This window comes from Streptosporangium sp. NPDC050855, from assembly GCF_044456585.1.
GTDB lineage: Bacteria > Actinomycetota > Actinomycetes > Streptosporangiales > Streptosporangiaceae > Streptosporangium > Streptosporangium longisporum.
This window is the reverse complement of the sequence record NZ_JBITFY010000003.1, coordinates 170,689-286,031: the sequence shown is the minus strand read 5'-3', so window position 1 is coordinate 286,031 and position 115,343 is coordinate 170,689. Positions and strand designations below refer to the sequence as shown.

General features: G+C 72.3%; 91 protein-coding genes and 1 other RNA gene (1 of these 92 running past the window's edge). 47 read left to right on the top strand and 45 right to left on the bottom strand.

What is annotated here, in order from left to right; translation table 11 throughout:
- The 4 genes from lanKC to ACIBCT_RS09275 form a co-directional block, all read right to left on the bottom strand.
- Positions 1-1,391 carry the 5' portion of a class III lanthionine synthetase LanKC gene (lanKC, locus tag ACIBCT_RS09290; protein ID WP_399186893.1) on the bottom strand. 1,297 nt of this gene lie to the left of the window's left edge, so only the first 1,391 of its 2,688 coding nucleotides appear in the window; the start codon lies at positions 1,389-1,391; the stop codon falls past the left edge of the window.
- A gap of 115 nt (positions 1,392-1,506) precedes the next feature.
- Positions 1,507-2,142: a flavoprotein gene (locus tag ACIBCT_RS09285; protein ID WP_399186892.1), complete on the bottom strand. Its 636-nt coding sequence runs from the start codon at positions 2,140-2,142 to the stop codon at positions 1,507-1,509.
- Positions 2,139-2,759 (bottom strand): GNAT family N-acetyltransferase, encoded by a 621-nt coding sequence (locus tag ACIBCT_RS09280; RefSeq protein ID WP_399186891.1) that lies wholly within the window; start codon positions 2,757-2,759, stop codon positions 2,139-2,141. Before ACIBCT_RS09280 ends, ACIBCT_RS09285 begins: the two co-directional genes overlap by 4 nt.
- A gap of 126 nt (positions 2,760-2,885) precedes the next feature.
- The gene (locus ACIBCT_RS09275; protein WP_399186890.1) at positions 2,886-3,614 is read right to left on the bottom strand and encodes a LuxR C-terminal-related transcriptional regulator; all 729 of its coding nucleotides are present in this window, start codon (positions 3,612-3,614) and stop codon (positions 2,886-2,888) included.
- A 346-nt stretch (positions 3,615-3,960) separates the two neighbouring features.
- On the opposite strand from ACIBCT_RS09275, the gene ACIBCT_RS09270 reads away from it, so the two are divergent.
- The 6 genes from ACIBCT_RS09270 to ACIBCT_RS09245 all read left to right on the top strand — a co-directional run bounded on the left by ACIBCT_RS09270 (position 3,961) and on the right by ACIBCT_RS09245 (position 9,955).
- The gene (locus tag ACIBCT_RS09270; RefSeq protein WP_350974439.1) at positions 3,961-4,056 is read left to right on the top strand and encodes a class III lanthipeptide; all 96 of its coding nucleotides are present in this window, start codon (positions 3,961-3,963) and stop codon (positions 4,054-4,056) included.
- A 229-nt stretch (positions 4,057-4,285) separates the two neighbouring features.
- On the top strand, positions 4,286-5,227 hold the full coding sequence (locus ACIBCT_RS09265; RefSeq protein WP_399186888.1) for an ABC transporter ATP-binding protein: 942 nt from the start codon (positions 4,286-4,288) through the stop codon (positions 5,225-5,227).
- A 47-nt stretch (positions 5,228-5,274) separates the two neighbouring features.
- The gene (locus ACIBCT_RS09260) at positions 5,275-6,432 is read left to right on the top strand and encodes an ABC transporter permease (protein WP_399186887.1); all 1,158 of its coding nucleotides are present in this window, start codon (positions 5,275-5,277) and stop codon (positions 6,430-6,432) included.
- Positions 6,429-7,583 carry an ABC transporter permease gene (locus tag ACIBCT_RS09255; protein WP_399186886.1) on the top strand — a complete coding sequence of 385 codons (1,155 nt, stop codon included), beginning with the start codon at positions 6,429-6,431 and terminating at the stop codon, positions 7,581-7,583. Before ACIBCT_RS09260 ends, ACIBCT_RS09255 begins: the two co-directional genes overlap by 4 nt.
- Before the next feature lie 21 nt (positions 7,584-7,604).
- Positions 7,605-8,954, top strand: a complete 1,350-nt coding sequence (locus ACIBCT_RS09250) for a nucleotide sugar dehydrogenase (RefSeq protein ID WP_399186885.1) — start codon at positions 7,605-7,607, stop codon at positions 8,952-8,954.
- 5 nt (positions 8,955-8,959) lie between these two features.
- Positions 8,960-9,955, top strand: coding sequence for an NAD-dependent epimerase/dehydratase family protein (locus tag ACIBCT_RS09245; protein WP_399186884.1), 996 nt, complete (start codon positions 8,960-8,962; stop codon positions 9,953-9,955).
- Positions 9,956-9,989: 34 nt separating this feature from the next.
- Here ACIBCT_RS09245 and ACIBCT_RS09240 read toward each other — a convergent pair whose 3' ends face one another.
- Together ACIBCT_RS09240 and ACIBCT_RS09235 are read right to left on the bottom strand one after the other, a co-directional pair.
- Positions 9,990-11,090, bottom strand: a complete 1,101-nt coding sequence (locus ACIBCT_RS09240; protein ID WP_399186883.1) for a DegT/DnrJ/EryC1/StrS family aminotransferase — start codon at positions 11,088-11,090, stop codon at positions 9,990-9,992.
- Positions 11,087-11,539 carry a sugar 3,4-ketoisomerase gene (locus ACIBCT_RS09235; protein ID WP_399186882.1) on the bottom strand — a complete coding sequence of 151 codons (453 nt, stop codon included), beginning with the start codon at positions 11,537-11,539 and terminating at the stop codon, positions 11,087-11,089. Before ACIBCT_RS09235 ends, ACIBCT_RS09240 begins: the two co-directional genes overlap by 4 nt.
- Before the next feature lie 285 nt (positions 11,540-11,824).
- Here ACIBCT_RS09235 and ACIBCT_RS09230 point away from each other — a divergent pair, with 285 nt between their 5' ends.
- The 3 genes from ACIBCT_RS09230 (at position 11,825) to ACIBCT_RS09220 (ending at position 15,556) form a co-directional block, all read left to right on the top strand.
- Positions 11,825-13,198 carry an NDP-hexose 2,3-dehydratase family protein gene (locus ACIBCT_RS09230; protein WP_399186881.1) on the top strand — a complete coding sequence of 458 codons (1,374 nt, stop codon included), beginning with the start codon at positions 11,825-11,827 and terminating at the stop codon, positions 13,196-13,198.
- Entirely contained in the window at positions 13,195-14,178 is a 984-nt protein-coding gene (locus tag ACIBCT_RS09225) for a Gfo/Idh/MocA family protein (protein ID WP_399186880.1), read from the top strand. The genes ACIBCT_RS09230 and ACIBCT_RS09225 overlap by 4 nt, the downstream gene beginning before the upstream one ends.
- Before the next feature lie 151 nt (positions 14,179-14,329).
- Positions 14,330-15,556 (top strand): class I SAM-dependent methyltransferase, encoded by a 1,227-nt coding sequence (locus tag ACIBCT_RS09220; RefSeq protein ID WP_344897927.1) that lies wholly within the window; start codon positions 14,330-14,332, stop codon positions 15,554-15,556.
- Positions 15,557-15,590: 34 nt separating this feature from the next.
- On the opposite strand, the gene ACIBCT_RS09215 is transcribed toward ACIBCT_RS09220, so the two are convergent.
- The 8 genes from ACIBCT_RS09215 to ACIBCT_RS09180 form a co-directional block, all read right to left on the bottom strand.
- Positions 15,591-16,868, bottom strand: a complete 1,278-nt coding sequence (locus tag ACIBCT_RS09215; protein ID WP_399186879.1) for an activator-dependent family glycosyltransferase — start codon at positions 16,866-16,868, stop codon at positions 15,591-15,593.
- 27 nt (positions 16,869-16,895) lie between these two features.
- On the bottom strand, positions 16,896-18,152 hold the full coding sequence (locus ACIBCT_RS09210; RefSeq protein ID WP_399186878.1) for an activator-dependent family glycosyltransferase: 1,257 nt from the start codon (positions 18,150-18,152) through the stop codon (positions 16,896-16,898).
- A gap of 27 nt (positions 18,153-18,179) precedes the next feature.
- Entirely contained in the window at positions 18,180-19,448 is a 1,269-nt protein-coding gene (locus ACIBCT_RS09205) for an activator-dependent family glycosyltransferase (protein ID WP_399187163.1), read from the bottom strand.
- Positions 19,449-19,471: 23 nt separating this feature from the next.
- Complete coding sequence (locus ACIBCT_RS09200; protein WP_399186877.1) at positions 19,472-20,587, bottom strand: DegT/DnrJ/EryC1/StrS family aminotransferase; 1,116 nt, start codon at positions 20,585-20,587, stop codon at positions 19,472-19,474.
- Positions 20,588-20,618: 31 nt separating this feature from the next.
- Positions 20,619-22,481, bottom strand: coding sequence for a fatty acyl-AMP ligase (locus tag ACIBCT_RS09195; RefSeq protein WP_399186876.1), 1,863 nt, complete (start codon positions 22,479-22,481; stop codon positions 20,619-20,621).
- A gap of 44 nt (positions 22,482-22,525) precedes the next feature.
- On the bottom strand, positions 22,526-23,122 hold the full coding sequence (locus ACIBCT_RS09190) for an LmbU family transcriptional regulator (protein WP_399186875.1): 597 nt from the start codon (positions 23,120-23,122) through the stop codon (positions 22,526-22,528).
- Positions 23,123-23,364: 242 nt separating this feature from the next.
- Positions 23,365-23,667, bottom strand: coding sequence for a hypothetical protein (locus ACIBCT_RS09185; protein ID WP_399187162.1), 303 nt, complete (start codon positions 23,665-23,667; stop codon positions 23,365-23,367).
- Between the two features lie 5 nt (positions 23,668-23,672).
- A complete protein-coding gene (locus tag ACIBCT_RS09180; RefSeq protein WP_399186874.1) occupies positions 23,673-24,272 on the bottom strand; it encodes a GNAT family N-acetyltransferase in 600 nt (199 codons plus the stop codon).
- A 307-nt stretch (positions 24,273-24,579) separates the two neighbouring features.
- Between ACIBCT_RS09180 and ACIBCT_RS09175 the strand changes: the two genes are divergently transcribed.
- Positions 24,580-25,809 (top strand): acyl-CoA dehydrogenase family protein, encoded by a 1,230-nt coding sequence (locus ACIBCT_RS09175; protein WP_399186873.1) that lies wholly within the window; start codon positions 24,580-24,582, stop codon positions 25,807-25,809.
- A gap of 7 nt (positions 25,810-25,816) precedes the next feature.
- Positions 25,817-27,091, top strand: coding sequence for an activator-dependent family glycosyltransferase (locus ACIBCT_RS09170; RefSeq protein WP_399186872.1), 1,275 nt, complete (start codon positions 25,817-25,819; stop codon positions 27,089-27,091).
- Positions 27,092-27,211: 120 nt separating this feature from the next.
- Here the strand turns inward: ACIBCT_RS09170 and ACIBCT_RS09165 are convergent, their stop codons facing one another.
- The 7 genes from ACIBCT_RS09165 to rfbA all read right to left on the bottom strand — a co-directional run bounded on the left by ACIBCT_RS09165 (position 27,212) and on the right by rfbA (position 34,273).
- Positions 27,212-27,484 carry a phosphopantetheine-binding protein gene (locus ACIBCT_RS09165; protein WP_399186871.1) on the bottom strand — a complete coding sequence of 91 codons (273 nt, stop codon included), beginning with the start codon at positions 27,482-27,484 and terminating at the stop codon, positions 27,212-27,214.
- Between the two features lie 14 nt (positions 27,485-27,498).
- Positions 27,499-29,043: an amino acid adenylation domain-containing protein gene (locus ACIBCT_RS09160; protein ID WP_399186870.1), complete on the bottom strand. Its 1,545-nt coding sequence runs from the start codon at positions 29,041-29,043 to the stop codon at positions 27,499-27,501.
- Positions 29,040-30,182, bottom strand: a complete 1,143-nt coding sequence (locus tag ACIBCT_RS09155) for an acyl-CoA dehydrogenase family protein (RefSeq protein ID WP_399186869.1) — start codon at positions 30,180-30,182, stop codon at positions 29,040-29,042. Before ACIBCT_RS09155 ends, ACIBCT_RS09160 begins: the two co-directional genes overlap by 4 nt.
- Before the next feature lie 28 nt (positions 30,183-30,210).
- Positions 30,211-31,251 (bottom strand): ketoacyl-ACP synthase III family protein, encoded by a 1,041-nt coding sequence (locus ACIBCT_RS09150; protein WP_399186868.1) that lies wholly within the window; start codon positions 31,249-31,251, stop codon positions 30,211-30,213.
- Between the two features lie 35 nt (positions 31,252-31,286).
- Positions 31,287-32,120, bottom strand: coding sequence for an NAD-dependent epimerase/dehydratase family protein (locus ACIBCT_RS09145; RefSeq protein ID WP_399186867.1), 834 nt, complete (start codon positions 32,118-32,120; stop codon positions 31,287-31,289).
- A 178-nt stretch (positions 32,121-32,298) separates the two neighbouring features.
- Positions 32,299-33,378 (bottom strand): dTDP-glucose 4,6-dehydratase, encoded by a 1,080-nt coding sequence (rfbB, locus tag ACIBCT_RS09140; protein WP_399186866.1) that lies wholly within the window; start codon positions 33,376-33,378, stop codon positions 32,299-32,301.
- A 22-nt stretch (positions 33,379-33,400) separates the two neighbouring features.
- Complete coding sequence (rfbA, locus tag ACIBCT_RS09135) at positions 33,401-34,273, bottom strand: glucose-1-phosphate thymidylyltransferase RfbA (RefSeq protein WP_399186865.1); 873 nt, start codon at positions 34,271-34,273, stop codon at positions 33,401-33,403.
- A gap of 263 nt (positions 34,274-34,536) precedes the next feature.
- Here rfbA and ACIBCT_RS09130 point away from each other — a divergent pair, with 263 nt between their 5' ends.
- A complete protein-coding gene (locus tag ACIBCT_RS09130; RefSeq protein WP_399186864.1) occupies positions 34,537-35,847 on the top strand; it encodes an activator-dependent family glycosyltransferase in 1,311 nt (436 codons plus the stop codon).
- A gap of 11 nt (positions 35,848-35,858) precedes the next feature.
- Complete coding sequence (locus tag ACIBCT_RS09125; protein WP_399186863.1) at positions 35,859-36,572, top strand: class I SAM-dependent DNA methyltransferase; 714 nt, start codon at positions 35,859-35,861, stop codon at positions 36,570-36,572.
- Here ACIBCT_RS09125 and ACIBCT_RS09120 read toward each other — a convergent pair.
- Positions 36,518-38,749: a BTAD domain-containing putative transcriptional regulator gene (locus tag ACIBCT_RS09120; protein WP_399186862.1), complete on the bottom strand. Its 2,232-nt coding sequence runs from the start codon at positions 38,747-38,749 to the stop codon at positions 36,518-36,520. The genes ACIBCT_RS09125 and ACIBCT_RS09120 overlap by 55 nt on opposite strands.
- Before the next feature lie 681 nt (positions 38,750-39,430).
- On the opposite strand from ACIBCT_RS09120, the gene ACIBCT_RS09115 reads away from it, so the two are divergent.
- From ACIBCT_RS09115 to ACIBCT_RS09095, 5 genes are all read left to right on the top strand, one after another.
- Positions 39,431-40,786, top strand: coding sequence for a beta-ketoacyl-[acyl-carrier-protein] synthase family protein (locus ACIBCT_RS09115; protein WP_399186861.1), 1,356 nt, complete (start codon positions 39,431-39,433; stop codon positions 40,784-40,786).
- 37 nt (positions 40,787-40,823) lie between these two features.
- Positions 40,824-41,096 carry an acyl carrier protein gene (locus ACIBCT_RS09110; protein ID WP_344897869.1) on the top strand — a complete coding sequence of 91 codons (273 nt, stop codon included), beginning with the start codon at positions 40,824-40,826 and terminating at the stop codon, positions 41,094-41,096.
- The gene (locus ACIBCT_RS09105; protein WP_399186860.1) at positions 41,093-42,400 is read left to right on the top strand and encodes a long-chain fatty acid--CoA ligase; all 1,308 of its coding nucleotides are present in this window, start codon (positions 41,093-41,095) and stop codon (positions 42,398-42,400) included. Before ACIBCT_RS09110 ends, ACIBCT_RS09105 begins: the two co-directional genes overlap by 4 nt.
- Positions 42,397-43,902 (top strand): aromatic amino acid ammonia-lyase, encoded by a 1,506-nt coding sequence (locus ACIBCT_RS09100; RefSeq protein ID WP_399186859.1) that lies wholly within the window; start codon positions 42,397-42,399, stop codon positions 43,900-43,902. Before ACIBCT_RS09105 ends, ACIBCT_RS09100 begins: the two co-directional genes overlap by 4 nt.
- 198 nt (positions 43,903-44,100) lie before the next feature.
- Positions 44,101-45,852, top strand: coding sequence for an FAD-binding oxidoreductase (locus tag ACIBCT_RS09095; RefSeq protein WP_399186858.1), 1,752 nt, complete (start codon positions 44,101-44,103; stop codon positions 45,850-45,852).
- Positions 45,853-45,909: 57 nt separating this feature from the next.
- Here the strand turns inward: ACIBCT_RS09095 and ACIBCT_RS09090 are convergent, their stop codons facing one another.
- On the bottom strand, positions 45,910-46,317 hold the full coding sequence (locus ACIBCT_RS09090; RefSeq protein WP_399187161.1) for a nitroreductase/quinone reductase family protein: 408 nt from the start codon (positions 46,315-46,317) through the stop codon (positions 45,910-45,912).
- On the opposite strand from ACIBCT_RS09090, the gene ACIBCT_RS09085 reads away from it, so the two are divergent.
- Complete coding sequence (locus tag ACIBCT_RS09085) at positions 46,258-46,491, top strand: hypothetical protein (protein ID WP_399187176.1); 234 nt, start codon at positions 46,258-46,260, stop codon at positions 46,489-46,491. The two genes, ACIBCT_RS09090 and ACIBCT_RS09085, sit on opposite strands and share 60 nt — an antisense overlap.
- A gap of 62 nt (positions 46,492-46,553) precedes the next feature.
- On the opposite strand, the gene ACIBCT_RS09080 is transcribed toward ACIBCT_RS09085, so the two are convergent.
- On the bottom strand, positions 46,554-47,765 hold the full coding sequence (locus ACIBCT_RS09080) for an imidazolonepropionase-like domain-containing protein (RefSeq protein WP_399186857.1): 1,212 nt from the start codon (positions 47,763-47,765) through the stop codon (positions 46,554-46,556).
- 165 nt (positions 47,766-47,930) lie between these two features.
- Between ACIBCT_RS09080 and ACIBCT_RS09075 the strand changes: the two genes are divergently transcribed.
- Positions 47,931-50,021, top strand: a complete 2,091-nt coding sequence (locus tag ACIBCT_RS09075; protein WP_399186856.1) for a M6 family metalloprotease domain-containing protein — start codon at positions 47,931-47,933, stop codon at positions 50,019-50,021.
- Positions 50,022-50,180: 159 nt separating this feature from the next.
- Positions 50,181-52,742 (top strand): ATP-binding protein, encoded by a 2,562-nt coding sequence (locus ACIBCT_RS09070; RefSeq protein WP_399186855.1) that lies wholly within the window; start codon positions 50,181-50,183, stop codon positions 52,740-52,742.
- Between the two features lie 158 nt (positions 52,743-52,900).
- On the opposite strand, the gene ACIBCT_RS09065 is transcribed toward ACIBCT_RS09070, so the two are convergent.
- Positions 52,901-53,773: a hypothetical protein gene (locus tag ACIBCT_RS09065; RefSeq protein ID WP_399186854.1), complete on the bottom strand. Its 873-nt coding sequence runs from the start codon at positions 53,771-53,773 to the stop codon at positions 52,901-52,903.
- Positions 53,774-53,929: 156 nt separating this feature from the next.
- Between ACIBCT_RS09065 and ACIBCT_RS09060 the strand changes: the two genes are divergently transcribed.
- Entirely contained in the window at positions 53,930-54,727 is a 798-nt protein-coding gene (locus ACIBCT_RS09060) for a tyrosine-protein phosphatase (protein WP_399186853.1), read from the top strand.
- Positions 54,728-54,841: 114 nt separating this feature from the next.
- On the opposite strand, the gene ACIBCT_RS09055 is transcribed toward ACIBCT_RS09060, so the two are convergent.
- Complete coding sequence (locus ACIBCT_RS09055) at positions 54,842-55,903, bottom strand: Gfo/Idh/MocA family oxidoreductase (RefSeq protein WP_399186852.1); 1,062 nt, start codon at positions 55,901-55,903, stop codon at positions 54,842-54,844.
- Positions 55,896-56,804, bottom strand: a complete 909-nt coding sequence (locus tag ACIBCT_RS09050) for a proteasome assembly chaperone family protein (protein ID WP_399186851.1) — start codon at positions 56,802-56,804, stop codon at positions 55,896-55,898. Before ACIBCT_RS09050 ends, ACIBCT_RS09055 begins: the two co-directional genes overlap by 8 nt.
- 471 nt (positions 56,805-57,275) lie before the next feature.
- On the opposite strand from ACIBCT_RS09050, the gene ACIBCT_RS09045 reads away from it, so the two are divergent.
- Positions 57,276-58,205: a 4-epi-cubebol synthase gene (locus ACIBCT_RS09045; protein WP_344901715.1), complete on the top strand. Its 930-nt coding sequence runs from the start codon at positions 57,276-57,278 to the stop codon at positions 58,203-58,205.
- A gap of 43 nt (positions 58,206-58,248) precedes the next feature.
- Here the strand turns inward: ACIBCT_RS09045 and ACIBCT_RS09040 are convergent, their stop codons facing one another.
- The gene (locus tag ACIBCT_RS09040; protein ID WP_399186850.1) at positions 58,249-60,357 is read right to left on the bottom strand and encodes an ATP-binding protein; all 2,109 of its coding nucleotides are present in this window, start codon (positions 60,355-60,357) and stop codon (positions 58,249-58,251) included.
- Between the two features lie 211 nt (positions 60,358-60,568).
- Between ACIBCT_RS09040 and ACIBCT_RS09035 the strand changes: the two genes are divergently transcribed.
- Positions 60,569-60,733: a hypothetical protein gene (locus tag ACIBCT_RS09035; protein ID WP_344901816.1), complete on the top strand. Its 165-nt coding sequence runs from the start codon at positions 60,569-60,571 to the stop codon at positions 60,731-60,733.
- 105 nt (positions 60,734-60,838) lie between these two features.
- On the opposite strand, the gene ACIBCT_RS09030 is transcribed toward ACIBCT_RS09035, so the two are convergent.
- A complete protein-coding gene (locus ACIBCT_RS09030; RefSeq protein ID WP_399186849.1) occupies positions 60,839-62,911 on the bottom strand; it encodes a glycosyl hydrolase family 28-related protein in 2,073 nt (690 codons plus the stop codon).
- 243 nt (positions 62,912-63,154) lie between these two features.
- On the opposite strand from ACIBCT_RS09030, the gene ACIBCT_RS09025 reads away from it, so the two are divergent.
- The gene (locus ACIBCT_RS09025) at positions 63,155-63,760 is read left to right on the top strand and encodes a TetR/AcrR family transcriptional regulator (RefSeq protein WP_399186848.1); all 606 of its coding nucleotides are present in this window, start codon (positions 63,155-63,157) and stop codon (positions 63,758-63,760) included.
- A gap of 10 nt (positions 63,761-63,770) precedes the next feature.
- Here the strand turns inward: ACIBCT_RS09025 and ACIBCT_RS09020 are convergent, their stop codons facing one another.
- Complete coding sequence (locus ACIBCT_RS09020; RefSeq protein ID WP_399186847.1) at positions 63,771-64,721, bottom strand: ABC transporter permease; 951 nt, start codon at positions 64,719-64,721, stop codon at positions 63,771-63,773.
- A complete protein-coding gene (locus ACIBCT_RS09015) occupies positions 64,718-67,489 on the bottom strand; it encodes an alpha/beta fold hydrolase (RefSeq protein ID WP_399186846.1) in 2,772 nt (923 codons plus the stop codon). The genes ACIBCT_RS09020 and ACIBCT_RS09015 overlap by 4 nt, the downstream gene beginning before the upstream one ends.
- A gap of 228 nt (positions 67,490-67,717) precedes the next feature.
- Between ACIBCT_RS09015 and ACIBCT_RS09010 the strand changes: the two genes are divergently transcribed.
- On the top strand, positions 67,718-68,878 hold the full coding sequence (locus ACIBCT_RS09010) for a hypothetical protein (protein ID WP_399186845.1): 1,161 nt from the start codon (positions 67,718-67,720) through the stop codon (positions 68,876-68,878).
- Here ACIBCT_RS09010 and ACIBCT_RS09005 read toward each other — a convergent pair.
- The 5 genes from ACIBCT_RS09005 to ACIBCT_RS08985 all read right to left on the bottom strand — a co-directional run bounded on the left by ACIBCT_RS09005 (position 68,836) and on the right by ACIBCT_RS08985 (position 73,698).
- The gene (locus ACIBCT_RS09005) at positions 68,836-69,870 is read right to left on the bottom strand and encodes a copper resistance D family protein (RefSeq protein WP_399186844.1); all 1,035 of its coding nucleotides are present in this window, start codon (positions 69,868-69,870) and stop codon (positions 68,836-68,838) included. The two genes, ACIBCT_RS09010 and ACIBCT_RS09005, sit on opposite strands and share 43 nt — an antisense overlap.
- Positions 69,867-70,439 carry a copper resistance protein CopC gene (locus ACIBCT_RS09000; protein ID WP_399186842.1) on the bottom strand — a complete coding sequence of 191 codons (573 nt, stop codon included), beginning with the start codon at positions 70,437-70,439 and terminating at the stop codon, positions 69,867-69,869. The genes ACIBCT_RS09005 and ACIBCT_RS09000 overlap by 4 nt, the downstream gene beginning before the upstream one ends.
- 75 nt (positions 70,440-70,514) lie before the next feature.
- Positions 70,515-71,789, bottom strand: a complete 1,275-nt coding sequence (locus ACIBCT_RS08995) for a 2-oxo acid dehydrogenase subunit E2 (RefSeq protein ID WP_399186841.1) — start codon at positions 71,787-71,789, stop codon at positions 70,515-70,517.
- Complete coding sequence (locus ACIBCT_RS08990; protein WP_399186840.1) at positions 71,786-72,772, bottom strand: alpha-ketoacid dehydrogenase subunit beta; 987 nt, start codon at positions 72,770-72,772, stop codon at positions 71,786-71,788. Before ACIBCT_RS08990 ends, ACIBCT_RS08995 begins: the two co-directional genes overlap by 4 nt.
- Positions 72,769-73,698, bottom strand: a complete 930-nt coding sequence (locus ACIBCT_RS08985; protein WP_399186839.1) for a thiamine pyrophosphate-dependent dehydrogenase E1 component subunit alpha — start codon at positions 73,696-73,698, stop codon at positions 72,769-72,771. The genes ACIBCT_RS08990 and ACIBCT_RS08985 overlap by 4 nt, the downstream gene beginning before the upstream one ends.
- 506 nt (positions 73,699-74,204) lie before the next feature.
- Between ACIBCT_RS08985 and ACIBCT_RS08980 the strand changes: the two genes are divergently transcribed.
- The 9 genes from ACIBCT_RS08980 to ACIBCT_RS08940 all read left to right on the top strand — a co-directional run bounded on the left by ACIBCT_RS08980 (position 74,205) and on the right by ACIBCT_RS08940 (position 93,158).
- Positions 74,205-79,943, top strand: a complete 5,739-nt coding sequence (locus tag ACIBCT_RS08980; RefSeq protein ID WP_399186838.1) for an amino acid adenylation domain-containing protein — start codon at positions 74,205-74,207, stop codon at positions 79,941-79,943.
- A complete protein-coding gene (locus ACIBCT_RS08975; RefSeq protein WP_399186837.1) occupies positions 79,940-80,188 on the top strand; it encodes an acyl carrier protein in 249 nt (82 codons plus the stop codon). The genes ACIBCT_RS08980 and ACIBCT_RS08975 overlap by 4 nt, the downstream gene beginning before the upstream one ends.
- 134 nt (positions 80,189-80,322) lie before the next feature.
- Positions 80,323-81,843: a class I adenylate-forming enzyme family protein gene (locus ACIBCT_RS08970; RefSeq protein ID WP_399186836.1), complete on the top strand. Its 1,521-nt coding sequence runs from the start codon at positions 80,323-80,325 to the stop codon at positions 81,841-81,843.
- Between the two features lies 1 nt (position 81,844).
- Positions 81,845-83,455: a condensation domain-containing protein gene (locus tag ACIBCT_RS08965; RefSeq protein ID WP_399186835.1), complete on the top strand. Its 1,611-nt coding sequence runs from the start codon at positions 81,845-81,847 to the stop codon at positions 83,453-83,455.
- Complete coding sequence (locus ACIBCT_RS08960) at positions 83,452-85,062, top strand: condensation domain-containing protein (protein WP_399186834.1); 1,611 nt, start codon at positions 83,452-83,454, stop codon at positions 85,060-85,062. The genes ACIBCT_RS08965 and ACIBCT_RS08960 overlap by 4 nt, the downstream gene beginning before the upstream one ends.
- Positions 85,059-86,621 (top strand): condensation domain-containing protein, encoded by a 1,563-nt coding sequence (locus ACIBCT_RS08955; RefSeq protein ID WP_399186833.1) that lies wholly within the window; start codon positions 85,059-85,061, stop codon positions 86,619-86,621. Before ACIBCT_RS08960 ends, ACIBCT_RS08955 begins: the two co-directional genes overlap by 4 nt.
- A complete protein-coding gene (locus ACIBCT_RS08950) occupies positions 86,615-88,693 on the top strand; it encodes an amino acid adenylation domain-containing protein (RefSeq protein WP_399186832.1) in 2,079 nt (692 codons plus the stop codon). Before ACIBCT_RS08955 ends, ACIBCT_RS08950 begins: the two co-directional genes overlap by 7 nt.
- Entirely contained in the window at positions 88,690-91,896 is a 3,207-nt protein-coding gene (locus ACIBCT_RS08945) for an amino acid adenylation domain-containing protein (protein WP_399186831.1), read from the top strand. The genes ACIBCT_RS08950 and ACIBCT_RS08945 overlap by 4 nt, the downstream gene beginning before the upstream one ends.
- A 329-nt stretch (positions 91,897-92,225) precedes the next feature.
- On the top strand, positions 92,226-93,158 hold the full coding sequence (locus tag ACIBCT_RS08940) for a DMT family transporter (protein WP_399186830.1): 933 nt from the start codon (positions 92,226-92,228) through the stop codon (positions 93,156-93,158).
- On the opposite strand, the gene ACIBCT_RS08935 is transcribed toward ACIBCT_RS08940, so the two are convergent.
- Positions 93,103-93,705, bottom strand: a complete 603-nt coding sequence (locus ACIBCT_RS08935) for a TetR/AcrR family transcriptional regulator (protein WP_399186829.1) — start codon at positions 93,703-93,705, stop codon at positions 93,103-93,105. The two genes, ACIBCT_RS08940 and ACIBCT_RS08935, sit on opposite strands and share 56 nt — an antisense overlap.
- 408 nt (positions 93,706-94,113) lie before the next feature.
- On the opposite strand from ACIBCT_RS08935, the gene ACIBCT_RS08930 reads away from it, so the two are divergent.
- Genes ACIBCT_RS08930 through ACIBCT_RS08920 form a run of 3 tightly spaced genes read left to right on the top strand, consistent with a single transcriptional unit; the run spans position 94,114 to position 97,803 of the window.
- On the top strand, positions 94,114-95,292 hold the full coding sequence (locus tag ACIBCT_RS08930) for an acyl-CoA dehydrogenase family protein (RefSeq protein WP_399186828.1): 1,179 nt from the start codon (positions 94,114-94,116) through the stop codon (positions 95,290-95,292).
- A 31-nt stretch (positions 95,293-95,323) separates the two neighbouring features.
- On the top strand, positions 95,324-96,304 hold the full coding sequence (locus tag ACIBCT_RS08925; protein WP_399186827.1) for an acyl-CoA dehydrogenase family protein: 981 nt from the start codon (positions 95,324-95,326) through the stop codon (positions 96,302-96,304).
- Positions 96,305-96,312: 8 nt separating this feature from the next.
- Positions 96,313-97,803 (top strand): AMP-binding protein, encoded by a 1,491-nt coding sequence (locus ACIBCT_RS08920; RefSeq protein ID WP_399186826.1) that lies wholly within the window; start codon positions 96,313-96,315, stop codon positions 97,801-97,803.
- A 97-nt stretch (positions 97,804-97,900) separates the two neighbouring features.
- Here the strand turns inward: ACIBCT_RS08920 and ACIBCT_RS08915 are convergent, their stop codons facing one another.
- Together ACIBCT_RS08915 and ACIBCT_RS08910 are read right to left on the bottom strand one after the other, a co-directional pair.
- Positions 97,901-98,965, bottom strand: a complete 1,065-nt coding sequence (locus tag ACIBCT_RS08915; RefSeq protein WP_399186825.1) for a dipeptidase — start codon at positions 98,963-98,965, stop codon at positions 97,901-97,903.
- A gap of 158 nt (positions 98,966-99,123) precedes the next feature.
- The gene (locus ACIBCT_RS08910) at positions 99,124-100,575 is read right to left on the bottom strand and encodes a flavin-containing monooxygenase (RefSeq protein WP_399186824.1); all 1,452 of its coding nucleotides are present in this window, start codon (positions 100,573-100,575) and stop codon (positions 99,124-99,126) included.
- A gap of 78 nt (positions 100,576-100,653) precedes the next feature.
- On the opposite strand from ACIBCT_RS08910, the gene ACIBCT_RS08905 reads away from it, so the two are divergent.
- The 4 genes from ACIBCT_RS08905 to rnpB all read left to right on the top strand — a co-directional run bounded on the left by ACIBCT_RS08905 (position 100,654) and on the right by rnpB (position 104,069).
- Positions 100,654-101,490, top strand: a complete 837-nt coding sequence (locus ACIBCT_RS08905; protein WP_399186823.1) for a Nif3-like dinuclear metal center hexameric protein — start codon at positions 100,654-100,656, stop codon at positions 101,488-101,490.
- On the top strand, positions 101,487-102,227 hold the full coding sequence (locus tag ACIBCT_RS08900) for a zinc ribbon domain-containing protein (protein ID WP_399186822.1): 741 nt from the start codon (positions 101,487-101,489) through the stop codon (positions 102,225-102,227). The genes ACIBCT_RS08905 and ACIBCT_RS08900 overlap by 4 nt, the downstream gene beginning before the upstream one ends.
- 8 nt (positions 102,228-102,235) lie before the next feature.
- Entirely contained in the window at positions 102,236-103,537 is a 1,302-nt protein-coding gene (locus tag ACIBCT_RS08895) for a bifunctional RNase H/acid phosphatase (protein WP_399187160.1), read from the top strand.
- A gap of 137 nt (positions 103,538-103,674) precedes the next feature.
- Positions 103,675-104,069, top strand: an RNA gene (gene rnpB, locus ACIBCT_RS08890) — RNase P RNA component class A.
- Between the two features lie 217 nt (positions 104,070-104,286).
- Here the strand turns inward: rnpB and ACIBCT_RS08885 are convergent.
- The 5 genes from ACIBCT_RS08885 to ACIBCT_RS08865 all read right to left on the bottom strand — a co-directional run bounded on the left by ACIBCT_RS08885 (position 104,287) and on the right by ACIBCT_RS08865 (position 108,661).
- The gene (locus ACIBCT_RS08885) at positions 104,287-105,648 is read right to left on the bottom strand and encodes an MFS transporter (protein WP_399186821.1); all 1,362 of its coding nucleotides are present in this window, start codon (positions 105,646-105,648) and stop codon (positions 104,287-104,289) included.
- Positions 105,649-105,671: 23 nt separating this feature from the next.
- Positions 105,672-106,769 (bottom strand): SagB/ThcOx family dehydrogenase, encoded by a 1,098-nt coding sequence (locus tag ACIBCT_RS08880; protein WP_399186820.1) that lies wholly within the window; start codon positions 106,767-106,769, stop codon positions 105,672-105,674.
- Entirely contained in the window at positions 106,766-107,824 is a 1,059-nt protein-coding gene (locus ACIBCT_RS08875) for a hypothetical protein (RefSeq protein WP_399186819.1), read from the bottom strand. The genes ACIBCT_RS08880 and ACIBCT_RS08875 overlap by 4 nt, the downstream gene beginning before the upstream one ends.
- Before the next feature lie 92 nt (positions 107,825-107,916).
- Entirely contained in the window at positions 107,917-108,078 is a 162-nt protein-coding gene (locus ACIBCT_RS08870) for a hypothetical protein (RefSeq protein ID WP_399186818.1), read from the bottom strand.
- Between the two features lie 208 nt (positions 108,079-108,286).
- On the bottom strand, positions 108,287-108,661 hold the full coding sequence (locus ACIBCT_RS08865) for a hypothetical protein (RefSeq protein WP_399186817.1): 375 nt from the start codon (positions 108,659-108,661) through the stop codon (positions 108,287-108,289).
- A gap of 363 nt (positions 108,662-109,024) precedes the next feature.
- On the opposite strand from ACIBCT_RS08865, the gene ACIBCT_RS08860 reads away from it, so the two are divergent.
- The 4 genes from ACIBCT_RS08860 to ACIBCT_RS08845 all read left to right on the top strand — a co-directional run bounded on the left by ACIBCT_RS08860 (position 109,025) and on the right by ACIBCT_RS08845 (position 112,791).
- Positions 109,025-109,471, top strand: a complete 447-nt coding sequence (locus ACIBCT_RS08860) for a hypothetical protein (protein WP_399186816.1) — start codon at positions 109,025-109,027, stop codon at positions 109,469-109,471.
- Between the two features lie 410 nt (positions 109,472-109,881).
- Entirely contained in the window at positions 109,882-110,691 is an 810-nt protein-coding gene (locus ACIBCT_RS08855) for a VWA-like domain-containing protein (RefSeq protein WP_399186815.1), read from the top strand.
- Positions 110,692-110,897: 206 nt separating this feature from the next.
- A complete protein-coding gene (locus ACIBCT_RS08850) occupies positions 110,898-111,806 on the top strand; it encodes a peptidase inhibitor family I36 protein (RefSeq protein ID WP_399186814.1) in 909 nt (302 codons plus the stop codon).
- Positions 111,807-111,840: 34 nt separating this feature from the next.
- On the top strand, positions 111,841-112,791 hold the full coding sequence (locus ACIBCT_RS08845; RefSeq protein WP_399186812.1) for a SpoIID/LytB domain-containing protein: 951 nt from the start codon (positions 111,841-111,843) through the stop codon (positions 112,789-112,791).
- Positions 112,792-112,918: 127 nt separating this feature from the next.
- Here the strand turns inward: ACIBCT_RS08845 and ACIBCT_RS08840 are convergent, their stop codons facing one another.
- Complete coding sequence (locus ACIBCT_RS08840; protein ID WP_399186811.1) at positions 112,919-113,953, bottom strand: NBR1-Ig-like domain-containing protein; 1,035 nt, start codon at positions 113,951-113,953, stop codon at positions 112,919-112,921.
- Positions 113,954-114,392: 439 nt separating this feature from the next.
- Between ACIBCT_RS08840 and ACIBCT_RS08835 the strand changes: the two genes are divergently transcribed.
- On the top strand, positions 114,393-115,097 hold the full coding sequence (locus ACIBCT_RS08835; RefSeq protein ID WP_399186810.1) for a hypothetical protein: 705 nt from the start codon (positions 114,393-114,395) through the stop codon (positions 115,095-115,097).
- The last annotated feature ends 246 nt before the right edge of the window (positions 115,098-115,343 follow it).

The following is a 115,343-nucleotide window of genomic DNA, read 5'->3' as shown; positions in this document are numbered from 1 at the left end:
CAGTCCGCGGGCACCGGGAACTCGTCGCACATCAGCCGGACGAACTCGTGGACCTTGTCCGGCTGAAGCGCGGTGATCTTGCTGTAGGGCAGGAACATGGCCAGGCGTACCGCGGCCAGGGCGTGCAGGTCGCGGTCGGCACCGCTCTTGTCGCGGCTGCCGAACCCCGTCGCCGACAACCCGGGCCGCCAGTCGGCGTCCGTCGCCTCGAACGCCAGTTCGAAATCGACGAGTGCCACCGACTCGTCCGGCCGGACGATGACGTTGCCCAGGTGGAGGTCGCCGAACACCACCCCGCGCGCGTGCACGGCGGTGATCAGTTCCTCGATCCGCTCCGAGATGCGCACCGCCCTGCGGGTGTAGGCGGCGATCTCCTCCTCGGTCGGTTCCGCCCTGGTCACCCAGGGGTGGGCGGTCCCGCACCAGACGTTCAGCGGCTGGCCGTCCATGTACTCCTCGACCAGGAAGCGGTGCCCGGCCACGTCCAGCTCGTCGTACAGCTCGGGGATCCCCGGGATGCCGCGCAGCGCGGTGAGCGCCCAGCTCTCGCGGGCCATCCGGGTGATCGCGTCCTGGTGGTTGGCGTCCACCGCGGTGTCCGGGCGGGCCTCCTTGAGCACGACCTCCCTGTCGTCGGTGCGCCGGGTGGCCAGGTAGACGCCCCCGGCGTTGGAGAAGTGCAGGGCCCGCCGTACGAGGTAGGGAAGCTCGGCGCCCGCGCCGTCGTGGCGGGAGTCCAGGTGCGGCCGGAGGAACTCCGGCAGCTCCACCCACTTCGGCGGATCGAAGACCGGCCTGCGCCGGTCGGGCAGCAGGGTGCCGTCGGGGTGGCGGATCGCGAAGACGGTCTCGCCGTGCTCGTCCACGCACGTCATCTCGGTGAAGCCGCCGTAGCGGACGAACAGCGGCCCGGTGCCCCAGCGCAGGTCGCTGAGGATGTACGGGCCCCGCTCGCCGTCCAGCTCGGCCGAGAGCTCCGTCAGCACCGACCGCAGCTCCTCCTCGTCGCGCGGGTAGATCGTGACCAGCTTCCCGCTGGAGCCGCGCGGGGAGTACTTGGCGTTGAAGACGAGCAGCATGTTGCGGTCACGCAGGTGCTTGAACGGGATGCCACGTTCGACGCAGTGGTCCCAGGCGGCCGAGCAGAGCCGGTCGGCGTTGTCCAGCGTCGCCGAGAGATGCACCTTCCAGCCCTGTTCGGCGGTGGCCTGATCGGCCGGTCGCAGCGAGACCCAGACGCCGCGCTCCTTGCGCACCCAGCCCTCGGGGACGGCCGCGCGCGACACGGCCAGCTCGGCGTCGCCGATGAAGCCCACCCCTCCCGACCAGCGCGTGGGCTCCTCGAAGAAGAGCGGGTCGGCCAGAGTGTAGATCTGCATCATGTCCTGCATGCGTGGTGCTCCCTATCGCGTGCCCGCTGCTGCGTGCCGTCCCGGCCGTGTCCGCCGCCTCGCCGCCTCGCCGGAACCGGCGGGTCCCGTACGGCCCCGGCGGGGGACCGTCCGGCTAGACCGCCTCGGCCTCGGCCGCCCGTGACCCCTCGCCGGACAGGGAGCCGCGCAGTTCCTCCAGCATTCCGATCACCGTCGAGAGCGGGGGCGCCCCCGCGGCGTCGCGGCGCCCGGTGGTCAGGCTCGGTACCGCCTGCACCGGCGAGACCACGACGTTGCGCCGTTCGGCCAGGGTCGCCAGGTGCCGCTGCAGGGTCGGGTTGTCCAACGCGCCCGGCGGCAGCGAGGGGGCCACCGCGATGGGGGCCGAGGTGCACTGCAGCATCAGCAGCGCGGGGGTGTCGGCCAGCCCGAGGGCCAGCCTGGAGATGAAGTTCACGCACGCCGGGTAGACGACGACGCTGTCGCTCCACTCGGCCAGCCGCACGTGCAGCGCGTCCGGCCGCGTCTCCTCGGGCCAGCGGTCCGGGACGACCTCGCGCCGGACGAGCACGCTCAGCGCCTGGGCGCTGACGAAACGCTCCGCGCTCGTGGTCAGGACGACCTGCACCTCGAGGTCGCGGTACGCCGTGGTCAGCCAGTTGAGCCAGAACGGCAGGTACATCGCGGCGATGGCGCCGGTACCGATCACGAGCAGCCGTTCGCCGCCGAACTCGGGGGGTGGTCTGCGGCCGGTCGGGGTGTCGGTCACCGCGCGTACTCCTTGGGCCTCGTGACGAGCTTCCTGAGATGACGGACGAGCGCGCGCAGGCCCTTGGGCCGGGCGTCAGGTCCCTCGACCAGCCGGGTGAGGACGTCGGCGCCCTGCTTCTCCCACATCCGCCGGTAAATGGCGTAGAAATGCACGTCCCACAGGCATCCCCGGAAGAACATGTGCTCGGGGAGGGTCGCCTCCTTGGGAATGAGGTCTCCGACCCAGCCGAGCCGGTCGATGCTGGCGTCCGTGGTGACGAAATAGACTTTCCTGACGTTCTCCCAGGTGGCGAACGCGTAATTCACGAGAAGCATCATCGCCTCACCGCCGAGACCGTACCGCGCCTTGTCGGTGTCGGTGAATATGCCGACCTGGATGTGCCCGGCCGGGTCCATCTCGTGCAGGGTCCCGAACCCCACGGTCTCTCCGGTGTGCCGCAGCTTGATCGCGAAAAGTGCAGAAATATCCTGCTTTTTCATCTGCTCCACGAACACCTTGAGCGGAGGCATGCTGTGCAGTCCCAGGCCGAGGAGAAGCTCGTAGAGGGCGACCCCGTCCGACACGTCCGCGATCGCGAGCGTCGTCCGCTGAGTCTCGACATGGGGAATGAGCACGACTGTGTCACCTTGAATTTCTCTCGGCGGTGATGGTTCCGGGACGCAATGGTCCCGTGTGATCGAACCGTCGGATCTCGCTGACGGTTGGACATTAGGTTTGGGGTTCCTGGATAGTCAACGCTGCTATCCACGGTCATGGGAAAGCGATACGCGGCCCGCGGCAGGTCCCGCTTCCGGGCCCGTCTGCGGTCTTGTCTCGCCGGCGGGACGGCGCAGCCAGCCGAGCTCCTGGGCGCGCAGCGCCAGCTGGAACCTGCTGGTCGCGCCCGCCGACTGCATCAGCCCGTTGACCTCGCGCCGGACGGTGCGCTCGGCGATGCCGAGCCGGGCCGCCACGGCGTTGTCGGTCAGCCCCTCCGCCAGGAGGTCCAGCACGGCCCGGCAGCGTCCCTGGGGCCTGCCGTCGGGGGAGGCGCCCTCGGGGGGCGGCGCGTAGGCACTGCCCCACAGGTGGTCGAAGACGGACACCAGGGTGGAGACGTGGCCGGGCCGCGTCACCAGGGCCACCGGGCCGGCCTCCTCGCCCGGCGGGGTCCGCAGGCACAGCAGCGCCGTCCGCCGGTCGGTGATCAGCGCCGAGAGCGGGACCGAGGGCAGCGTCCGGACCCGGGAGCGGTCCGCGGGGGAGTCCGGCGCCGGACCGGCGGTCTCGGCGCGGACGACGGAGACCGAGCGGTTCTCGGCGGCGCGGAGCTCGCCCACCCGCTCGGACAGGAACCTGCCCAGCGGGTCCTCGGAGAGCACCGCGAGGACCTCCCGGCACCGGCTCTCCGCCATCCGGTGAAAAACGTCGCGCAGTTCCTGGAGCGTGATTACCCGGTCCCCGCTGGCATTCGGCTCGGCGTGGTGCATGAAAATATAATGTCACGGCTAAAGCCCCGGACCCATGGCCGTTGTTTCCGGCTTATGGAAACACGGACAGGGTGGCCGTTTTAGGACAGGCCGTTGCGCATTCCGGCGATCCATAACTATGTTTCGTCAGCGGAGCGACCGGGATTGACGCCTCGATGGCTCTTTCGCTCGTCATCGCTTTTCGGTTGAGTGTCACGGTGCAGGCTCCGTGAAATTCGTGAAATACGAGCGGTTCACCTTCCGAAACCGGCGAGGACGACGATGTGCCAAAGAGGAGGAAACTCCCGGCCGTCCGGGGCCGCCACATGGCCGGTCTGACATTCGAGCCCTCGAAGGAGGTGTCTTAATGGATCTGTCCAACATTCTCGAGCTGCAGGAGATCGACGTAGCGCCCGAGTACGCCGAGCTGCCCAGCAGCACGATCAGCAGCAGCACCTGCTGATTCCTTCCGCGTTCGCGGGGGGAGGCCTCGCGCCTCCCCCCGCGTTCGCGGTCCCCTCGCACCCGCCGGGCGACCGGGGGAGCACCCCGTCAGGGCCCTTTTTCTCCCGAGAGCGGGCACCCCGTACGACGGCAAACGCCGTAGGCCATTCGCGAGCCGATCGCAAAGCCAGCCACCGCCTTCTCCGATATCTTGTGCACGGAGAACAGGACGTGTTGAATCAGGCCGTATGAGCGACAGCATTCTGGTGTGCGAAGGACTCCGTAAACGTTATGGCCAGATAGTCGCGGTCGACGGCATCGGTTTTTCCATCGCCGAGGGCGAAGTCTACGGGCTGATCGGGCCTAATGGCGCCGGAAAGAGCACGACGATTTCCATGATTGTCGGCGTCGTCGAGCGCGACGAGGGCACCGTCGTCATCGACGGGCAGCCGCACGACGCGCGGAACACGAAGACCAAGGCGCTGATCGGTTACGTACCCCAGGAACTCGCGCTCTACCAGGACCTCACGGCACGTCAGAACCTGTGGTTCTTCGCGCAGCTCCACGGGCTGCGGGGACGTGAGGGCAAGAGCAAGGTGGGCGAGGTGCTGGAGACGATCGGGCTGGCCGACCGCGCCGACGAGGCGGTCTCCGGCTACTCCGGGGGCATGGCCCGCCGCCTGAACATCGGCATCGGGCTGCTGAACCGTCCACGCCTGCTGATCCTGGACGAACCCACCGCGGGAGTCGACCCCCAGAGCCGCAACTCCATCCTGGAGAGCGTGCAGCGCCTGGCCGCCGAGGGGGTGGCCGTGCTCTACACCACCCACTACATGGAGGAGGCCGAGCGCCTCTGTGACAGGGTCGGCATCATCGACCTGGGCCAGATGAAGGCCGAGGGCACCCGCCGCGAGCTGGTCGACATGGTCGGCGAGAACGACCAGGTGCTGCTGCAGGTGGACGGTGACCTGGACCGCGTGCGGCAGGCGCTCGCCGACGCGCCGCAGGTGCGCCAGGTGTCCGGCGAGGGTTCCCGGATCGACCTCCTCGTGGAGGGGGCCAGGGCGGTGCTGCCGCGACTGTTCGAGGTCGTGGCGGGCACGGGCGCGGCGGTCCGCTCGGCGGAGGTGCGCGAACCCGACCTCGAGGCCGTCTTCCTGCACCTCACCGGCAAGGCGCTTCGGGACTGACAGGGACCGACGGGAACTGAGGGGAACGGAGGCCCACGGTGCGCGGAATGATCACCATACTCGTGAAGGACCTGCGGCAGCGGGCCAAGGACAGCACACTGATCGTCTTCGCGGTCGTGCTGCCGCTCGGCATGGCCTTCATCCTCAACGCGGTCCTCGGTGACGCGGGCCAGGAGTTCAAGGCCCGCTACGCCGTGGTCGACGCCGACCGCGCGGCCGGGAACACCGGCTTCGTCGGCCAGGTGCTGGAGCCCATGAGCACGTCGGGCGTCGTGACCCTGCGGCCGGTGGCCACCGTCGACGAGGCCCGCGCGCTGACGGAGCGGCGCGAGGTGGAGGCGACCTTCGTCGTCCCCGCGAACTTCTCCGCCGACGCGCGCGCCGGACGGCCCGCCACACTGGAGATCATCGGCAACGTCGGCGCCCCGGTCGCGGTCCAGGTCGCCCGGGAGGTCGCGCAGTCCTACGCCGCCGGGCTGCACTCGGTCCGGCTGGCCGTCGCCGTGGCCACCCCCCAGGGGACGGCCCCCGATGGCGAGCTGGCCGAGCGGGCCGGCGCGCTCCCCATGCCGGTCTCGCTGCGCGAGGACGCCTCCGCGCTGAAGCGCCAGCTGGACGTCACCACCTACTACTCGGCCGGCATGGCGATGTTCTTCCTGTTCTTCGCCGTGGTCTTCAGCGTCACCAGCATCTTCGACGAGCGCAGGGGCGGCACGCTGACCCGGATGCTGGCCGCGCCGATCTCCCGGCCCACGATCGTGATGGGCAAGCTGCTCAGCGGCGTCCTGGTCGGCATCGTGAGCATGACGATCCTGGTCGTGGTCACCACGCTCGTGATCGGAGCCCGCTGGGGCGACCCGCTCGGCGTGGCCGCGCTGGTGGTCTCGGGAGTGCTCGCCGCCACCGGGCTGATGACCGCGCTGGCCACCTTCGCCCGTACCGCCGAGCAGGCGTCGAACTGGCAGTCGGTGGTGGCGATGCTGCTCGGCATCTTCGGCGGGGTGTTCTTCCCCAGCGCGCAGCTCGGCGGGCTCAACGTGCTCGGCTACCTCACACCCCACAAGTGGTTCATGCAGGGCCTGGGCGACCTGGCCGGCGGGGGGTCGCTGCAGGCCGTGGCGATCCCGGTCGCCGCCCTGCTCGGCTTCGCCGTCCTGGGAGGCGCCCTGGCCCTGTTCCGCATCGGAAGGATGGTGCACGCGTGAAGGCCCTCGCCATAGCAATGGTCAACCTCCGCCGGGTCTTCAGCGAGCGCACCAACATCTTCTTCCTGATCGTGGCGCCGTTCCTGATGGTCTTCGTGCTCGGGCAGATGTTCGGCGGCAGCCAGCAGCTGACGCTGGGCGTGGTGAGCGGCTCCGGGCCGCTGTCGGAGCAGCTGGTCCAGGCCCTCGGCTCGGGCAAGCGCATCGTGGTCGAGCCGGTCGCCGACGAGGGCGCGCTGCGGACCGCGGTGGAGCGCGGCAGGCTGCGGACCGGCGTGATCGTCCCGGCCGACTACGACGCCAGGGTGCGCGACGGGGGACAGGTCGAGCTGCGCTACCTGACCCGCCAGGAGGACCCGGGCGCGGCCGAGATCGGCACCTGGATCCGCTCCGTCGTCCCCCAGCAGGCCGCGCTGCTGCGCGCCGCCCGCTTCGGGCAGCAGGAGGGGAGCGGGACCTTCGAGGAGAACCTCGCCAGGGCCGCCCGGGTGGACATCGGGACGGTCCAGGTGAACGTCACCACCACGGGCCGGAGCCTGTTCCCCGAGGGGTTCAACCCCTTCGGCGCCTCGGCGCCGCCCCTGATGCTGATGTTCACCTTCCTGACCTCGCTGACCGCCGCGATCGGCCTCATCGAGACCCGGCTGCTCGGCGTCGCGCGCCGGATGTACGCCAGCCCGGTCACGGCGCGCACCATCGTCACCGGCGAGGCCCTCGGCCGGTTGATCATCGCTCTCGCCCAGGCACTGCTGATCATGATCGGCTCGGCCGTGATCTTCGGGGTCGACTGGGGGGACCCGTTCGCCGCGGGTACCCTCGTGCTGGTCTTCTCCCTGGTCGGGAGCGGGGCCGCGATGCTGCTGGGATCGGCGTTCAAGACCCCCGGGGCGGCGATCTCCGTCGCCATGGTCCTCGGGCTGGGGCTCGCCGCGCTCGGCGGCTCCATGGTCGCCCTGGAGTCCTTCAGCCCCACCATGCAGACCATCGCCCATGTGACGCCGCACGCCTGGGCCTACGAGGCCTTCGCCGAACTGGTCAGGAACGGCGGCACCATCGTCGACATCCTGCCCCAGTTCGCCATCCTGAGCTGCTACGCCGCCGTCCTGTTCGCCCTAGGCGTCTGGCGCCTGCGTCGTGTCCTCACCCGGTAAAGCCAGACCTTTGGAGATGACATGCGTTTCCTGCCAGAGCGGGAGAACATCACGGCCGCGGTTCTCGGCCTGGGATACGTCGGGTCGTGCGTGGCCGCGGTCCTGGCCGACCGGGGCGTGAACGTGATCGGGGTCGACACCGACCCCGTGCTCGTCGAGGAGCTGAACGCCGGGCACTGCCGGTTCAGCGAGGCCGGCCTGCCCGAGCTGGTGGCCCGCCACGCGGGCGGCCGGCTGCGCGTCACCACGAGCTACGAGAGCGTCTCCGAGGCGGACGTGGTGATCGTCGCGGTCGGCACGCCCACCGGCGAGCGCGGCGTCATGAAGGAGAGCCAGCTCCGCGGCGCCTGCGAGGAGCTCGGCAGGCACATCCGGCCCGGCCAGCTGCTGGTCTTCAAGAGCACCGTCCCGCCGGGGGTGACCCGCTCCCTGGCGCTGCCGCTGCTGGAGCGCGGCGGCCTGGTCTGCGGCGAGGACTTCGGGCTCGCCTTCTGCCCCGAACGCCTCTCCGAGGGCACCGCCCTGCGCGAGCTGCGCAGCTTCCCCATCGTCGTCGGCGGCTGGTGCGCCGACTCCTCGGCCGCGGCGGTGGAGTTCTGGCGCCGGGCGATCGGCGTCGAGGTGATCCCGGTGGCCTCCCTGGAGGCGGCCGAGATGGTCAAGCTCGCCGACAACTGGTGGATCGACCACAACATCGCCCTGGCCAACGAGCTGGCCCGGGTCTGCGCGGCGCTGGACGTCGACGTCCTCGACATCATCTCCGCGGCCAACTCCATCCCCAAAGGCAACGGCAACGTCAACATCCTGCTGCCGAGCGTGGGCGTGGGCGGCTCCTGCCTGACCAAGGACCCCTGGATGGTCTGGCGCTCCGCCCGCGAGCGCGGCATCGACCTGCTGACGATCCCCGCGGCCCGCGAGGTCAACGACTCCATGCCGCACTACACCCGCGACCTCATCGTGGAGGAGCTGGCCCGGATGGGCCGCTCCCCGGCGGGCGCGAAGGTGACGGTCCTGGGGCTGGCCTTCAAGAACAACACCGGCGACCTGCGCGAGACGCCGGTCAGGCCGGTCGTGGAGGAACTGCTCAAGGCCGGCGCGAAGGTCACCCTGTACGACCCGCTGGTCGACGCCGACGAGGCCGAGAAGCTCTTCGGGCTTCCGCAGGCCGCCTCGCTGGAGGAGGCGGTGCGCGGCGCCGACTGCCTGGCCGTCCTCGCCTGGCACCGGGAGTTCCACGACATCGACTTCGCCGCGCTCCGCGAGCAGGTCGCCCCGGGGTGCGCGGTCGTCGACGGCCGCGCCTACTACCCGCGCGAGACCATAGACCTGCTGCGCGAGTCCGGGTACGCCTACCGCGGGATCGGGAGGTAGGGGACATGGCGAGCAACACCGCGAAGGTGGTCGTCACCGGTGGTCTCGGCTTCCTCGGCAGCCACCTCGCCGAGGCCCTGGTCCGGCGCGGGGACGAGGTCACGGTCTTCGACGGCGGGCCGCCCCCGTCCGGCCGGGACGACGGGCCCGCGCCGCGGTACGTCGGCGGCGACATCAGGGACCCCGAGGCGCTCGCCGGCGTGATCACCGGCGACGTCGACACCGTCTACCACCTGGCGGCCGTCGTCGGCGTCGACCGGTACATCGACCGTCCCCTCGACGTCATCGACATCAACCTCATGGGCACGAAGAACGTGCTGGAGCTCACCGAGCGGGCCGGCGCCCGGCTGGTGCTGGCCAGCACCAGCGAGGTGTTCGGCAAGAACCCGGCCGTGCCGTGGGCCGAGGACGACGACCGCGTCCTCGGCAGCACCGCCACCGACCGGTGGAGCTACTCCTCCAGCAAGGCGCTGGCCGAGCACCTGACGTTCGCCTACATGCGCCAGCGCGGGCTCGACGCCACCATCGTGCGCTACTTCAACGTCTACGGGCCCCGCCAGCGGCCGGGCTTCGTGGTCAGCCGCAGCATCCACCGCGCCCTGCGCGGCCTGCCGCCGGTCCTGTACGACGACGGCGGGCAGACGCGCTGCTTCACCTTCGTCGACGACGCGATCGCCGCCACCGTCGAGGCGGGCACCGCCGCCGTGGCGCTGGGGGAGTGCTTCAACATCGGCAGCTCGGTCGAGACGTCCGTCCGCGAGCTCATCGAGCTCGTGGTGGAGCTGACGGACGGGGACAAGGCGGTCCCGGTGGACCCGCGCGACGGCTTCGGCTCCGCCTACCAGGACCTGTCGCGCCGCGTCCCCGACACCTCCAAGGCGCTCGCCGTGCTCGGCTGGCGCAGCACCACCGACCTGCGGGACGGCCTGTCCAGGACGATCGAGTGGGCGCGGGCCAACCCCTGGTGGCTGGAACAGCCCGACAGCGGCTCGGCCACCTGACGGCCCGGCGGGACCGGACGGCCGTCCGGTCCCGTCAGGCGCAGGCCTCGTGCGTGGCGGCCACGACCGCGTCCACCGCGTCGTCGTCCAGGTGGGGGCCCATCGGCAGGCTCAGAACCTCGTCGGCGAGCCGTTCGGCCAGCGGCAGCGATCCGGGCGGGTACCCCTGCCCGGCGTAGGCGGGGGAGCGGTGCACCGCGACCGGGTAGTGGACCAGCGTGCCGATCCCCGCGGCGGCCAGCCGCTCCTGGAGCTCCCGCCGGCGCGCGGTGCGCACGACGAACAGGTGCCAGACCGGCTCGGCCCACGGCGCGGGCACGGGCAGGACCAGGTCGCCCGCGCCCTTGAGCCCGTCCAGGTAGCGCGCGGCCACGGCCCGGCGGCGCTCGTTCCACTCGTCCAGCCGCGCGAGCTTGACCCGCAGCACGGCGGCCTGCATCTCGTCCAGCCGGGAGTTGGCCGCCACGACCTCGTGCACGTACTTCTCGCGGGAGCCGACGTTGCGCAGCAGCCGCAGCCGCGCGGCCAGCTCGGCGTCGTCCGTCACCACGGCGCCGCCGTCGCCGAGGGCGCCGAGGTTCTTGCCGGGGTAGAAGCTGAACGCGGACGTGGAGCGCGACCCGATCCGGCGGCCGTGCTCGCGGGCGCCGTGGGCCTGGGCGGCGTCCTGCAGGATCCGCAGGCCGTGCCGGGCCGCGACGTCCTCGACGGCCCGCAGGTCGACGGGGTGGCCGTACAGGTGCACCGGCATGATCACCTTGGTGCGGGGCGTGACGGCCGCCTCGATCCGCGCGGGGTCGAGGGTGCAGGTCCGCTCGTCCGGCTCCACCGGCACCGGCCGCGCGCCGCTCCTGGAGACCGCCACCCAGCTCGCGAAGAACGTGTGCGAGGGGACGATCACCTCGTCCCCGGGGCCGACGCCCATCGCGCGCAGGGACAGCTCCAGCGCGTCACAGCCGCTGCCCACCGCCACGCAGTGCGCGTTGCCGCACCAGGCCGCGAACTCCGCCTCGAACGCCTCCAGCTCGGGACCCATCAGGTACCAGCCCGAGCTCAGCACCCGCTGCAGGGCCGCGTCGATCTCGGCGCGCAGCTCCCCGTACGGGGCCCGCAGGTCCAGGAAGGGGACGCTCACCTCACGCTCCGCGCGTCCCGCAGGAACTCGTCGTAGTCGCGGTAGTAGTCGGACTCGTCGTAGGTCTCGGAGACCAGCCACAGGCCGACCGTCCCGGGCGCGAACTCGACCATGTCCCGCCAGACCATCGGGGTCATGTACAGCCCGCGCCGCGGGTGGTCGAGCACGAAGGTGCGCCTGTTGAAACCGTCGTCCACGTCGACCTTGAAGCTTCCGTGCACCGCTATGATCAGCTGCCGCAGGCGGCGGTGGCCGTGCCCGCCGCGCCGGGTCTCCGGCGGCATGCCGAACATGTAGTAGGCCCGCTTCACGTCGAAGTCGATCTCCTTGCCGGACTCGACCACGCACAGGCTGCCCCGCGGGTCGACGATCTCCGGGAGCTCGACGATGCGGCACGGTTCGACCCTGCCGACCATGACGTCCCCGCCGCCGTTCACAGAAGAACTCATCGGGCTGCCACCCTCCCTCGGACGAGGGGTCGCTCCGCCCCGTTCCGTCTCGCCAGCGGGACAAACGCTATTTTCAGAAAACCCGGCGGTCAAGCGATTCCCGGCGCCTCGGATCCGTACCGGAAGAACGAATGCAATGGACTAACGGGATTTATATAATTACTCTCCGGCGAAGGCCGTGCGATCCAAAGACCGGAGGGTCGGAACATGACCAGCCTCCCCCAGATATCACATTCTCTGCGCCGGGAGAATAATGAGTTCAGAACCCGCCTGACGAAATCGGCCATGGCCAGGGACAGTGCCGTCCTTCCGCTCGCCGAGTTCAGGGAGTGGTTCGCCGAGCGCCACCGCGCGGAGCGCGCCGAGGTCACCAGGATCCCCTTCGCGGACCTGGACGGCTGGAGCTTCGCGCCGGGCAGCGGCAACCTGGTCCACCGCAGCGGGCGGTTCTTCTCCGTGGAGGGGCTGCGGGTCAGCACCCGCTCCGATCCGGCGGCGAGCTGGTCGCAGCCGATCATCAACCAGTCCGAGATCGGCATCCTCGGCATCCTCGCCAAGGAGATCGACGGCGTCGTCCACTTCCTCATGCAGGCCAAGATGGAGCCGGGCAACATCAACTCCGTGCAGCTGTCGCCCACCGTGCAGGCCACGCACAGCAACTACGTCGGCGTGCACCGCGGCGCGGGCGTGCCCTACCTGGAGTACTTCACCCGGCCCCGGCCCGGCGGCGTGCTCGTCGACGTGCTGCAGTCCGAGCACGGGTCGTGGTTCTGGTGCAAGCGCAACCGCAACATGGTCGTCGAGGTGACCGAGGACGTCGAGGTCCGCGACGGCTTCTGCTGGCTCACCATCGGCCAGCTCCAGGAGCTCCTGCGCGTCGACAACCTCGTCAACATGGACTCCCGCACCGTGCTGGCGTGCGTCCCGTTCGACGGCACGGTCCTGGGCGGCGACGAGGAGGACGACTTCTGCGGGGCGCTGCGCCGCTCGGTGGTCGGCGGCGGGGCCGCCCTGCACACCACCTCCGGCCTGCTGAGCTGGTTCACCGCGGCCAGGAGCACCAAGCTGGTCGACCGCTGGTGCATCAACCTGGAGCAGGTCACCCACTGGAAGCGCTCCCGCGACGAGATCGCCCACGAGGAGGGCAAGTACTTCACGGTCGCCGCGGTCGCGGTGAGCGGGGCCGGCCGGGAGGTCGGCTCGTGGAGCCAGCCCCTGTTCGTGCCGGTCGGCCAGGGAGTGGTCGCCTTCGTCGTCAAACGCATCCACGGCGTGCTGCACGTGCTGGTCCACGCCCGGATGGAGGGCGGCCTGCCGGACATGGTCGAGCTGGCGGCCACCCTGCAGTGCGCGCCCGAGAGCTACGAGGGCGTGCCCGCCGGGCGGCGCCCGCGTTTCATGGAGTACGTGCTGAACGCCGACCCGTCCCGGATCCGCTTCGAGGCGATGCTGTCGGAGGAGGGAGGACGCTTCATGGGCGCGGTCATCAGGTACCTGGTGATCGAGGCCGAGGACGACTTCCCCGTCGAGGTGCCCGAGGACTACGCCTGGGTCACCGTCGGCCAGCTGTCCGGGCTGCTGCGGCACAGCTACTACATCAACGTCCAGGCCCGCACCCTGGTCGCCTGCCTGCAGGGCCTGTGGGGAGGAGAGCGTTGACGGTCCCACCGGTGCGCATGGGCGTGCTCTCGTGCGCGGACATCGCCTGGCGGCGGATGCTGCCCGCGATGACCGCCACCCCGGACGTGCTGCCGGTGGCGGTCGCCAGCCGCGAGACGGCCAAGGCCGAGACCTTCGCGCGGCGCTTCGGCTGCGACGCCGTCACCGGGTACGCGGCACTCCTGGAGCGCCCCGACGTGGAGGCGGTGTACATCCCGCTGCCCACCGGGCTGCGCGCCGAGTGGGTCGGCCGCGCGCTGCGGGCCGGCAAGCACGTGCTGGCCGAGAAACCCCTGGCCGTCAGCCGCGAGGAGGCCGGGGGACTGCTGTCCCTGGCCGAGCGGAGCGGGCTGCTGCTGGTGGAGAACCTCGTCTTCCCCCACCACTCCCAGCACGAGGAGGTGCGGCGGCTGCTCGGCGAGGGGGCCATCGGCGAGCTGCGCTCCTTCGCCGGCGACTTCGGCATCCCGCCGCGCGACCCCGGCGACTTCCGCTACCGCCCGCAGCTCGGTGGCGGGGCCCTGTTCGAGGTCGGCGTCTACCCGATCCGCGCCGCCCAGCTCTTCCTGGGCGGCGACCTGGAGGTCTGCGGCGCGTTCCTGCGCTACGACGCCGCCACCGGGGTGGACGTCGACGGCGGCGCGCTGCTCTGCTCGCCCGGAGGCGTCAGCGCGCAGATCAGGTTCGGGTTCGAGCACTCCTACCGCAGCTCGTACTCGCTGTGGGGGTCGCTCGGGTCGCTCTTCCTGGACCGCGCCTACACCTCGCCAGACTCGATGCGCCCGGTCGTGCGCCTGGAGCGGCAGGACCACGTCGAGGAGCGGACGCTTCCCGCCGACCGCCAGTTCGTCAACATCCTGGAGTCGTTCGCGCGCTCGGTCAGGCAGGGCGGCGACCAGACCGCCCACACCGGCCAGGCCCTGGCGCAGGCCGGGCTCGTCGACGAGATCCGCCGGCGGGCACGGCGGATAACGATATGACAATGAAATGCCGGGAAAGTGGCGGCCGGGGACGCCACGGTATCCTGAACAAACGCTCCCGGCTTCCTTTCTTCGGCATGCCCGAAGCGAATCTCCGTACGATTTTCAGTTGATTCACCCCTCCCGTGCACATCGAATCGAGGAGCCGAGTATGTCTTCCCAGTCGCGCTGCCGTGTCTGCGCCGGTCCCCTTGCCGAATTCTTCGACTTCGGGCGCCAGCCCCTCTCCGACGCGTTCGTCCGTCCCGAGGATTTCGCGGACGAATTCTTCGTGCGGCTCGCCGTCGGGATATGCGAGTCCTGCACGATGGTGCAGCTCATGGAGGAGATCCCCCGGGACCGCATGTTCCACGAGGACTACCCGTACGTGTCGTCGGGCTCGGCGGTCATGCGCGAGCACTTCGAGAAGCTCGCGCGGCGCCTGCTCGCCACCGAGCTGACCGGCGACGACCCGTTCGTCGTCGAGCTCGGCTGCAACGACGGGGTGATGCTCAAGGCGATCGCCGAGGCCGGGGTCCGGCACCTGGGCGTGGAGCCGTCCGGCGGGGTGGCCGCGATGGCCCACGCCAAGGGCATCCGGGTGCGCACGTCCTTCTTCGAGGAGGAGACCGCCCGCGACATCCTCGCCACCGACGGGCGGGCGGACGTCATCTACGCCGCCAACACCCTCTGCCACATCCCGTACATGGAGTCCATCCTGCGCGGGGTGACCGCGTTGCTGGCCCCGACCGGCGTCTTCGTCTTCGAGGACCCGTACTTCTCCGAGATCGTCGAGCGCACCTCCTTCGACCAGATCTACGACGAGCACTTCTACTTCTTCACCGTCCGCTCGGTCCAGGCCATGGCCGCCCGCTTCGACCTGGAGCTCGTCGACGTCGAGAGGCTCCCGGTGCACGGCGGCGAGGTCCGCTACACGCTGGCCCACGCCGGCGCGAGGACCCCGTCCGAGGCCGTGGCCGAGCTGCTGGAGGACGAGAACAAGCGCAACCTCGCGGCCATGCCCACGCTCAAGGGCTTCGCCCGCAACGTCGAGCGGATCCGCGACGACCTCACCGCCCTGCTGCGCGACCTGCGCAACGACGGCAAGCGGGTCGTGGGCTACGGGGCGACCGCGAAGAGCGCCACCGTGACCAACTACTGCGGCATCGGCCCGGACCTGGTCCCGTTCATCTGCGACACCACCGTCGCCAAGCAGGGCAGGCTCACCCCGGGCTCGCACATCCCGGTGCGGGAGCCGGCCGCGTTCGCCGACCCCTACCCCGACTACGCGCTGCTGTTCGCCTGGAACCACGCCGAGGAGATCATGGCCAAGGAGCGCGCCTTCCGCGAGGCGGGCGGCAGGTGGATCCTGTACGTGCCCGAGGTGCACGTCGTCTGATCCCGCGGGCCGCCCCCCGGTCCCGGCCTCCGGCCTACCGCGCCGCCCGGCTCACCGCACCGCCGCGGTGCCGGGCGGTGAGTCGTTCCAGTTCGGGGACGATCTGGTTGGGGCCGGGGGTGGCGAGGGTCTCCTGGCGGAGCCGCTGGGCGGCCTGGGTGAAGGAGGGTTCGTTCAGCAGGCGCAGGAGGTGTTCGCGGACGCGGGGTCCGGTGGCCTGGCTGCTGTGCAGGGTGAGGCCGGCGCCCTGTTGTGCGAGGAGTTCGCCCTTGAGGGGGGCGTCGAACATGTCGGCGAGGATGAGCTGGGGGACGGCGTTGACGACGCTGGTGGAGAAGGAGCCCCCGCCGCCGTGGTGGATCATCACCGAGCAGGTGGGGGTCAGGGCGTGCAGGGGGACGAAGGAGACCAGCCGGACGTTGTCGGGGACGTGGCGCAGCTCGCCCTGCTGCTTCTGCGGAAGGGTCGCGACGAGTTCGATGTCGAGGTCGGCCAGGTGGGTGAGGATGTCCTGCACGTCGACCGAGTAGCCGTCCAGGCGTTCGGTGGCCGAGGTGCCCAGCGTCAGGCAGACCCGGGGTTTCGCCGGGGGGACGTGCAGCCAGGGGGGGACGACCGCCACACCGTTGTAGGGGATGTAGCGCAGCGGCACGTACGTCAACGGCAGGTCCAGCCGTAGCGAGCCGGGCGTGTAGTCGATCGTGAACTGCCCGGTCGTCATGTCCTCGGAGAACGGCACCCCGAAGCGTTCGGCGCGCGCCCCCAGCCATTCGGCGAGCACGTCCCGCCGGGCGCCGGGCGGCTGCTGCGCCATGACGCGCAGGTAGTGGCCGCGCATCCGGGCCGTCAGGTCGAGTCCCCACATGAAGCGGGCGTGCGCGGCCCCGCACGCCTTGGCCGCGATCGACCCCGCGTAGGTCAGCGGCTCCCAGATCACCAGGTCCGGCTCCCACTGACGGCAGTACTCGGTCAGTCCCGCGATCATCGGGTCGTTCACCACCCGCCACCACCACGGAACCACCCCGTCGTAGCCCCATCTCAGGTGCTCCCAGGTGAGCACCTCGGGCCGGTCCTCGGCCATGTCGAAGGCCGGGGCGTCGGGCTTCATCCTCCGCATGACCTGGGTCATGCGCCGCAGCTCGTGGTCCGTGCCGACGGGGACGGCGGTCAGGCCCGCGCCGGTGATGACGTCGGTCAGCTCCGGCTGACTGGCCACCCGCACCTCGTGGCCCGCGTTGCGCAGCGCCCACGCCAGCGGCACCATCCCCAGGAAATGACTCTTCTCCGCGTGCGACGTGAACAGGACCCGCATGGTCTTTCCTTCCTGTGGCCGAGCCGCTCAGCTCACGGCACGGCCGCGGTGTTCGGCGGTGAGCCTCTCCAGTTCGGGGACGATCTGGTTGGGGCCGGGGGTGGCGAGGGTCTCCTGGCGGAGCCGCTGGGCGGCCTGGGTGAAGGAGGGTTCGTTCAGCAGGCGCAGGAGGTGTTCGCGGACGCGGGGTCCGGTGGCCTGGCTGCTGTGCAGGGTGAGGCCGGCGCCCTGTTGTGCGAGGAGTTCGCCCTTGAGGGGGGCGTCGAACATGTCGGCGAGGATGAGCTGGGGGACGGCGTTGACGACGCTGGTGGAGAAGGAGCCCCCGCCGCCGTGGTGGATCATCACCGAGCACGTCGGGGCGAGGACGTGCAGGGGGACGAAGGAGACCAGCCGGACGTTGTCGGGGACGTGGCTCAGCTCGGCCTGCTGCTTCTCCGGCAGCGTGGCCACCACCTCGATGTCGAGGTCGGCCAGACTGGTCAGGATGTCCTGCACCGGCACGGAGTAGCCGTCCAGGCGTTCGGTGGCCGAGGTGCCCAGCGTCAGGCAGACCCGGGGTTTCGCCGGGGGGACGTGCAGCCAGGGCGGGACGACCGCCACACCGTTGTAGGGGATGTAGCGCAGCGGCACGTACGTCAGCGGCAGGTCCAGCCGTAGCGAGCCGGGCGTGTAGTCGATCGTGAAGTGCCCGGTCGTCATGTCCTCGGAGAACGGCACCCCGAAACCCCTGGAGTGCACCCCCATCCACTGGCCGAGCGCGTCGGTGGCGACACCCGCCTCCTGCCGGGCGCGCAGGTAGTGGCCGCGCATCCGGGCCGTCAGGTCGAGTCCCCACATGAAGCGGGCGTGCGCGGCCCCGCACGCCTTGGCCGCGATCGACCCCGCGTAGGTCAGCGGCTCCCAGATCACCAGGTCCGGCTCCCACTGACGGCAGTACTCGGTCAGCTCCGCGATCATCGGGTCGTTCACCACCCGGCACCACCACAGGACGTGCCCCTGGTAGCCGGTCTTGATCTGCTGCCAGGTGAGCATCTCGGGGCGGTCCTCCGCCATGTCGAAATCCTTCTCCTGACCGGTGTCCTTGGCGAGCTGCAGGAGCCTGCCGAGGCCGTGGTTCTTACCGACCGGGACGGCGGTCAGGCCCGCGCCGGTGATGACGTCGGTCAGCTCCGGCTGACTGGCCACCCGCACCTCGTGACCGGCGTTGCGCAGCGCCCACGCCAGCGGCACCATCCCCAGGAAATGGCTCTTCTCGGCGTACGACGTGAACAGGACCCGCATGGTCTTTCCTTCCTGTGGCCGCGCCGCTCAGCTCACGGCACGGCCGCGGTGTTCGGCGGTGAGCCTCTCCAGCTCTCCGACGAGCTCGTTGGGGGTGGGCATGGCCTCCATCTCCGCGCGCAGCCTTCCCGCGGCCTCGGCGAAGGAGGGCTCGCCCAGCAGGCGCAGCAGGTGCTCGCGCACCCGCGGGCCACTGGCGTCACGGCCGTGCAGGACCAGTCCGGCGCCCCGCGCGGCGAGGTTCTCCGCGAGCACCGGCTCGTCGAACAGCTTCGGGGCCATGAGCTGCGGCACGCCGTGGGAGGCCACCGTGAACACCGTGCCCGGACCGCCGTGGTCGATCACGGCCGAGCAGGTGGGTGCCAGGGCGTGCAGGGGGACGAAGGAGACCAGGCGGACGTTGCCGGGGACGTTCTCCAGCTCGGCCTGCTGCTTCTCCGGCAGCGTGGCCACCACCTCGACGTCGAGGTCGGCCAGGTGGGTGAGGATGTCCTGCACGTCGACCGAGTAGCCGTCCAGGCGTTCGGTGGCCGAGGTGCCCAGCGTCAGGCAGACGCGGGGCTTGACGGGGGGGACGTGCAGCCAGGGCGGGACGACCGCGGTGCCGTTGTAGGGGATGTAGCGCAGCGGCACGTAGGGGAGCGGCACGTCCAGCCTCAGCGAGGCCGGTGTGTGGTCGATCGTGAACTGCCCGGTCGTCATGTCCTCGGAGAAGGCGACGCCGACCTTGGCGCCGCGCGCCCCGAGCCACTCGGCCATGGCGTCGCGCTCGTGCGGGGCCTGCTCCCGGCGGACCCGCAGGTAGTGGCCGCGCATCCGGGCGAACAGGTCCAGGCTCCACATCATGCGGGCGTGCGCGGCTCCGCACGCCTTGGCCGCGATCGCCCCCGCGTAGGTGGCCGGCTCCCAGATCACCAGGTCGGGCCTCCAGTGCCGGCAGAACGCGGTCAGCTCCCCGATCATGGGGTCGTTCACCACCCGCCACCACCACGGCACCAGCTCGTCGTGGTAGCCCCGGCGCAGGTACTCCCAGGTCAGCCTCTCCGGCCGGTCCTCCGCCATGTCGAACGGCGGCGGGGCGTCCGGATCGAGGCTGTCGCCGTGCGTGAGCAACTGCTGCAGCATGTGGTCCGCGCCGACCGGCACGGCGGTCAGGCCCGCGCCGGTGATGACGCCGGTCAGCTCCGGCTGGCTGGCCACCCGCACCTCGTGACCGGCGTTGCGCAGCGCCCACGCCAGCGGCACCATCCCCAGGAAATGGGTCCTCTCGGCGTGGCTGACGAACAGCACCCGCATGGAACGACCCCCGCCGCGCTCCGTCACAGGGCCGCCAGCACCTTGAGCAGCGACTCGACCACCATCGCCTGGTCGCTCTCGGTCAGCGACGGGTACATCGGCAGCGAGAAGATCTCCTTGGCCGCCGCCTCGGTGACGGGCAGGCTCCCGGTGCGGTACCCGAGCTTCGCGAACCCCGACATCGTGTGCACCGGCCACGGGTAGCTGATGTTGAGCGACACGCCGTAGGCCTTGAGCGCCTCGATGATGTCGTCCCGCCGCGGGTGGCGGACCACGTAGACGTAGTAGGAGTGCTCGTTGCCGGGGGCGACCGCGGGCACGACGACGTCGGTGCCGGCCAGCGCCTCGGCGTAGCGCGCGGCCACGGCCCTGCGGGCCGCGACGTAGCCGTCCAGCCGGGTCAGCTTGCGGCGCAGGATCTCGGCGTGCACCTCGTCCAGCCGGCTGTTGTGTCCCGGCGTCCGCTCGACGTAGTAGCGCTCCTTCATGCCGTAGTAGCGCAGCTGCCGCAGCGCCGCGTCCACCTGCGGGTCCGAGGTGATCGTCGCCCCGCCGTCGCCGTACGTCCCCAGCACCTTGGTGGGGTAGAAGGAGAACGCGGCGGCCTGGCCCATCGAGCCCGCGATCCGGCCGTGATGGCGGGCCGCGTGCGCCTGAGCGCAGTCCTCCAGGATCACCAGGTCGTGCCGGCCGGCGATCTCCCGCAGCGGCTCCATGTCGACGCACTGGCCGTACAGGTGCACCGGCAGCAGGCAGCGGGTGCGCTCGGTGATCGCCGCCTCCACCTGCCCGACGTCCATGAGGTAGGTGTCCTCGTGCACGTCGACGAAGACGGGGGTGGCGCCGGTGGCGTCGATGGCCACGACCGTGGGCGCCGCCGTGTTCGACACGGTGATCACCTCGTCGCCCGGCCCGACGCCCAGCGCCTGCAGGGCCAGCACGATCGCGTTCGTCCCGTTGTCCACGCCCACGCAGTGGGAGACGCCGTGATAGGCGGCGAAGTCCGCCTCGAAGTCCCGCACGGCACGGCCGAGCACGAGCTGGCCCGAGCGGAACACGGTGTCGACCGCGTCGAGGATGTCCTCCCGCTCGTTCTCGTACTCCTGCAGATAGTCCCAGACGTAAAGGGGCCTGGCCATACATCACCTCCGGATGGGAAGCCACTTCGGCTCAGTGGGCGAGTTCCCCGCGGAGGTACTGCTCGCGGCAGGCACCACGGCGGATCTTCCCACTGGTCGTCCGCGGCAGGGTGCCGCGCCGTACGAGGACGAGGTCGTGCGCGGTCAGGCCGTGACTTCGGGTGATCTCCTGGCGCAGGCCGCGCAGGAGCACCTCCCGTTCGGTCCCGTCGGCCGCCAGGAGCGCGGGATCGGCCTCGACGAGGACGACGAGCCGTTCCTCGCCGTCGATCTCGGCGGAGAACGCGGCCACCGACCCCTCGGAGACGACCTCGGAGGCGGCGTCCCGCGCGGCCTGCACGGTCGCCTCGATGTCGTCGGGGTAGTGGTTCCGGCCACGAATGATGATCATGTCCTTGGCCCTGCCGACCACGTGCACGCGCCCGTCCAGCAGGAACCCGAGGTCGCCCGTGCGCAGCCAGGGGCCGGGGAGCAGGTCGCCGTCCGCCTCGACCAGGTGCTTGGCGAAGACGGCGGCCGAGCGGTCGGGCCGGTTCCAGTAACCGTCGGCCACGTTGGGCCCGCTCACCCAGATCTCGCCGACCCGGCCGTCCGGCAGCGCGCTCGTGTCCTCCCGGTGCCGGATCCGCACCGACACCCCCAGGCTCGGCGCCCCGCAGGAGACGATGCGCACGGTGTCCGGGCTGCCGGGCGGGAGCTCGCGGGCCACGCCGGCGGCCAGGGCCTCGCGGTCGAAGCACCGGTCGGTCATGCCCTCGCCCACCGGCGGGGCGCTGACCGGAAGGGTCGCCTCGGCCAGGCCGTAGCAGGGGGACGGGGCGGTGGGCGACAGGCCGCCGACCGCGAACGCCGAGGTGAACGCCTCGGTGGACTCGGCGTACACCGGCTCCGCGGCGATCGTCAGCAGCCGCAGCGAACTCAGGTCGAGCTCGCTCCTGCGCTCCCCGGTCACCCTGCGCACGCACTGCACCAGGCTGGAGCTCGGCGTGATGCTCCAGTCGGCCCGGTAGTCGGAGATCATGCGCAGCCAGCGGTAGGGGTCCTGCACGAAGGCCATCGGGCTGAGGTTGACCGAGTGCGCGCCCGCGCCCAGCGGGTTGGTGATCCCGCAGACGAGACCGAAGTCGTGGAAGAACGGCACCCACGAGGCGATCACCGACGACGGCCAGTGCGCCCTGATCTGGTGGTTGGTGACGGACAGGTTCAGGTGCGTGACGCGGACGCCCGCCGGGGCGCCGGTCGAGCCCGAGGTGTACTGCAGGTACGCCACGTCGCCCGGCGCCATGCGCGGCCTGCGCCAGTTCCCGGCCTCGTCCGCGGGGACCTCGTCGACGCAGAGCAGATCGGCGGGCACGCCACCCGCGTCGTCAGTGCCGCCGGTGCCGTCGGTGCCGCCGGTGCCCCGCATCCCGTCCAGCAGCCGCTGGACGGAGGGGCGCACCGCGGAGGTGGTGAGCACACACCGCGGCGCGCAGTCCCCCATCACCGACAGCAGCCGTTCGTTGCTGCGCAGCGCCTCGGGCGCGTACAGCGGAACCGCGACGAGGCCCGCGTACAGGCAGGCGAGGAAGGCCACGACGTAGCCGGGCTCGTGCGGGCAGAGCACCGCCACCCGGTCGCCCGGCTCGCACCGCCGTTGCAGGACCGCAGCGACCGCACGGACCCGCTCGTCCAGCTCGGCGTAGCTCATCGTCCGGTCGCTCTTCTCCCGGCGGCCGGTGTCCCGGCGCATCCCGTACTCCACGAAGGTGATCGCGGGGGAGGAGCCGGCGGTCCGGGCGTGCAGGCGGACGCTGTCGGGAAGGTAGCGGAGGCGGAGGTGTTCCGATCCCCGGACGGTGGTGACGGCGGTCTCGATGACGTCCTCGGAAGGATCGCCGTGATCGGGGCTCAAGCTGTCTTCTCCGTCCGGTGAGGGCCCTGTGGGGCCCGGGGGGATCAGGCGGACTGGGGCAGGGCGTCCGACCGGGCGGCGGACTCCCTGGCCTCCAGGGCCGCCAGCGCCGCCCGGTCCAGGTTGGAGACCATCCAGACGAGCAGGTCCTGCTCGGTGCTCTCCGCGGCCTCCTGCCAGCGCTTCTTCTGCTCGGCGATGACGTTCATCTGGATGTGGGTGACCTCGTCGGCGACCCCGCCGTTGCGCTCCGCCTTGATGCGCCGGCGCAGCTCGTTACGGGACCAGGAGCCCTTCTCCGCGCGGTTGAGCCAGATCTCCTGGTCCGGCTCGGGCAGGCTGGCCACCTCCGCGTGGTGCTGGAAGCTCAGCTTCTCCCGGCGCCGGGACAGGCTGAACTGCCGGGCCACCCACGCGTAGTTCCGCAGGGTCTGGTAGTCCAGCGAGGTCTCGGCGATCGCCCGCTTGTAACGGTCGGGGTACTGCGCCTGGCCGTAGATCAGCCAGTCGCCCAGCCACCAGGCGGACGAGTCGGAGATGATGAAGATCTGCCGGCCCAGACGGCTCCAGGCGGTCAGGGACATGTTCGGTGGGAGGGAGAGGGCGGTTCTCCTGGTCATGCCCGGTGCGTCCAGTGCCATTCGCGCGTTGTGGGCGGGTCTGGTCTGTCCGTGATGTGTGGTCGCAAGACTCGGGTAACCGTTCACGTCTGTCGTCACGTCTGTCACACCCTTTCGCCTCGACGGATCCGTCGATGGCTGAGAGTTTGCCCTAGAGGCCACGGGAGAGTTCTAGACGAGATCTAGACGGCGTGCGGGGAGGGGGACGGGCGCCAGGTCAACGCCGTTCTTCCCGCTCATCGGTACCGTGCCGTGCCCCGTCGCTATCCCTGGCCGTCGGCGCGGCGGGGGAGCCGCTCGATGACGAAGTCCGCCAGGTCGTCGAAGTTCCTGCCGCCGAAACCGGCCATGTCATCCAGGAGAGGGACGCCGTAGGCGTCCTCGAGGGCGAGGATCAGGAGGATGATGGAGAAGGAGTCGAGGTTGCCCAGATCGCTGGGTTCGGTGATCTCCCCCAGGTCGGTCAGCTCGGGGATGGCGAGCTCGTTGGAGCTGAACAACACGATCTTCAGCGCCTCGCGCTCGATCCGCTCGCGTACTTCCTTCTTCTGGTCGGAAACGAACATCTCGGTCAACTGTTCTCTCCTGACGGCGTCTCGGTGGAATCGGTGGACGCCGCGTTCCGGCGTTCGAGCGGGGTCTGTACGAGCTTATTGAGGAGATCGGCGCCGTGCTCCTCCCAGAACTCGCGGTAGACGGCGTAGATATGCACGTCCCGCAGCTCGCCCCGGTCGTAAAGATGCTCGGGAAGAGTCGCCTCTTTGTGATCGGTGTCGAAGGTCGTGTGCAGAATCTGGAAATCCGGCTCGGCGGTCCAGAAATATATCTTCCTGACGTTCCACATCGCGAAGGCGTAGTTGATCGTCAGGAGCATGACCTCGGCGCCGACGCCGGTGCCCGCGGCGGTGGGGTCGGTGTAGAAGCTCGCCCGCACGTGCCGGCCCGACAGGTCCAGGTGGTGGAAGGAGACGTACCCCACGACCTGGTCGGTGTCCTGGCGCTCCACGGTGAACTGCGCGGACACCTCCTTGGTGTACAGCGCCGCGAACACCTCGGCCGAGGGCAGGTCGTTCAGCCCGGCCTTGAGGAGAAGATCGTGCGCGGTGACGCCCTCCGGCGGGTTGGCGTGGCGCAGCAGCGTCCTTCTGGTCTTGGTGTGGGGAAAGAGCACGTTCTTCCACCTTCAACTCGGCGTCGCGGCTGAATGGGATTACCTGGAGGATTATTCGAGCCGGCCGGGCGGTCGTCGTCCGCGATCTGAAAGCGGTGGCCCCGTCTCGCCAGCGGGACAGATGCTAGTTCCGGGTGATCGGTGGGTCAAGCTATTCTCCGGCGGTTCCGATGTCCATGCGAATGGCCTTTTTCGAGGGTGTGGATAATTTGACGGTTGATTTCTTCGGCCGCGCGCGGAAAAGTCGTTTGCGGTGCATGCGAAGGCAGTGGGCCGACGTGCGAACGAGGGGAAGCGGGATGGGCCGATGACAGTGCACACCGAGGACGCCGCGATGCATGGAGAACTCCTCGAGCCGATCACGCCCGAGGGCCGCGAGCTGCTCCGCCTCATCGAGACGCACCGGCCGGCGATCGCCGAGGCCGCCCCGGTCAACGACAGGAACGGGACGTTCCCCCATGACGTCTTCGACGGCCTGCGCAAGGACGGCGTCCTCGGCGCCACCGTGCCCTCCGCGCTCGGCGGGCTGGGCGTCGAGCGCCTGCACGACGTCTCCCTGGCGCTGCTGAAGGTCGCCGAGGCCGACGCCTCGACGGCGCTCGCCCTGCACATGCAGCTCAGCCGGGCGCTGACGCTGACCTACGAGTGGCGGACCGGCCCGGCCCACGCGCGGGCGCTGGCCGAACGGCTGCTGCGCGGCATGGGTTCCGGCGAGTCCGTGGTCCCCACCGGCGTCAAGGACATCCCGCGCGACCGGCGCCTCACCACCCTGACGCCGACCGACGACGGCGGCTGGCTGCTGACGGGCGGCAAGACGCTGGTGAGCCTGGCGCCCATCGCCACCGACTTCGCGGTGTACGCGCAGACGCGCGTCCCCGGGGAGCGCTCCCGGTACGCGATGGCGGTGCTCACCCGGGACACCCCGGGCCTGACCGTGATGGACAACTGGGACGGGCTCGGCATGCGGGCCTCGGGCACCGTGGACATCCTGTTCGAGAACTGCCGCATCGCCCCCGAGGACGTGGTGCTGCGCGGCCTCGCCGGGGAGCAGGACCTCGCCATGCTCGCGGGCCAGACGGTGAGCTCCGTCACCATGCTCGGCATCTACACGGGCATCGCCCGGTCGGCGCGCGAGATCGCCGTCTCGACCATCCTGAGCAGGGGGACGGCCGGCGCGGCCGCGGCCCGCACGCTGGTGGCCGAGATGGACGCCCGGCTGTTCACGATGAGGTCGGCGGTCGCGGCCGCTCTGGCCACGTCCGACCGGCTCGCCTACGACGACACGGGCGACCCGCAGGAGCGCGGGCCGGCCATGATGACGCCGTTCCAGTGCGCGAAGATGATGGTGAACCAGATGGCGCCGTCCATCGTCTTCGACGCCCAGACCCTGATCGGCGGCTCCTCCTTCGTCGCCTCCCACCCGCTGGCGCGGCTCTACCGCGACGTGCGCGCGGGCGGCTTCATGCAGCCGTACACCTTCGTCGACGCGGTCGACTACCTGAGCGCGCAGGCGCTGGGGCCCGTCAGCAACGGTTAGGGGAGTCATGCGCGTTCTCTTCACGTCGTACGCGGAGAAGACCCATTTCCTGGGGATGGTGCCGCTGGCGTGGGCGCTGCGCAACGCGGGCCACGAGGTGCGGGTGGCCAGCCAGCCGGAGCTGACCGACGTCATCACCGGCGCGGGCCTGACCGCCGTTCCCGTCGGCACGGACCACATCCTGCACCGGCTGGTGGGGCGGACGAAGGACCAGCCGGCGTCGGCGTCGCGGCAGCCCTCCTACGACCCGGCCGAGAACCGGCCCGAGGTGCTCACCTGGGAGTACCTGAAGAACGGGTACGGGGGGCAGTTCGTGCCGTGGTGGGCCCGGGTGGTGAACGACCCCATGATCGGGGAGCTGACCGCGTTCTGCCGGCACTGGAAGCCCGACCTGGTGATCTGGGAACCGGTCACCTACGCGGGGGCGATCGCGGCCAAGGCGTGCGGAGCCGCGCACGCCCGGATGCTGTGGAGCCTGGACCTGTTCGCCCGGATGCGCGGCCACTACCTGCGCGCCCTCCGGGAGCAGGCCCCCGGCGAGCGCGACGCCATGGCCGCCTGGATCGGCGCCCGCGGCGCCAAGGTCGGCGTCGACTTCTCCGAGGAGATGACCAGCGGGCACTTCACCATCGACCCGACCCCGGGCTCGCTGCGGCTGGACCTGCCGCACACCTACGTGCCGCTGCGCTACATCCCCTACAACGGCGTCGCCGTCGTCCCGCCCTGGCTGCACGTCCCTCCGGCCAGGCCCCGGGTCTGCCTGACGCTGGGCACCTCGGCCACCGAACGCCTGGACGGCTACTCGCTGAGCGTGCAGGACGTCCTGACCAGTCTGGCCGACCTCGACATCGAGCTCGTGGCCACCCTGCCGGAGAAGCAGCAGGCCGAGCTGAGCCACGTCCCCGACAACGTCCGCCTGGTCTCCTTCGTCCCGCTCCAGGCCCTGGCACCCACCTGCTCGGCCGTGATCAGTCACGGCGGGAGCGGCACGTTCCTCACCATGGCGGGACAGGGGGTCCCGCAGCTCATCGAGCCGTTCATGTTCGACGACGCGCTGCGGGCCGAGCGGCTGGCCGAGCAGGGGGCGGGGATCGTCATGCACGGCCGTGACGCCAGTGGCCCGCGGGTGCGCGAGCACCTGCTGCGCCTGCTGGGTGAGTCCTCCTTCGCCGAGGCCGCGGGAAGGCTGCGGACGGAGATCGAGGCCATGCCCACCCCCAACGAGCTCGTCGGAGAGCTGGAGAGGCTCACCGCCGAACACCGCGGCACCGTCGCGAGCTGAACACCGTCCCCCGGAGGAACGACACGTCGTCCTCCGGGGGACGAGACACGCGGGAACGGGACGGCGCGGTGCCCCGGCCGTTCCCGGCCCCGGCTCACGGCCGGGGACCGGGAACGGGGGTCAGGCCGGGGCCGTGTGCGGAAGGAGCGCCGAGGTCAGGCCGCGGACGCTCTTGAAGGCCCGCGGGTCGATCGTCTCGAACGCCACGTCGATCCCCATCTCGTCGCGGATGTGGGCCACCAGCAGCGCGGTGTTCAGCGAGTTGAGGATCCCCCACTCCAGCAGCGGCGAGTCCTCGTCGAGTTCCCCGGCGGGGTCGCCCGACAGGAACCGCTCCCGGATGAAGGCGATCAGCCGATCCGATATCTCCCGCTCGGACAGGTCGGTGCTCACGATGGTCGTCTCCTTCACAGCTGGCCGTACGGCGTGGTCCCGGAGCTCAGGGCGGCCCGGTCGATCTTTCCGTTGCGGGTCCTGGGCAGTTCGCCCACGAGCAGGATCTCGTCGGCGATCATGTAGGGCGGCAGCCGTTCCGCGCTGTGCCGCTTGAGCCCCAGCACGCCCGGCGCGGCTCCCGGCGCGGGCAGCACGAACGCGCGCAGCCGCGCGTCGGCGCCCTCGCCGCTGACCACCACGGCGACGTCGGCCACCTGCGGGTGGCTGCCGAGGACGGCCTCGACCTCGCCGAGCTCCACCCGGTAGCCGCGCACCTTCACCATGTGGTCGCGGCGGCCGAGGTAGTCCAGTGACCCGCCGGGGAGGACCCGCACGATGTCCCCGGTGCGGTACGGCCCCGTCTGCGGCTCGTGTCCCCAGTAGCCGAGCATCACCGTGGGTCCCTCCACGACCAGCTCGCCCTCCTCACCGACCCCGGCCACCCGCCCGTCGGGCCGCATCACCCGTACGACGTCGCCGCAGGACGCGCGGCCGATCGGCACGGAGCGGTCGCGCGCCAGGTCGCCGGGGGTGACCTCGTGGAAGGTGCAGACGTTGGTCTCGGTCGGGCCGTAGAGGTTGAGCAGCCGGGCGCCGGTCCAGGCCGCCAGGTCGCGCACCCCCGCGATCGGGAAGGGCTCGCCCGCGAAGAGCACCGCCCGCAGCGCACCCGGCGCGGGCCGCTCCAGCAGGCCGCCGTCGCGCATCATCAGGGTCAGCGCGGACGGGACCGAGTACCAGACGCTGATGCGCTCACGGTGCAGGAACTCCACCATCCGGGCGGGCGCGTAGGCCAGCTCGGCCGGGACCGGGCAGACCGTCGCCCCGGCGGAGAAGGCCGCGTACAGGTCGAGCACCGACAGGTCGAAGGTGAACGGCGCGTGGTTGGCGAACCGGTCGTCCGGCCGGGCGTCCAGCTCGGCCGCGGCCCAGTCCACGAAGGCGCGGGCGGCGCGGTGGCTGACGCTCACGCCCTTGGGGACGCCGGTCGAGCCGGAGGTGTAGAGCACGTACGCGAGATCGTCGGCACCGGCCGGATGGTCGACCGGGACGGGCCGCGGGCCGGCCGGGAGCGCGCGGTGCCCGTCGAGGTCCACGGTGCCGCCGATGCCGCCGGTGCCGCCGGTGCCGCCGTCGCCGTCCGCGTCGCCTGCGTCGCCTGCGTCGCCGGCGATCGCCTCGATCGCCTTCAGCCGGTCGCCGTCGGCGCAGACGACGCGGGGGCTGCAGTCGCGGATCAGGGCGGCCACCCGGGCCGCGGGCGCGCTCTCCCCGGCCGGTACGTAGGCGGCTCCCAGGCGGAGCACGGCCTGCATCGCCACGACGGCGAGCGGTGTCTTCCCCTCCCAGATCACCACGCGGTCCCCGGGGCGTACGCCCTCGCCGGACAGCACGTGCGCCAGGGCGTCGGCGCGCAGGTCGAGCTCGCGGTAGGTCATCTCACCGGCCGGACCGGCCAGGGCGAGGTTGTCCGGGAACCGGGCGGCGGCGTCGATGAGGAGCCGGTGCAGGCTCACAGCCCCAGCCCCCTGGCGACGAGCTCCCGCTGGATCTCCGTGGTCCCGGAGAAGATCGTGCCGGGCACGGCGTCGCGCAGCTGCCGCTCGACGCCCGCGGCGCCGAGGTAGCCGGTCGCGCCGAAGACCTGGATCGCGTCCAGGCTGTTGGCCACGGCCGCCTCCGACACCGCGATCTTCGACAGGGCGGCGTGGGTGGCGGCGTCGGCGTCCTGCTCGTCCAGCGACCAGCACGCCCGGTACAGCAGCAGCCGCGCGCCCTCCAGCCGCTGCTTCATCGTGACCAGCCGGTGCGAGACGGCCTGGAAGTCGCCCAGGGCGCGGCCGAACTGGCGGCGCCCGCGCGCGTGCTCCACGGCGCGGCCGAGCTGCTCCTCCATCATCCCGAGGTAGACGGCGGGCAGGCAGGCCCGCTCCCAGGCCATCGAGCCCTGGAAGACGGCGCTGCCGCGCCCCTCGGCGCCGAGCCTGAACCGGGCGGGGACCCGGCAGCCGGAGAACTCCACCCGGCCTGCCGGGCAGCCGTCCAGGCCCATCTTGGCCATCGGCTCGCTCACCGTGACACCCGGCAGGTCACGGGGGACCGCGAAGGCGGTCACGCCGAGGAAGCCGAGGCCGGGGTCGGTGGTGGCGTAGGTGACGATCAGGTCGGCCGCGGGCGCGTTGCTGGCGAACGACTTGACGCCGTCGAGCACGTAGTGGTCGCCGTCGGGCCGGGCCACGGTGGCGAGCCTGCTCACGTCGGAGCCCGCCCCGTCCTCGGTCATGGCGTTGGCCGCGACCAGCGCCCCGGAGGCCAGGCCCGGGAGCAGCTCCGCGCGCGTGTCCTCGTCCGCGTTGTCACGGATCGCGACGCAGCACGCCAGCAGGTGCGCCGAGACCGCGAACGCCAGGGCGGTGTCGCCGCCGCCCCGGGAGAACGCCTCCAGCGACAGCGCCGTGTCCAGGGCGCCCAGGCCGCCGCCCCCGTGCTCGGGAGGCAGGCACAGGCCGGTGGCGCCCAGTTCCGCGGCGGCCCGCCAGCGGTCCCGCGTGAACGGCTCCCGCGGCGGGCCGGACTCCTCGTACAGGCTCTTGCGCGCGCCGTCGAACATCGCGTCGCGCCGCTCGCCGCGCGCGCCGCCGAGACCGAACTCCATGGGCCGTGCCCCCTTCCGACGACGTGTCCTAGACCCACGAGGGGGTGTCGAGGATCTTCAGGACGGCGCACGAGATGGTGACGCCGGGGCCGATGCCGCCCAGCAGCACGTGGTCACCGGGACCGAGCTCGCCGGTCGACAGCAGGTGGTCCAGGGAGACCAGGTGGTCGCTGGCGCCGAGGTGGCCGACGGTCCTGGCGAAGTCCCAGCTCGACTTGGACATCGGCATGCGCAGCACCGCCATCCACCGGTGCTCGACGGCCTCGGGGGAGAGGCTGGTGAAGATGGTGCGGGTGACGTCCGCCACCTTGATCTCCGCCTCGGCCAGGGTCCGGCTGAGGACCTGCATCATCCGCTGCTGCACGATGACCCAGGCGAGCGCGAGGTCGGTGTCGGTCGAGCACATCCGGCCGAACTCCTCGGCCCGCGCGCTGAAGTCGACGGCCTCGCCGGTGGTGGCGCTCGGCGGGAAGAGCGGGGTGCCCGCGCGGTGCAGCTCCTCGGCCTCGGGCACGGAGATCGAGCTCACCGAGAGCAGCCGGGCGAAGCCGGGCTCGCGGGAGAGCACCAGCGCGCTCCCGGCGTCGCCGAGCACGAAGTCCGGCCCCGAGCACCAGCGGTCCATCCGGGCGGTGCCGAAGTTGTCCGCCGTGACGATCAGCGCGTCACGGCCCCGCGGGTCGCCCGCCATGAACCCGCCGGCCAGCTCCAGGGCGCTCAGCACGCCGTTGCAGCCCTGGCGCAGCTCAACGGCCAGCAGGTCGCCGCCGACGAGGTGGTGCTGCAGGTAGTACTGCGGCGACCACCCGTCGGGGCCCTGGTGCCAGACGTCGGCGTACAGCATCAGTCCGAGGGCGCCGGTGCCGCCCCCGCCGCGCGTGATCGCCTCCCGCGCCGCCCGCAGCGCCATCTCGGGAGCGGGGATGTCTCCCGCCACCGCGGCGCCGAGCATGTCGTGGACCTTGGCGTGCTCGGGCGTGCACAGTCCCTGCGCGACGGCCGACTCCACGCTGACCGTCGGCGGGACGAACGTGCCGATTCCCCGGACGAAGACCTCTGGTGTGCGCACTGCCCTGCCTCTCTGCTCGCCTGTGGCCCGGCCGGTCAGGCTCGGCGGGACGGGGGACCCGCGTGCCGCTGTGACCCCGCCGGTTCCGCCGGTTCCGGTGACCCTGCCGCCTCCGGCGTCGCGTTCCCCAGCTGGGAGGTCGCCTCCAGGTAGCGGTCGATCACGATCCGGTGGTAGCCGGGGCCGAAGCCCATGTCGTCGACCGCGGGCACCAGCCGCCGGAGCTTCTCCACGCAGATGTGGTGGGAGGTCCCCTCGTCGATGATCTGCCTGCGGGCCGTGATGCCCAGCCGCATCTCCAGGTGGTCGACGATCAGCGCGACCGGCACGGACTCGCCGGTGGCCACGTTCACCACCTCCTGGGTGGTGCCGGTGGCCAGCAGCAGGTCGATGACCTTTATCCAGTCGGTGATGTCGATGATGTCCCTGCGCGCGCTGCGGTACATCGTGAGGTTGTCGGAGCGGATCTGCTCGATGAGGGAGGGGATCAACCGGTTCGCCGGCACGTGCGGGCCCACGACGTAGCCGAGCCGCAGGATCAGGTGCCGTACCCCGGAGTCCTGGACGCGCCGCTCCAGCGCGAGCTTGTGCCAGCCGTAGGGGGTGACGGGCTCCACGGGCTCGTCCTCACGGCCCCGGCAGCCGGCCCCGCCGTACATGCTCATCGACGCGGTCGAGAGGAAAACGAGGGTCCGGTCCTGGCGGAGGCTCTTCTCGATCGTCTCGTCCACCAGCGCGGTTTCCCGCTCGTAGTCGGAATCGGAATTCTTCCACAGCGACACACCGGCGGCGAGAATCGTCACCTCCGGATGGGCGTCTTCGATCGACCGCAGGTGCCTCGCGAGAAAGCCATTTCCGATGATCTCCATTCCCAGCACCGCTTTCCAGCTCTGGAGGTTAACGTATCGGTTCCGCCCGTCACCATATAGCGGCGTTCGGAATAAGAAAGCGCCCGCGGCCCGCGGCCGGAAGGCCGTTTGTCCCGCCAGCGAGACAGGTGTGCGTTCTCCGGCGCTTTCTCCGCCGGACGGCGGTAATTGCGGCGGGTCACACGCCGGCCGGCGTCCCGGCGCCGGCCCCCGGGATCGCGGAGCCCGCGGAGCCTGCGGAGCCTGCGGAGCTTCCGGGGCCCGCCGGGTCCTCGGGGGCGGCCTGCGCCTTCTTCAGCGGCTCCCACCAGCTGCGGTTCTCGGCGTACCAGCGGGCCGTGGCCGCCAGGCCGTCGGCGAAGGGCACCCGGGGCCGGTAGCCCAGCTCGGCGGAGATCTTGGAGCTGTCGACGGAGTAGCGGCGGTCGTGACCGGGCCGGTCCTCCACCGGCAGCACCATGGACCAGTCCGCCCCGGCGATGTCGAGCAGCGCCGCGGTCAGCTCACGGTTCGTCAGCTCTGCGTTGCCCCCGATGTTGTAGACCTCGCCCGGCCTGCCCCGCCAGGCGACCAGGGCGATGCCGCGGCAGTGGTCGTCGACGTGCGCCCACTCGCGCACGTGCAGGCCGTCGCCGTACAGCGGCACCCGCTCCCCGTCCAGCAGGTTGGTGACGAACAGCGGGATGACCTTCTCGGGGAACTGGTACGGCCCGTAGTTGTTGGGGCAGCGGGTGATCGAGACGGGGAAGCGGTAGGTGCGCGAGAAAGCCCGCGCCAGCAGGTCGGCCGCGGCCTTGGAGGCCGAGTACGGGGAGTTGGGTTCCAGCGGGTGGCCCTCCACCCAGGAGCCCGTCTCGATGGACCCGTACACCTCGTCCGTGGAGACCAGGACGAACTTCCCGACGCCGCCGCCCAGCGAGGCCTCCAGCAGCGTCTGGGTGCCCACCACGTTGGTGGTGACGAAGTCGGCACCGCTGTCGATCGACCGGTCCACGTGGGTCTCGGCCGCGAAGTGCACGACCAGGGAGACACCCCTGGTCAGTCTCGACATCAGCGAGGCGTCACAGATGTCGCCCTGGACGAACTCCAGCCGCGGGTCGTCGGCGACGGACGCCAGGCTCTCCATGGTCCCGGCGTACGTCAGCTTGTCCACGACGACGACCCGGGCGTCCTCGAACCCCTCGTAGGCGCCGGAGAGCGTGCGCCGCACGAAGTTCGAGCCGATGAACCCGGCACCGCCGGTGACCAGGATCCGCATTTGGCTGCACCTTTGCTGTCAGTCACGCGAGTGATCGAGCGATGTCCATGACGTATCGGCCGTATACCGACTGGCTCATCTCGTTGCCCCGCCGGTAGCAGGCGTCGGCGTCGATGAACCCCATGCGCAGGGCGATCTCCTCCAGGCAGGCGACCCGTACCCCCTGGCGGCGTTCGAGGATCTGCACGTACTGGCTCGCCTCCAGCAGGGACTGGTGCGTCCCGGCGTCCAGCCAGGTGAAGCCCCGGCCCAGCGGGACCAGGTTCGCCTTGCCCTGCTCCAGGTAGACCCGGTTCACGTCGGTGATCTCCAGCTCGCCGCGGGCCGAGGGCCGCTGCTCCCTGGCGATGTCCACGACCTGCTTGTCGTAGAAGTACAGGCCCGTGATGGCCTGGTCGGAGCGGGGCAGGCTCGGCTTCTCCTCGATCGAGATCAGCCGGCCCTCGGCGTCCAGCTCGCCGATGCCGTACCGCTCCGGATCGCTCACCGGGTAGCCGAACATCACGCAGCCGTCCAGCTCCTCCCGGGCCCTGCGCAGCAGGTCGGGGAAGCCCGCGCCGTGGAAGAGGTTGTCGCCCAGCACCAGCGCGCACGGGTCCCCGTCGATGTGCGCGTCACCCAGCAGGAACGCCTCGGCGATCCCGCGCGGCTCCGGCTGCGGCACGTAGCTGAAGTTCACGCCCAGATGGGATCCGTCACCCAGAAGCGCCTGCAGCGACGGAAGGGTGTCCGGCGTGGAAATAATGAGGATGTCACGGATGTGTGCCAGCATCAGCACCGAGATCGGGTAGTAAATCATCGGCTTGTCGTAGATGGGAAGCAACTGCTTGGAGGTCGCGAGGGTCAGCGGATGTAAACGCGTCCCGTTTCCTCCGGCAAGGACTATGCCTTTCATCGGAGCTCCTGCGTTTTCGTCTGCGGCGGTGCCTGAGACTACTGTTCGGGCACATCGGGAAATCAACCCCCGCCGCCCCGCGAAAGGGTATTGCCTTTCGGCGGAGTGAATGTGATAAGGCTTGTGGCGTGTCCCGGCCGTGGCCGGACCCGGCGGGGGCGCAGCAGGCGGCCGCTCCACCCGCGCCGCGCCCTGTCACGCTCGCACGCCCGGAAGCGCCCGTACGTCCGGAAGGACGACCCGGAAGGACGGCAAGGACGACCATGCGCATTCTGTTCGCCACCTACGCGGAGAAGTCACACTTCCTGGTCATGGTTCCGCTGGCGTGGGCGCTGCAGGCCGAGGGGCACGAGGTCCGCGTCGCCAGCCAGCCCGACCTGACCGACGTGATCACCCGGTCGGGGCTGACCGCGGTGCCGGTGGGCAAGGACCACAGCCTCTGGCGGGCCAACAGGGCGTTCGGCTTCTTCGACCCCCGTGACGAGCACAAGCGGGCGGTGCCCCTCTTCGACCAGGCGGACAACAACCCCGAGCGGCTCACCTGGGACGAGCTCAAGCGGGGGTATGCCCAGTTCGTCCCCTGGTGGTGCAGGCTGGTCAACGACCCCATGATCGACGGGCTGACCGAGTTCTGCCGGAAGTGGGAACCCGACCTGGTCATCTGGGAGCCGGTGACCTACGCCGGCCCGATCGCGGCCAAGGCGTGCGGCGCGGTCCACGCGCGGTTCATGTGGACCCTGGACCTGTTCGGCCGGATGCGCGGCCACTACCTGCGCGTCAAGGAGCAGCAGCCGCCGCACGAGCGCCAGGACCCGCTGCAGGCGTGGATCACCGCGCAGGCCCGCAGGCACGGTGTGGAGTTCTCCGAGGAGATGACCCACGGCCACTTCACGATCGACTACACGCCGCCCTCCCTGCAGCTGCCGCCCGACCCGGGAGCCGGCCCGGAGCCGCACCGCGTCCCGGTGCGGTTCGTCCCGTACAACGACCGCGCGGTGATCCCGCCCTGGCTGCGCGTCCCGCCCGAGCGGCCCCGCGTCTGCCTGACGCTGGGGACCACGTCGGTGGAGAACCTGGACGGCTACCTGGTGCCGGTCCAGGAGATCCTCGACGGCCTCGCCGACCTGGACGTGGAGATCGTCGCCACCCTGCCCGAGCAGCACCAGGCGCAGCTCGAACGCGTGCCGGACAACGTCAGGCTGGTCAGCTTCGTGCCCCTGCACGCGCTGCTGCCGACCTGTACGGCGGTGATCGACCACGGCGGGAGCGGCACGTTCTTCACGACGCTGGCCAGTGGCGCGCCCCAGCTCGTGCTGCCCAACCTGTTCGACGAGCCGCTGCGGGCGCGCTACCTCGCCGAGCAGGGCGCGGGTCTGACGATGCACAGCAGCGAGGCCACCGGAGCCCGGGTCAGGCAGGCCCTGCTGCGGCTGCTGGCGGAGCCGTCCTTCACCCGGGAGGCACGCAGGATCCGTGACGAGATGAACGCGATGCCGACCCCCGCCGAGGTGGCGGCCGGCATCGCGGGCCTCGTCGAGACCTACCGCGCCGCCGTCCCGGCCGCCGGTCGCTGAAGGAGGGCACCATGTACGAGGCCGAGCTGGCGGACGTCTACGACGCGATCTACGCCGGGCGTGGCAAGGACTACGAGGCCGAGGCGGCGACCGTCGCGGAGCTGGTCCGCGAGCGGCTCCCCGGGGCGTCGTCCCTGCTGGACGTGGCCTGCGGGACCGGGTCCCACCTGAGGCACTTCGCCGGGCTCTTCGACCACGTCGAGGGGCTGGAGCTGTCGGCGGACATGCTGGCCGTGGCCAGGACGCGGATGCCCGGGGTGCCCGCCCACGAGGGCGACATGCGCAACTTCGCGCTCGGGCGCACCTTCGACGCGGTCACCTGCATGTTCAGCTCCATCGCCTACATGCGCGACGAGGGGGAGCTGGCGGCCGCCGTGGGGACGATGGCCGCCCACCTCGTCCCCGGGGGCGTCCTGGTCATCGAGCCGTGGTGGTTCCCCGAGTCGTTCCTGCCCGGCTACGTGGCCGGGGACGTGGTCACCGTGGACGGCCGCACCCTGGCCCGGGTCTCGCGCACGGTACGGGAGGGCGACGCGAGCGTCATGGAGGTCCACTACGTGGTGGCCGACGCCGCCTCGCCCGCCCGTCACTTCACCGTCACCCACGTGAACACCCTGTTCACCCGGGATCAGTACGAGACCGCGTTCACCGGGGCGGGACTGAAGGTGGACTACATCGAGGGCGGCCCCTCGGGGCGGGGACTGTTCGCCGGGACGCTCGGCTGACCCTCCGACCGGCCGCGCAGGAAGCTCTGGATGAGGGACGGCAGGCGCTCCCTGACCGGGCACACGCCGTAGGCCCCCGCCTGGCGCACGGCCGCGCTCAGGTTGGGCAACTCCATCTCGAACCAGGTCCTGGCCTGCTCGGCGCTGCCGAAGCGCAGGGCCGCCACCCCGTCGGGTGCCAGCGGGGGCGGCGGCAGGGGGTAGCGCGCCGGGTACAGCAGGCGGATCGCGGCGTCCGCGGTGCGCAGGTAGTGGGTGACCAGCCGGGAGACGGCCGCCCGCCGCGTCCGGTAGGACATCTCGGCCATGGCGCGGTCCTTGGCGTACGCGCGCAGCATGTCGTCGTGGAACCTGAGCCGGTTGCACGGCGTGATCCGCAGCAGGTGCCCGCTCAGCAGGAAGTCGACCACCCGCCTGGCGCGGTCGTGGTCCACGTCCGCCATGATCGCGGCCGTCACCAGGTCGAACGTCGAGCCGCCGTGCAGGCCCATCAGGCGGAACATCTCCGCGGCGTCGGCGGACAGCGCGCGGTAGGAGGAGGAGAACACCGACCGCATCGACGACTGCTCGTCGCACTCGGTGTCGGCGCTCTCCAGCAGCTCCTCCCGCTCCGGGATCGTCCGGGTGGCGACGGCGATCCCGCCGTGGAACCGGCTGGTCATCCGCTCCGCCGCGATCCGCAGCGCGATCGGGAGGTAGTCGCCCACCAGGCAGAGCCGGTCGACGAGGGGACGCTCGGCCTCCCCGCTGGCCTGCCTGATGACGTTCTTCACCAGCGTGACCGCGTCGTCCTTGGGCATCAGGTCAAGGGTCACGCGCAGTGCCCCGTCGCGGGTGGTCAGCCCCGACAGCCTGTTCCTGCTCGTGACCAGCACCAGGCACGAAGGGTCGCCGGGCAGCAGGGGACGCACCTGCTCGGCCGACCTGGCGTTGTCCAGCACGATCAGGATCCGCCGGCCCGTCACCAGGCTCCGGTAGCGGGACGAGAGGGCCTGCAGGTCCTCGGACGGGTCGGGGACGCTGCCGAGCCCGGCGAGCAGGTGGCGCAGCGCCTCGGCCGGTTCCATCGGCTCGGCCTCGTTGGAGAAGCCCCGCAGGTCCAGGTGGAGCTGGCCGCCCTGGAACCGGTCGGTGAGCCCGCGGGCGAAGCGCACGGCCAGCGCCGACTTGCCCACGCCCGGGGCGCCGCTGACCAGGATGACCCCGGCCTCGCCGAGGACCTCGGCCGCCGAGACGAACTCCTCCAGCCGTCGCAGCTCCTCGCGCCGCCCGGTGAACCCCGGCACGTCCCGGGGGAGCTGGGCGGGCACCACGAACGTCGGGAAGGAGCCGCTGCCATGGGAGGTCAGCGTCGGGAAGGGGCCGCTCCCGTGGGAGGTCAGCGTCGGGAAGGGGCCACTGCCGTGGGAGCTCAGCGTCGCCGGGGAGTCGGCGGGGGGCATGGGCGCGCGCAGGGTGCCGTTCAGGATCTGGTCGTGACACCTGCGCAGGTCCTCGCCCGGCTCGATGCCCAGCTCCCTGATGAGCAGGCGCCGCACGCTGTGGAACTGCTTCAGCGCGTCGGCCCGCCGACCGCAGCGGTAGTGGGCCACCATGAGCAGGTAGTGCAGCCGTTCCCGCAGCGGGTGGGTACGGACCAGGCCGGACAGGTCACCGATGATCTCGCCCGCGCGGTCGGCCTCCAGCAGGAGCTGGGCGCGGTCCTCGATGGCCGTGAAGCGCAGCTCCTCCAGCCGGGTCCGCTCGGCGTCCGCCAGCGGGCCGACCACGCCGCCCAGCGCCGGTCCGCGCCACAGCGACAGCGCGGTGTCCAGCCTCTCGACCACCTGGGGCCAGGGGCCGGAGCGCTGCAGGTGCCGGACGCTCTCCAGGTGCTGCTCGAAGATCTGGGCGTCGATGCTGCGCGGGTCGAGCGCGAGCATGTAGCCCGTGCCGTCGCCCACCAGCATCTCGGAGGGCGCCCTCGGCGGCCTCAATGGTTCAAAAATGCGCCTTAGGCGTGCTATGTATGTGTAAATGCTGCTTTCAACAGTTGTGGGGGGGTTCCCTCCCCAGACGGCGTTGATCAGTTCCTGCCGGCTCACCGAGGCTCCCGGACGTGTCGCCAGCGCCACGAACAGGCTACGCTGCGTAGGCGATCCCAGGTCGAGCTCATGATCGCCTCTCGTCGCGCGCACGGGCCCGAGGAGACGTACCTGCACCTGGTCGTTCAACGACGCTCTCCCAATCTCAGCCCGAGCAGAGATGCGGTGGAAGGTCACCTGAGCGCGCGCTCAGGATCAAATGCTCGGACCTACGCATATAGCCATACCTATGGCAACGAACCATGAGCAAGTCAGGTTCCTTGGGTGACGTTATTGTTATCTCTGTCACGCGAACCCCTCCCGTCCCCCGGTTCACCGGTGAGAGCCGGTGAGAGGCTGTCTCGCTGGCGGGACACCCCCTGCCCGGCGACGGGACACCGGGCCGAGGCGCCCCCGGCGGGCGCCGGACGGCCGGACGCGGGTGCCCCGGGGGCCGTTCCCGGACGCTCCTGAAGATCACCCCGGCCCGTGCGCGGGCGGTGCAGGAGATCGTCCCGGGGGCCGCGCCGGGACCGCCCCGGCCGGTCGCGCGGAACCCGTCCCGGACCTGCCCGGGACCCGTCCCGGACGGTGACGCGGACCCGCTCCGGCGGGCCGCCACGGCCACCGCCCGAAAGCGCGGGAAAAAAGAAGAAATCAACGGCAAGGCCGTCCGGCAGGCTCGCGGTGACGACGGCCGGGGAGCCGGAAAAACCGGCACGACCCTTGTGAACCGGTGCCCGCATGTAATAGAAGATCTGTTCCCGGCTCGTACGGAAAAGCGTATCCGAGGCGGTGACGAACCCCCTGGCCCTCGGTTACCGTCGAGCCCGGCATGGGATTCCCGAACTTCCCGGTGAGGCGCTGGTGGCCATCGACGACATTGATTCTCCGCGAGGTGCTCCGCCCAGGAGGGTGGTCGTCACCGGCTATGGGGTCGTCTCGCCCTTCGGGGTGGGCTGGGAAACCACGTGGTCCAATCTGATTCAGGGAACGAGCGCCATTCGCGAGATTTCCGGAATGGACGTCTCCGGTCTTCCCGTCAGAATCGGCGGCCAGATCGTGGATTTCGACCCCGAGGAGTGGCTGCCGGCCTCCCTGGTGCGGCGCACCACGAGACCGGCGCACCTGGCGCTGGTGGCCGCGGTGCTCGCGCTCAAGGACGCCGGCCTCGAGGTCGACGCCGCCCTCGCGCCCGCGGTGGGGGTGACGGTGGGCAGCGCCTGCGGTGCGAGCAGCGTGCTCGTCGACGCGGGCGCCGCGTTCGCCGCGCGCGGCTTCATGGCGCTGAGCCCCTACACCTTCACCTCGACGGGCGTGGTCACGGTCGCCTCCGAGGTCGCCCTGCACGTCGGCGCCCAGGGCCCCTCCGCCTGCATCACGACCGCCTGCGCCACCGGGGCGACCTGCGTCGGCGAGGCCATGAGGCTGATCCGGAGGGGCGAGGCGGACGTCGTCCTGGCCGGCGGGGCCGACGACGCCCTGACCCCCTTCGACCTGGCCGCCGCGGCCAGGGCCAGGGCGCTCTCCCGGCGCAACGACGACCCGGGCGCCGCCAGCAGGCCCTTCGACACCGGCCGCGACGGGTTCGTGATGAGCGCGGGCTCCGGCGTCCTGGTGCTGGAGAGCGAGGAGCACGCCGCGGCGCGCGGGGCCCGGGTGTACGGGGAGGTTGCCGGGTACGGCGCCAGCACCGACGCCTACAACCTGACCAGCCCGCACCCGGAGGGGACGGCCGTGGAGCGGGCCGTGCGCCTGGCCCTGAAGGACGCCGGCGTCACCCCGGACGAGGTCGGATACGTCAACGCGCACGGCACCGGCACCCGGATGAACGACACCGCCGAGATCAAGGTGATCCGCCGGGTGTTCGGCGAGCGGGCCACGTCGATGCCGGTGAGCTCGACCAAGAGCATGACGGGCCACATGCTCGGGGCGGCTGGCGCCGTCGAGGCGATGATCGCCCTGGAGGCCGTCCGCACCGGGATCGCCCCGCCCACGGTCAACTGCGACGACCCCGAGGACCCGGAGATGAACTTCGTGGCGCACCGAGCCCAGGAACACGCGGCGGACGTGGCCGTCAGCAATTCCTTCGGGTTCGGCGGCCACAACGCGGTCCTGGTGCTGCGCCGCCCGCGGGATGTGTCACCCTGACCGGCACGGAAAGTCGGGAAAGCCGTCCAATGTGATCGTGAAGGGATATCGGAAAATGTCCGCAGAGCAACAGGAAATGCTTTCCAGCCTGGCCGAGATCGTGGAGAGGGTGGCGGGCGTGCCCGCAGAGAGGGTATTGCCGGAGAAATCATTCACCGACGACCTGGCCCTTGATTCCCTGGCCGTCGTGGAGGTCGCCTTCTCCATGCAGGAGCACACCGGCATTGACATTCCCGAAGAGGACCTGGCACGTATAAGAACGGTCCAGGACTTCCTCGACCTCGTCGAGCACTCCGCGGAGCGGAATTGACCTCCCAGCGCGTTCCGGAACACGGCGGCGTGGCCTCCTCCCACACCGCCGACGTCTACACCGAGGTGTCGCCGCAGGAGCTGCTCGGCTCCGGGTTCGCGGCACCGCGGATCAACGACGACCCCTGGCTGGTCCGCTGGGACCTGCTCGGCCCCGGCACCGACGTCGACGCGTTCGTCCTGGACCGCCTGGCCGAGACCGTGGACCTGGAGACCTCGGGCAGCACCGGCCCGAGCCGGTGCTGGCGGCGGACGCGTGAGCAGATGTGGGCCGAGGCGGGCCTGCTGGCCGCGCTGGTCGAGCGGGACCGCCCGCAGGCGCTGCTGTCCTTCGCGCCGCCCAAGCACGTGTACGGCGCGCTCGCGAGCGTGCTGGTGCCCGCCCGCCTGCGCCTGCCCGCCTGGTACCGCCCCCGCTACTTCGGCGCCATGCCCGCCCCGCAGGACCGGCGCTGGGCGATCGTGGCGGTGCCCTGGACCTTCTCCATCCTGCGCAGGCACTCCTCCTGGGTCGGCGGCACCGAGCACCTGAGCGTGCTGCACAGCACCGCGACCCTCCCGCTGGCGGCCGAGTCCCTCGTCGAGGAGACCGGGCGGGAGCGGATACGCGTCGTGGAGGTCTTCGGCTCGACCGAGGCCGGTGGCATCGCCTCCCGCACCTGGGGCCCGGACCGGCCGCCGTGGGAGCTGTTCGAGGACGTCGAGTTCGCCCCCCGCGCCGAGACCCCTGCCGAGACCCACGCCGAGACACCGGCCGAGATCCCCGCCGGTTCCGACGGCGCGTCCGCCGGTGCGCCCGGCGACGTGACCACGGGCGCCCCCGACGGCGACATCGACGGCGACATCGACGGTGCGCCCGGCGAGGAGACGCCGCTGGTGGTGCGCAGCCCCCGGCTGGCGTTCCGGCCGGGCGAGGCGCCCGCCGACGTCTGGCGGACCGACGACTACGTACGGCGGCTCGACGCGCGCCGGTTCCGTTTCGACGGGCGGCGCGACCGGCTCGTGAAGATCAACGGCCGCCGGGTCGACCTCGACCGGCTGGAGGAGTCGGTCAGGTCGGTGCTGCGCTGCGCGGACCTGGCCTTCCTCCCGGTCACCGACGCCTTCAGCGGCGAGAACTTCGACCTGCTCGTGGTCCCGGAGGGCGAGGGAGCCCTGTCGGTCACGGAGGTGCGCGCGGCCGTGGGACGGTTCGACGCCCGCCCCCGGCAGGTGCGCCTGGTCGATCGGATCGACCGTTCCGACACCGGCAAGCTCCGGCGACTACAGCGACCTTCCCTTTCCGACGCGGGAGCAGACACGTGACAGCCTTGATCGACGGACGTTCCACCGACAACCTGGCCTCGATCGTCAGGAGCACGCGCTGGGACGCGCGGATGGAGCCCTGCGACCACGAGGAGGTCCGCCGCATGCGGGCCAGCGTGGACCTGCTGGCCGAGCGGCTCTCCGGCTCGGAGTCGGTGTACGGGGTCACCCACGGCTTCGGCCCCCTGGTGGCGTTCTCCGCGTCCGACTCCCCGATGGAGCAGGGCGCCGGGCTGATCGCCCACCTGGGCTCCGCCCAGGGCAGGCCGCTGGACCCCGAGGTGTGCCGCCTGATCGTCTGGCTCCGTCTCAGCAGCATGCGCAAGGGGCACTCGGCCGTGTCGCCGGACTTCTGGCAGACCCTGGCCGACCTGTGGAACGACGGCTTCACGCCGTCGATCCCGCGCGACGGCACGGTGAGTGCCAGTGGGGACCTGCAGCCGCTCGCCCACGCGGCGCTGGCCCACGCGGGCAATGGGGAGGCATGGGTGCGCGGTGACGACGGCTGGTCGGTGGTGCCCGCCTCGCGGGCCCTGGCCGACATGGACGCCAAACCCGTCGAGTGGTCGGCCCGCGAGGCGCTGGCCTTCGTCAACGGGACCAGCGTCAGCCTGGCGGTGTGCATCCTCAACCACCAGGCGGTGCTCAGGCTGGTACGGGCCGTCGGCATCCTCACGGCGAGGATCGCCGACATCCTGGGCTCCAACCCGGAGGCCTACCACGTCGGGATCGGCCGGGTCCGGGGCCAGACGGGGCAGCTCACCGTGGCCCGGTGGATCCGCGAGGACCTGCCGGCCGACATGGAGCGCAACCCCCTGCGGCCGTTGCAGGAGCCCTACAGCCTCCGGTGCGCCCCCCAGGTCCTCGGCGCGGTGCTCGACCAGCTCTACGGGGCCGAGGAGATCCTCGTCCGCGAGGCCATGGGCTGCACGGACAACCCCGTCTTCTACGAGGGCGAGCTGCTGCACGGCGGAAACTTCCACGCCATGCCGATCGGCCTGTGCTCCGACCAGATCGGCCTGTGCCTGCAGCAGGTGGCCTTCCTCGCCGAACGGCAGCTCGCCCTGCTGTGCGACCCGTCCTACAACGGCGGCGCGCCGCCGATGCTCACCCCCCGTCCCGGGGCGGGGAGCGGCCTGGCCGGGGTGCAGCTCAGCGCCACCTCGTTCGTCTCCAGGATCCGGCAGCTCGCCTACCCGGCCTCCCTGACCGCGCTGCCGACGAACGGCGGCAACCAGGACCACGTGCCGATGGCGCTCAACGGGGCCAACTCCGTGGCCGAGGCCGTGGAGCTGGCGTGGCTGGTCGTCGGCTCCCTCGCGCTCGGCGTGGCCCAGCGGGGAGCGCTCGCGGGGCGGAACGAGACGGCCACCGGCCTGTGGGCCGACCTGGCCCGGATATCGCCTCCGCTGCAGGCCGACCGGCCGCTCGCGGCCGAGGTGCGCGCCGCCAGCCGCCTGCTGCAGGAGGCCGCGGAGAGCCTGCTCGCCCGCGAGGAATGACATCCTCGCGGGGACCGGTCCTTTCGGGGAACCGGAATTCCGGGGAATCCCGGTTCCCGTCCGGGACGTGATCCCCCCGGGACCGGACTCCCCGCGGGAAAAGAAGGACGCCGGGGCTCGCCCCGGCGGCGGAAAGGCGTTCCTCCCCCCGGGGGAACGCTCATGAGAACGTGAAATGCGAAAGGTCTGGTAAATACGGTGGCCAAAGCAACACGCCGTGGATTCCTGGAAGTGATGGCCGTCGCGGGAGGGGCGGCCGTCGGGCTGGCCGCCGGTGACTCGGAGGCGAGCGCCACCGCGAAGCGCGGCTCCGCCGGCTGCCCGCCGACGACGGGCGCGGCGACCGTGGGCCCGGACGACCCGCGCTACGCCGAACTCGTCACGAGGGGCTACAACGCGCGCTACCTCGCGCAGCCGGAGTCGGTCCGCGTCGTCCACTCCGCCCAGCAGATCGTGCAGGTGGTCAACGAGGCCGTACGCGCGAACAAGAAGATCGTCGTGCGCAGCGGCGGTCACTGCTTCGAGAACTTCGTGGACGACCCCTCGGTGTCGATCATCATCGACATCTCGGAGATGAACGACGTCTACTTCGACCCCCACCACAAGGCGTTCGCGATCGAGGCCGGTGCCACGCTCGGCAGGGCGTACCGCTCGCTCTACCTCGGCTGGGGCGTCACGGTCCCGGCCGGCGGCTGCCCGAGCGTCGGCGCGGGAGGCCACATCGCCGGCGGCGGGTACGGTCCCCAGTCGCGCAGGCACGGACTGGTGATCGACCACCTCTACGGCGTGGAGGTCGTCGTGGTCGACCGCTCGGGCCGGGCGCGGATCGTCGTCGCCACCCGCGAGGCCCGCGACCCCAACCGGGACCTGTGGTGGGCGCACGCCGGAGGCGGCGGCGGGAACTTCGGCATCGTCACCCGCTACCTGATGCGCTCCCCGAACGTCAGGGGCAACGACCCCGCGACCCTGCTCCCCAAGCCCCCGGCGCAGCAGTACGTGGTCTCGGCCAGCTGGAGCTGGGAGAACATGACCGAGGAGTCGCTGTCGCGGCTGGCCGACAACTACGCCCGCTGGCAGCAGCAGAACCACGCCGAGCCGGCCTTCGAGAGCATCGACAGCTCGCTGACCATGTACCACCGCTCCAGCGGCAGGATCGAGCTGTTCGCGGCCATGGACGGCGACGTCCCCGGCGCGGACGGCATCCTGTGGACGCTGGTGCAGACCGTCGGCGAGGGCGTCGGCATCGAGCCGACCTTCGACTACTTCAGCGTGGCGCCGTGGATGAAGGTGACCCTGTCCTACGACTCCGGGGCCGGCGCCTACGCGCTCAGGTTCAAGTCGAAGGCGGGCTACCTGAAGAAGCCCTGGACCCCGGCGCAGCTCAAGATCATCTACAGGTTCCTCACCGAGGGCGAGGGTGACGTCGGCGCGTCGGTCTACCTGATGTCGCTCGGCGGGAAGATCAACGCCGTGGACCCGGCGGCCACGGCCAACCCGCACCGGACCGCGCCGCTCATCGGCTTCTTCGACATCGGCTGGTGGGACCCGGCCGAGGACGAGAAGTGGCTGACGTCGATCCGCGAGGTCTACCGGGAGGTGCACGCGGACACCGGCGGCGTCCCCGTGCCCGGCGACGCCTACGACGGCGCGTACATCAACTACCCCGACAACGACCTCGCCGACCCGGCGCTGAACACCTCCGGGGTGCCCTGGCACACGCTGTACTACAAGGACAACTATCCGAAGTTGCAGCAGGTCAAGGCCAAGTGGGACCCCAAGAACGTGTTCAACCACGCGTTGTCGGTCCGGCTCCCGGGGGCCTCGCCCTCGCTGCCCCCGCAGCCCCGCTCGGAGAGCTCCCGCAAGCTGAGGGCCGAGCCCAAGAAGTACCCCGCCAGGGTGTCGCCGAGGCACGCGAACAACCTGCGCTCGCTCGGCCAGCCGGGCTGATCGAAGGGGCCGCCCGCCGTGCCCTCCGGCGCGGCGGGCGGCCCCGTGCGCGGGTCCCTAGCGCGGCGTCAGGTAGACGACCCCGAGGTTGCGCCGCCGGATCGCCTCCGCCAGCTCTTCGCGGGTCGGCATGCGGTCGACGTGGACGACGATGCCGAGCCGCTCCTTCGCCTCCTTGAGCCCGATCTTCTGGACCAGGCCCTCCATCTCGGCGGCCATGGCGTCGGGGTCGTCCATCAGCTCGGCGCGCATGGGGGTGCGCCTGCCCATGTCCGTCACCTCGACGTCGGCGCCGCCGCGCAGGTTCGCCTTCCACCGGGCCTCGGTGTAGACGCACAACCTGCCGCCCTCGTCCTGCTTCATGACGGGAACCTCGTACCGCTTACCGGTCTTTCTCCCGGTGAAATGAAGAAGGATCACGCCGCCGACGGAGCGTGCTTTTCCCCTGCGTACCTGAACGCGCATCAGGGGGTTGAAGAGGCGCATCATGAATTTCATCATGATGGGCGTTTCCTTGATGGTCACCGCATGAGCCGTGTTTTCCGCCATGACCCATTGTTTCATCCTCGCGATGATTTGAAAAAGGGCGGCGGCCGATCTTCCCGGGAAGACGGAAGTCGGCGGCGAAACATGGGATGACAGGATGTCCGGCCGGAGAACGGAAGGGCGGGCGCGGGTGGGCGACACGGAGCGGGGGCGGTTCAGGCGAGGCGTCTGCTCTTCGCGTCGGTGTCCCCAATGTCCCCGGCGTCCCCGGCGTCACGGGCGCCCCCGCCCCCGCGGGTGCCCCCGGTGCTCCGGGTGCCCCCGGTGCTTCCGGTGTTCCCGGCTGCTCCGGAACGATCGGGGTGGCCGGACCGACCGGTGCCCCGGGTGTCGCCGGTGTCGCCGCGGGCGGTCTCGCCGGGGCGCGGGCTCGCCCTGCCGCCCACGAACGTGGCCACGCACCGGCCCGGCCCCTCGTGCAGCAGCACCGTGTACGGGTCCCGCTCGCCGGCCTCCACCGCGAAGACCGCGAAGTCGGCGCGCCCGCCCCGGTCCAGGCAGCCCAGGCGGCCGGGACCCTCGTCCATCCCCAGCGCCCGCGCGCCGCCCAGCGTCACGGCCTCGACCAGGAGCCGGTCGTGCCCGGGCGCGCGGGAGAGGGCGCGGGCGACGGCCAGCGGGTCGCCGCCGGTACGGGTGCCGATCGCGATCGCGCTCTCGCCGTCGAGCAGCCCGTCGGCCGCGAACGGCGACGAGATGGCGACGACCGTGCCGCGGGCCCGCAGGAGCTTGCGGTCGGCCTCGTCCAGCGGGCGGGAGATCGCGATGTGACAGCCGGCGTCGAGCGCCCCGACCTCGTCGAGGAAGGCGACGGTGTGCCGTCCGGGCTCGACGTGCAGCCGCAGGCCGAAGGTCCTGGACAGGACGGTCAGGTCCTCCATCACGACCGGGTCCGAGGAGTGGGCGGCGATGCCGATGACGCCCGGGTGGTCGACCTCGCGGATCGCGGTGATCAGCCGGTCGCGTGCCTCGTCCTCCCAGCGGTCCTCGTCCTCGCAGCGGGTCTCCAGGTAGGTGACACCGCCCAGCCCGGCCTCGCCGAGGGTGGAGGCCGCGTCGAGGTCGGCGGCGATGCCCCCGGCGGCCGTGACGCCGTACGCCGAGACCGGGGCCGCGGCGCGGTCGAGCCGCAGGTGCGCGTCGATCAGGCCCGGCACGATCATTCCCGGCCAGTGGACCGGGGTGAGCAGGGGGTGGGCGGCCACGATCTCGGCGCGCGGGCCGACCCTGGCGATCCGGTCGTTCCGCACGACGATCGCGCCGTCCCTGACCGGCGGGCCGCAGACGGGGAGCACGACGGGGGCGCAGTGGACGGAGACGGTGGCCCTGGCGCGCGTGCCGATGGTCCGACCGGCACGGGTGGGCATAGGCGCTCCTGTGTGTTCGTCCCCTTCGGAGAGGTTAAGGGGAGTGGCCCCCGATCTCAAATGGGTCTCCGGCGGGTCTCTCCTCCATGCTTCCTGACAGCAGGTTGTTGATCCCGCTGTAAGCGATCTATAGCGTCATTTATCGTGACTCGTCCCCCTAGGCTGATGAAAGCATCGATCGCCGCGGTCATGCTGATTCTCGCCGGTCTCGCCACCTCCCTCCCCGCCGCCGCCGACCCCGTCCCGGACCCCGAGCACCCCTGGCGCCTGGAGCAGTGGCCCAGGACCCAGCCCTGGCAGCAGGACGCCCCCGCCACCCCCGACGCCGGCGCCGCGCGCCGCGCCGAGCCGGGCGCCCCCGCCCCGATCGACCCGCAGAACTGGAAGAACCCGGACCACATGACGTGGGCCGACTACCGCAAGCCCCCCGGCACGAACTGGGCCGACCCCGCGGTCAAGGGCTCCAAGCGGACCTTCCGCGGCGCGCTGGTCCTGGCCGACTACCCCGGACGGCCGTTCGTGGTCACCCAGCCCAAGGGGTCCACGGTCTTCGGCAACCCCAGCGCCGAGGCCCACGACATCCCCCGCGACCGGGTCGCCGGCTTCTACCGGGACTTCCTCAACACCCCCGGCGCCCTCAACCGGGGCCACACCATCCACGAGTACTGGATGGAGGACTCCGGGGGCCGCTACGGCGTGGAGCTGACCGCGTTCGGGCCGTACGAGATGCCCGGCAAGTCGCACGAGTACGCCATGGAGTTCCAGGGCGGCACGGCCTGCCCGGCCGGTGACACCTGCAACCGCAACCTGCGCACCGACGCGCGGGCCGCCTGGACCGGCGCGGAGGGCCCCGAGGTGCCCGCGGGCTTCGACTTCGTCTTCTACCTGAGCGCCGGCCAGGACGAGTCGGCCACCTGGCAGGAGTTCGGCCCGATCAAGTTCCCGACCAAGGAGGCGGTGACCGACGCCTTCGGCCCGCCCGACGAGAGCCTGCCCAACTGGGCCAGGACCCGCTACGTGGAGTGGACCTCCTGGGCCTCGGCCTCCTCGATCTGGCCCAACGCCGGGGGCGGCTCCTCCACCCAGGCCGAGAGCTCCGGGCAGGGCGTCTACGCCCACGAGCTCAGCCACATCCTCGGCATCGGCGACAACTACAACAACCCGTTCGGGGTGCCGCCGCGCCGGGCCTACACCGGCATCTGGGAGATGCTCAGCCGGGGCAGCTTCAACGGCCCCGGCGGCCCGCACAGCCGCTGGCTGATCCCGCCCACCGCGGGCGCCTCGATGGGCGCCCAGCACATGCTCCGCAACAAGATCAAGCTGGAGATGGTGGACGAGGCCAACGTGCTGCGCCTGTCCAGGGACGCGCTGGCCGAGTCCGGGATCGTCGTGGCCGAGGTGACCGCCCGGGTCGTCCAGCCCGGGCCCGGGGACCTGTCCGGCGTCAACGTCGCCTTCACCGGCGGCGACCGCGCCCCGGCCTGCGACGTGAACACCGACCCGTTCTGCGACGGCGGCGGCTACGACAACTACACCGTCGAGGTCGTGGACCGGATGGGCGCCGACTCCTTCACGCCCGACTCCGGGGTGCTGCTGGCCAAGACCAAGAACGTCGACCAGGCCCCCTTCGAGTGGGTGATCGACGCCAACCCGCAGGACATCGGCATGACCGACTACGTCCTGCCGGACGGCACCGCCGTGCCCATCACGATCGGCGACTACCGCCAGCTCTCGGACGCGCTGTTCCACGCCGGCACCGGCTCGGGATCGGAGTTCGAGTACGTGGACCAGGCCAACCGGCTGCACTTCTACGTGCTGGACCTCGAGCGCGACCGCAAGGGCGTGCTCTCCTACACGGTGGCGGTCCGCTCCCTGGACGGCGCCGGGCCGAACCGGCGCGGGGTGAAGGTGCTGCCCACCCTGGGCCTGCCGTCCCGCGACGGCCGCTCGGCGTGCCGCTTCCCGCTGTTCAACACCGGCAGGACCGCCCCGGCCCAGGGGACGCACCCCGAGGACGTGAGCGCCCACCTCTCCGGTGACGTCTACCGGCTCTCGGCGAAGGTCGCGGGACGGGGCTGGACGGTCTCGCTGCCCAACGAGCTCGCCACCGCCGACGCCGGCCGGAGCACCCGGGTCACGGTCGACGCCCGCAGGGCCCCGGGAGGCGCCCGCCTCGGCACGGTGACCCTGACCGCGGTCTCCGAGAGCGACCCGTCCAGGACGGCCACGGCGACCTGCCACGTGCTGGGCCGCTGAGGGCCCGCGTCACCCGGGCCGGATGCCCGGGTGACGCGGCGCCGCGGGCCGGACGTCTGATTCAATTTCCAGGAATCGAAGGACATGCCGGTCGGCGCGGGGGGTCGCGGGCGTGCCGTGGTCCTCGTACGAGGGGTGTGGATGACCGGGGCGCCGAACGTGCCTGATCAGCCTGACCTGCGGTCGCCCGCCCGGCGGCCGGGACGCCGGATACGGCTCGCCGCGCCCGCTGCGGCCGGGCTGGCCGCCGCCATGGCCAGCATCCTGGCCACCTCGCTGGACGTGTGGGAGCTTCCCCTGCAGGCCAAGGTCGGCGTCACCGCGGTCGCCGGCCTGCTCGTCGGCCTGCTCACCTGGGCGACGGCCGGCAGCCGTCCCGAGGAGCGGGGCGCCTCGGCCGGGACGGTGTGGCGCCCGCCCGACCAGTGGCCGCCGGTCCCCGCGCACTTCACCGGCCGCACCGCGTCGCTGGCCGAGCTGCGCGAGGTCTTCACCGCGCGCCGCCGCTCCCGCGACCGCGCCCACGCCGCCCCCCTGGTCGTCTCGGTGTACGGCAGGGGCGGGGTGGGCAAGTCCGCGCTCATCGCCAGGTTCGGCCACGAGGTCGCCGACGACTTCCCCGACGGCCGCCTGTACGCCGACCTGCGCGGCCAGGTGGAGGCCCCGGTCGACCCCGCCGAGGTGCTGATCGGTTTCCTGCGCGCGCTCGGCGTGCGGCTCACCACCGACCCCGGTGGCCTGGCCGAGCTGCGCACCCTCTGGCTGACCTGGACCAAGGGCAGGCGCATCCTGATCTGCCTGGACAACGCCCGCGACGGCGACCAGGTCAAGTCCCTGATCCCGGCCGAGCCCGGCTGCGCGGTCATGGTCACCTCCCGGCAGCCGCTCTTCCTGCTCAACACCTACGACAAGCAGCTGTCGGTGTTCGACGAGGCACAGGGCGTGGAACTGCTGGCCAGGCTGGCCGGGAACGACCGGGTCGCCGCCGACCCGGAGGCGGCCCGGGAGATCGTACGGATGTGCGACCACCTGCCGCTGGCCATCGGCATCTGCGGCGGCCGCCTGGCCACCAGGGAGAACTGGACCCTGCGCCGGCTCGCCGACCGGTTGCTGGACGAGCGCAGGCGGCTGGACCAGCTGGAGATCGCCCGCAGCCTCGACAAGAGCGTGCGCGCCTCCCTGCAGCTCAGCTACGACGACTGCACCGGCCTGCAGCGCCGCCTGCTGCGCCTGCTCAGCCTGGTCGCCGCCCCGGACGTGCCCGGCTGGGTGGCCGGTGAGCTGCTGGCCACCTCCGAGGTGGAGGGGGCCGACCAGCTGGAGGCGCTCATCGACGCCCAGCTCGCCGAGTGCTCGGGAACCGACCTGTCCGGGGTGATGCGCTACCGGCTGCACGACCTGGTGAAGATCTTCGCCCGCGAGCCGGCGCTCGCCGACGACGAGGCCCGCCGCCGGGCCGCCATCGAGCGGGTCCTGTCCGGCTACCGCCGCCGGGCCGAGGCCGCGGCCGTGGCGCGCTGGCCCCAGGACTGGGGGCGCGCCAGGCCCGCCGGGCAGGACCCGGGACCGGAGCCGGTGACGCGGGCCGAGGTCTCGGCGGCCGACTGGCTCAACGCCGAGCGCCTGACCCTGGTCGCGGTCATCGGCCAGGCCAGGAGCATGGAGATGTGGGAGCTGGCCTGGGGCCTGGGCAGGGCCTTCTGCTCGCTGTGCCACTCGCTGCGCGCCTACTGGTCGGACTGGCGGGCGGTCGCCGAGATCCTGTGCGAGGCCGCGGAGCGGACGGGCGACCCGCGGGCCCTGGCCATCGCGCTGCTGGACCGGGCTGCGGTGGCGGGCGGGCAGGGCGATCACCGCGGCGCCCTGCGGGACGCCGAGCGGGCGCTGGAGATCTTCGAGGGGCTCGGCGAGTCCTGGTGGGCGGCGCGGGCGATGCGCGCGGTCGGCATGACGCTGTTCAACGACGGCAACCTCGACCGCGGACAGGGCCACCTGATCGACGCGATCACCGTCTTCACCGACGAGGACGACCGGTGGTGGGCGGCCAGGACCCGGCGCAACCTCGCCGAGCTCCGGCTGGCCCAGCGCAGGCCCGCCGAGGCGCGGGAACTGCTGGAGGACGCGCTGCGGGTGTTCGAGCGCGACCGCAACCGCTACTCCGAGGCGCAGACGCTGCGCGCCTACGGCGAGGTGCTCGGCGCGACGGCCAGGGCGCTGCGCGCCGCCGGTGACGACCGCGCCGCCGGGGAAGACTTCGCCAGGGCCGGTTTCAGTCTCGACCGGGCCGCGGAGATGTTCCGGCTCCGCGGCGAGCTGTGGGAGGAGGCCCGGTGCCTGCGCGCGGCCGGCGAGGTCGGCGACCCGGCCAACGCGCTGCGCGAGCTCACCTACGTGCGCCGGGCCGACGAGATCCTGGTCGCGCTCGGCGACACGTGGGGGGTCGCCAGGACCGAGCTGTCGGCCGGGCGCGCCCTGGGCAGGCTGGGCCGTACGCGTGAGGCGCGTACCTGTCTCGGGCGGGCCGTGCGCGCCTTCGAGGAGCTGGGCGACCGCTGGTGGATGGCCAGGAGCCTGCGCTATCTGGGGGAGGCGCACCTGGAGGCGGGGGACGACCGGGCCGCGGTGGACGTCCTGCGGCGGGCACAGGACATCTACCGCAGCCTGGGCAACCGGTCCGGCATGGACCGCACCCTGGAACTGCTGCGCCGCGCGGGAGGCTGAGCCCCACCGTGCCGGTCCGTGCCGGTCCGGGGCGTGCCGGCCGGGAAGCCGCGCGGGGGTGCCGGGCGGGAAGCCGCGCGGGGGTGCCGGGCGGGATGCCGCGCGGGGGTGCCGGGCGGGATGCCGCGCGGGGTGCCGCTCGGGGGTGCCGCGCGGGGTCAGGGACCGGCGGCCGGCAGCAGGTGGCGGGCGGTCAGGCGGGCCTCGTCGATGCTCTCCTGGAAGAGCCTCTCCACCTGCCGCGCCTGCTCGGTCAGCCGGCCGAGCCCGGGGGCGGCGAGCGCGTCCTCGGTGGTCTCGGCGACCAGCGCCTCGTAGCGCGGGGCCTGCTCGGCGAGCTCCTGGAGCCGCCGGTGGGCGCGGTAGACGTCGTCGGCCCTGCGGACCTGCCCGGCGTACTCCTCCAGCACGCGGATCCGCGCGTCCAGCGAGCGCTCGGCGGTCTCCAGGGCCGCGGCGTAGGGGGCGAAGGCCCCGGCGATCTCGGGCGGGAGCGGATCGGGCACCAGCCGCCGGTGGTCGGCTTTCAACTCCGAGAGCCGCTTCAGCTTCGAGGCGATCTGCCAGGTCTGATCGGGCAGCGTCACCGCGTTGTCGATCGTGTCGAGCAGGTTCGCCCGGTTGACCTCGGAGTCGAGCACCGTCTCGGTGGCGTCCTGCGTGCGGCGGAGCAGGTCGCCGCAGTCGGTGTCGAGCTCCTCGGGCAGGATGAACCGGTCGCGGTGGCGCACGGCCGTGCGGAAGCGGCGCCACGCCCGGTGGCCCCTGACGTCGCCGCTCAGCCGGGACATCGAGGACAGGAAGATCACGACGCTGACGACCACGAGGCCCGCGGTGAGGCTCAGCCCCATCAGGAACAGCAGGAACAGCAGGGTCGCGCACACCCTGGAGGCGCTGGGCAGCTTGGGCGGGGGAGCCTGCCCCCTCCGGGCCGCGCGCAGCGCCTGCGGGTCGGCGCGCAGCACCGACGCGACGGCGGGCGGCAGGGAGGGATCGATCAGAAGGTGAGGGGGACGTCTCCTCGGGCTCACGCGACCTCCTCGCGGCGAAGCACGGCCGGCCCCGTCCTCGGGCCTCATATGAGTTAAGACGCATTTGTCGGCAACGTTCAAATATGACGGTAATTACGGAAGCAACCGCCTCCTGTTAACGGCCCGTACGTAAAGCGGCGTATAAACTCGGGAGCGATGAGAGACTTCACGCGTTGGATCGAACTCGAAGGTGCCGTCAACGTCCGTGACCTGGGTGGGCTCGCCACCGTGGACGGTGGCACCACACGCTTCGGCCGGATCTACCGGGCCGACAACCTCCAGGGACTGACCGAGCGGGACGTGCGCGTGCTCGTCGGCGAGCGCGAGCTCCGCCACGTCGTCGACCTGCGCTCCGGGCCGGAGGTGCGCCTGGAGGGCCCGGGGCCGCTCACCGCCGTGCCCGAGGTGAGCATCCACCACCTCACGCTCTTCGCCGAGGGCGGCCGGTACACCGACGTCGAGGCCGACACCATCGAGGCCGACAAGGTGCTGCCCTGGACCGAGCGGGACGACGAGCGCACGGCCGAGCTGCGGGTGACCGGCTACTACTACGGCTACGTCCGCGACCGTCCCGACTCGGTGCTGGCGGCGCTGCGGGCCATGGCCCGCGACGACGGCGCCGTGATCGTGCACTGCGCCGCGGGCAAGGACCGCACCGGCGTGCTCAGCGCCCTGGCGCTGGAGGTCGCCGGGGCCACCCGGGAGGCGATCGTCGAGGACTACGTCGCCACGGGCGACCGCCTGGAGGACATCCTCGTCCGGCTGCGCGCCAGCGAGACCTACCGCGCCGACCTCGACACCCGGCCGGCCGACGACCACCGGCCCAGGGCCGAGTACATGGAGCAGTTCCTGCGCGTGATGGACGAGCGCTTCGGGGGGCCGTTGAGCTGGCTCGCCTCGCAGGGCTGGACCGAGTCCGACTCCCGGCTGCTGCGCGCCCGCCTGCGCGACTGACCCCCGAGGGCCTTCACGCGGCCGGCCGTCGTCAGGCGGCGGCCGGTTCCGGGAGGGCCCGCAAGGCCCCGGGGCACCGGGTCTCCGGCCGCAGCGGACGTGTGGCGGCCGGTCTCACAGGGTGACGACCCGGCGTTCGGCGGCCGAGAGCCGGGCGGCCTCCAGGACGGCCAGGGCCCGGACGACCTCCTCCGGCTCGACCGGCGGCGGGGCGCCGTCGCGCAGGCAGGCCAGCACGGCCGGGTAGAAACCGGCGTAGCCGCCCGGCTCGGTGGGCACGGCACGGCCGTCGTCACCGGCGCCGAGGGTGCCCCAGCGCTCCTCGGGCTCCTCGCCGAAGCCCGGCGAGGCCGGGGTCAGCCCGGCCCGCAGCTGCTCCTCCTGCACGTCCAGGCCGTACTTCAGGTAGCCCGCGCGGGTCCCCAGCACCCGGAAGCGGGGGCCGAGCCGCGGCACCAGCGCTCCGGCCCACAGGTGGGAGCGGGCCCCGCCCTCGTGGGACAGGGCGACGAACGTGTCGTCGTCGGCGCTCACGCCGTCCCGCCGGACGTCGCACTCGGCGTAGACGTCGACGACCGGGCCGAGCAGGCACAGGGCCTGGTCGACCAGGTGGCTGCCGAGATCGTAGAGCAGCCCGGGGATCTCCTCGGCGCCGCCGGTCTCGCGCCAGCCGCCCTTGGGCACGGGCCGCCACCGCTCGAAGCGCGACTCCAGCCGGGTCACCTCGCCCAGCTCGCCCGCCCGGACCAGCCGTCCGAGCGTCAGGAAGTCACCGTCCCAGCGCCGGTTCTGGAAGACCGTCAGCATCAGGCCGCGCTCCCGCGCCAGCACCGCCAGGTCGCGGGCCTGACCGGCGGTCGCGGCCAGCGGCTTGTCCACCACGACCGGCAGGCCCGCGCCGAGCGCGGCCCGTGCCAGCGGGACGTGCGTGCGGTTGGGGGAGGCGATCACGACCAGATCGACGGCGTCGGCTGCGGCGTCGTCGGACGCGTCCCAGAGCGCGCCGGCGTCCGCGACCGCCCGGGCGCCGTACCTCGCGGTCACCTCGGCGGCCCGCGCGGGGTCACGGGTGACCACCGCGGAGAGCCGCAGGCCGGGGGTGGCGGAGATCAGCGGGGCGTGGAAGAACGCCCCGGCCACCCCGTACCCGATCAGGGCGACCCGAAGGTCAGTCACCACGCTGCTCGTCGCGTTCGGCCAGGAACGCCTCGAACTGGGCGGCGAGCTCCTCCCCGGTGGGCATCTCCGAGCTCTCGGCCATCAGGCTCTCCCGCTCGGCACCGGCGGCGAACGCGTCGTACTGCTGCTCGAGGCCGGTGATCGCGGTGGACAGCTCCTGGGAGGCCTGGATCTGCTCGGCGATCTCGGCGTCGGTCTTCTCCGCGGCCTCGCGCAGCCCCTCCAGCGGGAACACCAGGCCGGTCCCCCTGGTCACCGCGTCCAGGGCGGCCAGCGCGGCCGTGGGGTACTCGGCCTGGGCCAGGTAGTGCGGGACGTGCACGGCGTACCCGAGGGCGTCGTAGCCCTTGGCGCCGAGCCTGAACTCCACCAGCGCGGCCGCGCTGCCCGGCACCTGGACCCTGCCGAAGGCGCTGGTCTGGCCGGCGACGAGCTCGGGACGGCTGGCGTGGCCGGTGACGCCCAGCGGGCGGGTGTGCGGGACGGCCATCGGGATGCCGTGGGTGGTCACCAGCCTGCCGACGCCCAGCCGGGCGGCCAGCGTCTCCATCGCGGCGGCGAACAGCTCCCACTCGCGGTCCGGCTCGGGGCCGGTGAGCACCAGGAACGGCGTGCTCGTGGTGTCGTGGAGCAGGTGCACCACGAGCTCGGGGCTCTCCACGGCCACCCAGCGGTCGGTGTCGAAGGTCATCACGGGACGCCGGGAGCGGTAGTCCAGCAGGCGGTCCACGTCGAACGTCGCCACGACCCGGTGCTCCAGCTCGTCGAGCAGGTGGGCGATGGCGAGCCGTCCGGCACCACCAGCGTCCACGAACCCGTCGAAGTGGTAGAGCAGCACCGGATCGGTCAGCTCAGGGACGTCACCGCTGAGCCGGTAGAGATCCGTCGGGTCGGACACCGTTTCCAGCCTTTCGTCGGTCTTCTCTTCAGCTCAACCCGCCGGGGGTCCGCCGAATTCCGCGAGCCTTCGTCGATCACTGGGAACCCTACCGGGGCACAATGGATCGCACGCAGCCTGACCCGGGCGTAAGGGGTCCGCGACCGTCCGTCCGCTCCGCGGGGACCGGACGGGCCGGGGCGCGTTCCGGCCCGTCCCGCCTCAGGGCCGCCTCCGGACCCCTCCGGCCTGCCCCGACCGCCTCGGTCCGCCTCGGTCCGCCTCCGCGACGGGCGCGACCCGGACGTCCGGTCGGCACGTATTCCCAGAATAGGGCGGTCGCTATATGGGTGAATCGGATATCCACCTGATCGGTGACCTATAGGAAATCAGCCCTTGTTCGGCCATTCTGGGGGAGTGGGAACTACTACTACGCGTAGGTCCAGCCTACCTCTTCGCATTCCTCCCCTTCCCTGTCCCTTCCCCAGCGAGGTGAACCCGCACGTCGAGAGGGTCAACACCGAGACCCTCGACTGGCTCGTGGAGACGGGCCTGGTGCGTGACAGCGAGACCGTCGAGCGCTACCGGCAGGCGAAATACGGCTGGCTCGGAGCGCGTACGTATCCCTACGCCGAACACCACACGCTCCGCCTGGTGACCGACTGGTGCGTGTGGCTGTTCGCCTTCGACGACGCCTTCTGCGAGGAGAACCGCGGCGCGGCCGAGATGAGCCGCCTCCTTCCCCGCTTCCTCGCCGTCCTCGACGACCTGGACGAGGACGCCGAGGTCGAGGACGCCTTCGCCAGGGCGCTGCTGGAGATCAAGACCAGGATCGCCAGGTACGGCGACCCCGACCAGCTCGACCGCTGGAGGGCCGTCACCAAGGACTACCTCTTCGCCCAGGTGTGGGAGGCCGCCAACCGCGAGGCCGACGTGGTGCCCCCGCCGGGCGACTACCTGTTCATGCGGCGGCGCACCGGCGCCATGCTCACCGTCTTCGCCCTCATCGACGTCGCCAGCGGCCGTCGCCTCTCCCCGGACGAGTGGCGCCACCCCGCGGTCAAGGCGATCACCGACAACGCCAACGACGTCGTCGTCTGGGACAACGACCTCATCTCGTACGCCAAGGAGAGCGACGGCGCCAACGCCCGCAACAACCTGGTGAACGTGCTGGCCACGCACCGGGGCCACTCCCGGCAGCACGCCATGGAGGCGATCGGCGCCATGCGCAACCGGGCCATCGCCGAGATGGTGGAGCTGCGCCCCTCCCTGGAGGCGCTCGGTTCCGAGGCGGTGCTCGCGTACGTGCGCGGCCTGGAGTTCTGGGTCAGCGGCAGCGTCGACTACTCGCTCACCAGCTCCCGCTACACGACCGCCTGGGAACGGGCGGAGACCCCCGCCGACCGGCCCGGGGCCGGCTGACCCGCCGCCGGTGGACCCGCTCCGGGACACCGGCGGCCGGGCCCTACAGCGGCCGGTCGTCCTCGTGGTCGCCGAGAGCGAGGATGATCAGCTCCTCCAGGTTCAGCTTCTTGCCCTGGGCGAAGGCCTCCTCCTGGGCCTCGTCGCCGAGGAGGCGCTTGCACTCCTTGACGCAGCGCTCGTGCTCGACGTTGAAGAACGGCGAGCTCATCTGCGGCATCCCGAAGGTCCGCCAGTTGGCCTGGCCGCCGCCCATCAGCCGGGAGGCGAGCTCGGGCTGGCCCTCCTCCAGCGCCTGCTTGGCCACCACCTCGATCGCCAGGCCGATGCCGAGCACGTCGTGGAAGTAGCGCTTGAGGCGGAGCGCCTCGCGGGCGTTCGACATGGCCTCGGCCGACCGGCCCATCGCCTGGTACACGCTGGCGAGCGCGTAGATGGCGTACGAGCGCAGCCACAGCTCGCCGCGCTGGGTGCAGACCGCGATGCAGTCGCGCAGCAGCACCTCGGCCTCGGCGGGCTCGTTCTGGATGAGCAGCACCATGGACAGCTCGACGATCGAGGGCAGCAGGCCCGGGTTGAGCTCACGCCCGCTCTTGTGGAACTCGATCGCCACCCCCAGCAGCGCGCTCGCCTTCTGCAGGTCGTTCTGCAGGAACGCGGCCGTGCCGAGCATCTTGGTGGCCAGGATGACCGCGCCGGAGTCGCCCACCCTGACCGCGTCGGAACTGCACTGCTCCGCCGCCTCGATGGCGCCGCCGATGTTGCCCTGCGCGCTGTGGATGTAGGACAGCACCCACAGGGCCTTGCACCGGTCGGGGGTCGGCTCGGTCGCCAGCTCCAGGGTCTTCTCCAGGTACAGCCGCCCCTCGCGGGCCAGGCCGCAGGCCACCCACATGAACCACAGCGAGGACAGCAGCTTGAGCCCGGCCTGCACCTCGCCGGGGGTGCGCAGGCAGTGGTCGAGCGCGACGCGGATGTTGTCGTGCTCGTGGCGCATCCTGACGTACCAGTAGACCTGGCGGGCGCCCGACCACGCCTCCTCGCTCCGCTTGGCCAGCTGCAGGTAGTAGTCGCGGTGCCTGGTCCTGATCGTGGCGCTCTCGCCGAGCTTGTCCAGCCACTCCTCGCCGTACTGGCGCAGGGTGTCGATCAGCCGGTAGCGGTGCCCGGACGGCGTGCCGTCGCTGAGCAGGATCGACTTCTCCACCAGGCTGGAGATGAGATCCATGATGTCCTCGGAGGGGAGGTTGTCCCCGGAGCAGACGTAGCGGGCGGCGTCGAGCTCGAAGTCCCCGGCGAAGACCGACAGCCGCGCCCACAGCAGCCGCTCGGCGGGCTCGCACAGCTCGTGGCTCCACCCGATCGCGGCCCGCAGCGTCTGGTGCCTGGGCAGCGCCGTGCGGCTGGCGCCCGCGAGCAGGCTGAACCGGTCGGCCAGCAGGCCGAGGATCTGCTCCACCGACAGCGCGCGCATCCGGACCGCGGCCAGCTCGATGGCGAGCGGGATGCCGTCGAGACGGCGGCAGAGCTCGGCCACCGGCCCGACGTTGTTCTCGTCCAGCATGAAGGTGGGCACCACCGCGCTCGCCCGCGCGACGAACAGCTGCACCGCCTCGTTGGTGAAGACGTCCTCGCCGGGGGAGTCGCCGGGGACGGCCAGCGGCGGGATGGAGACCGTGTGCTCGCCCCTGGCGTTGAGCGACTGGCGGCTGGTCGCCAGGATGGTCAGCCCCGGGGCGCCGGCGAGCAGGTCCTCGAAGAGCGCGGCGCACGCGTCGACCAGGTGCTCGCAGGTGTCGATGATCAGCAGGAGCTCGCGGTCGCCCAGCCACTCGATCAGCGTCTCGTCGGCCGAGCGGGCGGACTGGTCGGCGATGCCGAGGGCCGAGGTGATCGTGTGGCGGACCATGCCGGAGTCCTGCAGGCGGGCCAGGTCGGCGAACCAGACGCCGTCCTTGAAACGGGTCCGCATCTCGTGCGCGATCCGCAGGGCGGTGCGGGACTTGCCGACGCCCCCGATGCCGGTCACGGTGACCAGGCGGTGCTCGCCCAGCCGCTGCCGGAGTGTGGTGAGCAACCTGGTACGCCCCACGAAGCTGGTCAGCTCGTTGGGGAGATTGCCGTCTCGCCGCCATCCTGCTGGCGTTGTCATGGCGCCTCACGGGGGTAGCTGAAACCTGCTCCCGCATCGTACCGCCTGGTTTCCCGGCTGTCCCCGGCGTCACCGGGCCCGGAGGGGCGTTCCGGGGCATCCCGCCGCGAGAGGGGACCCCTCGGGCAGAGGATCGGACGGCGGAGCGGAGGGCGCGGAGTTTCGCCCTGCGGAGGGAACGGCGCCCGCCCGGGTGGCTAGCATGGGGCCTGTGACAGTGCCTGAACCCGATGACCTGCGGCCCGTCGACCTCGCCGACGACGGCCTGCCGATCCTGCCCGACCAGACCGTCGACGACACCGACCTCGGCTGGAGCGAGTGGCGCGAGGCCGACGACGACGCCCGCCTGATCGAGGACCGCCCGCCCCACTGGTGACGGGCCCGCCCCTGCCGGTGCCCGCGCGGGATCCGTTCCCGCGCGGGCACCGGCCGGAGACGACTCCGGGGACGGATCAGGCCCGGGACGACCCGGGACGGCCGATCACCACGGGGACGGCGCCGGCGGCGCCACCACCGGCGGGCGGTCGTCGCAGGTGATGGTGTTCGGCAGCAGCCAGGGGGCGAGCCAGGGCCCGGTCGCGCCACCCCCGTCGTTGCCGCCGAGGTCGGTCAGCGAGAACTCCGAGCCGGTGGGCGGGAAGCCGAACGCCCCGCAGTTGTTGACGCCGACCGCGCCGACGTTGCGGGCGTCCACGTTCTCGAAGGTGGCCGACCCCTTCACCCGGGCGCTGACCACCGAGGTGCCCGTACCGTCCACCCTGGTGTCCTTGAAGTGGACGTTCGTGATCGAGTACAGGTCCTTCACGCCCCAGTCGCTGACCAGCATGATCGCGTTGTAGGTGTTGTCCAGGAAGTGGTTCCCGGTCACCCGGACGTCCGCGTCGATGCTCCTGTCGAGGGCGTAGAACCAGATGGCCCCCAGGCCGATCTTCCAGTTCAGCTCGAACGTGCCGGACCGGACCGTGGTGTTGTCCCTGATCGACAGCTTCCCGGCGAACGCCTCGGCGCCGAAGCGGGACCCGACGTGCAGCGCGCTGCCCTCGCGGACCGGGTCGGCCACCAGGTTGTTCGAGACGGTGTTGTCGGTGCCGCCGTAGACGGCGATGCCGTTGGCGAGGGTCGGCGTCTGCACGGTGTTGCGGTCGAACGTGTTGCCGGTGTTGGCGATCTTCTCCGACCACATGGCCAGGCCGTCGTCACCGGTGTTGCGGATGACGTTGTTCGACACGACCGAGTTCGTGACGCCGCCGTGGAAGTTGAGGGCGTCGGCGATCTGGTCGACGATCACGTTGTTCGTGATCCTCAGGTTCGTCATCGGCCCGTCGAACCACATGCCGACCTTGGTGTGCCGGATGTGCAGGCCGTCGACGGTCGAGTCGCTCAGCGCCCCGCCGATCCCGTTCACCTGGTCGGTGTCGATGCGCTCGCGGACGTCGCCCTCGATCGCGAAGCCGGACAGGTGGACGTTCCTGCTGCCGCCGTCGGCGGCGTTCTTGCCGTAGAAGCCGACGCCGGTGTGCACCGAGCCGTCGGGGGCCGGGGAGGGGAGCGTGACCTGCTCGCCCTTGATGATCGTGTACCAGCTCCCGGCGCCCTCGATCGTCACGTCGTCGACGATGATGTGGCGGTTCACCCGGTAGACGCCCGGGGGGACGTACACCTTGAGGTTCTTGCGCTTGGCGAAGGCGATCGCCTTGTCGAACGCGCCGGCGGAGTCGCGCCGGCCGAACGGGTCGGCCCCGAACGCCAGCACGTTCGCCGCGACGAGCCGGACGCGCGGCGCGCCGACGAGCTCGGAGTCGAGCAGGTCCACGACCGTCCACGCGGCCCTGCTCCCGGCCGGGACGGTCAGCCGCACCCGGTCGCCCGCGCGGTAGGCGCGGCCGAGCAGCAGGCGCTGCTCGTCGTAGAAGTGGGTCGGGCGGAACGGCTTGGTGATGACCGGGGCCGGTGTCGTGGCCGACGGCACGCAGCCGCACTCGGTGATCCACCAGTCGGGGTGGAGCAGGTCGGCGTCCGGGTCGTTCGTGAACGGATACTGGTTGTACAGCCAGGCGTACTCGGAGGTGAGGGTCATCGCCCTTTTGCCGCCGCCGTTGACCGTGACGTCGAGCGGCGCGGTGATGCCGCCGCCGCCCGGCGCGTCCGGGATGCTGTAGCGCACCGTGATCGCGTTGGCCGCGGCCGGCAGCGTGAACTCCACGTGCTGTCCCGGCGTCAGCCTGACCGCCCTGCGCCCGGACGCCTCCGAGGGCAGGGTGTACGCGGTCCGGTCCGGGCCGATGACGGTGCCGTTCGTGACGGCGTTCTCGGCCTCCTGCTCGGCGAAGCGGACGTCGGCGCCCCGGCCCGCGACGAGCGCCGGGTCCAAGGCGGCGCGCGTGACGACGGGGGCGGCGGCGCGGGTCGTGCCGCCCGTGCCGCCCGTGCCGTCCGCGACCCGGTCGGCGAGGGCGGGCCCCGCGGGCGCGACGCCGAGCCCGGCGACGGTGACGGTCAGCGTCGTGACCGCCACCGCCGCTCTCCGCGCCGACCTGCCGGACCACCTCGCCATGGCTCCTGTGATGCTGCGCGACATCGGACGCTCGTTTCTCTCGGGGGGCGGTACACCTGAGGGCGCTCGGGGGGGCGTGACGCCATGAGGGTGAGGTGACAGTAGAACTCGCCTCGACCGTTCCACAAGAGATCTGTGAAATAATTTCGTAACGTTGCTACATCTCTGCGTTACTTATCCATCTTCTTGCGCTGGTGCTGTCGGGGAGAACGGCCCGCGGGAACGCGGCCGTGGTGCCGGGTGGTGGAGACGAGAAAGAGCGGCCCCGTCGGCCGGCCGCGAGGATTCGACGCCGACGAGACCCTGGAGCGCGCCCTGCTGGTCTTCTGGGAGCGTGGCTACGAGAGGGCCGGCCTGGCCGGCCTGACGAAGGCGATGGGCATCTCCACCACCAGCATGTACGCGGCCTTCGGCAACAAGGAGGAGCTGTTCCGCAAGGCCCTGGAGCGCTACACCGAAGGCCCGAGCGCGTACCTGGCCCAGGCCCTGGAGGAGCCGACCGCCCTCGGCGTCGCCACCGCGATCCTGGCCGGCACCGTCCGGACCACCACCCGCCCGGCCCATCCCCGCGGATGCATGGGCGTCCAGGGCGCCCTGGCGGCCGGTGACTCCGGTCGCGAGGTCCGCGACCTGCTCGTCGGCTGGCGTAACGACGGCCACTCCCGCATACGGGAGCGGTTCCGGCGGGCCGCCGACGAGGGCGACCTGCCCCCGGGGACCGATCCGGGGCTGCTGGCCCGCCACGTCACCACCCTGGCGTTCGACATCGCCGTGCAGGCCGCGAGCGGTGTCGGCCGCGACGAGCTCCAGGCGGTGGCCGAGGCCGCCCTGCGCAACTGGCCGGCCTGACGGGGGACCGCTAGGAGACCACGTCCTTGGCGCGGAAGCGGCGGAAGGCGAAGGCGATCAGGATGACCGAGTAGGTGACCGACACGGCGACCCCCTTGAGCATGCCGTCGTACTGGGGCTGCGGGGCCAGGGCGTCCAGCCACGCGGTGTTCCAGAACGTCGGCAGGAACTCCCGCAGCACGCCGAGCTCCTCGACCGCCTGCAGGATGTTGCTGACGATCACCAGGCCGACCGCCCCGCCGACCGCGCCCAGCGGGGCGTCGGTGCCGACCGAGAGCAGGAAGGCCAGGGAGGCGACCACGAGCTGGCTGACCATGGCGTAGGCCACCACCACCCCGAACCGGGGGAGCATGTCCAGGGCGGCGATCGTCTCGCCGGTCCCGGGCACCCGGACGTCGTTCCAGCCGAAGGCCAGGGTCCCGGCCAGCAGCGCCATGGCCGGCACGCAGATCACCGCCGCCGCCGAGTAGCCCAGCGCGACGATCAGCTTCTGGCGCAGCAGCCGGTCGCGCGGGATCGGGGCGGCCAGCAGGTAGCGCAGCGACGACCAGCTCGCCTCGACGGCCACGGTGTCGCCGCAGAACAGCGCCACCGCGACCACCAGCAGGAAGGTCGCCGACACCGACAGGGCGAACGCCGCGAAGTTGAGCCCGCCCTCGGTGGCCAGGTCGGAGATGCGCAGCGTGGCGCTGGGCTGGCCGGACCCGGCGCCGAACGTGAACGCGATCACCAGGATCCACGGCAGCGCGAGCAGCAGGCCGAACATCACCAGCGTGCGGCGCCGCTTGAGCTGGCGGACGATCTCCACGCCGAGCGGCAGCGTCCGCCCCGGCGCGTACCCGCGCGCCGCGCCGGACGAGGCGGGAGCGGGCACGGCGGCGGGCGCGGTGCCCACCGGGGTGCCCACCGGGGTGCCGGACGGGGTGCCGGACGGGACGGGTGCGGGGGAGACGTCGCTCATGCCTTCTCTCCGATCAGGTCCAGGAAGACGTCCTCCAGGCGGGTGCCCGAACCGTTGACCGGCGCGCGGCTGCTCAGCAGCTCGCTCACCGTCCCGGCCGTGACGAGCCGCCCGCGATGCATGACCACCACGTGGCTGCACGTCTGCTCCACCTCGGCGAGCAGGTGGCTGGAGACGATGACGGTACGGCCCTGCGCGGCGTAGCGGATCAGCACCTCGCGCATCTCCCGGATCTGGGGCGGGTCCAGGCCGTTGGTGGGCTCGTCCAGGACGAGCAGGTCGGGCAGGCCCAGCATGGCCTGGGCGATGGCCAGGCGCTGGCGCATGCCCTGGGAGTAGGTGCGGACCGCGCGGTCCAGCGCCTTGCCGAGCCCGGCGATCTCCAGCGCCTCGGCGAGACGGGCGTCCTCGGCCGGCCTGCCGGTGGCCTTCCAGTACAGCTCCAGGTTGTCGCGGCCGGACAGGTGCGGCAGGAACCCCGGCCCTTCGACGAACGAGCCGAGCCGCGACAGCACCGGGGCACCGGGCACCACCCGGTGGCCGAAGATCCGCACCTCGCCGCCGTCCGGCCTGATCAGGCCCATCAGCATGCGCAGAGTGGTGGTCTTGCCCGCGCCGTTGGGACCGAGCAGGCCGAGCACCTGGCCCTGCTCGACGGTGAACGACAGGTCGTTCACCGCGAGCTCGCCGTTTCGGTACGCCTTGGTCAGGCCGCTGATCCGCAGCGGCACCGAGGCCAGCTCCGGGTCGTGCTCGTCGACGGCGCGGCGGCGCCCGGCCAGCAGCAGGAGCGTCGCGGCGACCAGGGCGACCAGCGGCAGCGCCCAGATCCACCAGGCGGGCCCGGTGGAGGGAGTGCGCAGGGCGGCGTGAGTGGGCACGGTCACCGCCGGGGAGGCCAGGCCCACCGTGTGGACGGCAGGGACCGCGGAGGTGCTGTACCCCAGGTCGGTGGTGGTGAACGCGACCCTCAGCCGGTGCCCGACGTCGAACCCGTGGTCGATGGCCGGCAGCGCCACCGTGGCCTCGCCGGAGCCGTCCGCGCCGAGCGTGATCCGCACCGGGGCGGCCAGCCCTTCGGGCAGGATCGGCGCCTGGGCGGCGCCCGCGACGTCGTACAGCTTGGCGAACAGCGTCACCTCGGACCCCGCCCCGCCGGTCGTGTCCGCCCCGTTCCCGGCGTCCCCGGCGTCTGCGGTGTTCTCCGCCCGCTCGGTGGATCCGGCCGCGCCCGCCCCGGGGGAGCCGGACGGGGAGGTCACCCGGACCCGTACCGTCGAGCTGCCGGTGACCTGGAGCGGGGCGGTCAGCGGGGCGGAGTCGAAGACCGCGCTCTGCCCGGCCATGTCGGCCGAGAGGTTCACCGCGCCGCCGAGTCCACCGGCACCACCGAGGCCCCCGAGGCCGGGGACCGCGGAGATCGAGGCCGGGGAGCCGCCCGGAGGGTTGGCCACCGGCTGGTCGGGGCCGCTGAGCGGCACCGAGACCCGGCCGCTGCCCGACAGCCCCGGATAGGTGGCGGCCATGGCGTGCAGCTGGACCGGACGGCGGGTGCCGGGGTCGCGCCCGCCGTCGCGGGTCACCGTGAAGGCCTCGCCCGCACCCTCCCCGCCGGTCCTCTTCAGGTGGCGGTCGAACCAGCGGAGCGTCCTGTCGTGCAGCCAGTCGGCCTCGCCGTTCCCGCCGTCGTGCCCGCCGTCGAACCAGGCGACCTCCACCGAGGCGCCGGTGGCGGCGACGGCCCTGGCGTTGGCGTCGGCCTGGCCCAGGGTGAACAACGAGTCGCGCCGCCCCTGGAGCAGCAGCGTCGGGATCCTGATCCTCCCGGTCACCGAGACCGGGCTGGACCTGCGGAGCGTCTGCACCGCCTCGGTCGTCGCCCGGCCGCTCTCGGCGATCCGCTGGTACATCTCACAGATCTCCGGCAGGAACCGGCCGCACCGGACCTCCTGCGGGGTGGGCGGGCGGACCGCCCCCGGGCGCGCGGCGTCACCGGCGCCGGCCCGCTCGCTCGCCCCCTGCGGCCCCTCCGCGCCGTCGGCGCCGTCGGAGTCGTCGGCGTCGTCCGTGTCGGCGCCCGCGCCCGCGTTCGCGCCGCCGAGGGCGGCCAGGCCGCCCGGACCCGCGGCGGAACCGCCCCGGCTGAAGAACAGCCCGGCCCACATGCGCTTGAACACCCCGCTCTCGGGGCCCTGGCCGGTGGCGTTCGGGAAGAACGCGTCGGCCAGGTCGTACCAGGTGATCTGCGGGACGATCGCGTCGATCCTCGGGTCGTGGGCGGCGGCCATCAGCGCGATGGCACCGCCGTAGGAGCCGCCCGCGATGCCCACGCGGGGGTCGCCCGCCGCGTCCAGCCGCACCTCGGGACGCCTGGCGACCCAGTCGACGAGCTGGCGCACGTCCTTGACCTCGTAGTCGGGGGAGTTCAGCGCGATCTGCCCGGACGAGCGCCCGAATCCCCGGGCCGACCAGGTCAGCACCGCGTACCCGTCCTGCGCCAGCCGTACGGCGGACTGCCTGGTGCTCTGCTTGCTGCCGCCGAAGCCGTGCGCGAGCAGCACCACCGGAGCCCGGCCGCCCCCGGCCGGGGGGAAGAAGCTCGTGTCCAGCGTGACGCGCTGATCGTCGCGCGGCCCGTCCACCACGGTGATCATCTGGTTCAACGCCCGCACCTGCGGCGCGGACGGCCACACCAGCCAGGCCGCGACGCCGATCACCAGCACCGTGACCGCCGCGACCCAGACGGCCCGCCTTCCCCCACGTTTCATGACGTGAGCCTACTGACCCCCGCGGACTTCTCCTGAGACCGTTCTCAGGAGGAAGTCCGCCGGTCAGCGCGGCGGCGCGGCACCGGACGCCCGCGCCGGCCGTCCGCCGCGGGCGGCGACGTGGGTGGCGACGTGGGTGGCGACGTGGGCGAACAGGCGCGGTCGCCCCGATGTCTCAGGGTTGTCCCCGATTGCGGAGCGAGGCGCAGGGGCGGCATCATTTCGCGCGTGAAGCCAGTAGAGAGCCTACGAAGAAGAGCGACCCCCGTCATCGAATGGGCCCTGCCGTACTGGACACGGGGGAGCGCGGGCAGACAGACCCCGGAGGATCTGTTCAGGCTCCTCTACCTCGGATGGCTGGTGGCCTTCTCGTTCAAGGTCCTCGGCGCCTCCTGGGACGTCTCCTGGCACTTCAAGTGGCTCCGCGACGACCTGGCCCCGCCGCACCTGCTCAACAGCGTCGGGACCGCCATCGCGCTCGCGCTCACGATCATCCACATCTACACCGGCTACGGCGTCGACCGGCTCGCGCAGCGCCTGATCGCCTGGGGTACCGGGATCTTCCTGCTGGCCGTGCCGCTGGACCTGATCAACCACCGGGTCAACGGGCTCGACATCACCTCGTGGAGCCCGTCCCACCTGATGCTCTACATCGGCACGCTCTTCATGATCTGCGGCGTCATCCGGGGCTGGTTCGTCCGGGCGGTCCCCGGACGGATGCGCACGCTCGTCCTCGGCGGGCTCTTCGTGTTCCTCTTCGAGAACGTCTGGTTCCCCGAACAGCACCAGGAGTACGGCGTGTACGGCCTGGCCGCGTGGGACCGGGGCGAGCCGGACGCGGAACCGATCCTGATCAAGTTCGCCGCCGACCAGATCGGCCTGCCCGTGGACGACAGGGCGGTGGCGCTGCACTTCACGCTGCCCGTGCCCGACGCGCTCTACCCCCTCTACGCCGCGATGGCCGCGGTGCTGGTGGCCGTCTACGCCCGCGCGATGATCGGCCGGATGTTCTCGGCCACCGCCGTCGTCGGCGTCTACGTCGCCTTCCGCACGCTGATCTGGCCCCTGCTGGCCGTCGCCGACTTCCCGCGCTCGGCCGTGCCGGTCTTCCTGATCGCCGCCGCGCTCGCCGTCGACCTGGCGTTCCTGATCAGGATGCCCGTGGTCAGGGCACTGGCCGGCTCCGCGGGCGCGGTCCTCCTCCTCGACCAGGCACTGCGCTTCCAGAACGCGATGTTCATGTCACCACCGCTGGTGCCCCCCACGACCATGCTGATCGGCGGCGCCGGGCTCGCGGTGCTCTGGCTGGCGGCCGAATGGTCGTTCGACCGCCACGTCCTGCACGCTCAGGCCAGGGAGGCCGTGGTCAGCGCCACCGCGACCCCGTAGGCCACGCCCATCACGATCAGCTCGGCCGCCGCCCACCCGACGACCGCCGTCGCCCGTCCCCGGGCGACGTGCGGCATCAGGTGGAAGCGGATGCGGGCGGCGAGCGGGATCAGCAGCGCCACGCAGACGGCCTTGGCCACCAGCAGCGGCCCGTACTCGCCGCTCAGCAGCGCCCCGGGCAGCTCCACCCCCGGGGTGAGGGCCATCGTGGCCAGGCCGTTGACCACCCCGGACAGGCTCACCACCACCAGCGCCAGGGTCGCCAGCCGGGAGAACGCCGGCAGCACGCGCGCCAGCAGCCCGCGGTCCGAGGCGACCAGGGCGACGACCGCGACCAGCCCGCCGGTCCACGCGGCCGAGCCCATCACGTGCAGCTCCATCGAGATCATGATGGGGTCGTGCCAGGCCGAGTCGACCGCGTGGCCGGTCACCGGGATCGGCAGCAGGCCGAAGAAGGCGACCACGATCCGCAGCTCGGCCGGGACCTTCTCGCCGTAGCGGACGGCCAGCAGCCCGACCGCGGCCGCCGCCAGGGCGCAGGCGGCGCTGAAGAGCATGCCCTGACCGGCGCCGACCCCGTCGACGTACGCGGCGATCATGCCCGGGGTGGGCAGCGTCCCGGGGTTGAGCTCGGCCGTCTGGAACACGATGACGGCCAGCGCCAGCAGCGCCCACGCCCAGGCGAAGGTCACGGCCAGCGGCCGCGCCCGGCGCATCACCGGCTCGGTCCGCTCCGGGTCGTCGAACCCGAGGAGTCTCGGCAGCAGGCTCAGCCCGACCACCGCCACCGCGGCCAGGTCCAGCAGCACCCGCAGCACCGGCAGGCCGTACTCCACCAGCGGCCCGGGGATGGCGATGCCCGGCACCGCCTCCTGGGCGGTGAACGCCGTCGCGGCCAGCACGGCCGCCACGGCGCCCGACACCAGACCGCCGGCCAGCAGCCTCCTGGTCGCGGCGGTCTCCGGCGGGACCCGCTCGGCGGTCACGGTCATCGGGCCCCCTCCTGCTCCCTGGTACGGCGCATCGCCACCACGGTGGCCCCGCCCAGCAGCACGATGGAACCGGCGATCCACAGCACGGCCATCCCGGCCCCGCCGTTCTGCGCGGCCTCGGCGGCCTGGGCGCCCAGGCCGGGTTCCTGCGGCACGGCGGCGGAGGCCGCGGGGGCGGGGGTGGCGGGGCCCGCGGCGCCCGGTCCCGGCGCGGTCAGGGTGAAGGAGATCGCGCTGGAGACGGGGTGGCCGTCGGCGGAGAGGATGCGGTAGCCGACCACGTACTTCCCGGCCGGGCCGAGGGGTCTCACGCCGATGCCGACCCGCGCGCCGTCGACGGCGGTCGTGCCGTGCTCCCACCGGGCGCCGTCCGGGCCGGTCACGCTGATCCGCGCGTACCCCTGCCGGACGGGCTGGTCGAAGGTGAGCGTGATCTTCGCGGGGCCCCGCGCCAGCTCGGCCCCGTCCTTGGGATCACTGCCGATCAGCACGTTGTGGGCCTGCGCCGGGGTGACCGCGCCGAGGGACGCGGTGACCGCGAGGAGCAGGACCGTGAGTAGCCGCCTCACCGGTCGTGGCCTTCCGTTGAGTTCGTCATGACCATGCCATGGTCCCATCCCCGGCCGTCGCGGTGGTCCCCTGTCCTACGCGGTCGCAGGGCCCGGCTTCTCCAGGGCCGTCCTGAGCGCGCCGAGGAACTCGGCGGCGTCGCGGCCGTTGACGTAGCGGTGGTCGTAGGAGAGGCCGAGGGAGATCACCCGGCGGACGGCGAAGGAGCCGTCGCGGGCCTGCACCGTCTCCGGGCGCGGCGCGGTGAGCGAGAGCGCGCAGATCTGGCCGGGGAAGACGATCGGGACGGCCATGGTCACCGAGGCGTCGGTGTGCAGGGTCACCATGATGTTGCCGCCGACCAGGTCCCGCTCCCTGAAGGACCCGTTCAGCGCGGTGGCGCGGAACCGGGTCAGGTCGCGGGCGATCTCGTCGAGCGGGCGCCGTCCGGCGTCGCGCACCACCGGCACGTACATGCCGTTGCCGACGTCGACGGTCACGCCCACCTCCGCCGTCGTGGCGCGCCGGGCGCGGTAGCCGTCGAGGGGGGTGGCGAAGAAGACCGGGAAGTCCTCCAGCAGCCGCCCGGTCGCCTGGACGAGCAGCTCCGGCAGGCCGATCAGGGCGCGCAGCCGCTTGGTCTCGGCGCGGGTGAACGGCAGCGCGTCGGTCACGTCCACCCGCATCGCGGTGAACGAGGCCGGGATCTCCCGGTGCGACCGCTCGACCACCTCGGCCGTCCGGCGCTGGGCCCTGGACGGCTCGATCAGGCCGGCCTCCCCGGCTTTCCCGGCCTCCCCGGCTTTTCCGGACTCCCCGGACTTCCCGGGCTCCCCTGTCCCGGAGGGGGACGGGAGGAGCGGTTCCAGGTCGGCCCGGCGGATCACCTTCCTGCCGAGGGCGCGCACCCGCTCCATGGAGATGCCGGACTCGTCCATGAACCGCCGGGCCGGCTCGGTGATGACGAGTCCGCCCGGGTCGGCGACCGGAGCCGCGTGCCCGTTCTGTTCACTCGACGGGCCCGAGGGGGGCCGTCCGGCCGTCACGTCCGTCCCGAGGCCCGTCCCCAGTCCCGTCCCGGGGTCCGTTCCGAGGTCCGTCGCGAGACCCGGCCCGAGGTCCGCGTCCCGGCCGGTCCCGTCGGCCGGGAGGAGGGCGATCACCTGGCCCGGCGCGCACTCGGCGCCCGCGGCCAGCAGGTGCCGCAGCGTCCCGTCCTGCTCGGCGGTCAGCTCCTCGACCGCCTTGGAGGTCTCCAGCTCGGCCAGCACCTCTCCGGCCCGTACCTCCTGGCCGTCCTTGGCCACCCACTCCACCAGCACGTACGTGGCGTCGTTGTTGTTGAGCTTGGGCACCCGGATCTCGGTCACGACAGGGCCTCCACGATCGCGTTCCGGATGTCGCCGGCCTGGACGAGGACCTCGCGCTCCAGGTGGGGCGCGGCCGGGATGACGCTGTCGGCCGCGTTGACCAGGCCGATGGGGCGGCGCAGGGCCGGCCAGAGCCGGGGGTAGAGCACCCGCGCGACCTCCGCGCCCCAGGTGCCGCCCGCCGAGCCGTCCTCGACCACGCACACGTGCCGGGCCCGCTCCAGCCCGGCGAGCTCGGGCAGCGGGTAGAGCCGGGCGGGGATCAGCAGCTCGCAGGCCAGGTCGTCCTCCAGGAGCAGGGCGCGCATCGCCTCCAGCGCCCGGTGCGTCATGCCGCCGTGGGTGACGAGCACGCAGTCGGGCTCGGTCACCCCGTCCACGAAGACCCGGGCGACGCCGTCGCGCACCTCGTACCCGAACAGGTCGTCCACGGTCCCGCCGGTGTACATCCGCCGGGTGTAGAGGACCTTGTCCTCGAAGAACAGGCAGGGCCGCTCCTGCGCGAACATCTCGGCGAACAGCTCACCGGCGTCGTGGAACGGCGTCATCTCGAACAGCGACAGCCCCGGGACGCCGATGAAGTGCTTCTGCGGGCTCTGGCTGTGGGTGGGGCCGTACCCCCGGTTGCCGCCCGACGGGCAGCGCACCACCAGCGGGATCGGGACGGGCCTGCCGTACATGGAGGTGGACTTGGCGGCGAAGTTCACCAGCTGGTCGAAGGCGAGCGCGGCGAAGTCGGCGAACATGATCTCGACGATCGCCCGGTCCCCGGCCAGCGCCAGGCCCGCGCCGACACCGGTGATCGCACCCTCGCTGAGCGGGGTGGACCGCACCCGCCGGCCGAAGCGGGTGGACAGCCCCCGGGTGACCTTGAAGGCCCCGCCGTAGGGGTCGGAGACGTCCTCGCCGAGCAGGTGCACCCGGGAGTCGGCCTCCATCAGGTCGTGCAGGGCGCGGTTGAGGTGCTCGGAGACCCTGCTCACCCGCGCTCCCACACCGACGGGGGGCGGGCCGTGACCTCGGCGGCGATCCGGCCGACCCGCTCGCGGGCGCGAGCGTCCAGCGGGGCGAAGGTGTCGGGGAAGGCGCGGGCGTAGCGGGTGTACCAGTCGTGACCGGCGGCCAGGGCGATCTCCTCGGGGCTCCTGGTGTCGTCGCCCTTGCTGTGCGGGCCGATCCGGTGGGTGACGAACTCGACGACCAGCGGTCCCGGCCGCGAGCGGACCGCCTCGACCGGCGCGGCCAGCCCGGCGCGGATCTCCTCCACCTCGGTGGAGGTCACCCGGTGGTACGGGACGTCGAACGCGGCGGCGCGGTCGGCGACGTTCCCGGCCATCTGCGTCGACGTCGGCGTGGACTGGGCGATGCCGTTGTTCTCCACGACGACCAGCAGGGGGACCCGCCAGAGCCTGGCCATGTTGAGCGCCTCGTAGACCGACCCCTCGCCCCAGGTGCCGTCGCCGACGTACACGCAGGCCAGCGCGCCCGTGCCGGCGAGCTTCAGCGCCACGCCCACCGCGACCGGCACGCTCTCGCCCTGGACGCCGGTGGACAGGAAACGCCGATGGTAGACGTGCTGGCTGCCGCCCACCCCGGCGCAGAGCGCGCCCTGGCGGCCCATGATCTCGGCGAGCAGCCCGTCCGGCTCGTCGTACCTGGCCAGGAAGTGACCGTGGCCGCGGTGGTTGCTCAGCACGAAGTCCTCCTCGCGCAGCAGCGGCGCGAGGGCGACCGGGATGTACTCCTGCCCCAGGCACGTGTGGGTGGTGCCGCTCAGCTCGCCCGTCTCGAAGAGCCTGAGCAGGGTCAGCTCGAAGTGCCGGATCAGCAGCAGGCGCTCCAGGTCCTCCGGGGGCGGTGCGAGCGGCGATCGCCGCAGGTCATGACGGGGTGAAACGGTGGAGACCACGTGTGCTCCTGGCATCGGGTGACAGGGACCACGCTCGGCCGGGCGCGAAAGGACGGCATGGGAGCGCTCCCACCGGGGAGCGTAGGAGGCCAGGGGCGGTGTGTCAATGACTGGGAAGATGACAGAAAATCAGGAAAGCGAAAAAGTCGGATTTATCTGCGTAAAGGCTCTAACAGGGGGTTTATTCAGCTTTATTAGACTCGAAAACGATGCTGAAACCTTGACGAATTTGGCGTGTCATCCCTAGCCTCCTTCGTGGGAGCGTTCCCACGTCGCCGTGCCCGCACGGCGGACGACGCGCTCGGACGGGTGGAATCATCCCGGCCGCACCAGCGTCACCCGGCGGCGGAGAACATCCGCGCCGATCATCACGCCATCGAACCGGTTCGTCCCGTCTGGGACGCGCCGATCCGCTCGGCCGCCATGGGACCGCCCACTCGGGCGGCCCTGCTTCTCAACCACCGCGAGGGGGCTCGGGTGGTCCTCCTCGCCAGCACGGAGGTGTCGTGACGCGAACCGGCCTCTCACCGGCCAAGAAAGCACTGCTCGCCCAGCGTCTGGGCGGTCGCGTCGTCGCGACGTCGATCCCGCCGCGTCCGGCGGACACGGCGCCGCCGCTCTCGGCGGCACAGGAGCGCCTGTGGTTCCTGGAGCAGTACGCCCCGGGCACCGCCGCGTACACCGTGGCCTTCGCCGCGACCCTGGAGGGGGAGATCGACGAGGCGGCCCTCGGCCGCGCACTGACCGAGGTGACGCTGCGGCACGAGAGCCTGCGCACCCGCGTGGTCACCACCGAGGACGGCGGCCCCGCGATCGTCGTGGACGACGCGCCCGCGACCGAACTGCGGATCACCGACGACCCCGCCGAGATCGACGCCGAGACGGCCAGGCCCTTCGACCTGGCCACCGGCCCGCTGCTGCGGGCGCTCCTGGTGCGGCGCGGCCCGGCCGAGCACGTGCTGCTGCTCACCATGCACCACGCGGTGACCGACGGCTGGTCGTGCGACATCGTCATGGAGGAACTCCTCACCCTGCACGCCGCCTACCGCGAGGACCGCGAGGCGGGGCTGCCTGCGGTGCGGGTGCGCTACGGCGACTACGCGCACTGGCAGCGCGGGCGCGAGCACGCCGAGGACGTCACGTACTGGCGGCGGCGCCTGGACGGGCTGGCCCCGCTGGAGCTGCCCACCGACCACCCCCGGCCGGCCGAGCAGGGCTGGCGGGGCGCCGCCTGCGGCGTGAGCCTGGACCCCGCCCTCACCGAGGCGATCACCGCGCTCGGCCGCTCCTGCGGCGCCACCCCGTACATGACGCTGCTGGCCGCGTTCGAGGTGCTGCTCTGGCGCCACTCGGGACAGCGCGACTTCGCCGTCGGCTCGCCCGTCTCCGGCCGGGACCTGCCCGAGCTGGAACGCATGGTCGGGGTGTTCGTCAACTCGCTGCCGATGCGCGCCGACCTGTCCGGCGACCCCACGTTCGCCGGGCTGCTGGAGCGGGTCAGGGAGACGGCGCTGGACGCCTACGCCCACCAGGAGCTCCCCTTCGACCGGCTGGTCGGGGAGCTGGGGGTGGAGCGGGACGTCGGCCGCTCTCCGGTGTTCCAGGTGATGTTCGCCCTGCAGAACTACCGGTCCAAGCCGCTGGACACCCCGGGGCTGACCATGACCCCGCTCCCGGTCACGGTCACGGCCAGCCGCTTCGACCTCGCCCTGTACCTGTTCGACACCCCCGAGGGCCTGGTCGGGCACTTCACCTACGCCACCGCGCTGTTCCGCCCCGACACGGTCGAGCGGATGGCGGCCTGCTTCGAGCAGCTGCTGAGGTCCGTCGTCGCCGACCCGGCCGCGCGGATCTCCGAGCTGGAGTTCCTGCCGCCGGACGAGCGCCGCCGGGTGCTGGCGCTCGGCGAGTCCGGCCCGGTGACGCCGCTGGGCCCGGGCCTGCTGCACGAGGCCGTGACCGAACGCGCCCGGCTCGTCCCGGACGCCGTCGCGGTCGTCGCCGGCGAGGTCTCACTGACCTACGCGGAGCTGGAACTGCGGGCCGGCAGGCTCGCCCGCCTGCTGCGGAACCGGGGCGTGGGCGTCGGCGACCGGGTGGCCGTCCTGCTGGAGCAGTCGGCCGAGACGGCCGTCGCGGTGCTCGGCGTGCTCAAGGCCGGCGCCGCCTACCTGCCGCTGGACCCCGACCACCCGGCCGAGCGGCTCGCGTACGTGCTCTCCGACGCCGGCGCCAGGGCGGTCGTGACCACCCCGGAACTGCGTGACCGCGTGCCGGGCGACCTGCCCGCGGTCCTGGCCGCGGGCCCGGACGGGCGCGGGGCGGAGTACGAGGACGGGCCGGACGGACACGACGGGGAACCCGCGCCCGGCGTCACCCCCGACGACCTGGCCTACGTCATCTACACCTCCGGGACCACCGGCCGGCCCAAGGGCGTGGCCGTGCAGCACCGGCAGGTGATGGTCTACCTCGCCGGGGTGCGCGAGCGGCTGGAGATCGAACCCGGCGGGGTGTACGGGCTGCTGCAGTCCCTCGCGTTCGACTTCGGGGTCACGATCTTCTACCTCTGCCTGATGAGCGGGGGCGCGCTGCACCTGATCCCCTCCCGCACGGCCGGGCCCGAGCTGGCCGCGTACTTCCGCCGGAACGGCCTCGACTACCTCAAGATCACGCCGTCCCACCTGGCGGCGCTGTTGGCCGACGCCACCCCCGAGGAACTGCTCCCCCGCAGGCTGCTGATCCTCGGCGGCGAGGCCGCCCCCCGCGCCTGGGCGGCCGGGCTCGCGGCGACCGGGCGGTGCCGGGTGGTCAACCACTACGGCCCCACCGAGGCCACCGTCGGTGTCACCACCTACCGGGTCGTCCCGGGAAGCGTCGTCCCCGACGGCGCCCCCGGCGCCCCCGACGGTGTCTCCGGTGTCCCCGGTGACGCGGTCGCGGGCGGGGGCGCGGTGGGGGCCGGAACGGTCCTGCCCATCGGCTCTCCCATGCCCGGCGCCCTGGTACGGGTGCTCGACGACGACCTGCGGCCGGTCCCGGCCGGTGTGCCCGGTGAGATCTTCCTCGGCGGCGACCGGCTCGCCCGCGGGTACCTCGACCGCCCAGCTCTCACCGCCGACCGCTTCCTGCCCGACCCGTACGGCGCCCCCGGCACCCGGATGTACCGGACCGGGGACCTCGGCCGGTGGCTGCCCGGCGGGGAGCTGGAGTTCCTCGGCCGCCGCGACCTGCAGCTGAAGGTCCGCGGCTACCGGGTGGAGCCGGGCGAGATCGAGGCGGTGCTCGCCGAGCACCCCCGGGTGGCGCACGCGGTCGTGGAGCTGCGCGGCGGGCGGCTGGTCGCCTACCTGGTCGCCCCGGCCGCGGGTGGCCGGGCGTCGAACGGCACGGCCCCGAACGGCACGGCCCCGAACGGCACGGTTCCGGACGGTGCCGTCGCCGACGGTGCGGCTCCGAACGGTGAGGCGGCTGCGGACGGTGCGGTCCCCGGCGGTGCGGAGCTGCGGTCCTGGCTGGCGGAGCGGCTCCCCGACTACATGGTCCCGGCCCGCTACCTCTGGCTGGACGAGCTGCCGCTGAAGTCGCACGGCAAGGTCGACAGGTCCAGGCTGCCCGACCCCGGCGTCGAGGCGCCGTCCGCCGGGTCCGTACCGCCCGAGACCCCGCTGGAGGAGACGGTCGCCGCGATCTGGGCGGACGTCCTGGAGGTGGAACGGGTCGGCGCGCTCGACGACTTCTTCGACCTGGGCGGCCACTCGCTGCTCGCCATGCGGGTGATCGCCCGGTTGCGCAAGGAGGTCCCCGGCCGGGTGCCGACCGTGCTGGAGCTGTTCAAGAACCGCACGGTCAGGGACCTGGCCCGGTTGCTGGAGAGCGGCGACGAGGGCGCGGCCGGGCTGCTGCACCGGCTCACCCCGGCCAGGACGGCCTCGGCCACCATGGTCTGCGTCCCGTTCGGCGGCGGCAGCGCCGTCGTCTACCAGCCGCTGGCCGACGAGCTGCCCGCGGACTGGGCGCTGTACTCGGTCGCGGTCCCCGGGCACGAGCTCGGCGAGCGGTCCCGTCCCTTCGACGAGGTCGCCCGCGAGTGCGCCGACGAGATCCTCGCCGGGATCAAGGGATCGCTGGTCCTGTACGGGCACTGCGGGCTCGGCGTCATGCTGGTCACCGAGATCGCCCGCCACCTGGAGGAGGCCGGCCGCCCGGTCGACGCGATCTACCTCGGCGGGGTGTTCCCCTTCGCCCGTCCCGGCCGCGGCCTGGGCCGGCTCGGCACCCTGATGGACCGGCTGACCAGCGACCAGGGCAGGATCAACGCCCTGGCCGCGGCCGGTCTGGACGTCGAGGAGTTCGAGCGCGACCAGCTCAAGCTGATCATCGAGAACCGCCGCAACGGCACCCGGACCGCCGAGCGCTACTTCACCCAGCTGTTCGAGGAGGAGACCCGCCCGTTCCAGGCGCCGATCATCTCGGTGGTGGGGGAGCGGGACCCGGCGACCGAGTTCTACCAGGAGCGCTACCGCGAGTGGCGGCACCTGTCCGGCACCGCCGCCTGCGTGGTGCTCGACGAGGCCGGGCACTTCTTCGTGAAGTACCGCGCCCGCGAGCTGGCCGACATCCTCACCGGCACCCACCTGGCCATCGCCTCCGGGCGGACGGCGCCGCTGGAGCGCACCGAGGACTCCACCTGGTGGCTCCAGGGCGTCTCCGGGCCGCCGCCCGTCCCCGCGCCGTCCCCGGTCCCGGTCCCGGTCCCGGGATCGTCTCCGGGCCGGGCGCTGTCCCTGGTCCCCGACCCGTCCCCGGACTCCGGGGGCGCCGGGGGCTCAGGGGCGTCCGTGACCGGGCCGGACCGGCCCGCCGCGACGACGGGACCCCCGCCCGGGATGCGGCGGTTCCTGCTGGTCTCGGTCGGACAGCTCGTCTCGATCACCGGATCGGCGCTGACCGAGTTCGCCATCCCGATCTGGATCTACCTGAACACCGGCTCGCTGGTGAGGTTCGCGCTCTTCGCGGTGCTCGGCCTGGTGCCGGGCATGCTCGTGGCGCCGCTCGCCGGGGCGATCGTGGACCGCTACGACCGGCGCAAGGTCATGCTCTGCGGGGACGTCGCCGCGGGGAGCACGCAGCTCGCGCTCGGCGTGCTGCTCTGGACCGGGAACCTGCAGATCTGGCACATCTACCCGCTGCTGGTCTGCCTGTCGGTCGCGCTCACCTTCCAGCGGTTCGCGTACGGCTCGGCGATCCCGCAGCTGGTCCCCAAGCGGTTCCTCGGGCACGCCAACGGGGTGGTCCAGATGGCCACCGGCACCGCCCAGCTCATCGTGCCGCTGATCGCGACGGGCCTGATGGCCACCATCGGGCTGGAGGGCATCCTCATCATCGACGTGGTCAGCTACGCGGTCGCCACGCTGGTCCTGCTCTTCGTCCGCTTCCCGTCGGCCATGCCGTGGCGCCGCAGGGAGAGCGTCCTGGCCGAGATGGCCAACGGCATCCGCTACTCCTGGGGCAACACCGGCTTCCGCGGCATGCTCGTGTTCTTCGCGGTGCTGAACGTCTTCCTGTCACCGCTCTTCCTGATGGTCTCGCCGCTGGTGCTGTCGTTCGCCACGCTCGACGACGTCGGCGCGATCGCGTTCGCCGGAGGGCTCGGCGTCTTCCTCGGCGGCCTGACCATGACCGTCTGGGGCGGCCCCCGCAGGCGCCGCCTGTACGGGGTGCTGCTGGCCACGCTCACCCTCGCGGTGTTCTGCGTGCTCACCGGCCTGCAGCAGAACCTCGTCGTGATCGGGGCCGGGGCCTTCGGGATGTCGTTCTGCCTGACGATGCTCAACGGCGTCTACGCCACGATCATCCAGGTCAAGGTGCCGCAGCGCTTCCACGGCCGGGTCATCGCGCTCAACACGCTCGTCGCCTGGTCCACCCTGCCGATCGGCTTCGGCCTGGTGGCCCCGTACGGCAGCGCCGTGTTCGAGCCGCTGATGGCGCCCGGCGGGCCGCTGGCCGGCACGGTCGGCCTGGTGCTCGGCACCGGTGAGGGACGCGGCATCGGCTTCATGTACGTGTGCTTCGGGCTGGCCATCGCGCTCATCGCGCTGGTCGCCATGCGGGTGCGGGTGCTGGCCCGTTTCGACGTCGACGTCCCCGACGCGCTCCCCGACGACCTGGTCGGTTTCGAGACCCTGCAGAGCCGCGCCCGCAACAGAAACCGTACGGAAAAAGAAACGGAAGAGGTCAGAGCATGACCGACCCGCTGGCCCGTAGGATCGCCGGCATGATCTCCACCGCCTGCGACGGGCGGCCGACCGCTCAGGAGATCCTCGGTTCGGACGGTTCGCTGTCCGCGCTCGGTGTCACCTCGCTGGCGCTGCTCCGGCTCATCGACGCGGTGGAGGAGGAGTTCGACGTCACCCTCGACCTGGACGGCGAGGCCGCCTACCTGGACAGCTTCCCGCTGCTGGTCGGATACGTGAACGAGAGGACGCCGTGACCTCCCCGGCGACCCCGCCGACACCCGCGACCGTGACGACGACCCCGACGACCCCGACGACCCCGACGACGCCGACGGTCTCGCCGGTCCCGGCGAGGCCGGCTCCCGTCCCGGCCCCGGCGACCGTTCCCGGGATGCTCCGGCTGCGCGCCGCGCAGGAGCCGGAACGGGCGGCGGTCATCGTCGAGGGCGGCCCGGAGATGACCTTCGGCGAGTGGGAACGCCGCTCGGACGCGGTCGCGCACGGCCTGCTGGAGCGGGGCGTGCGGCACGGCGACCGGATCGGGCTGCTGTTCGGCAGCCGGGACTGGGCCGACTTCTCGGTCGCCTACTGCGCGGTCCTCAAGGCCGGGGCGGTCGCCGTGCCCGTCTCCGACCGGCTCGCCCCCGCCGAGGTCCGGCACATGCTGGAGCACTGCTCGGCCTCGGCGGTGCTGTGCGGGACCGGCCTGGTCCCCCCCGGCGGGAGCGACCGGTGGAGCGCGGCCGTCGCGGACCTGGAGGACGGCACGGACACCCCGCCCGACGTCCGGGTCTCACCCGGCGACCTGGCCCAGATCCTCTACACCTCCGGCACCACCGGCCTGCCCAAGGGGGTGGGCGCCAGCCACGCGAACCTGGCGTACGGCTGCGAGACCCGGCCGAACCGGCGCAGGTTCGGCCACTCGCGCCACCTGCTGCACGCCTTCCCGATCGGCACCAACGCCGGCCAGACGATGCTGATCAACGCGCTGGACGCCCGCCCGGCCATGCTCACCCTGGCGCGCTTCACCCCCGCCCGCTTCGCCAGGCTGATCGAGTCGCGGGGCGTGGGGACCGTGTTCGTGGTCCCGGCCATGGCGATCGAGTTCCTCAACGCGGGCCTGCACGAGCGGCACGACATGTCGAGCGTCCTGCTGCTCGGCTCGGCGGCCTCGGCCCTCCCACCGGCCGTGGCCGTACGGCTGGCCGCCGCCTTCCCCAAGGCGACGATCACCAACTACTACACCTCCACCGAGGCGGCCCCCGCCCAGACGATCATGATCTTCGATCCGTCCCGGCCGGGGGCGCTGGGCAGACCGGCGGCCGGAGCCGCGCTGCGCGTCGCCGACGCCCAGGGCCGCGCGCTGCCCAGGGGCGAGACCGGTGAGGTGTGGCTGCGCTCGCCCACCGCGCCGCGTTCCTACTACCGGGACGAGCGCTACGGTACCGAGACGTTCCGCGACGGCTGGGTGCGGATGGGGGACCTCGGCTACCTGGACGACGGCGGTTACCTCCACCTCGTCGACCGGGAGGGCGACGTGGTCAAGTCGGGCGCGTTCAAGGTCTCGACGATCCAGGTGGAGGCGGCGCTGCACGAGCACGAGGACGTCGCCGAGGCCGCGGTGGTCGGCGTCCCGCACCCGGTGCTCGGCACCGTCGTGGCCGCCGCGGTGGTGCTGCGCCCCACCCGGTCCGGGCGGCCGGACGGGGAGCCGTCGGGTCCCGGGGGTCCCGGCGGGGGGTTCGCCGGGGAGCTGCGCGCCTTCCTGATGGAGCGCCTGGCCGGGCACGAGCTTCCCGACCGGGTGCTCGTGGTCGACGCCCTGCCCAGGAACCAGTCGGGAAAAGTCATCAAAAGGGAGCTGCGGGGCCTGTTCGAGGCCGCCGCGGCAGGCCGGACGGAGGGCACCTGAAATGTCGCTGCCGCTGATAGACGGATGGGAAAGGGCGTCCTTCGCCCAGCAGGGGATGTGGATCACCGAGCGGACGGGTGCCGGCGGCCGGGCCTACGCGATGCCGCTGACCGTGCGGTTCGACGGCCCGCTCGACGTGGACGCGATGCTCGCCGCCTGCGCGGCCGTCGTCGGGCGCCACCCCGTGCTCGCCGCGGTCCTGGCGGAGCGGGACGGCGAGATCCGGCTGCTCACCGGCGAGGCGCCGCCGCCGATCCGGTTCACCGACCTGTCCGGGCCCTCCGGCGAGGCCGCCCACGAGGCCGCGATCGACCAGGCCCTCGAGGCCGAGGTGGCCCGCCCCTTCGACCTGGAGACCGGCCCGCCGTCCAGGTTCACCCTGTTCAGGCTCGCCCCCGGCCGTCACCTGCTGCAGGTCGTCGCCCACCACGCCGTCTTCGACGGCATGTCGAAGGAGGTCCTGCTCCGCGACCTCGCCGCCGCCCACGCGGGGTCCGCGCAGGCCCCCCTGCCGATCTCGTACGGGGAGGCGGCCCGTGCCGAACAGGAGCGGGTGGCCGCCGCGCTGGAGGAGGCCGCGGAGTTCTGGCGCCCGCGCTGGCACGACGAGCAGGAGGTGGCGCTGCCCGGCCCGGCCCGTCCCTCGCTGCGCGCCGCCCCCGGCGACACCCTGGACCTGCACCTCGGCGACGAGGTCGCCGCGGTCGCCGGGCCGCTGGGCCTGACCCGCTTCGAGACGGTGCTGGCCGTCCTGCACACGCTGCTGTACGGGTACGGCAACACCACGGTCGCGGTGGCCGTGGACCTGTCCACCAGGACCGAGGAGACGCGCGAGCACGTGGGCGCGTTCGTCAACGAGCTGCCCGTGGTGTCCCGCCCGGCGGGGACGTTCGCCGAGTTCGCCCGGTCGGTGCGGGAGGAGGTGCGGGCGATCTACCGCTTCCGGGAGGTCCCGCTGGCCAGGGCCCTGGGCGGGATCAGCCCGCGCGCCGCGCTCACCCCGGTCTCGCTCAGCTACCGGGGACGCTCGGGCGCCGACCCCTCCTTCGACGGCCTGGACGCCTCGGTCGACTGGTCGGCCTCCAACGGCGCGGTCCGCAACACCCTGCACCTGCAGATCGTCGACGGCCCGGACGGGATGCGGGCCCACCTGCGGTTCAACCCCGAGGCCATCGGCCGCGCCGCCTGCGAGTGCGTCGCCGAGGACCTGCGCGTGCTGCTGGAGGGCGTCGCCGCCCGTCCAGGCACCCCGATCGACGAGCTCCCCCTGCCCGCCCGGGTCGTCCGCGCGGTCCCGGCGGAGGCCGCAGGAGGCACGGAGGCGGCGGGCTCCGTCGCGGTCGCGTCCCCGGTGGCCGCGCCCGCCACGCAGGGGGCGGACGCCGGGGACGCGGAACTCGTGCGGGTGGTGACGGAGATCTGGTGCGAGGCGCTCGGGACGGACGAGGTCGGCCCGGAGGACGACCTGTTCGACCTCGGCGGGCACTCGCTGACCATCACCCAGATCATCGCCCGGGTCCGGGACCGGCTCGGCGTCGAGCTCTCCTTCGAGGTGTTCATCGACACCCCGACCGTCGCGGGCGTCGTCGAGGAGATCGGCAGGTCCCGATGACGGCGACGGCGGACGGACTGGTGCCGCTGTCCTCCGAGACGGTGGAGTTCACGGGCGCGCGAGGCGGCGACGCGCCGTTCACCTGGGGTCAGCTGGCCTTCTGGCGGCTCACCCGGTGGCTGGACGACGACGACCCGTTCTACAACATGTCCTGGGTGCTGCCGGTCTACGGCAGGCGCGACCTCGACGCCGTCCTGTCCGCCCTGCGCGCGCTTGTCGAGCGGCACGAGGCGCTGAGGACGACGTTCGAGCAGACGCCCGAGGGACCGGTGCAGCACGTGGCCGGCCGGGGCCGGTTCACCGTCGAGGTGTTCGACACGAACGTCAAGCCGCTCGCCGCCGCCAGGGAACTGGCCGCGGGGATGGCCGCCAGGGCGTTCGAGTACGCCGTCGAGCTGCCGTTCCGCTGCGCCGTGGTGACGGTCGACGGACGCCCCAGGATGGTCGCGTTCGCCCTGTGCCACCTGGCCGTGGACGGTGGCGCGCTGGACGTGCTGGCGCGCGACTGGCGGAGCCTGCTGGCCGGGGCCGAGCCGCCGGGGCCGGTGTGGCAGCCGATGGACCAGGCCGCCTTCGAGCAGGAGGGGGCGGGCGCGGCCCGTGGCGAGCGGGCGCTGCGGCACTGGCGCGCGCAGCTGGAGCGGGTGCCCATGACCATGTTCGACTTCCCCCCCGCCGAGCCGGAGGAACCGCGGTTCATCCGGCTCGGCATGGAGTCGGTCGCCGCGGCGGCCGCGACCGAGACGCTGGCGGCGCGCTGGTCGGTGAGCGCGTCCACCGTGCTGACCACGGCGAGCGCGGTGCTGCTGAGCGCGCTCACCGGGCACCGCCAGGTGGTCATGCAGCTCATCGTGGCCAACCGGCACGACCCCCGGGTCGCGAGCATGGCGGGCACCGCGGCGCAGGATGGGCTCTTCGTCCTCGACCTGCCCGGCGGGACGTTCGCCGACGCCACCCGCGCCGGGCACCGGCAGGCGCTGACCGCCTACCGGAACGCCCAGTACGACGCGTACCGGATGATGGCGCTGCGCGAGGAGGTCGGCCGCGAGCGCGGCGGGCCGATCAACCTGTCGGCCTACTTCAACGACGCCAGGACCATCACCGACTGGCCGCACCTGCCCGCGGTGGACCCGCCGGGCGATCCGGCCGCGATCGCCGCCCTCACCGGGCGGACCAGGGTCTTCCACGTCGCCTCCTGGGCGCAGGTGGACGCCACGGCCATGTTCTCCACCGGCCCCGCCACCGACGTCTGCCAGCTCTACCTGATGGTCGACACGGCCTACGTGCCGCGCTCCACGACCCAGGCGCTGCTGCTCGGCATGGAGACGCTGCTCGTCGCCGCGGTGGCCGGGGACGTCCCGCTGGACGGGGTCGCGGAGCTGTGCGGCATCACGCCGGTGGAGCGTCCCGCCGCGACGCTGGAGCACCCGGATCCGGTGGGCGCCGCTCCGGTGGACGCCGTTCCGATGGGCGCGAGCCCGATGGACGCCGCTCCGATCGACGCCGTTCCGATGGGCGTCGGCCCGGTGGACGCGGGTCCGATGGAGGCCGGGCGGCTCGCCGGGCAGGGCGCCGCCGTGCCCGCGACACCGGGAGGTGGCCGGTGACCGCGGAGGAGCAGGCGCCGCCGGGCTCGCGCGCGGCGCTGCTCGACCGGCTGCTGCGGCTGCCTCCCGAACGGCGCGAGGCGCTGCTGCGGGAGATCCGCGAGCGGGGCGGGAACGGCCCCGCGGGGACGACGGACCGGGACACGTCCGGGGGCACGGCCGGGAACACGCACGGGAGCGCGGCCGAGACCCCCGGGAACGCGACCGGCCGGGACGCGGGCACGGACGACGGCGCGGCCGGGGAGGGTGAGGTCTGGCCGCTGTCGTTCGGGCAGGAGCGCCTGTGGTTCCTCGGCAGGTTCGACCCGGCCGACACCACCTACCACACCCCCTGGTGCGTGCGGCTGCGCGGACCGGTCGACGCCGGCGCGATCGCCGCGGCCTTCACCCGCGTCGTCGAGCGGCACCACGTGCTGCGCACCCGCTACCGGCTGGACGGGGACCGTCCCGTCCAGGTCGTCGTGCCCGCCGCGCCGGTGCCGGTGGAGTCGGTGGACGTCACCGGCGACCCCGACCCCGCCGTGGTGGAGTTCGTCGACCGGCCGTTCGACCTGGAGCACGGCCCGCCGCTGCGGGTCGCGCTGCTGCGGCTGGGCGAGGACGACGTCCTGCTCTGCATCGTCCTGCACCACATCGTCGTGGACGGCTGGTCGCTGGACGTGCTGATGCGCGAGGTGACCGAGTGCTACGCCGCCCACCGGGAGGGCAGGCCGCCACGGCTGGAGGAGCTTCCCACCCAGTACCCGCGAGTCGCCGAGGAGGACAGGCGCCGCGCCGAGAGCGACGAGGACGCCTCGCACCTGGAGTACTGGACCAGGACGCTCGCCGGGGTGCCCACCCTCGACCTTCCCCCGGACCGTCCCCGCCCGGCCCGCTGGAGCGGACGCGGCGGGCAGGAGAGCCTGCTCGTGCCCGACGAGACGATCACCCGGCTGGAGGAGGTCGCCAGGGCGGCGCGCTGCACGCTCTTCACCGCGCTGCTCGCCGCCTACCAGGTGACCCTGGGCGGGGCCTGCGGGCAGGACGACTTCTGCGTCGGCGTGCCGGTCGCGGGCCGGGACCGCACCGAGATCGAGCCGCTCATCGGCTACTTCGCGACCACCATGGTGATGCGCGCGGACCTGTCCGGCGACCCCACCTTCCGCGAGCTGCTCAAGCGCACCCGGCTGACGCTCTTCCGGGGGCTGCAGCACGCCGGCACGCCGTTCGAGCGGATCCTCGGCGCGCTGCGCCTGCCCCGCGACCTGGGCAGGCCGCCGCTCTACCAGGCCATGTTCAACCTGCACAACCTGCCCAAGGGCCACCTGCTGAACACCACGATGGGCGACCTGTCGGCCGAGTTCCGTCCCGTCCCCACGGCCGGCCGTACCAAGGCCGAGGTGTCCGTGGACGCCTGGCGGGGGCCCGAGGGCCTCGGCGGCGTCCTCGACTACAGCAGTGACCTGTTCTCCGCCGAGACCGCGCGGCGCCTGACCCGGTCCTTCACCGGCGTGGTGGAGCGCGCCGGGGCCGACCCGGATCTCCGGCTGTCCGACCTGAGAGGTGCAACACCGTGGTGACGACCGTGCCGACGACGCCGAACCCGTTCCTGGGCCCGTCCCCGAACGCGGCCCCGGCCCCGGCCCCGGCGCCGGAGCCGGAGCCGGTGCCGGGACCCGGCGGGGACGCCGGATCCGTGCGGGAGCCGGGGACGGGACGATCCCGGGCCGGATCCGCGCACCGCTCACCCGCCCCGGCACCGGACGCGGTGGCCGTCAGCGGCCCCGGGGGCGAGCTGACCTACCGGGAGCTGTCCCGGCGGGTCGGCGACCTCGCCGCCGTGCTGCGCGAGCGGGGGGTGGGCCCGGAGACACCCGTCGGGCTGTGCATGGAACGGACCACGGGGATGGTCGTCGCGCTCCTGGCGGTCTGGGCCGCGGGCGGCGCCTACGTGCCCCTCGACCCGGCCTTCCCCGAGGACAGGCTGGCCCTGATGCGCGAGGACGCCGGGATCGGCCTGGTGCTGACCCAGCCCGGCGTGGACCGGCGGCTGCTGGCCGGCGTCCCCGACGTGCTCTCCCTCACGGCCGGTGGCGAGATCCCGCCGGTGCCGGGCGGCACGCCCGCGCCCGGTGCCGTCCCTGCCGTCCCTGCCACCCCCGGCCTTTCCGCGCCGGGTCTTCCCGTTCCCGGGCTCTCCGGCCCGGCCGGGAGCGGGCTGGCGTACGTGCTCTACACCTCGGGTTCCACCGGGCGGCCCAAGGGCGTCGAGGTGCCCGGCCGGGCGGTGGCGAACCTGCTCGCGTCGTTCGCCGACCGGCCGGGACTCCTCCCCGAGGACCGCTGGCTGGCCGTCACGACCCTGTCGTTCGACATCTCCGTGCTGGAACTGCTGCTGCCGCTGGCGTGCGGGGCGCGGGTCGTGGTGGCCTCCGCCGAGCAGGCCGCAGACGGCCCGGCACTGCGGGCGCTGGCGGTCGCCGAGCGGATCACGGTCATGCAGGCCACCCCGGCGACGTGGCGGATCCTGCTGGAGGCCGGGGGCGTACCGGAGACGGTCCGCCTGCGGCTCTGCGGGGGAGAGGCGCTGCCCCGCGACCTCGCCGACGCGCTCCTCGCGCCCGGCGCGGACCTGTGGAACGTCTACGGGCCGACCGAGACGACCGTGTGGTCCACGGCCGGGATCGTCGAGCCGCCCCCGGCCGGGATCGGCCTGGGAGGGCCGATCGCCGGGACGTTCCTGTACGTCCTCGACGAGCGCGGCCTTCCGGTGCCGGACGGCGAGGCGGGCGAGCTGCACATCGGCGGCGACGGGCTGGCCCGCGGCTACCGGGGCATGCCCGGCCCGACCGCGGCCCGGTTCCTGCCCGACCCCTTCGCCGGCCGTCCCGGGGCCCGCATGTACGCCACCGGCGACCTGGTCCGGAACGCCCCGGACGGGCGCCTGGAGTACCTCGGCCGGGCGGACCGGCAGGTCAAGATCAGAGGGTTCCGCGTCGAGCTCGGGGAGATCGAGACCGTGATGCACTCGGTGGAGGGGGTGCGCCGGGCCGCCGCGGGCGTCTGCGACGGGCCGGACGGCCTGCCCAGGCTGGTGGCGTACGTGGTCCCCGCGCCCACCCCGGCGCGGCTACCGGCGCCGGAGGACCTGTGGGAGACGCTGCGCGACCGGCTGCGCGCGAGCCTGCCCGAGTACATGGTCCCCGCGCACCTCGTCACGCTCGACGCCCTGCCGCTCACCCCCAACGGCAAGCTCGACCGCGCGGCGCTCCCCGCGCCCGACTGGACGGCGTCGCCGGCGACCCCCTACCGGGCACCCTCGACCCCCGCCGAGGACGAGCTCGCCACGATGTGGGCCGAGGTGCTGGGGGTGGACCGGCCGATCGGGGTCGACGACGACTTCTTCGAGCTCGGCGGGCACTCCCTGACCGCGGCCCGGATCATCGCCAGGGTCCAGTCGCGCTTCGGGGCCGCCGTGCCGATCGTGGTCCTCTTCGAGAACCCGACCGTCGCGGGGCTCGCCCGGTGCCTGGACGACCTGGACGACGACGACCTGGACCTCTCCGAGATCGCCGCGCTGCGCGACCGGCTCGACGGGCTCGACGCCGACGAGCTGGCCGCCATCTTCGACGAACTGGCGCCGGGCTCGTGAAGGCGCCCCTGTCCCCGGCGCAGGAGCGGCTCTGGCTCCTGCAGCGTCTCGACCCGGGCAACGCCTCCTACAACGTGTACCTGGTCCGCAGGCTCGAGGGCCCGCTGGACAGGTCCGCGCTGCTGCTCGCGCTCACCGACGTCCTGTCCCGGCACGAGAGCCCGCGCACCCGGTTCACCGAGGAGGAGGGCGTGCCCTGGGCCGTGGTGGAGAACGACCCGCCCGCGGTCGAATGGCTGGACGCCGGCGACCGCGGTGACGCCGGACGCCTGGTGACCGAGCGGGTCAACGCCCCGTTCGACCTGGAGGCCGGGCCGCCGCTGCGCGCCGCGGTGATCCGGGTCGACGCGGGCGAGCACGTGCTCTGCCTCACGATGCACCACATCGTCGCGGACGGCTGGTCGCTCAACGTCCTTCTCGACGACCTGGCCGACTGCTACACCGCCCGGCTGTCCGGGACCGAACCCCGGCTGCGCCCGCTGCCCGTGCAGGCGAGCGACTACGCCCGCTGGCAGCGGCGCAGGGCCGGGCGGGCCGTGCCGTACTGGCGTGAGAAGCTCGCCTCCCCGCCCGCGTCGGAGCTGCCGTTCCGGCGCGCGGGGCAGGGGAGCGGGCGCGGCGAGACGCAACGCGTCCGGTTGCCCGCGGCCACGGCGCGCAGGCTGGAGTCGCTGGCCGCCGAGCACCGCACCACCCTGTTCACGGTGCTGGTCGCGGCCTACCAGACGCTGCTGCTGCGGCACACCGGGCAGGACGACGTCCTGGTCGGCACCGTCGTGGCGGGCCGTGACCGGGTCGAGCTGGAGCCGATGGTCGGGTACGTCTCCCAGACGCTGATCCTGCGCGGCGACCTGGCGGGCGATCCGCCGTTCACCGCGCTGATCGGCCGTACCCGCGGCGAGGTCCTGGGGGCGCTGGGCAATCCCGCGGTCCCCTTCGAGCAGCTCAGCCACCCGGCCGAGTCGCTGCTGCCCTCCATGCTCATCCTGCACACCCAGGACGCCGGTCCGCGACGGCCCTTCGGCGACCTGACCGTGACCGACGCCGACGCGGGTTTCCGGCAGGCCAAGGTGGACCTCCTGGTGGAGGCGTGGTCCGACGAGAACGGCCTGGAGCTGTCCTTCTGCCACGACACCGGCCTGTTCGGGACGGAGGAGGTCGGCCGCCTGGCCGCCAGGTTCGCCCTCCTGCTCGGATCCGTCGCGGCCCGCCCGGACACCCCGCTGTCGGCGCTGCCGGTCTGGACCGACGCCGACCACTCCGACATCCGCACGCTGCCGGCCGGACCGGTCCCGCCCGCCGGGTACGCGGCGCCGTCCGCCCCGGACACCGCCCCGGACACCGTCACGGACACCGTCACGGTCCCCGGGATGATCGCCGAGGCGGCGCGGCGGGCCCCCGGGGCGATCGCCGTGGTCTGCGGCCGGGAGAGCGTCACCTACGGCGAGCTGCTGGCCCGTGCGCGGGCGCTCGCCGGGGTCCTGCGCGAGCGCGGCGTGCGGCGCGGCGACGTGGTCGGCGTCTGCCTGCCCCGCTCGGTGGAGGCGATCGTCGCGCTGCTCGCCACCTGGCAGGCCGGGGCCGCCTACCTGCCGTTCGATCCCGAGGTGCCGGACGAGCGGCTGGCCTTCTCGATGGCGGACGCCTCGGCCACCTGCCTGATCACCCTGCGCGAGCCGCCCCCGGGCCGTGTCGCCGTCGCCCCCTCCGCCGGGAACGGTGCCTCCACCGGAGACGCGACCTCCACCGGGAGCGGTGCCTCCACCGGGGACGCGGCCTTCACCGGGAACGGGACGGCACGTGTCACCGGGGACGGTGACGCTGGCCGGATCGCGCTCGGACCGCCGGACGCCGCGTACGTCATCACCACCTCGGGTTCCACCGGCGTGCCCAAGGGGGTGCTGGTCGAGCACGGCGCGGTGGCGGCGCGGGTGCGCTGGATGCGCGCGGACTACGGCCTGACCCCGGCCGACGAGGTCGTGCAGTTCGCCTCGCTCGGCTTCGACACCCACGTCGAGGAGATCTTCCCCACGCTGGCGGCGGGGGCCAGGCTCGTCCTGCTCCCCGACGGCGCGACGTCCCTGCCCGCCCTGCTGTCCTCGCCCGCGGGCCGGACCGTCACCGTGCTCGACCTGCCGACCGCGTACTGGCACTCGCTGACCGAGGAACCGGAGGAGACGGCCTGGCCACCCGCCCTGCGCCTGGTCGTCCTGGGCGGCGAGCAGGTCGCGGCACCTGCGGTGGAACGCTGGCGCGGCCTGCTCGGCGACCGCGTCCGGCTGGTCAACACCTACGGCCCCACCGAGGGGACGGTGATCGCCACCGCCGCCGACCTCGGGGCCGGGGACGTGGCCGGCCGCCCGCCGATCGGGACGCCGATCGGCGAGACCACCGTCCGCGTGCTCGACGGCCGGGGAGAGCCCCTGCCGCCCGGAGCGGCCGGGGAGCTGGTCATCGGCGGGGCCGGGGTGGCCCGGGGCTACCTCGGCAGGCCCGCGCTGACGGCGGGCGCGTTCGTCCCCGACCCGTACGGGGCGCCGGGAGCGCGCCGCTACCGCACCGGCGACCGGGCGCGGTGGCGTCTCGACGGGCGGCTGGAGTTCCTTGGACGGTTCGACGCGCAGCTGAAGATCAGGGGCTTCCGGATCGAACCCGGGGAGGTGGAGAGCCGCCTGCTCGCCCACCCGGAGGTACGGCAGGCCTTCGTGACCGGCCGGGGCGAGGAGCTCGTCGCCTACGTCACCGGCACCGCGGACCCGGCAGAGCTCAGGGCCCACCTGGAGCGGTCGCTGCCGCACCAGCTCGTCCCCACCTCCTGGGTGACGCTGGACGCGCTGCCGCTCACCACGAGCGGCAAGGTCGATCGGGCCGCGCTTCCCGAACCGGCCGCACCGGTCCCGTCCGCGGGGCGCGTCGAGCCGCGGACGGACGCCGAGAGGCTGGTGGCCGGGATCTGGGACGAGCTGCTCGGCGCGGGTCCGGTCGGCGTCTTCGACGACTTCTTCGCGCTGGGCGGGCACTCCCTGCTGGCGACCCGGGTGGCGGCCCGGATCAGGCGGGCCACCGGGATCGAGGTGCCGATCCGCACGGTCTTCGCCCGGAGCACGGTGGCCGGCCTCGCCGAGGCGCTGGAGGAGCTGCTGATCGAGGAACTGGAGGCGCTGTCCGACGAGGAGGCCATGGAACTGCTCGCCGACTCCTGAACCCCGACGACCGGGTCCCCGGCCGGGCCTCGTCGGCCGGGGACCCGGTCGTGCCCTCCCGGCCGGAGCGTCCCGCATGCCCGTCACCCTCCACACGGTGTTCGTCATGCCCGGCCCGGATCGCGGTGGTGCCCGGAGCGGCTGTCGGCGCCGTACCCCCGTCGGATTTTTCGCCCTGATTGTGCGAAGAATCCAATAAGACGGAAAGGTCTCCGAGGGTATGAGGTCCCGCGTGCCGGTGTGGCGTCCTTCACTCAGCGTTGTATTCGGGCCATCCCCGATCCGTTCGGTGACGGGACCGTCGCGTTGGGTGATGTCACCCTTCCGGTATGGCAGTGGTAGCTCCCCGGCCCGTCGTGGGAATCATGCTCCTGATCTTCGTCAGCGCCGCCTGGGGATCGGCCTTCCCGCTGATGAAGGACCTCATCGTCCGCGTGCCCGTCGCGGACCTGCTCGCCGAGCGGTACGGCATCGCCGCGCTCGCACTGGCCGCGCTCCGTCCCGGGCATCTGCGAGGGCTGCCCGAGGGCACCTGGCCGACCGGCATCCTGCTCGGCCTGCTGTTCGGCCTGGGCCAGACGGTCCAGGCGGTCGCGCTGCACGACCTGCCCTCGTCGGTCTCCGGGTTCACGGTCGGCTCGTACGTGGTGATCACCCCGGTCCTCGGGCTGGTCCTGCTGGGGGCAAGGACGTCGGCGCGGGTCTGGGCCGCGGCGGCGCTGGCGATGGCCGCGATGGCAGTCTTCACCGTGCTGCGCGGCACCGAGGGCGGTCACGTCTCGCCGCCCGCGCTGTTCGTCACCCTGCTGTCGGCGGTGCTGTACGCGGGCCACACGCTGGCGCTCGGCAACTCCCCGGCCGCCCGGCGGAACGCCTACGCGGTCACGGTGATCCAGCTCGGCACCATCGCCGTGATGACGGGCCTCCTCGCCGCGCCGGACGGCCTGACCCTGCCCGCCACCCCGGGCGACTGGGCCGCCCTCGGTCACCTGTCGATCGTGGCGTGCGCGCTGGGCTTCCTGGCCCGCTCGTGGGGCCAGGTGCACGTCCCGCCGGTGTCCGCGGCGGTGATCCTGTCGTCCCAGCCGCTCTGGGTGACCGCCCTGGCCGTCGCGCTGTACGGCGAGCCGCTCACCGTGGGCGTCTTCCTCGGGGGAGGGCTGATCGCCCTCGCCATGCTGCTGATCGTGCTGCCCGGCGGGCCGCTCAGTCCAGCTCGTCGGGTGACAGACCCAGTTCCGCCGCCGCGGCCGTCCGGATGAACCCGGTCAGGCGGGCCCGGGGCAGCACCCGGCGATGCACCGTCAGCTGCGTGGACAGGCCGTCGATCAGCGAGATGATCCGCCAGGTCGCCCCCTCGGGGTCGGCGCAGGTGAACACCCCCGCCCTGACGCCGTCCTCGATGATCGCGCGCAGGGACTGCCTCCAGCGCAGGTCGATCCTGCGGGACATCTCCTCCAGGTCGGGGTTGCGCATCGACTCGGCCCAGGCGTCGATCCACAGGGCCCACGACTTGGACTTGCCGATGGGGGAGTAGAGCCTCAGCAGGGCCCGCAACCGGTCGAGGGGGGAGCCGCCCGCCTCCTCCACCGCGGCGAGCGCGTCCAGGTCGAGCTGGGCGGCGTAGGAGAACGTCTGGGCGAACAGCTTCTCCTTGGTCTCGAAATGGTAGAAGAGCAGCGCCTGGCTCACCCCGGCCGCCTGGGCTATGTCAGCGGTTCGGGTGTGAGCGAACCCCTGGGTCGCGATGACATCACAGGCGGTCCGGAGCAGATCTTCACGACGTAATCGCCCAAATCCCCTTGCCACAAGGGAACACTAGCGGGTCAAGTCCGGCCGTTCGGGATAGGGGTGAAGGTCAGGGGGGTGTGACCCCAGGTGAGGGGTACCCCTGGTCCGGGCCCCGCGAACGCGGGACGCGGCCCCTGATGCCCGGCCGGGACCCTTCGTGAGCCGTGACCCGTCCGGCTCAGGGGGGATCGTCCCCCTGTTCGCGGGCGAGCGGGAGGCGCGGCACGAAGCGCGCTCCCGCGGAGCCGTCCTGCGGCTTCGGGGTGCCGCCGTGCGCGAGGGCGATCTCCCGGGCGCCCCCGGCCCGCGTTTCAGTGCATTTCCTGCCAAGAAGGGATAAAGATCTCCCAAGCTCCTCAGTAGAGCATTGCTCTGTACGACCCATCCGGCGCTGGCTAGAGTAAGTGAGCACTGATTGGAGCGGACATGAATCTTCAGGAGTACCGGCGCGAGGCCAGGGCCTGGCTGGAGGCCAACGCCGGGAACGCCGAGGTCGAGGCCGCCCCGGACCCCGGTGGCGTCGCCGCCGCGAAGGACTTCATGGCGCGCATGTACGACGCGGGCTACTCGGGGATCACCTGGCCCCGCGAGTGGGGCGGGCAGGGGCTGACCCAGGCGGAGGAGCGGGCCTTCGCCGAGGAGGCCAAGGACTTCACGCTGCCGACCTACGTCTTCTCCATCGGGCTCGGCATGTGCGGCCCCACCCTGGTCGACCTCGGCACCCCCGAGCAGAAGGCCCGCCACCTGCGGCCGCTGCTGCGCGGCGAGGAGATCTGGTGCCAGCTCTTCTCCGAGCCCGGCGCCGGGAGCGACGTCGCCGCCCTGCAGACCCGGGCCGTCCGCGTCGAGGACGGCTGGCGGGTCACCGGGCAGAAGGTGTGGACCTCCGTCGCCCAGCACGCCTCCCACGGCCTGCTGCTCACCCGCACCGACGTGGACGTGCCCAAGCACAAGGGCCTGACGATGTTCATCGTGGACATGCGCGCCCCCGGCGTCACCGTCCGCCCGCTGCGGGACATGACGGGCCGCGCGCACTTCAACGAGATCTTCTTCGACGACGTGCACATCCCCGAGGAGAACCTGGTCGGCGAGGTGAACGACGGCTGGAGCTGCGCCGTCACCACCCTGCTGCACGAGCGCCTGTCGATCTCCAGCGGGGTCGGCATGGGCGGACAGAAGGACAACCCGGTCGCCTTCGACGCGCTGCGCCGCACCGCCGACACCTCCGACCCGGTGGTCAGGGACGCGCTCGTCGAGCTGTACGTCCGCTCCCGCGCGCTCGCCCTGTTCAACCAGCGGCTCTCCCAGGAGACCAAGGCCGGGATCTTCCCCGGCGCCCGGGGCGGCGCCGCCAAGCTGCTGCTGGCCGAGCTGACCATGTTCCAGGCCGACCTGGCCACCTCGCTGGCCGGGCCCGAGGCCGTCGCCTACGAGGAGGGCGGCGGCGGCCTGGCCGAGGCGCTCTCCCTGGCCCCGGCGATGGCCCTCGGCGGCGGCACCAACGAGATCATGCGGAACATCGTCGGGGACCGGGTGCTCGGCCTGCCGCCCGAGCCGCGTCTGGACAAGAACGTGCCGTTCAAGGACCTCACGGTGAACGGGTGACCCGCCGGTCGGTGCAGAAAGGGCGAAACACATGAGACTCGTGCTCACCGAGGAGCAGCGGGAGCTGCGCGACGCGGTCCGTTCCTTCCTCGCCTCGGCCTCACCGCTGCCCGCGGTCCGGCGGGCCGCCGAATCCGGGACCGGTCACGACCCCGAGGTCTACCGCAGGCTCAACGGCGAGCTGGGCCTGTCCGGCCTCGTCGTCCCCGAGGAGCACGGCGGAGCCGGGGCCGGGTACGCCGAGCTGGCCGTCGTGCTGACCGAGACCGGCGCGGCGCTGCTGCCCGGCCCCTTCCTGGCGGGCACACTGGCCACGATCCTGCTGACCGAGACCGGCGAGAAGGAACTGCTGCCCGGCATCGCCGCGGGCACCACGGTCGCGACCGTCGTCCTCGACGGCGACCGCGCGCTCAACGGCGCCGAGGCCGACGTGGTGCTCGCGCTCGACGGGCCCCGCGTGCTGGCCGCGCGCGACGGCACCCGTACCCCGCTGACCACCCTGGACATCACCCGCAGGCAGGCCCGGGTGGACCTGACCGGCGCCGAGGAGATCGCCTTCTCCCCGCAGGGCGTGGCGCGCGCCAGGGACCTGTTCGCGGTCGCGGTGGCCGCCGAGCAGCTCGGCGTGCTGCGCGCCTGCCTGGACGCCATCGTCGGCTACGCGAAACTCCGGGTGACGTTCGGCCGCCTCATCGGCTCCTACCAGGGCGTCAAGCACAGGCTCGCCGACATGCACTGCAAGCTGGAACAGGCCGAGTCGATCGTCCGGTACGCCGCCTGGGCCGCCGACGAGGCGCCCGGCGAGCTGCCCTCGGCCGCCGCGCTCGCCCAGGCCTACGCCGGCCGGGCCTGCTTCGAGGTGGCCCGCGACAACCTGCTGCTGCACGGCGGCATCGGGTTCACCTGGGAGCACGACGCGCACCTGTACTACAAGCGGGCCAAGGCCGACGAGGTGCTGCTGGGGCCGCCCCGCGCGCACCGGGCCCGGCTCGCCGAGCTGCTGGAGCTCTGAGGAGGGGCATGGCCGACATCAGCGGGCTGCCCGGCTTCTACCGGATCGCCGAGGCCGACCCGGGACGCCGCGCCCTGATCGACACCGACGGCACCGTGACGACGTACGGCGAGCTGCTCGCCCTGGTCAACCGGGTCTCGCACGGACTGCGGGCGCGCGGGCTCACGACGGGCGACGTGGTCGCCGGGGTGCTGCCCAACGGCATCGACGCGGTGGTCATGCTGATGGCCACCGGGCAGATCGGGCTGTACCACGTACCGGTCAACTGGCACCTCACCCCCGCCGAGATCGGCTACATCCTGGACGACTGCGACGCCCGCCTCGTGGTGACCGGCCCCGCCGGCGGCGCGGCCCTCCCGGTCGACGGCGCCCTGGACGGCGTCGCCGCCCTGGCCGAGGGGCAGCCGGGGACCGCCCCGGCGGACCGCACCTCGGGCACCGTCATGTGGTACACCTCGGGCACCACCGGGTTCCCCAAGGGCGTGCAGCGCCCGCTGTCCGGAAAGGAGCCCGAGGAGACCGTCCCGCTCTACACCTGGTTCATGGGGGAGGTCTGCGACCTGCGGCCCGGCGACGAGGTCCACCTGGTGACCTCGCCGATGTACCACTCGGCGCCGTGCGCGCACACCGTGTTCGCCCTGCACCTCGGGCACACCGTGGTGATCGCCGCCAGGTTCGAGCCGGAGACCGTCCTGGAGCTCGTCGACCGCCACCGGGTGAGCAACGCCCTGATGGTCCCGACCATGTTCCACCGGATGCTGCAGCTCCCGGCGGAGGTCAGGGAGCGCTACGACGTCTCCTCGCTCCGGCAGGTGGTCCACACCGGCGCGGCCTGCCCGGTCGTGGTCAAGAAGGGCGTCATGGACTGGTGGGGCCCGGTCCTGTACGAGTACTACGGCTCCACCGAGTCCTCCATCGCCTTCGCGGTCAAGCCGCTCGACTGGTTGAAGCGCCCCGGCACGGTCGGCCGCCCCGTCCCGGGCGTCGAGGCGAGGATCCTCGACGCCGACGGGAAGGAGCTCCCCCCGGGGGAACCGGGCATGATCCACGTCAGGTCGGCCACCGGCGGGTTCGAGTACCGCAAGGACCCGGCGAAGACCGCCGCCAGCATGCGCGGCGCCTGGTACGCGCCGGGCGACATCGGCTACATGGACGACGACGGCTTCCTGTTCCTCTGCGACCGGCGCACCGACCTGATCATCTCCGGCGGGGTCAACATCTACCCGGCCGAGATCGAGGCGGCGCTGCTGGAGCACCCCTCGGTCGCCGACGTCGCGGTGATCGGCGTGCCCGACGAGGAGTGGGGCCACAGGGTGGTCGCGCTGGTCCAGCCGGTGCCCGGCTCCGCCCCCGACCCGCAGGACCTGCTCGACCACCTCGGCCCGCGCATCGCCCGCTTCAAGCACCCCAGGGTGGTGGAGTTCCGCGACGAGCTGCCCCGGACCCCGACCGGGAAGCTCTCCCGCTCCCGGGTCAGGGAGGAGTACCTGGCCCGCTAGACGCTCCCGCCGCCGGGCCCGGCGGTCCTCGGTCCGGGCGGGCGACGGCGGCCGGAACGGACCGGACCCGGCCGGTCGCGCGGGCCGTGACGGCCCGTCACCGGTCGCCGGGCCTGCCCAGCTCGGCGCGGAAGAACCGGTGCACGTTCCCGCCGATGATCTTCACGACCTCCTCCTCGGCGAAGCCGTGCTTGAGCAGCGCCTCGGTGACCAGCGGCAGCCCGCTCGGGCCGGCCAGTCCCGGCACGGCAGCGTAGGGGTCGACGTCGTAGTCGCTCTCGCAGCACGGCGGGGTCACGTCGTGCAGGACCTCGCGGACGAAGTCCGGTCCCAGGCCGACGTGGTCGATCCCGGCGACGCTCGCCACGTGCTCGATGTGGTCCACCAGCCGGTCCAGGGTGTACTCGGCGGGATCGGCGGACAGCAGGGCGGCCAGGAAGTTCACGCACACCACGCCCCCGGTCGCGGCCACCCCGCGCAACTGCTCGTCGGTGAGGTTGCGGTGGTGGTCGCGCAGCGCGCGGGCCGACGAGTGGGTCGCCATCACCGGCCGGACCGTCAGCTCCAGCACGTGCTCCACCCCGCTCGCGCCCAGGTGGGAGACGTCGAAGACGATGCCGAGCCGTTCCATCTCCCGCAGCGTCTCCACCCCCGCCGCGGTGAGCCTGCTGCCGGTGGCGTCCTCCCCGCTGCCGTCGGCCAGCGCCGTGCGTCCCCAGTGCGCGATCGAGGCGACGCGCACGCCCAGCCGGTGCAGCGTCGGCACCAGCTCGACGGCGGAGTCCAGCCCCGGCATGCTCTCCATCGCCAGGACGAGGGCGATCCTGCCCTCGGCGAGCGCCTCGTCGACCTGTGCCCCGTCCAGGCAGAGCCGTACGGCGTCGGCGTTCGCCTCGGCCAGCACGTGGGCGCACTCGATCATGCGCAGGGTCTGCCGGAGCGCGCCCTCCGGCCGGTAGGCGTCGTCGATGAAGACGGGCAGCACCTGCAGGTTCACCCCGCCCTCGACGAGCTGGGGCAGCCACCGCTCCCGGAAGAACGACGCCCACCGCCGCGGCGGCCTGGCGGTGACGGCCATCAGCAGGTCGTTGTGGGCGTCGGCGACCACGGAGTCGCGGTGCAGGTCGGCGGCCGGGGGGCCGAGGTGCAGGTCGGCGGACACGGGCGGGCCCTTCTGGGTGGACGGCTCTCGTCCGTCCCGACGCTACCGGCATCGCCGCGTCCCCGGCCGTCCGGCGGGCCGGGGCGGAGGATCGGCGGGCCGGTGGCCGGTGGCCGGTGGATCGGTGGCCGGCGGACCGTGGGGTCGGGGGTCGGGGGTCAGCGGGCGAAGCGGAAGGCGTCCGGGCGCGGGGCCCTGGTGATGCGGCGGTAGAGCATCGTCGTCCCCGGCCAGTTACCGGTCACCCGGCCGGCCTCGTTCTTGTACCAGCTCCTGCAGCCCGCCTGCCAGACCATGCGGCTCATGGCCCGGTCCAGGCTCCGCCGCCAGGTGGCCATAGCCTCCGGCCTGACCTCCATGGGCCCGCGCTCGGCCAGGTGCGGCAGGCACCCCATGATGTAGCGGACCTGGCACTCGATCATGAAGACGATCGAGTTGTGCCCCAGGTTGGTGTTGGGCCCGTACAGCAGGAACAGGTTGGGGAAACGCGGGACGGCGATGCCGAGGTAGGCCTCGGCGCCCTCCCTCCACTCCTCTGCCAGCACCCGCCCGCCGCGCCCGGTGATCCGGACCGGGGCCAGGAACTCGGTGGTCCGGAAGCCGGTCGCGTAGACGATCACGTCGGCCTCGCGGAGCCCGGCGACGGTCCGCACACCCTCCGGGACGATCCGGACGATCGGGTCGGTGACGACGTCCACGTCGGGGCGGGTCAGCGCGGGGTAGAACCCGCTGTCGATGACGACCCGTTTGCAGCCGACCGGGTAGTCCGGGGTCAGCCTGGCGCGCAGTTCAGGGTCCGGGACCTGTGCGCGCAGGTGATCCAGGGCGCGCCTGCGCACCAGGTCGGCGCTCCACCCCCCGGCCAGGGCCGGGTACAGGGTGTGCTCGCCGTAGCGGTACACCCATTCGCGGTAGGCGCGCTGCAGGAACGGCACGCGGTGCAGGGCCGCCCGCATACGGGGGCCGAAGACGGCGTCCGGTTTGGGGATGACCCAGCTCGGGGTCCGCTGGAAGACGTCCAGGTGAGCGGCGACCTCGGCCACCTTCGGGACGAACTGCGCGGCCGAGGAGCCGTTCCCGATCACGGCCACCCGGCGGCCCGCCAGGTCCTGGGAGTGGTCCCAGCGGGCCGAGTGAAAGGCCGCCCCGGCGAAGTCTGACATTCCCGGGATGTCGGGCAGGTGGGGCCGGTTGAGCTGTCCCATGGCCGACACCACCACGTCGAACACCTCCTCCCCGGCCCCGGCGCCGCTCGTGGTGCGCACCCGCCACCGGCCCGACGGCTCGTCGAAGGTGGCCGAGACGACCTCGGTGTTCAGCCGGATGCGCGGGCGCAGGCCGTGGGCGTCGGCGCATCGTCGCAGGTAGTCCAGGATCTCCGGCTGTCCGGGATAGCGGCGCGTCCAGCTGGAGTACTTCTCGAACGAGAAGGAGTACAGGTGCGACGGGATGTCGCAGCCCGCCCCCGGATAGGTGTTGTCCCGCCAGGTGCCCCCGACGTCCGGCCCCTTCTCGAAGATCGTGTACGAGCGGATGCCGGCCTTCTCCAGCCGGACGGCCATGCACAGCCCGCCGAATCCGGCACCGATGATCGCGATGTTCGGGCTCACGCGTGCCCTCCGGGGGTCAGCATCCACTTACATTAGGCGCTCGGCCGGGATCGGGGAATAGGCCGGTAGTCTGCGCAGGTGCCTACGCTTGCCGAGATCGTCACGGAGCTCGAGACCCGCTACGACCCGCGCTGGGCGGAGTCGTGGGACGCGGTCGGGCTCGTCTGCGGGGACCCCGCCGCCGAGGTGCGCCGGATCCTGTTCGCGGTCGACCCGACGGCCGCCGTCGCCGAGGAGGCCCTCGACTGGGGCGCCGGCCTCATCGTCACCCACCACCCGCTCTACCTGCGCGGCACCACCAGCGTCGCGGCCACCACCCCCAAGGGACGGCTGGTCCACACGCTCATCAGGAACGACGTCGCGCTCTTCGCCGCGCACACCAACGCCGACGTCGCCGACCCCGGGGTCTCCGACGCGCTGGCCCGCGCCGTCGGCCTGACCGGCCCGCTCGTCCCGCTCAGGCCCGCCGACGACGACCCCCGCCGCGGCCTGGGCCGGATCGGCTCGCTGCCCGCCCCCCTACCGCTCGCCGAGTTCGCCCGGCAGGCCGCCCGCGGGCTCCCCGCCACCGCCGGCGGCCTGCGGGTCGCCGGGGACCCCGCCCGCCCCGTGCAGCGGGTCGCGGTCAGCGGGGGAGCCGGGGACTCGCTGCTCGGCACGGCCCGCGCCGCCGGTGTGGACGTGTTCCTCACCGCCGACCTGCGCCACCACCCGGCGAGCGAGTTCGTCGAGGACCCCGGTGCCCCCGCGCTGATCGACGCGGCCCACTGGGCCACCGAGTGGCCCTGGCTCGCCGACGCGGCGGGCCATCTCACGTCCGCGATGGCCGCCCGGGGGATTAATGTTGAGACGCGCGTATCCGAGACGGTCACGGACGCCTGGAACACAACAGCAAAGTGCGAGGATTTCACGTGAAAGCAGCCCCTGCGGCCCAGAAGCGTCTGCTTGACCTGGCCGAACTCGACTCCGCCCTCGACCGGCTGGCCCACCGCCGCCGCACCCTGCCGGAGCTGGCGCAGATCGACGAGCTCTCCGCCCGTATCGCCCGCATCGCGACACAGGTGATCGCCGCCGAGACCGAGTCCGGGGACCTCGCCCGCGAGCAGGCCAAGGCCGAGGCCGACGTCGACTCGGTCCGCAGCCGCGCCGCGCGCGACCAGAAGCGCCTCGACTCCGGCCAGGTCTCCTCTCCCAAGGACCTGGCCAGCCTCCAGTCCGAGATCGCCTCCCTGAGCCGCAGGCAGAGCGACCTCGAGGAGGTCGTCCTGGAGATCATGGAGCGCCGCGAGACGGCCGACGAGCAGGTCGCCAGGCTCGTGGCCGAGCGCGACGAGCTCGCCGGCACCCGCGGCACCGCCGAGGACCGCAGGGACGCCGCGTTCGCCGAGATCGACAAGGAGAGGGGCGAGCTCCAGGCCAGGCGCGAGGAGGTCGCCGGCGACATCCCGGCCGACCTGCTCACCCTCTACGGCAAGCTCCGCGAGCAGTTCGGGGTGGGTGCCGCCATGCTCCAGGGGGCCCGCTGCCAGGGCTGCCGCACGAGCCTGTCCATCGCCGAGATCAACCGCATCAGGGCCGCCTCGCAGGAGGAGGTCATCCGCTGCGAGGAGTGCCGCCGGATCCTGGTCCGCACCGCGGAGTCCGGCCTGTGACCTCGCCCGTGACCTCGTACGTCATCGAGGCCGACGGCGGCTCCCGGGGCAACCCGGGACCGGCGGGGTACGGGGCCGTCGTCAAGGACGCCGCCGACGGCCAGATCCTGGTCGAGACGGCCGAGGCGATCGGTACCCAGACCAACAACGTCGCCGAGTACCGGGGGCTCATCGCGGGCCTGGCCTCCCTGCTCTCCCTGGCCGGGGACGGTGCCAGGGTCGAGGTCCGGATGGACTCCAAGCTGGTCGTCGAGCAGATGGCCGGCCGCTGGAAGATCAAGAACGAGGGCCTGCGCCCGCTCGCCCTGGAGGCCGCGGCCCTGGCCAGGCGCCTCAAGGTGACCTGGCGCTGGATCCCCCGGGAGAAGAACAAGGACGCCGACCGCCTGGCCAACGAGGCCATGGACGCCGCCGCTAAGGGACGCCCCTGGGCGCTGTCGGCCTCCTCGGGGGCCTCGGGCGCGGTGGCGGGAACGCCGGTCGCCCCGGCCGCGCCCGCCACCCGGGCCACGTCCACCACCCCCACCGGTGGCGGGCCCGCCGAGGACCTGCTCCTCTTCGACACCGTCACCGAGCTCCGCGAGGTCGCGGAGCTGTCGGCGAAGAAGGAACGGAAGGTCGCGGAACCGCGGGCGCAGGTGGAACCGAAGGCCACCGGGACGAGCCCCGGCACCGGCTGGCGCCCGCCCACCTCCGTCGCGACCTCGCTGTACCTGCTCCGGCACGGCGAGACGCCGTTCTCGGTCGAGCGCAGGTTCTCCGGGCTCGGCGACCCCGAGCTCACCCCCAACGGCATGGCCCAGGCCGAGGCCGCAGCCGCGAAACTGGCGAAGGAGTCGTACGGCCTCCAAGTGATCGTCAGCTCCCCGCTCAAGCGGGCCCGCGCCACCGCGGAGGCCGTCGCGACCAGGACCGGCCTGGACGTCGTCGTCGAGGAAGGGCTCAGGGAGACCGACTTCGGCGACTGGGAGGGCCACACCTTCACCGAGATCCAGCGCCGCTGGCCCGACGAGCTCGCCACCTGGCTGGCGGACCCGTCCGCCGCGCCGCCGGGTGGCGAGAGCTTCGGGGTGGCGGCGCGGCGGGTCGAGGCGACCAGGGACCTGCTGATCGAGCGCTACGAGGGGAAGACGGTCCTCGTCGTCTCCCACGTCACGCCGATCAAGATGCTGGTGCGGTTCGCGCTGCTGGCCCCCCTCGCCGCGCTGTACCGCATGCACCTCGACCTGTCGGCCCTGTCCCTGATCGAGTACTACGCCGACGGCCCGGCGGTGGTGAAGACCTTCAACGACACCTCGCACCTGTGCTGAACCGGCGGCCCGGGTCCTGTTCTTCTCGGACCCGGCGCGGGGCGGCACGCCGTCCTCGCGTGTCCCGTCTCCAGGGCGGAGCACTCGCCACCCGGTTGGAGCCCACGTGGGAGCCGATAGGCTTGGATCACGGCGGACGAGCCGGCCGGGCGGCCGCGTCGGGCCTCTCCGGAGGCCCGCCGAGGAAGGTCCGGGCTCCACAGGGCAGGGTGGTCGGTAACGCCGACCCGGGGTGACCCGCGGGAAAGTGCCACAGAGAACAGACCGCCTCGTCGCGAGACGGGGTAAGGGTGAAACGGTGGTGTAAGAGACCACCAGCGCCCACGGTGACGTGGGCGGCTCGGTAAACCCCACCCGGAGCAAGGTCAAGAAGGGGCGCTCCCCGGAGCGTCCCGCGCGCGACGTTCGAGGGCTGCCCGCCCGAGCCGCGCGGGTAGACCGCTTGAGGCCGCCGGCAACGACGGCCCTAGATGGATGGTCGCCCCTTCACGCGAGTGAAGGACAGAACCCGGCCTACAGGCCGACTCGTCCGCCCTTTCCTCCTCTGACCTGCGGTGAGACCGTGATCGGACAAGGTCGAAGCGGCCGGAGGGGCACAGTGGGGGCACGTTCGGGTGAGCCCGCCGAGAAGGCGTGGTCCAAGGCCGCCGAGATGGAACGCATCTTCACGCAGGCCACCGGCCCGTCCCCCGCCTTGCCCGGCCCCGTCCCCCTCGGTGGACGAGGCCCCTCAACCCCGCCGCCCTGACTCAGGCATGCCCCGGCGTGCTCACGGCGTCACCGGTGGTGGCGTGCGCGGGCGGAGTCCGGGCCGCCAGGTTCGCGGACGCGGGCAGCCGGGGGGCCAGCCGGTGGGCGAGGAACGCGGCCACGCCGGACATGACGATCAGTCCCGTGATCAGGTGAGCGCCCAGACCGTACTGGAGCATCGATCCGGCCAGCGCGGGCCCGGCGGTGAACCCGGCGGTGAAGGCGAGGGACATCGCGGCGTTGTAGCGGCCTGACAGGCCTTCCGGGGCGAGATCGTTCACCAGGGGCAGAAGGGCCGGGGAGAGTACGGTCTCGCCGATCCCGACCATCACGGCCGCGAGCACGCAGGCGGCGATCGCCAGGCCGGTGCCGAGCCCGCCGACGGCGAGGGCCAGGCACGAGGAGGCGGCCCACCAGCCGCACGCGACGATGATCACACTGGTCCGGCGACATCCGCGAAGCAGCCGGAGCGCGACCAGCTGGACGAGGGCCACGGTCAGGGCGTTGGCGACGAAGGCGATGCTCACGACGTGCGGGCCGAGCCGGGCCGACTCGGTGGCGTACACCGGGAACACCGAGAACAGGGGAGTGTAACCGGCCACGACCAGGAGCACGGTCAGGAGCCAGATCCTCCGGAACAGGCGATCCTCGGCCACCTCGCGGTACCCCTCGCCGAGGCGCCGGCGTGGCGCCGGCCGGGAACGGGACACCCCTCTGAGCGACGGTACGGCGACGCACGCCACGAGCGCGGCGGCGAGGACGTAGGTGCCCGCGTCCAGGCAGTAGAGCAGGACGAAGGACGCCGGCCGTCCACCCGAGACGAGGACGGCCGCCAGGAGACCCCCGACGGTGGTGCACGCATTGGTGATCGCGTACCGCACCGCGAAGACCGAGGCACGTGCCCAGGGCGCCAACCGCGCCAGCAGGGAGTCCTGTGCCGGGGACGCGACGGCCCCGCCCATCCCGGCCAGGACCGCGGCGGTGAAGGCCTGCCACGGTGCGCCCGCGACGGCGATGAACGCCGTCCCGGCCGCGGCGACCGACCAGCCGCCGATCAGGGCGGCACGCGCTCCGAAACGGTCGATCGCCACCCCCGCGGCCATGGTGGCCGCCAGGGCGCCGACGCCCACCATGGACACCGCCAGCCCGGCCGTCCCGACGGCGATCCCGCGCACGTCGTGGAGATAGACGATCAGGAAAGGCATGGTCATGCCGGTGCCCACCGCGGACAGGGCGTGCGCGACGAGCGTCGTCCAGGCGGATCGCGGCAGTCGCGGGATCAGGCCCGTGCCCGGACCTCCCCGGACCGGCCGGCCCCGGGGAGGCCCGGACGCGGCCGTGTTCCGCGGCTCACCCCGCACGGCCTCTTCCCGGAGCCCGCCGGTCACGGAGCCGTGTCGTCGGGGATCGACGGTGTCGCGCCGCGGGGATGGCCGAGCGCGGTGACGCCGAGCACGATCTCGGACATGGGGTCACAGCCGACGAGCGCCTCGAGTTCCTCGTCGCGGACGGCCGTGGCGAAGACGGCGCCCAGGCCCATCGCCGTCGCGGTCAGCAGCACGGTCTGGCTGACGTGACCGAGCCCGAGTGAGATGTCCCGGTAGGCGCGAGCGGCCTCGTAGCGCCACTGGCTCCGCTCGATCATCGCCGTGTAGACGAGCAGCACGGGAGCCGTGGCCAGCCAGGCCTGGTCGCCCAGCGCCGACACCAGCCTCTCGCGGGAAGGCGCGTCCCCCGTCCGCGTCACCCCGTGGGCCGAGGGCGAGAAGTGGTACATCGCCGGTTCGAGACCACCCTCCACGTCGCCCGCGTACACGTAGATCTCGATGGGGTCACGTGCCCCTGCCGAGGGGCTGGTCTTGAAGACGTCGTGGCCGAACTCCGGATCGTCGCGGAAGGCGACGACGCCGCCGGCGACCGTCAGGACGGTCGCCAGGTCGTCGAGATCGACGGGCTTGTCGAGGTAGGCCCGCGTCGAGCGCCGTCTCCACAGGGCGTCGATCAGGCGCGGGTGGGGCCAGCCGGCGTCACCGGAAGGCCGCTTGCCGAACGCGACCAGCGGCCGGTCGCCGGTCGGCTTGAACGGCGGCGGGACAGGGGAGAGACCGACCTTCTCACGTGTCCTGGCCCTGTCCTCTCCGGCGGAGAGGATCCTGCCGCCGGACCGTACGCGGGTCGCGAAATGGTAGTACGCGGCCGGTGGGCCCCACGTTCCCCATCGGTTCTTGAGCTCGTTCTGCCGCTCGTGCCGGTCGGAGCCCTCGGCGATGAGGAGCCCGGACTCCAGCAGCCGCTCCGCGATCGGGACGAGCGCGGCGCCGAGCCGTCCGACGCTGCTCAGCTCGCGCCACTCCCGGAACCACCACAGTACGCGCGAGCTGTCCTCGGTCAGGGCGAACTGCTGCTGGTGGAGGTAGTCGTCCCAGACCAGTCTCCCGTCGTCCCAGTAGAGCACCGCGTGCTCGGCGACCCGCACCCTCATGACGAGGTCCCCTCGAAAGCGTTGATCAGGAACGTGCACACGGCCGACGAGACGGGCCTGTTCCCGGCGCGACTCTCCAGCCACAACCAGTCGAACGCGGGATTCACCTCGAGGAACACGTACCCCGACGATGTGTCGAGAACGTCGAAGGCAGCCAGCTGCAGGTTCCATCGCTCGCTGAGCCGGGTGAGCGGCCCGGCCAGCTCAAGCGGCATCGGGACCTGCTCGATCGACACCTGGGAGACGTCCAGCCGTTCTACGTCCATGGACCGCTTGCCCAGGCGGAAGGCGATGAACTCGCCGTCGGCCCAGTGGATCCGCAGCTCCCCGCTGGACGGCACGAACTCCTGGATCAGCACCGGGGCGGATTCCACCGTCCGGTCGCCCGACAGCTCGGCGCGGCTCACCCTCCGGGGGAACAGCCCGATCGCGTTGCCGGGAGTCTCCTCGATCAGGTGCTCGCCCAGGCTCTTCACCACCAGGTCACCGGATCCCGGGATCAGATCAGGCGCGAGGCCCGGGCACGTGGTGACCACGCCGGCCGGGACCCGCAGCCCCGCCTCCCGCGCCGCCGTGAGCTGCGCCGTCCGGCTCGGCTGCCAGCGTCCGGCCGAGCGGTTGACCATGACGACGTCCGCGGGCGGCCGCATGCCCTCCGCCCACGCTCCCCACTGCTCCCGCACGTAGTGAGCGATTCCACCCGGCTCCGGAGCGGCGATGGAACTCGCCGAGAAGTACCGCGACCAGTGAACCCTGGGCCGGAACCGTTCGCCTCCCACGCGGACGATCCCGCGGAAGACGTCCCAGACCAGCTCGGTTCCCGCACAACGGTCGCTGTCGATTCTCAGCATGGGTATCCCCGCCGCCGCCAGGCGCAGGGAGATGTGGTCGGCCTCACGGTCGTCGGCACGCGTGAGGATCAGGACGCACGGTACGCAGTCGTCGTCGTACCGCGCGGGCCGGCCCACGAGCGACTGGAAGTCGAGGGACTGCGCGGACAGCGCGGTCCTGAACGTCTGCCTTCTCAGCAGAAGGGGGGAGATGGTCTCCGCCATCAACGGCTCCGTTCACGAAGCGCGTGCGGGCCGACGGGAGTCCCGCCGGCCCGCACGCCCGGATTCAGGTGTGTTCGGATTCCGCTACGGCCTCAGCAGTGCGTCTTCGAGCACGGGCGCATGAAGGTGGTGAGGTACCTGCTCGCGTAGGCCGTGAACGTGGCGTTCTCCACGGTGGCCCACTCCTCGAGCAGCTCCCGCCCCTCGCTGTCGGAGATCTCCAGTACCTGCTTGGCCATGTCCTGCACCGTCATCTCGGTGCCTCCTCCCGATCGGGAACCGACTCTTACGTCCCTCAGCATCGGTATTCGGCGACCCGTGCAGGTAGAGCAGTCACTACTCATCCGGCCGGCCCGGCACTACTCACGAGGACGCGACTTCGGCCGACCCGGTACCACTCATGAGGACGCGGCCCCCTGGTCACGACCGAGCGGCCGCGGGTCGGGCGGTGATGGCCCTGGTTCAGGAGGCGCGTCTGTCCTCGATGTGGACGACGGTCAGGTCGTGGCCGTCCCGGTCGCGCTTGCCGCGGCCGAAGAGGCCGACCGTGAGGTCGTCGTGGTTCTCCAGCTCACCGGGATCGACATAGGTGAGGATGTCCGGGTGATGGCCGGTCACGGCCCAGCCGGGTGCGTCGTCCAGGTCGACGGTGGTGAAGTCTCCGGCCGGTGTGCCCGCGCGGACGGGGCCGTACTCCCTCAGGAGGGAGGTCGCCTGCTGCGCGAGGTCTCCGGCCGGTTCCATCAGGATCACGCAGGTTCCATGGCCGAACAGTACCCAGGACTTGGCGGGGTCCAGCAGGCGACGCCAGGTCTCGATCGCGGCCGTCGGGTTCATGCGGGGCAGCGTAACGTCCGACGACGACAAACCCGGAAGGACGACGGCTCACGCCCAGGCACCGAATACCGATACCCCAGGGGTACGCCTCGGCAACGTCCTGAGAGCCGGCCTGCTCATCGTGCTCACTTCGGTGGCCTCGCGACCATCGCGCTTTTCCATCGGGCGTCCAGGGTCGAGGTGGTGAACCTGTTGACGTCGCCTCGGCGAGGTTGCCTCGGTGGTCTGGTATTCGGCAGGTATGCCCGAGTGATTGCCCTGTTGTGCGCGCGCCGGGCCAGGATCGCTCGCATGAGCGTCTTCTGTGAGTACTACCGGGCCGCGGATCGTGCGGCGGCGATGGTCCAACCGGACCTTTCCCGTGTGATCGACGATCCTGAGTACGGAGTCGCCGGTTTCGACGCCGTGGAGACCAAATGGATCGACCCTCAGGTGATCCTGGGCCGGCTCGTGGCGTTCGCCGGCGAGGTCGACTTCTTTCTCGGCCTGGTCGATGCGGTGCCCCTGTACCCCTCGTATCCCGATCCGGCCCCGCAGACCGACGAGGAATGGGACGCCCTGCCCGAGGACTCCCCCTACCTGGGCGGGGCGGCAATCTACGAGTTGTCGGTGAACGCGCGCGACATCCTCGCCGGCGCGGACGACTCGTCCCTGCCCGCGGTGGCGGAACGCTGGACGAAGATCGAGGAGTTCTCTTTCCACTCCTCGGACGACAGGGAGTACCTGCTGTCCCTGGTCAGGGATCTTGTCGGGCTGGCTCGCCGCGCGAAGGAGCACGACCAGCTGCTCTACTGCTGGATGTTCGTCTGACCGAGATGGTCACCGGAAGGGTCCGGCCTCCACCGTCTGAGCATGGCAGGACGCCCCCGACAAGCCCGGTGCCCTTCCCTGCGGATCGGAAGATCAGGGGTTCGAGTCCTGTCGGCCGCGCGGCACGTTAAAGGCTCTGCGGGATCACCTGCCTTGCCCGGTCCGCTTCGGCGGCGGACGGAACGGCGCGCTGTGGCTCCCGCCCGGGATCCGGATCGTGGCGGCCGCCAACCCGCGCTCCTCCGCGGCCGACGGCTGGGAGCTGAGCGCGCCCCTGGCCAACCGGTTCGTCCACCTGCGGTGGGTTCACGACCACGACGTCGTGGTACGCGGCCTCGGCGGGACCTGGCCGCGGGCATCGCTGCCACGGCTCGACCCGGATCGCCTTCCGGGACGCGGTCCGGTTCCGGGTGGCGCAGGGCATCAACGCCCGCCCCGGGAACGCCCCGAAGGGGTGGCGGCGGTGGGCGGAGGAGGCGTTCCACCCGCCACAGCCGTGGCGGGAACTGCTCGGCTCGGCGATTCGCTCGGCGGCCTCGGGGCCGGGCGCGGGAGAGGACCACGTCTACGGCCGGCCGTCGCGTCGGTCCGCCTGCCTGCCCGGCGTCGTCCTGCCGAGCCTGCGGCGCAGACCGCCCCGGGTCTCGGTGATCATCGACACCTCGGGGTCGGTCAGCGACGCCGAACCGGGGAGCGCGCTTCTGGAGGTCACCGCGATCGTCCGGGCCGTGGGCGGCCGGCGCGACCTGGTCGGCGTGCTGTCGTGCGACGCGGCGGCCCGGGCCGTGGGCCCGCTGTGCCGCGCCGAGGGGATCTCCCTGGTGGGCGGTGGCGGGACGGACCTGCGGACGGGTTTCACCGGGGCACTGCGGACGAGGCCGCGGCCCGACGTCATCGTGGTCCTGACCGACGGCCAGACCCCCTGGCCGGACGAGCGGCCCCCTGCCGGACGGTGGTGGGACTGTTCCGCCGGAGTGACCTGTCCGGGTCGTGGGACGAGGACGATCCCGACCACGTGCCGGACGCACCGCCCGAATGGGCGCGGGTGGTCGTCATCGGGTAGCCGTCCCGTCCGGCCGGCCACCGGACGCGGAGCGGGACGTGTACCGGCAGGGGCCGGTCGACGGTCCCGGCATGTCCCGGTCCGTGCGTCCCGCTCGCCGTCGGATCGCCTGTCAGGCGGCGTGTACGCCTGTACGGGACCCCGTCGAACAGGCTGACAACACGATCTTCTTGTGGACAGGGGGTGCGATCCGGAACCGTGGACCCCGCCACGGAGCCGGACCGGTGACCGTCACCCGGGCCCGAACGGGCTCGCCGGCCGTGGCCCGGACGACGCCCCCGAGGTGACCATCCGCACCCGGGAGGAGGGTTCGGCGTCGCCGATCCTCCGAGGCCCGGACCGCACGGACACAGGGAGAACACCATGAGAACGCGCAACAGGATCCTCACCACGGCGGCCGTCGCGATGGTGCTCGGCGGGACGGTGCTGAGCGCCGTCCCGCCCGCCTCGGCGGCCGGTCGTAACGGCGTGTGCGAGGCCGGTGAGTTCTGCTACTACTTCAACAGCAACAACCAGGGATCGGTCTCCGACTTTCCCGGATCGGTCGGTGACTACGGCACCAGGCAGCCTTCCTGCTTCGACTACAAGGGGCCGGGCAACGGCAAGGGCAAGTGCGTCAAGAACGCCGCCGCCTCGGTGTGGAACCGCACCTCCGCGACCGTCCGCGTCCATTTCAACAGCAACTACGGCGGCAGCGTCCATCAGGACTTCGCAGCCGGGGCCCGGGGCAACCTCAAACCGGGCCTGAAGAACCAGAACGCCTCCCACCGGCTCCTGAGCTCCGCACCGCCGCCGACCTCGACGCGCGTCAACATGACGTACGCGCTGTACAAGGCCGGTGGAGGCCGCATCAGCTGTGGCTTCGACGGTTACCGGAACACGCCCGGCAAGCATGAGGGCATCGACTTCACCCGCAGGGTCGGCGCGCCCGTCCACGCCCTGGTGAGCGGTCAGGTCATCAACGTCGCGCGCGGACGCAACGGCCGCTCGGGGCTCTCCACGATCGCCGTCTACCACGCCTCCCTGAAGAAGACGATCATCTACCTGCACGTCGCTCCGCAGTCGTCCCTGCGCGTGGGCCGGCAGATCGCGCGCGGCCAGCTCATCGGGACCGAGGCGTGGCGCGGGGTGTCGTCCAGCGGGGCCGCCCACACCCACGTCGAGATGCGTCCCGGATGGCACAAGCGCGCCACCAGGAGCGTCGGCGACTACACGCTGCTCAACCCGAACCCGGCCTCGTTCTGGATCTCCCAGGGCTACAACCTCCGCTGACACACCGCGGCCCATGATGAGAAGGAGGGCGACCATGTCCCCACGAACCGCACGGCCGGTCCCGCGGCTCGCCGCGGCGGCCGTCGCGATGGTGCTCGGCGGGACGGTGCTGAGCGCCGTCCCGCCCGCCTCGGCGGCCGGTCGTAACGGCGTGTGCGAGGCCGGTGAGTTCTGCTACTACTTCAACAGCAACAACCAGGGATCGGTCTCCGACTTTCCCGGATCGGTCGGTGACTACGGCACCAGGCAGCCTTCCTGCTTCGACTACAAGGGGCCGGGCAACGGCAAGGGCAAGTGCGTCAAGAACGCCGCCGCCTCGGTGTGGAACCGCACCTCCGCGACCGTCCGCGTCCATTTCAACAGCAACTACGGCGGCAGCGTCCACCAGGACTTCGCAGCCGGGGCCCGGGGCAACCTCAAACCGGGCCTGAAGAACCAGAACGCCTCCCACCGGCTCCTGAGCTCCGCACCGCCGACGGGGTGCAAGACCGACGGCACGCACCGCAGGCCGCCCACGACGATCCTCGTCTACCGCACCTCCCTCGACCGCGTGGAGCGGGTGGCGTTCAAGACCTACATCAAGAACGTCCTGCCGAACGAGTGGCCGTCGTACTGGCCGAGGGAGTCCCTGAAGGCCGGGGCGATCGCCGTCAAGAACTTCGGCTGGTACTGGGCGCTGAGGTCGGCGAGCAAGACGCCGAACGGCCGGTGCTACGACGTCGCCGACACCACGGCCAGCCAGGTGTACAGGCCGGGCTCGGCGACGGCGGCGACGAACGCCGCGGTGGACGCGACGTGGGGCACCCGGATGACGCGCGGCGGGAAGATCTTCAAGGCCCAGTACTGCTCAACGACGACGTCGTGCCGCCACTGGGTCACCGGCGACTGGATGTCGCAGAACGGCTCTCGCGACAAGGCCAGGGCGGGCTGGAGCTTCTCCAGGATCCTCAGGGCCTACTACAGGGGGATCGCCCTGACCCCCTGACCCCCTCGGCCTGACCCCTCGATCCCTCGGTCCCCGCGGCCTGACCCCCTGATCCCCTGATCCCTTGCCCCCCGCGGACCGTCCGCCCCCGGTTCCCCGTCGTGTGACGCACGGCGGGGAACAGGCGTCACTCGACGACGACCTGGAAGTTGAGCGGCCGACCTCCGGGGAACGCGACCCGCCCCGCACCGTCCATCATCTTGAACCGCACGTAGCAGAAGCCCCGGTTCCCCGGCGCGGTGACGTCGGTCCGGACGTCGACCATCTTCCCGGGACGCGTGTCCTTGATCGGAACATCCGAGGCGGTCCGGCACTGGTCGGGCTGCTGCGGGTCGAGGCGGTGCAGCGAGTACCCCTTCCACGGCACGGTCCCGGCGTTCTTGAGCCGCCACACCTTGGTCCTGGTCTGGCCGGGGCCGACGCGCGTGCAGTCGGGGAGTGTGATGTCCCCGATGAACACCGCCGAGTCCCCCTTGTGCGCGGGCGGGCCCCACGGCGGGTTGGCCGCGCGTACCGGGCAGTCGGCCGCCGACAACGAGGTCTTCGACGGGCCCGGGGACGGGCTCGGGCCGTGCCCGCCGGTCCCGGGGTCACGATCGACGGCGGCCGTGATCAGGGCCGCCGCCCCCATGCCGACGACCGCCGCCGCGAGCGCGGCCGCGGCCAGGTGGGCCGTCCGGAACCGCCCCCGGCCGCCCGGCGCGGGAGGGGCCGGGCGGACGTCGCCCGGACCCTCACCGGGCGGTGGCGGCGGTGTGGGCGGTGGGGGCGCGGGTGCCGGGGGCTCACCGGCGAGCCGTGGCGTCTGCGACCCCATGGCGGTGTGCGCGGTACGGCCTTCCTCGACGCCCGAGGCGGCACCTGGAGCGACGCCCGGGGCGGCACTTGGAGTGACGCCCGGGGCGGCACCCGGAGCGACGCCCGGAGCGGCGGCTGCGGGCTCACCGGGATCGGCCGCCGGGGTGTCCGCGCGGACCGGAGGATCTCCGGCGCCCGCCGATCTGACCGCGAGGTTCGCCCTCTCCCAGCGTTCGCGGTACGCGGCCGGGTCCGCGCCGCAGGCCCTGACGAACTCGACGGTGGTCTCCCAGCTCGGGAGCCGGTTGCCCTTCGTGGCCTCGTGCAGTGTCGTGTGCGAGATCGCCCCCGACCTGCCGGACATTTCCCGGAAAGGTGGGTTTCCGACAGATTTGCGAAGTTCGCGCAACGTCGCCGCGAAGTCCTCGATCGTCTCCGTCCGTACAGGCATGTCGTCCACCGGGTGAAGCTAACAGCGCCCGCGGTGTTTACTCAACCTCGAACCCACGGTGGCGGACGGAGTAAGGCGATCCGGTATCGGTGTGGCAAACCCGGATGAACTACGGAGAGACCGCCGTCTGAATTGCGTTGACGCCGGCCGGACGGCTTCGAGCCGGTCGGCGCCTTCCGACGGGACGTGACGGCTCTCCGGCCGTCCCGTCGTGAACGCTAGGCCAGCCGGTCACCGCCGGTATGAGGAATGGCCCACCCAGGAATGAGTAGTCATTGCTCTGCTTCCCGGATTCCGCGGCTGCCAGAGTTTCTCCTGCCGAAAGAAATCCATTTCGAAGGGAATGATGAGAATGAGGCTCCGTACCGTTTCCGCGGGACTCGCCGTCGCGGCCGTGGCGGTGATGGCCGCAGGGGGCCCGGTGAACGCCGCGGACGATCCTTCCGAGGACGAGGTCAGGACCGCCGTTCAGCGCGCCGTCTCGGGCGAGGCCACCGCCGCGGACCTTGAGATCATCAAGAACGATCCGGAGCTGGCCCGTACGGTGCCGATGTCGGTGAAGGCGGGGGATCCGGTCGTCACCAAGGCCGACCCGCCCCGCAGGCCCGCCGGCCGGGACTCCTCCGCGTCGCGCGCCGCGCTGCTGTTGTACGACCAGGTGTGCGTGAACGTCGACGTCCCGCTGACGCTCACGTCCTGGGCGGGCACCACCATCTACACCTGGCACCACGCCTTCTCCTACTGCACGGCGAACCGGACCCCGGGCCGGGAGGCGAGCCGTGTCATCAGCGTGGGCCTGTACAACCGGGGCGACTACCTCACCGACAAGAGCTCCGTCGTCTACCCGCAGGGCCTGGTCACCGACGTGTTCAACGCCCCCGTGAACGGGGTGATCGGGACCGACACCACCGGGGTCGGCTCGCGCTTCTTCTCCCACATGGCGCGCTCGGTCAACCTCTGCTTCGCCCAGTTCGCCTGCTACGCCAGCAACCTGCCGCAGAGCAAGCTGACCATCGGCCGGGACGGCGTCGCGGTGGCGTTCGCGTCCGCACTGTGAGGACGCCCGTCAGGTTCGGAAGGACGACACCGCGAGGAACGCCGCCGAGAAAGCGACGGTGACGGCCGGCGCCGCGGCCCTGGCCGCGATCACCGTCCCGGGACCGTCGTCTCCGGCCGCGGGGCCGGGGCGCGGGCCCGGGGCGCGGGGGGGGGGGGGGGGGGGGGGGGGGGGCGGGGGGGCGGGGCGGGGGGGGGGGGGGGGGGGGGGGGGGGGGGGGGGGGGGCGGGGGGGGGGGGGGGGCGG

What these genes read in the sequence shown, in the direction of transcription:
- ACIBCT_RS08925 (WP_399186827.1), top strand. Translation starts at nt 95,324, where the DNA reads ATGAGACTCGTGCTCACCGAGGAGCAGCGGGAGCTGCGCGACGCGGTC.
- ACIBCT_RS08940 (WP_399186830.1), top strand. Translation starts at nt 92,226, where the DNA reads ATGGCAGTGGTAGCTCCCCGGCCCGTCGTGGGAATCATGCTCCTGATC.
- ACIBCT_RS09060 (WP_399186853.1), top strand. Translation starts at nt 53,930, where the DNA reads ATGAGAGACTTCACGCGTTGGATCGAACTCGAAGGTGCCGTCAACGTC.
- ACIBCT_RS09235 (WP_399186882.1), bottom strand. Translation starts at nt 11,539, where the DNA reads ATGAGTTCTTCTGTGAACGGCGGCGGGGACGTCATGGTCGGCAGGGTC.
- ACIBCT_RS09170 (WP_399186872.1), top strand. Translation starts at nt 25,817, where the DNA reads ATGCGCGTTCTCTTCACGTCGTACGCGGAGAAGACCCATTTCCTGGGG.
- ACIBCT_RS08870 (WP_399186818.1), bottom strand. Translation starts at nt 108,078, where the DNA reads ATGACGGTGCAGGACATGGCCAAGCAGGTACTGGAGATCTCCGACAGC.
- ACIBCT_RS08845 (WP_399186812.1), top strand. Translation starts at nt 111,841, where the DNA reads ATGTCCCCACGAACCGCACGGCCGGTCCCGCGGCTCGCCGCGGCGGCC.
- ACIBCT_RS09260 (WP_399186887.1), top strand. Translation starts at nt 5,275, where the DNA reads ATGATCACCATACTCGTGAAGGACCTGCGGCAGCGGGCCAAGGACAGC.
- ACIBCT_RS09200 (WP_399186877.1), bottom strand. Translation starts at nt 20,587, where the DNA reads ATGGCCAGGCCCCTTTACGTCTGGGACTATCTGCAGGAGTACGAGAAC.
- ACIBCT_RS09250 (WP_399186885.1), top strand. Translation starts at nt 7,605, where the DNA reads ATGCGTTTCCTGCCAGAGCGGGAGAACATCACGGCCGCGGTTCTCGGC.
- ACIBCT_RS09130 (WP_399186864.1), top strand. Translation starts at nt 34,537, where the DNA reads ATGCGCATTCTGTTCGCCACCTACGCGGAGAAGTCACACTTCCTGGTC.
- ACIBCT_RS09085 (WP_399187176.1), top strand. Translation starts at nt 46,258, where the DNA reads ATGAAGAAGGATCACGCCGCCGACGGAGCGTGCTTTTCCCCTGCGTAC.
- ACIBCT_RS09215 (WP_399186879.1), bottom strand. Translation starts at nt 16,868, where the DNA reads ATGCGGGTCCTGTTCACGTCGCACGCGGAGAAGAGTCATTTCCTGGGG.
- ACIBCT_RS09275 (WP_399186890.1), bottom strand. Translation starts at nt 3,614, where the DNA reads ATGCACCACGCCGAGCCGAATGCCAGCGGGGACCGGGTAATCACGCTC.
- ACIBCT_RS09185 (WP_399187162.1), bottom strand. Translation starts at nt 23,667, where the DNA reads ATGTTCGTTTCCGACCAGAAGAAGGAAGTACGCGAGCGGATCGAGCGC.
- ACIBCT_RS08970 (WP_399186836.1), top strand. Translation starts at nt 80,323, where the DNA reads ATGCTCCGGCTGCGCGCCGCGCAGGAGCCGGAACGGGCGGCGGTCATC.
- ACIBCT_RS08835 (WP_399186810.1), top strand. Translation starts at nt 114,393, where the DNA reads ATGAGGCTCCGTACCGTTTCCGCGGGACTCGCCGTCGCGGCCGTGGCG.
- ACIBCT_RS08875 (WP_399186819.1), bottom strand. Translation starts at nt 107,824, where the DNA reads ATGGCGGAGACCATCTCCCCCCTTCTGCTGAGAAGGCAGACGTTCAGG.
- ACIBCT_RS09270 (WP_350974439.1), top strand. Translation starts at nt 3,961, where the DNA reads ATGGATCTGTCCAACATTCTCGAGCTGCAGGAGATCGACGTAGCGCCC.
- ACIBCT_RS08965 (WP_399186835.1), top strand. Translation starts at nt 81,845, where the DNA reads ATGTCGCTGCCGCTGATAGACGGATGGGAAAGGGCGTCCTTCGCCCAG.
- ACIBCT_RS08920 (WP_399186826.1), top strand. Translation starts at nt 96,313, where the DNA reads ATGGCCGACATCAGCGGGCTGCCCGGCTTCTACCGGATCGCCGAGGCC.
- ACIBCT_RS09080 (WP_399186857.1), bottom strand. Translation starts at nt 47,765, where the DNA reads ATGCCCACCCGTGCCGGTCGGACCATCGGCACGCGCGCCAGGGCCACC.
- ACIBCT_RS09015 (WP_399186846.1), bottom strand. Translation starts at nt 67,489, where the DNA reads ATGAAACGTGGGGGAAGGCGGGCCGTCTGGGTCGCGGCGGTCACGGTG.
- ACIBCT_RS09125 (WP_399186863.1), top strand. Translation starts at nt 35,859, where the DNA reads ATGTACGAGGCCGAGCTGGCGGACGTCTACGACGCGATCTACGCCGGG.
- ACIBCT_RS09205 (WP_399187163.1), bottom strand. Translation starts at nt 19,448, where the DNA reads ATGCGGGTGCTGTTCGTCAGCCACGCCGAGAGGACCCATTTCCTGGGG.
- ACIBCT_RS09175 (WP_399186873.1), top strand. Translation starts at nt 24,580, where the DNA reads ATGACAGTGCACACCGAGGACGCCGCGATGCATGGAGAACTCCTCGAG.
- ACIBCT_RS09155 (WP_399186869.1), bottom strand. Translation starts at nt 30,182, where the DNA reads ATGGAGTTCGGTCTCGGCGGCGCGCGCGGCGAGCGGCGCGACGCGATG.
- ACIBCT_RS08880 (WP_399186820.1), bottom strand. Translation starts at nt 106,769, where the DNA reads ATGAGGGTGCGGGTCGCCGAGCACGCGGTGCTCTACTGGGACGACGGG.
- ACIBCT_RS09005 (WP_399186844.1), bottom strand. Translation starts at nt 69,870, where the DNA reads ATGACCGTGACCGCCGAGCGGGTCCCGCCGGAGACCGCCGCGACCAGG.
- ACIBCT_RS09030 (WP_399186849.1), bottom strand. Translation starts at nt 62,911, where the DNA reads ATGGCGAGGTGGTCCGGCAGGTCGGCGCGGAGAGCGGCGGTGGCGGTC.
- ACIBCT_RS09090 (WP_399187161.1), bottom strand. Translation starts at nt 46,317, where the DNA reads ATGCGCGTTCAGGTACGCAGGGGAAAAGCACGCTCCGTCGGCGGCGTG.
- ACIBCT_RS09145 (WP_399186867.1), bottom strand. Translation starts at nt 32,120, where the DNA reads ATGGAGATCATCGGAAATGGCTTTCTCGCGAGGCACCTGCGGTCGATC.
- ACIBCT_RS08865 (WP_399186817.1), bottom strand. Translation starts at nt 108,661, where the DNA reads ATGAACCCGACGGCCGCGATCGAGACCTGGCGTCGCCTGCTGGACCCC.
- ACIBCT_RS08930 (WP_399186828.1), top strand. Translation starts at nt 94,114, where the DNA reads ATGAATCTTCAGGAGTACCGGCGCGAGGCCAGGGCCTGGCTGGAGGCC.
- rfbA (WP_399186865.1), bottom strand. Translation starts at nt 34,273, where the DNA reads ATGAAAGGCATAGTCCTTGCCGGAGGAAACGGGACGCGTTTACATCCG.
- ACIBCT_RS09220 (WP_344897927.1), top strand. Translation starts at nt 14,330, where the DNA reads ATGTCTTCCCAGTCGCGCTGCCGTGTCTGCGCCGGTCCCCTTGCCGAA.
- ACIBCT_RS08975 (WP_399186837.1), top strand. Translation starts at nt 79,940, where the DNA reads ATGACCGACCCGCTGGCCCGTAGGATCGCCGGCATGATCTCCACCGCC.
- ACIBCT_RS09265 (WP_399186888.1), top strand. Translation starts at nt 4,286, where the DNA reads ATGAGCGACAGCATTCTGGTGTGCGAAGGACTCCGTAAACGTTATGGC.
- ACIBCT_RS09075 (WP_399186856.1), top strand. Translation starts at nt 47,931, where the DNA reads ATGAAAGCATCGATCGCCGCGGTCATGCTGATTCTCGCCGGTCTCGCC.
- ACIBCT_RS09210 (WP_399186878.1), bottom strand. Translation starts at nt 18,152, where the DNA reads ATGCGGGTCCTGTTCACGTCGTACGCCGAGAAGAGCCATTTCCTGGGG.
- ACIBCT_RS08840 (WP_399186811.1), bottom strand. Translation starts at nt 113,953, where the DNA reads ATGTCCGGCAGGTCGGGGGCGATCTCGCACACGACACTGCACGAGGCC.
- ACIBCT_RS09230 (WP_399186881.1), top strand. Translation starts at nt 11,825, where the DNA reads ATGGCCAGGGACAGTGCCGTCCTTCCGCTCGCCGAGTTCAGGGAGTGG.
- ACIBCT_RS09245 (WP_399186884.1), top strand. Translation starts at nt 8,960, where the DNA reads ATGGCGAGCAACACCGCGAAGGTGGTCGTCACCGGTGGTCTCGGCTTC.
- ACIBCT_RS08960 (WP_399186834.1), top strand. Translation starts at nt 83,452, where the DNA reads ATGACGGCGACGGCGGACGGACTGGTGCCGCTGTCCTCCGAGACGGTG.
- ACIBCT_RS09190 (WP_399186875.1), bottom strand. Translation starts at nt 23,122, where the DNA reads ATGGCACTGGACGCACCGGGCATGACCAGGAGAACCGCCCTCTCCCTC.
- ACIBCT_RS08850 (WP_399186814.1), top strand. Translation starts at nt 110,898, where the DNA reads ATGAGAACGCGCAACAGGATCCTCACCACGGCGGCCGTCGCGATGGTG.
- rfbB (WP_399186866.1), bottom strand. Translation starts at nt 33,378, where the DNA reads ATGCGGATCCTGGTCACCGGCGGTGCCGGGTTCATCGGCTCGAACTTC.
- ACIBCT_RS09040 (WP_399186850.1), bottom strand. Translation starts at nt 60,357, where the DNA reads ATGACAACGCCAGCAGGATGGCGGCGAGACGGCAATCTCCCCAACGAG.
- ACIBCT_RS09020 (WP_399186847.1), bottom strand. Translation starts at nt 64,721, where the DNA reads ATGAGCGACGTCTCCCCCGCACCCGTCCCGTCCGGCACCCCGTCCGGC.